The sequence below is a fragment of the Bradyrhizobium sp. SZCCHNS3016 genome (assembly GCF_032484535.1).
GTDB lineage: Bacteria > Pseudomonadota > Alphaproteobacteria > Rhizobiales > Xanthobacteraceae > Bradyrhizobium.
In genome coordinates this window covers 627,968-735,209 of the sequence record NZ_JAUETE010000001.1, presented here as the reverse complement: position 1 = coordinate 735,209, position 107,242 = coordinate 627,968, and the positions used below count along the sequence as shown (strand labels likewise).

The window sequence follows — 107,242 nt, the reverse complement described above, 5'->3', positions numbered from 1 at the left end:
CGAGCGCAAGGTTCACGGCAACGGCGCCGACATAGCCGACGGCCGCCGAGCTCGGATCGAGATAGCCCACCATGCCCTTGTAGTCGGGCTTGAGCAGATCCTTCCAGCAGGCCGGAACGGGCTTGCCGCCGAGCGCGTCCTTGTTCACGAACAGGCCGAGCGTGCCGGAGTGGATCGTGGTCCAGTAGCCATCCGCATCCTTCAAGCCGGCGGGGACCTGATCCCAATTCGCGGGCTTGTAAGCCTCCAGCGCGTCCTGCGCTTTCGCCTTCATGCCGAAGGTGACGCCGAAATAGCCGATGTCGCCGACGGGGTTGCTCTTCTCGGCGAGGATCTGCGCCAGCGCCTGGCCGGAGTTCTTGTTGTCGTGTGGAATGTCGTAGCCGAGATCGGTCTTGATCGCCTTGAGCATCGAGGCCCAGTCGGCCCATTCCGGCGGGCAGTTGTAGCAGATGACGTCCGCGGCCTTGGCCGGCTGCCACGACGCGGCAACACACAGCGCGAGAAGAGCGAGAACGAGGCGGGTGACCTTCATGAAGACAGACTCCGTATTCCTGGCACGGCGGCCAGTTCCGGAGCTTCCCCTAACGGCGGCACATGAAGGATTTGCGACAGAAAGTGCAGCGCACACAGCCGAAGCCGCACCTTGATCGTTCGTCAACGAACGATCGCAACCTTCAGATGCCGCGCCGTTCAAGCGACGGCGCGGCGACCGATGATCGCAAAGCGCAGCTTGCCCGAGATCCAGTCGATCGCGGCCACCGCCACGAGGATCATCAGGATCAGGAACGACACCTTCTGCCATTCCAGCACGCGGATCTGCTCGGCCAGTTGTAGCCCGATGCCGCCCGCGCCGACGATGCCGATGATCGTCGCCGAGCGCGTGTTGGATTCGATGAAGTAGAGCACCTGGCCGGCAATCACCGGAAGAACCTGCGGCAGCAGGCCGAAGCGGATCTCGTGCAACGCGCTGCCGCCGGCCGCACGCACGCCCTCGACCTGCTTCCGGTCGGCGCTCTCCATCGCCTCCGAGAACAGCTTGCCGAGCGCACCGAAATCCGAAACCGCAATCGCCAGCACGCCGGCGAAGGGCCCGAGGCCGACGACGTTGATCCAGACCAGCGCCCAGATCAGCGTGTCGACGCCGCGAATGGTGTCGAACAGGCGACGCACCGGAAAGCGGAAGACGGCCGACGGGACGATATTCCTGGCCGCAAGCAGGCTGACCGGAAGCGCGAAGACGGCCGCCACGGTGGTGCCGAGCACCGCGATCGAGAGCGTCTCGCCGAGCGCCTTGAGATAGATCGGAAGCGACGACCCAGGATCTGGCGGCAGCATCATTCGCGCGATCCAGCCGAGCTGGCCGAGGCCGGACAGCATCCGCGACGGCGAGAAGTCGAGATCGACGAGACCAAAGACGAAGATGGCCAGAGCCAGCAGCAGCACGACCGGCGTTGCGAAGCGTGCGGACAGGGACCGATTGAAAATATGCGGGTAGCGCTCGGCAAGCTGCTTCGCGTCCGGCGAGCCGGAGATGCTCATGTGCGGGCCTCCGAGCCGAACAGGCGGCCGCGTAGCCAGCCGGTGCCGATGTCGATCAGGAACACCGTGACCACGATCATGACGAGAATGGCGCTGACGTCGGAATAGTAGAACTTGCGGATCGCGACCACGAGCTCCTGGCCGATGCCGCCGGCGCCGACGAAGCCCATCACGGAAGCCTCGCGCACGTTGATCTCGAAGCGCAGCAAGGTGTAGCTGGAGAAACCCGCAATAACCTGAGGCAGCACGGCAAATCGCATGCAGGACAGCCAGCTCGCGCCGGTGGCGCGCACGCCCTCGACCGGCTTCATGTCGGCATTCTCAACGACCTCCGAGAACAGCTTACCGAGCGCACCGCTCGAATGAAGGGCGATGGCGAGCACGCCCGGGATCGGCCCAAGCCCGAAAGCAATGACGAAGATCAGGGCGAACACGACGCTCGGAACGGTGCGGGCGAATTCCAGGAGCCGGCGCACCGTGAAGCGGATCCACGGCGCGGGCGAGGTGTTCTCGGCGGCGAGGAAGTTGAGACCGAATGCGACGAGCATTCCGGCCATCGTGCCGACGTAGCTGATCAGCAGCGTCTCTGCCAGCAGCTTGATCCACTTCTTGAAGCCCCAGAACCATTCGGGCAGATTGGTCCAGACCCGTTGCCCGTCGTCGAGCGTCAAGATGCGATCGAAGTAGCTGATGAAGTTGCCGAAGTAGGTATAGAACGTCCGCAGATTGACCTCGGCACCGATGGCCGCGGCGAAGAGCACTGCCAGGAGTACCATGGCGGACAGGGCAAGACGCAATCGACGGCGCGAAACGGCCCGCCGATAGGTCTCGTTCAGAGCCGCAAGCTGCTGGCTCGGAAGGATCGAAACGGCAACAGCCATCGGCTTCGTGCTGCTCTTGGTTCGGACGTGTGAGAGATTCTTCAACGGACGAGCCGGGCCCCACGGGACCCGGCTCACCATCGATGGATCGTCGATCAGGACGCCTTCTTGCGCAGGCTGTCGACGAATTTGATCAGGTCGATCGTGCCATCCCAGTCCTTCGTCGTGGCAGGGTGGAAGCCCTTCTTCTGGCCGTCGGAGAGACGGTCGAAGGCGGCCTTGTCCTTGATCGGCGCATCGAAGAAGGCCTTGGCGATCGCCGATTTCAAATCGTCCGGCAGGTCCGTGTTGTAGGCGTAGGGGCCGTTGATGATCGGCGCTGACTTGTGAATGATGCGGAAGTCGTCCTTCTTCATCGGCGAACCGTCAGCGTTCTTCAGCATGCCCTTGGTCAGCATCTGGGCCAACGTCGAATCGTTGTCGCTCGTCCATTGGTTGGCCGCGATGTCGACAGTCCCCTGGGACAGGGCCAGCACCGCGTTCTCGTGGCTGCCGGTGAAGACAACCTTGCCAAAATACGTCTCGGCGTCGGTCACGCCCATCTTGTTGAGCTCGAAGCGGGGTACGTTGTTGCCCGACGTGGAGTTCGGATCGACGAGGCCGAGATTCTTGCCCTTGAGGTCTTCGACCTTCCGGTACGGGCTGCTCGCCTTGACGAAGAACACCGAGTAATAGCCGGTGCTGCCGTCGGAGTTGATGTCGTTGGCGAAGGCATCGGTCTTGACGCCGGTGAGCCGGGCGCGGGCAAACGACGCCGAGCCATAGCTCGCGATGTGGATGTTGCCGGCGCGCTGGCCTTCGATCACGGCCGCGTAATCGTTGGCGATACGCAGCGTCACCTTCACGCCCAGCTCTTTCGAGAGATAGTTCACGAAAGGCGTCCAGCGCTCAGTGACACCCGAGGCGTTCTCTGCCGGGACCACGGCGAAGGTCAGCTCAGGATACTTCGCCTTCCAGTCCTCGGCTGACGCCGAGGCCGTGAAAGCCAGCGCAGCGACGCCCGCCAGAACGATGCGACGATTGATCATAACATGCCCTCTTGTTGCAGTAAGTAACAGGTCTCGCCCCCGCGCCATGCGGAAGCTCGAGCTTGCAGAAATCCGCGTCTCAGGCCACGGCCGCTTCGCCGAGTGCCGGCACCGTTGCCGCCGGTGCCGGATGGATCGAACCCATCACCTCGTCCGCCTCGAGATCGTAGAGCTCACGTGCGATCTGCGCCGTCAGCGCCGACGGCACGTCGTCGAACACGATCCGTCCGGTCGCCATGCCGATCAGGCGATCGCAATAGCTGCGCGCCAGATCGAGCGAATGCAGGTTGCAGACGACGGTGATGCCGAAATGCTTGTTGATGCGCAGCAGCGCGTCCATCACGATCTTGGTGTTGCGGGGATCGAGCGAGGCGATCGGCTCGTCTGCGAGAATGATCTCGGGGTTCTGCACCATCGCGCGCGCGATCGCGACGCGCTGCTGCTGCCCGCCCGAGAGCTGATCGGCGCGCTGCGCTGCGAGGGAGGCCATGTCGAACTGCTCGAGCGCGGACAGCGCCATGGCGACATCCTCCGCTGGCCAGAGCTGCGCCAGCGAGCGCCACGACGGGACTTCGGCGAGTCGCCCCATCAGCACGTTCGTCAGCACGTCCAATCGGCCGACCAGATTGAACTGCTGGAAGATCATCGCCGAGCGCGCACGCCACTGCCGCAGATCGCGGCCCCGCAGCGCCGTCACGTCGAGATCCTTGAAGAGGATGCGGCCGCCGCTCACCGGGCTCAGACGATTGATGGACCGCAGCAAGGTCGACTTGCCGGCGCCGGAACGCCCGATCACGCCGACGAAGCTGCCGGGTGCAACTGAGAAGGATGCATTGTCGACTGCGGCTTTCATGCCAAAACGGCACGTCAGGCCATCCACCACCAGCATTGAATTCTCCAGACGCCTCGCTTTGGCCTATCGCTAGCGTCTGGATTCTACAGTTATGTGACAGCGACACTGCAGCGCCGCACTCGTCCACACGCCGGTCGCAGTCATGCAGATGTCACGCGCCTGTCATAGGGGAGATCCGACACCTTCACAGGCGCAGAGACAGGACGTGAGATGGCCGGCAAGTCGCTTTCGATTGAACCAACCGTTGACCCCTCGGCCAAGCTCCAGGACGTGACGCTTGGCGCCTATTGTGAGGTCGGCGCCCGCACCATCCTGCAGGAGGTGACGATGGGCGACTACTCCTATGTGGTCAACGATTCCCAGATCACCTACACGACGATCGGGAAGTTCTGTTCGATCGCGGCGATGACCCGGATCAATCCGGGCAACCACCCGATGCCGCGGGCGACGCAGGCCCATTTCACCTATCGCGCCAGCGCCTATTTTCCAGGAGAGCCGGACGATGCGGAGTTCTTCGCCTGGCGGAGACAACATCATGTCGAGATCGGACACGACGTCTGGATCGGCCATGGCGCGATCGTGCTGCCGGGCCGCAACATCGGCACCGGCGCGGTCGTGGCGGCTGGCGCCATCGTTACCAAGGACGTTCCGGCCTATACCGTCGTCGCCGGCAATCCGGCGCGCCCGATCAAGCGCCGGTTTCCGCGCAAGGTCGAGCAGCGGCTCCGCGATCTGGCGTGGTGGGATTGGAATCACCAGGCGCTGCGCGCGGCGCTTCCCGATTTCCGCAAGCTCGAGATCACCGACTTCCTGGACAAATACGAGGCTGCCCTCGACGCGCGCGTCCCGGTGCGGCAGAGTGCCGCCCCATGACCGATATCTCCATCTCGCGGGGCCGCTGCCTCGTCGATACCGACCTCGTAGACACGTCCTTGATCATATCCGGCGGCGTGATCGCCGGCATCGGGACACCAGGACACCGGTCGGGTCTCGAACTCGATGCGGAGGGGCTCACCGTGCTCCCCGGCATCGTCGACATCCACGGCGATGCGTTCGAGCGCCAGATGATGCCGCGCGCCGGGGTCGATTTCCCGACAGACGTCGCGCTGATCGACAGCGACCGCCAGGCCATCAGCAATGGCATCACCACGGTCTTTCACGCGACGACCTGGTCATGGGAGCCGGGCCTGCGCAGCGCCGACAATGCGCGGCGCCTGCTCGAATCGATCGAAGCGCTGCGCCCGCGGCTCGCAGCCGACACGCGCTTCCATCTGCGCCACGAGACCTTCAATCTCGACGACGAGGAGGAGATCGGGCGGTGGCTCGCCGACCGGCGCGTCGACCTGTTCGCCTTCAACGACCACATGGATTCGACGGTGGCGAGTCTGGACAAGCCGCACAAGCGCCAGCGCATGGTCGACCGCACCGGCCTGCCCGACGCGGAGTTCGACCGGTTGGTTGCGCGCATCGCCTCTCGCGCCGATACCGTTCCGGCTTCGATCGCGCGGCTGGCCGACATCGCACGCAAGGCTGGTGTCCGCATGCTGTCGCATGACGACGACAGCCCGGCCATGCGCAAGGCGTTTCGCAGCCAGGGGGTGACCATCGCAGAGTTTCCGGTCAACGAGGAGACCGCGCGCGAGGCCGCTCAAGGGGGTGACGCGATCGTATTCGGCGCGCCCAACGTCGTCCGTGGCGGCAGCCATACCGGGTGGACGAAGGCCAGCGACATGATCGCCAAGGGCCTCTGCTCGGTGCTGGCCTCCGACTACTACTATCCCGCGCCGCTGCTGGCAGCGTACCGGCTTGCGGCCGACGGCGTTCTTCCGCTGGCGCGCGCCTGGGATCTGATCTCGGGCGGCCCTGCACGCGCAGCTGGGCTGGCGGACCGCGGCATGCTCGCCGAGGGCCGCCGCGCCGATATCATTCTGGTCGACGACCGCGTACCGCTGCGCCCCCGCGTCGTCGCTGTGATCGCGTCCGGCCGGCTGGTCTATCTCACCGAGACGGACCGGCTGAACGCCCGGCCGGCACGTGCCATGGCGGCGGAGTAGCGAACCATGGCCAAATTTCCGCGCTATGCGATCTACTATGCTCCACCAGCAACAGCCGACCTGGCGGAATTCGGCGCGCGCCTGCTCGGTTACGACGCGTGGAGCGGCGATGACCGCAGCTTTCCGAGCGAGATCGTCCGCGCGGTTCCAGACTGGGCTGAGCTGACCGCAGACCCGCGCAAATACGGCTTTCACGCGACCTTGAAGGCTCCGTTCGAGCTGGCGGGTGCGGAGAGCGAAGCCGCGCTCTGCGCCGCTTGCGCTGAGTTGGCGGCCACGCCGCGAGCCGTCCCGGCCATCCGTCCGATCGTGGACGCGATCAGCGGATTCATCGCGATGATCCCTGGCGAGCCGTCTCCCATCCTGCAGCAGTTCGCGGCCGATTGTGTCCAGGCCTTCGAGCCGTTTCGCGCACCGATGACCGCCGACGACCGTGCTCGGCGCAAGCCGGATCTGCTGACACCACGGCAGCGCGATCATCTCGATCGTTGGGGTTATCCCTATGTCATGGAGGATTTCCGCTTCCACATGACGCTGACCTGCCGGCTGTCCGACGAGCGGCGCCGGCCGATCCTGACGATGCTGCAGGAGAGATTCGCGGCACTGTCACTGACAGAGCTCCGGATCGACAGGATTGTGTTGTTCCGCCAGCCCAATGCCCACCAGCGTTTCCACATCATCGGAGACTGGCCGTTCACGGCCGTCCAAGGCAGCTAGCGGCGTCAGTTCGGCATGGCTGCATGGTGCGACGGCGCCTCGCGGCCGAACACCGAGAGCGGCGGGGAGATGTCGGCGCGCTCGCGTGGCAAGGCTTCGCGCATCTCCCGCTGCAGGAACGCAATCAGCTTCTCGCGCACCTCGCAGCGCAGATCCCAGGCCTGCGGCGCATCCAGGCCGTTCTCCTTGAAGATGCCGGCGTGCATGCCGACGTAGAGATTGATGTAGCCGAGATTGTGCACGGCCTCGCTGAAGCGGACCGTCTTCAGTCCTACCGACGTCGCGCTCGTGGTTCCGAGCAGCGAAGGCGCTCCCCATCCTGCCGCGAGCGCGGCTGAGGTCGCGAGAAATCATTGTCGATCGATCGACAGGCTCGCGCTTGAATTTGATGCCGAGACAGTTTCGCTCACGGTGATGAAAATCTGCGAGGAGACTATGGTCAGATCATCGCGCAGCAAGGCGAAATAGCAGACGCGATCTGCTGAAAAGCTGACAACACTGTGCGCTGTGCAACACCTTGCGCCGCGCCGCGCCATGATCTGCCGACGGCTTGTCGCCTTGCTGCCGCTTCAGGAGTCGCCGTGGTCAAACGTGCATCGCTACAAAGGCGATAATGTCAATTTTGCCACTTCGGCCGCACAAAGAAATTGCACGTCGGCCGCCGTCGAGACCGCCAACACGAGGTCGCATGGCACTCCGACCCAGCGGGACATCAACCTCCTTTTGCCGTGGCGACGCCGCGCGCGCTCCGGCTGTCGTCGCTCGATGTCCGATCGCAATGTCACGAAGCCGACGCTCTAAGCCAGCTCCATCCACAAGCTCCCCATCGCCACGACCTCGCACTTGCAGCATGTTGCCGCCAAGTGTCGGGTTTTCGACAATCCACTGCTACTAAAAACGAATGGCATATCGCTTGCAATGCACAATGAGCCTCGCTATTGCAGCGCGATAATTTTCTTGGAGTGCCCCAATGCTCGGAATCGGAAGCAAGCTGCCATCGTTTGAAATCGTCGGCGTGAAACCCGGCTTTCATCTTCAGGAAGAGAAGGGCGAGAGCGCCTTCGAGACCCTGACCGAGACCAGCTTCCCCGGAAAATGGAAGATCATCTTCTTCTATCCGAAGGACTTCACCTTCGTCTGCCCGACCGAGATCGCCGAGTTCGCGCGCCTTGCGAAGGATTTCGCGGATCGTGACGCCGTCGTGCTCGGCGGCTCGACCGACAACGAGTTCTGCAAGCTGGCTTGGCGGCGCGACCACAAGGATCTGCATAAGCTGCCGATCTGGCAATTCGCCGACACCAAGGGCGCATTGGTCGACGGCCTCGGCGTCCGCTCGCCCGACGGCGTCGCCTACCGCTACACCTTCATCGTCGATCCCGACAACACGATCCAGCACGTCTATGCGACCAACCTGAATGTCGGCCGCGCTCCGAAGGACACGCTGCGCGTGCTCGACGCGCTGCAGACCGACGAGCTCTGCCCGTGCAACCGCGAAGTCGGCGGCGAGACCCTGAAGGTCGCCTGATCATGTCGATCGAGCAACTGAAGGACCAGATCCCGGACTTCGCCAAGGACATCAGGCTCAACCTGTCGTCCATGGCCTCCGACGAGACGCTGTCGCCGCAGGCCAAATATGGCCTGTTCGTCGCGTGCGCGATTGCGACTCGCAATCCGAGCGTCGTGGCGGCGTTGGAATCGGTTGCGGCCGCGCAGCTGTCGCCCGCCGCTTTGGCGGCGGCGAAATCGGCCGCCGCGATCATGGCCATGAACAACGTCTACTACCGCTTCGTTCACCTTGCCTCGAACAAGGAGTACGCGACGATGCCGGCCCGGCTGCGGATGAACGTCATCGCCAACCCCGGCATCGACAAGGCCGATTTCGAGCTGTGGTCGCTCGCGGTGTCCGCCATCAACGGCTGCGCCACCTGCATCGATTCGCACGAGAAGGTCCTGCAGGACGCGGGCGTGCCCGCGGCCACGATCCAGACCGCCGTACGCTTTGCCGCCGTCATCCAGTCGGTTGCCGTTGCGATCGAAGCCGCTTGTGTGTCCGTCGCGTTGGCGGCGGAATAAAAATCGATCAGATATGTGAATGCGGCCGGCATCGTCCGGCCGCATTTGTTTTTCGCCATTTCTCGCCTGAGTTGCAGAGTTTCGCGGCGCGCCTGCAACTCCTCGGTCCGCTAAGCCCCTGACCTCGCGGCAAAGTCGAGATGACTGCGGCATCCTGATACTCCAGCCGATCTTTCCGCAAAGCGCAGAACTCGGCCTCGGTCTCGCGCATCGCGAGCAATCATCGATGCGGCGCGCCGGGAAATTTCCATCAAATAGCCTTACCTACTCACCCTTCCCGACAAGAACATTGATCAGCTTAGGGACCAAGCAACATCGATTGTGACCAGGGCGCGCGAAAACGATGGCGTGCATGTCGGAAGGAAACCGGACCTGTCGGTCTCGACGGAAGCGTTGATGCAATGTCCCCGATGTCGCATCATGCGCGCTTCGGTTGGACCGCGCGCGCCCGACGTCCTGAAGCTATCTCCCACGACACGTTCGTCGGAGACAGGAGGCTAGTGATGAGTGCTCCAGATCAGAACGATCCGGCGAAACCAGCGCCGCCCTGGGCGAACGAAGAGCTCCGCAGATATGCACCGCGCCGCCGCCAGACGGAGGCCGGCCCGACGGCATTCGATCCGCCCGCCGATGGCGTGCCCCTGCCGCATCATCTGGTGTCCCGGCCAAGCTCCCTGCCGGCGCAGCCAGCGGCCGTCGACCTCGACGATGAGGAGATACGTCGCGTTTGGAGCGCGAAGCTCGATCCCGTGGTGATGCCGCTGCCGCCTGAGGATCCGGACAAATCGTTGCGGCTGGGCAGCATCATCAAGATCGGCGCCGCCGTCGGCATCGCGGCCTCCATCGCCATGATGGTGGTCAACATGGTCTCCTTCGAGAACGGCGGGCCGACGCCGGGTGGCAAGAGCCCGATCATGCCGACCGCCGTGCTGGAAAGCCTGGCCCAGATCGATCCCGCGGAAGCCAAGGTCGCCCAGGAAGACCCGCCGCAGACGGTCGCCGCGCTCGCGGCTCCCAGCAGTACAGAACTGGCGATGCGGCCATGGCCCTCGGCGCCCACGTCGCCTGCGCCGGCCGCGGCAGCACCGGCGGTCTCGCCCCCCTCAGCTGCGCTCCCGATGGCCTCGCCTCGCCCGACCGTTCCGTTGCCGCGAGACGAGGTCGATGCGCTGATGAAGCGCGGACGCGACCTGCTCGCCGCGGGCGACGTCGCCAGCGCGCGCCTGATCCTGACGCGGCTTTCCGACGCCGGGATTGCGGACGCCTCCCTCCTGCTCGCACGCACCTATGACCCGGCCGAACTAACGAAATCGCGGTTGCTCGGTGCCGTTCCCGACGCAGCCAAGGCGCGCGCCTGGTATCTCAGGGCTGCGGAGCAAGGATCGCCGGAAGCCAGCCGACGCATCTCGGCTGCGCGCTAACGCATAAATCTCGGAGCGCTCGAGACGCGACCCGGACCGCTCCCTGCGAGACGGTCGGCCGCGATCTGCTGCGCCCGAGAACCAAATATCGATGGGAGGACTGATGATGCACGGCATCCATGCTGCAGTTCGCGCCTGCTTGGCCGCCAGATGGAGCCGACGTCGCAAACCACGGGATGCAAAGAACAGCCCCCCTCGAGCAGCCGCATGCCTCGCGCTGGCTCTGTCCGCTCCGCTGGCGCTGACCGGACATCAAGCGGTCGCCGCGGACAACGAGATCCGCATCGGCAACACCATGCCCTACAGCGGCCCGGCTCTCGCCTATGGCGTCATCGGCAAGACGATCGCGGCCTACTTCAACAAGATCAATGCCGAAGGCGGCATCAACGGCCGGCGCGTCAACTTCATTTCCTACGACGACGGCTATGCGCCGCAGAAGACGGTCGAGATGACCCGCAAGCTCGTCGAGGAGGACAATGTCCTCCTGATGTTCGCCAGCCTGGGCACGGCTCCCAACCTGGCGGTCCGCCCTTATCTCAACGCCAACAAAGTCCCACAATTGTTCGTGGCATCAGGCTCCTCGCAATGGGACCAGTCCCACGACTTTCCGTGGACCATGGGCTTTCAGCCGAGCTACCAGGCCGAGGCGCACGTCTATGCCCAGTACCTGCTGGAGACCCACAGCCGCGGCAAGATCGCGCTTCTCTATCAGGACGATGATTTCGGCAAGGATTACGTCAAGGGATTGAAGGACGGCCTGGGTGGCAAGCTTCCGATCGTCGCGGAAGCCACCTACAAGGTGACGGACGCCAACGTCAATCAGCAGATCGCCACGTTGAAGGCATCCGGCGCCGACATCTTCTTCGACGTGACCACGCCCAAGTTCGCCGTGATGGCGATCCGCCGCGCGGCCGAGCTCGGCTGGCGTCCGGACCACATCATCTCGACGGTCTCGGAATCGGTCTCCGCCGTGATGCAGCCGGCCGGCCTGCAGAATGCCGAAGGCATCTTGTCCGCGGGCTATTACTACGAAGGCGAGGAGGCCGCGGCTGCAGGCGATCCATCCTACCGCGAATGGTCCACCTTCATGGACCGCTATTTGCCCGACGTACCGAGAAGCAATGGTCTTGCGACCTTCGGCTACCTCGCGGCAAACGCGATGGTCGCAGTGCTGCGGAGTTGCGGCGACGACCTGTCGCGCGACAACATCATGAAGCAGGCGGCATCCCTGAAGAGCCTCAAATTGCCGATGCTGACGCCCGGCATCACCGTCAACACCAGCACCCATGATCACGCGCCGCTGGAGCAGATGCAGATGATGCAGTTTACCGGCGGCAAGTGGCAGCGCTTCGGTCCGGTCCGGAGCGGTATCGATCCCGGCAGCGTCAGCGATTCCTTCAAGACCATCTTCCGTTACGGCACGGCGAAGCGCGATCTGGCCAACCAGCTGAATGCCAATACCGTCACGCTGATGACCGGCTCGTTCGGCAGCACCTACGCCAACATGGGCGCGGACCTCGCATCCGCGCTCGACAAGGGGACGGAGCTGCGCATCCTTCCCGTGATCGGCCGCGGCTCGGTGCAATCGGTCGCCGACATCCTACTGCTGCGCGGCGTCGACGCCGGCATCATCCGCAAGGACACCCTGGCCTTTCTCGAGCGCAAGGACTTCGCCAACAACATCCGCGAACAACTGGTCTATGTCACCAAGCTGTTCAACGAGGAGATGCACGTGCTGGCGCCGAGATCGATCACCAGCCTGAACGAGCTCGACGGCAAGACCATCGCCGTCGACCTGCCCGACGGCGGCACCTTCGTCACCTCGATCAACGTGTTCGAGCGCCTCGGGATCAGGCCGCATCTGCTCTATATCGAGCCGCGGCTGGCGCTGGACATGCTGCGCAAGGGCGACATCGACGCGATCATCACGGTCGAGGGCAGGCCGGTGCAATGGCTGAGCCAGGTCAGCGATCCCAATCTGCATCTCGTGCCCGTCGACTACGACAAGGCTCTGCACGACGACTATCTGCCGGCGCAATTGTCCGCCGAGGACTATCCGAACCTCGTCGGCGCCTCGGCGCCGGTGAACACGATCGCGGCCGAGGCCGTACTGGCGTCGTTCAACTGGCCGGCAGGCAGCGACCGTCACCGCCGGCTGTCTCTGCTCGTCGAGGCCTTCTTCAGCAATATGCAGGCGCTGCAACGGCCGCCATATCACCCGAAATGGCAGGAGGTGGCGCCGCTGGCGCCGATCGCGGGCTGGACAAGATTCAAGACGGCACAGGACTGGCTCGATCGCAATACACCGCCCGCCCAGATGCTGGGGGCGAATGCACAGGCCAACGATCTGCAGGCGAGCGGCGTTTCAGCCGATCCCCGGCTGTTCCGTGAATTCATGGAATGGCGAGCCAACCGCCAGAAGCGCGCCGCTCCGCGGCACCCACAGTAGCCGGGTCGCGCGGTCAAGCCGTGGCCGAGGCAGGGCTGATCCGCACCTGCACGTCGCAGGGACGCGCGAGGTAGGGCGCCGAGGTGACCAGCACGTCTGCCCCCGCCGCAGCATAGGCAGCGGCGTTCTGCGCATTCACGCCACCCGCGGCCGCAATGATCGGCCGCCGCGGCAGCGCCGCGCTGATGGCGATACGCTCCGTCAGCGCAGCGATGTCGGCAGGCGAAAATTTCTCGGCCTGGATGACGTCGAAGCCGGCCACGGCGGCGGCGACGGCCTGCTCGACCGTGGTGATCTCGATCACGAGCCGCTTCTCCGGCGCGTTCCGCCGCAACCGCTCGGCGATATCGGCAAGCGGCGCATCGCCGAGAAACGCCCGGTGTTCCGGAAACACCAGCACCGTCTCCGACAGGCCGAGCCGATGCATCACCGCGCCACCCGCCTTCACCGCGGCAACGGCGAACGGCTTGGTTCCGGGGACGCTCTTGCGCGTACAGGCGACCGCAATACCAGGCTTGATCGCGCGCGACGCGCCGACGATCGCAGCCGCCCCGGTGGCGACGCCGGACCAGATCTCGATGAGCGTCTGCGCCACCTTCCAGCTCCGCAACAGGCCTGCCGCCGCGCCCTCTGCACGGAGGATCGGGGTCCCCTCCTCCAGCACCGTTCCGCTGCCGGCAAACAGTTCGACATGACAGCCCGTGAGCTCGATCAAGGCCGCCGCGTCCTCGGCCAGGGCCAATACCATGCGGTCCCGCGCGGCGAAGTGCATCAGGCCCGGCTCGGCGCCGATCCCGAGCGTCTCCGTCGTCAGGTCGCCATAGGGGACATCGTCGCGGAGCAGCGCTTCCAGATCATGGTGCGTAGCGGTGGTCGGCGCGCGCGACATCTGCTCTTTCTCCACAGGCTGCATCCTCTATATAACCCCTGGTCGCCGCCCGCCCCCGATCGCTAGGCCCCGTATGATCCCGCACGATCTTCCTGCTTCCGCTGAGCCCAATCAGCCCCGTCTCGCCGCCATTCTCTACGGACCGGGCGACGATGCCGATGCCTTGCTGGACGCCTTTGCCCAGGAGCTGCTGCAACAGGGCGTCCGCGTCGGCGGCATCGTTCAGCGCAATACGAGAGACGAAGTCGGCAAGAAAAGCGGAATGGACGTGATCGATCTCGCCAATGGCGACACGATCTCGATCTGTCAGGACCTCGGCACCGGATCGACCGCCTGCAAGCTCGACACTGCGGGCCTTGCCGAAGCCGGCATGGCCGTTCACCGCGCCATCGCGGCCCACGCCGACCTCATCGTGATCAACAAGTTCTCCAAGCAGGAGGCCTCGGGAAGCGGGTTGCGTGGCGAGCTGGCCGACGCAATCACGTCGGGGATTCCGGTGCTGACGGCCGTGCCGCAGAAATGCATCGACGACTGGCGGACCTTTGCGGGCGACTTCGGCACGCTGCTGCAGCCGTCACGTTCCGCGATGGAAACCTGGTGGCTCGACCTGCGCGCGCGCCACGCGTCCACCGGCTGATCGGCGCAGCGATTCGGCACCACGTTCCTATTTTCCGATCATTACATCCGACGACTTGATAACGGCGGAGACGCTGTCGCCGACGGCAAGCGCGAGCTCCTCCACCGCCTCGTTGGTGATCGCCGAGAAGACCGTGAGTCCAGGGGCGAGCTCCACTTTGACGTGGGCCGTGGTCGCGCCCTTCTCAACAGAGATGATTTTTCCCGGCAAGACGTTTCGTGCACTCAGCTTCACGTGCTGTTCCTCATCCATTGCAGCGTCGTTGCTGCAACGAGATGTAAACATAAAGCTCGACCGAACTCAATGACCTATATCATTCACGATATAGCATTGACGACCGGCGGCACGTTTGTCGCATTTGCGACAGCACGCCGCCCGGGGGGCGATCTCAGGCGGCCGGACATCAGCCGAACTTGAACAGCACCCCGTAGCCACCGCGCGGATAGCTCCACTCGATATCGCCGCTGGCCTCGCCGATGACCCGGCAGGTGCCGCATTCGATGCAGCCGTCCACCGTGATCTCGACCTGGCCCTTGTCGTTGAGCTCGTAGCAACGTGCCGGGCAGGCCTTGAGAAGCGCCTTTAACTGCGGCGTCGGCGTGGTATGCGGACGGACCTTGATATGGGCCCGGCCGGGATCGACCTGATAGCGATTGTAGAACAGCTTGTCTTCGACCCTGACTGCGACGTCCGTGCTCATGTCTGATCTCCCTCGCCTAAGCTGTTTCGTTCATTCACCAATCATCGCCACGCCCGAGCAAACCTGAAGGCGTCGCCGAACAGGCCGGTCCATGACCTTGCATTCACGAAGGAGCGCACGGTGCTGCTCTCCTTCTCCTTCTTCGGTGTCCCGTCGACGCGCACGAAGTTCTGCATCGCCTTGGAGACGAGCTGCGGATAGGTCAGGAAGAAGTTCTGCGACTGGTTGTGCAGCAGCGCCGGCATGTCCTTGTATTTCTTCAGATCCTTGATGACGAAGGAGTCCTCCAGCATCTTCTTGTAAAGTGAGAGGTTCTCCTTGGTCATCGGATCACGGCGCGACTTGACCTGGAAGATCGCCTCAGCGGCGATGCGTCCGGAAGTCATCGCGAGATTGGAGCCCTCGCGGTGAACAGCATTGTTGAGCTGGGCGGCATCGCCGACCACGACCCAGCCATCGCCGCAGAGCTGCGGGATCGCATTGTAGCCGCCCTCGGGAATGAGGTGGGCCGAGTACTCCTTGACCTCAGACCCCTCGATCAGCGGCGCCACCGACGGATGCTGCTTGAACCGCTCGAGCAGGCCATATGGCGTCTCGCCGGTCTTCTGGAAGTCGGAGACGAGGCAGCCGATGCCGAGCGAAATGCACTCCTTGTTGGAATAGATGAAGCCCATGCCGGTCATGCCACGGGAAATCGTGCCGACGGCCTCGATGACGGCACCTTCGTCGCCCTTCAGGTTGAAGCGCGCCTCGATCGTCTCGCGCGGCAGGAAGTGCATCTCCTTCACAGCCAGCGCGACGTTCTCCGGCTTCGGCCGCTCACGCAAGCCGGCGCGAGTCCCGAGCAGGCCGTTGACGCCTTCCGCGAGCACGACCACGTCGGCATGGATCTCGCCATCGCGCCGGTCGGTCTTGACGCCGATCACCTTGCCATAGGCATCCTGCGCCAGCTCGGTCACGGTCGTCTCGCACAGCACGGTGGCGCCGGCTTCCTTGACCTTGGACGAGAACCATTTGTCGAACTGGGCACGGATGATCGTGTAACGGTTCGGCTTCTCCTCATTGAAGTCGTCCGACTTGTAGTGCAGGCCGACATGCGACTTGTCGTCGAGCATCCAGAAGCGCTGCTCGACCAGATGCCGCTCCAGCGGTGCTTCCTCGCGGAAGTCCGGAATCAGCTTCTCCAGCATGTCGGCGTAGAGGATCGCGCCCTGCACGTTCTTCGAGCCGGAATACTCGCCGCGCTCGAGTTGCAGCACCTTCATGCCGCGCTTGGCCATGGTCAGCGCAGCAGCATTGCCGGCCATGCCGGCCCCCACGACGATCGCGTCGAACCGTTCCTCGATCATTGCCCTGCTCCCTCTCTGGTGCCTAGCTCGCGATGCGGTCGCGCGAATGCGGCGACAGACGTGCGCGGAATGCCTCGGTGAGCGCCGGCAGCAGCCGGATCGCATCGGTGACGATGCCGACATGCGCGAAGTCGAAGATCGGCGCGTTCTTGTCGGTGTTGATGGCAACGATCAGGTCGGCGCCCTCGACACCGACCCGATGCTGGATCGCGCCGGAGATGCCTGCGGCGATGTAGAGCTTGGGCCGGATCGTCTTGCCGGTCTGGCCGATCTGCCGATCGGAGGTCACCCAACCCTTCTGCACCAGCGGCCGCGAGCAGCCGAATTCAGCGCCGAGCACCGAAGCGAGCCCCTTGACGAGCTGGAAGTTCTCCGGCGAGCCAAGCCCGAGCCCGCCGGCCACGACGATGTCGGCATAGGCGAGATTGGACTTGGCGGAATCGCGATCCGGAATGAAGGACAGCACCTTGGTGACGATGTCCTCTTCCACGAGACCGAGCTTGTGCTCGATGATGCGGCTCGCAGGCTTCTCGACGCGGTCCGGCATCGGCATCACGCGCGGGCGGACGGTCGCCATCTGTGGCCGATAGTTCAGCGTGTAGATCGTGCAGAGCAGCGAGCCGCCGAAGGTCGGCCGCGTCGCGGCCAGGGAGCCGTCGGCATCGACGTCGAGCTCGGTGCAGTCGGCGGTCAGACCGGTGAGCAGCGTCGTCGCGACGGAGCCCGCGAGGTCGCGGCCGAGCGTGGTGGCGCCGAGCAGCAGGATCTCCGGCTTGAAGGTGTTGACGACGTCGGTCAGCGCCTTGGTGTAGGCTTCGTTGCGATAGTCGGTGAGAACGCTGTCCGCGACGATGTAGGCGAGATCGGCGCCATAGCAGAACGACTCCGCGGCAGCGTGCTGCACGGCTTCTCCGGGAGGCCCGATCACGACGGCCGCGAGATCGACCTTCAGCTTGTCGGCAAGCTTGCGTCCGGCGCCCATCAGTTCCCAGGATACCGGGTGAACCTGGCCGCGCTCCTGCTCGATGAACACCCAGACGTGCTTGTAGGCCTTGAAATGCTCCGGCAGCTCCTTCTTGGTCGCGGCGCGACCGGCTGCAGCGGGCGGTGCTTTGGTGGGTTCGCTCATGATCGTCGTCCCTTGGTCCGTCAAAAGCCGTATGGATCAGAAGCCGTGCGCTGACGTCGTCAGTTCGGCTTCGAGCTTCGGCTGCCGCTTGAACAATTCCTCGATCAGGGCGTCGGCCGGCGCGCGACTCGAGAAGTCGACCATGGTTGCCTTCTCCGCCCGGGCCGACGGTGCGAAGACCCGCTTCACGATGGTCGGCGAGCCCTTCAGGCCGCACTTCGAGATGTCCTCGACGCCGGCGTCCTTGGCGCTCCAGGTGACGATCTGCGCGCGCGCTGCACGGAGCGCATCGGCCATGGCGCCGCGGCGGATCTCGTTGGTTGCCTCCAGCATCGTCACCAGGCACGGCAGCTTGGTCTTCAGCACCTGAACACCCCCCTCGGAGCGACGCTCGGCTTCGATCGTGCGCGCCACCGGATCGACCTCGCTGATCTTCGCCACATAGGTGAGTTGCAGCAGGCCCAGCCGCTTGGCGATGCCCGGGCCGACCTGCGCGGTGTCGCCGTCGATCGTCTGCTTGCCGGTGAACACGATGTCGGGCGCGCCAAAGGTCTCGCTGACCTTGCGAATGGCTGTCGCCAGCGCATAGGTGGTCGCCAGCGTATCGGCGCCGGCGAAGAAGCGATCGGTCAGCAGCACGGCGCGGTCGGCCCCGTAGGTCAGCGCTCTGCGCAGCGAGTCCTCGGCGGACGGCGGTCCCATGGTCAGCACGGTCACTTCACCGCCGAACTTGTCGCGCAGCTGCAGCGCGGCCTCGAGCGCGAACAGATCGTAGGGGTTGATGATGGTCGGCACACCCTGGCGCATGATGGTGTTGGTCACCGGATGAACGCGGATCTGCGCGGAGTCCGGAACCTGCTTGATGCAGACGACGATATGCATGCGATCACTCCGGTGTGTAGGTCTGCGATCAGGACAGCAATTGTCGTACCAGTTTCGGCCGCAATGATTTTCGGCACGGATTCAACACCTTGGCGCATGAACCTGATCTCTGTTGCTGAGAACTCGTCGCCAAGGCCCGACACGTCGCAAGCAACACGCGTCGGGAATGCGACAGGAGCTTGAAAGCGCACGGCTCGCCTGAAAGCGGAAACGCCGCCAGTCGTGCTGGCGGCGCTCGTGGGAGTGATCCTCAGTTCGTCCGTTACTTGAGCGTCGTCAGTGACACGAACGGCTTTGGAGCCGGTTTCGGCGGCGCCACCGCCTCCTTGAGCACCTTGAACACCCGCTGATCGAGCGGCGTGGAGACGAGGAAGTCCTGATAGGCCTGCTCCAGGAACGACTTGCAGCGAGCTGCGACATCCTCGTTGGAAACGTCGGAGAAGTCCTCGCTGACGAGATACTGCCCCATTCGCCGGAGGATATGCAGCCGGCAGACGTTGAGCACCTTGGGATCGTAGTCGACACCGAGCAGCTTGAAGAACTCCTCGGCGGCAGAGGTCTTCTTCAGCTCGTCCAGAACGTTCGGCGATGCCGCAGTCATTGCTTTGCTCCTTGGCTCAAAATCGGATCAACCTCGCAGAAAGAGGTCGGCGCCGGAGGCGGCGGTCCCTGGCGCATCTTTTGCCTGATGTGAGCGAGCTGCGCTTCGAGGAATTCGATCCGGTCCAGCATCACGGAAAGTGCCTCACCGACCGGATCAGGCATCAAATGATGATCCAGGTCGATGCGTCCGACGGTTCGACGATGGGTGAACTCCGGCCGCACCACCTTGGCGGGGATGCCGACCACGGTGACATCGGGCGGCGTGCTCTGAATGACGACGGAGTTGGCACCGACGCGGGTGCGCGGTCCGATCGTGATCGGTCCGAGGATCTTGGCGCCGGCGCCGACGACGACGCCGCTTTCCAGCGTCGGATGCCGCTTGCCCGGCGACCACGACGTGCCGCCCAGGGTGACGCCGTGATAGAGCGTGACATCGTCGCCGATTTCGGCAGTCTCACCGATCACGACGCAGGCACCATGGTCGATGAAGAAGCGGCGACCGATCTCGGCTCCCGGATGAATGTCGACATTCGACAGGAAACGTCCGAGCCACGACAACAAGCGTGCCGGAAAACGCCAGCCGCGAATCCACAGCCGATGCGCCAAGCGGTGCCAGATCAGCGCGTGAATGCCGGGATAGGTCAGCAGCGTCTCGATTTCGCTGCGCGCCGCCGGATCGCGCGAGCGGACACACGCAATGTCCTCGCGGATCAAGCGGAGCAGCGAGGGCCGGCTCGCCTCGGCGACGATCGGCTTTGCAATGGGTGTGTCGACGATGTCGCTCATGATCAGGCAAAGCTCGCCAGCGGGTGATCGCAGACTTCGCGCCAGATGGCCGCAACGGCCTCTTTCGGCACCGGCCCCTTGTGAGTGACGGCATGCCTGCGCACGCGCGCCAGGATGCGCTGGGCCTGGTCGACGCTCGCCGGCAGGCGTAGATCCGACAGCAGCGAGGTGATCGCCGACAGCCCGGAATGCTTCCCGATCACGATCCGGTTGGAGCGGCCGAACAGTACCGGATCGAGCGCCTGATAGGTGCGCTGATCCTTCAGCAGCCCGTCGACGTGAATGCCGGATTCATGGGTAAAGACGTGCTCGCCGACAATGGCCTTGTTGAGTGGAATGGCGCGCGCCGCGGCGGCTGCCACGACATTGGCGACGTGATCGAGCTCGGCCAGCACGATGCCGGTCTCGCGCCGGTGGAGCTGCCGCAGCGCGACCGCGACCTCCTCCAGCGGAGCATTTCCGGCGCGCTCGCCGAGGCCGATCACGGTGACCGATGCATGGGTCGCGCCCGCCTTGACCGCCGCCAGCGTGTTGGCGGTGGCAAGACCGAGATCATCATGGCCGTGAAACTCGATCTCCAGGTCCGTGGTCGCTCGCAAGGCGCCGACCAGCGCTGACGTCGCGTCGGGATCGAGCACGCTCAGGGTATCGGCGACGCGGAAGCGCCGGGCGCCGAGCGACTTCGCGGTCGCGATCACCTCGGCGAGAAAGCCGACATCGGCGCGCGACGAATCCTCACCGCCGACGGCAACGGCCAGTCCGCGGCTCCGCGCATGGCCGACCACGCGCTTGAGCAGCTCCAACGCGGCGCTGCGGCTGCCACCGAGCTTGGCGGCGATCTGCACATCGGATGTCGGGATGGAGACATTCACCATCGAGACGCCCGCCGCGATCGCCGCATCGACATCCGCCTCGCGCATCCGGCACCAGCCGATGATGGTCGCCGGCAGACCGGCCTCGACGATCGCCCTGATCGCAGCGATCTCGTCGGCCCCCATCGCCGGGGTGCCGGCCTCGATCTCGGGAACGCCGGCACGGGCAAGCGCACGGGCGATCGCGACCTTCTCTCCGAGGGCGAAGGCGACGCCCGGCGCCTGCTCGCCGTCGCGGAGCGTGGTATCGTTCAGGATGACCCGGGGCATCGGGCTCCCCGAGACCGTGCCCCCGTGGGCAGAGCCGGCCTCTCGGGCATTCCTGGGCCCGCGCTGTCCGGAGACGTCTGGCATTCACTCGCTCCGTCGCAACCTGTGTGAGGCCGCCAGAAGCACGACGCTCCATCACGGCCAGCAATTCACTCAGCAACGGCCATGCCACCGCCGGACCAGATGCCAATCAATTGAATTTACTATGCTTTTTCACTAACACGGATTGTCGGATTCGTAACAGGGTCGGGAATCAGACGTCGAGGTGAAGTGACTCGGTCGCCCAGCGCCAAGCCGCGGCGACCTGCGCTGCCGTCAGGCGTGGCGTCTGCGGCGCAGATGGATGACGATGTCAATCCGCTCCATGCGATAGCCCGGCAGCGGCTCCGGCAGCTGCTCGAACGCGACATGCTCGGGCACATCGACGAGCTCGCCTTCGTCCTCATAGAAGAAGTGCGGATGCACGGTCGTATTGGTGTCGAAGAACGATTTCGAGCCGTCCACGCCGATCTGCCGCAGTAGCCCGAGCTCCACGAACTGATTGAGCGTGTTGTAGATGGTGGCCTGCGAGATCTTCATGCCGGTGGCGACGGCGGCGCCATAGAGCGCATCGGCGGTGATGTGGCGGTCACCGCTGCCGAACAGAATCCGGCTCAGTTGCTGACGCTGCTGGGTGGGACGCAACCCGGCCCGACGCAGCGCGTCCTCGCATCGACGCATCAGGATCTCGCCAGCTTCGCAGGTCTCTGCCTGGGGACAAGGTCCGCCGTCGGAGTTGCACGGGGATCGAAGCTGGCTGTCCATCAACATCGTCACGGTCCTCGAACTCACATCGCGGCGCCCGCCGCCTCCTGCAGCGCCACATCGCGTCGCCGCTCGGCCATCCGGCTCTCGCCGCTCTCCTCGCCGAAACAGAGCGCGAAATCGTTGCACTGGGTGCAGACCGGCGTCGTGCACATCACGAAGCCATCGTCCTCGCACAGCATGCGGTAGAAGAAGCGCTTCCAGCGCATGTTCCTGGTGTTGCGGCTTGCGAGCGGCGCGAAATGGCGCGTCAGGAGCCGCGACAGCTCGGAGCGCTCGCGCAGGCCCAGGTCTTCCCAGAGATGGTTGGGCTCCATCGCGCGACGTGCCACCATGGCTGCGAGCCAACGGCCGACCTCGCCGTCCGTGGAGCGCTGCGCGGCGAGCAGATCGCGCACCATCCCGATCTCGTCGTCGTCCGGCGCGGCCACGGCCCCGGTGATCGGCAGCCATGAGGAGTCGATCGAGGCTGCAGGAAACAGCTGCGCCAGCAGTGCGATCAGCTCGACGGTCGAAAGCCCGGCTCGCTCCGCCAGCGCGCCGTGCTCCATCGCTGAAACGGCGAGGATCGATGCGATGACGTGACGGTCGAAACCGATGTCGCTGTCGATCAGCGCATCGTCGGGATCGACGCCGGTCAGCAGCCGGTAGATCTCGCGGCCGTGGTGCCGCCTGTCCTCTTCGAAGGAGCCGTTGCGCGGCGACGGTTGCAGGCCAGCGGCAACGGACTCCGAGACGCCCACGATTGCGATGGTCATAGCGTGATCCCCTGCCGCCTGCCGGCGGGACATGCGATGAGGTACCGGCCTTCCGACGGGAGGAAGGCCGGTACCAAGACTGCTTAAGCCGTTGCGGCGAGATCGGCGGCAGTCTTTCCGATTTGGCTCTCGTCGACGGCCTTCATGATGCCGTGCTCCATCAGCATGTCTTCGAGCTCGTCCATCGTGATCGGGGTCGGGATGATGCCCTTGCCGGCGTTGACGTGGATCTTCTGGGCCAGCGAGCGGTAGTGGCCGGCCTGGACCGAGTCGGGCGCATATTCCAGCACGGTCATGCGGCGCAGCTCGGCGTGCTGCACGATGTTGTCGCGCGGCACGAAGTAGATCAGCTGGGTGCCGAGCTTCTTCGCAAGAGCCTCGGCCAGCTCCAGCTCCTTGTCGGTCTGGCGCTCGTTGCAGACCAGGCCGCCCAGGCGCACGCCGCCGGAGTTGGCGTATTTCAGAATGCCCTTGGAGATGTTGTTGGCGGCATACATCGCCATCATCTCGCCGGACATCACGATGTAGATTTCCTGCGCCTTGTTCTCGCGGATCGGCATCGCGAAGCCGCCGCAGACCACGTCGCCGAGCACGTCGTAGGACACGTAATCGATGTCCTCATAGGCGCCGTTCTCTTCCAGGAAATTGATCGAGGTGATGACGCCGCGGCCGGCGCAGCCCACGCCCGGCTCCGGACCGCCGGACTCGACGCAACGGATGTCGCGATAGCCGACCTTCATGACCTCTTCGATCTCGAGGTCCTCGACGCTGCCCGCGGCAGCGGCCAGGCTCAAGATGGTGTCCTGCGCCTTGGCGTGCAGGATCAGGCGGGTCGAATCCGCTTTCGGATCGCAGCCGACGATCAGGATCCGGTGACCCATCTCGGCCAGCGCGGCCAGGGTATTTTGCGACGTCGTCGACTTGCCGATGCCGCCTTTGCCGTAGAATGCGATTTGTCGCAGTGATGACATTCTGCTCTCCATCAACCGATTGCCTATGTCGCGCCCGCTTGAAGCAGAGCGTGACCGCGTCCTCTTTGTGTCCGAACCGGCAGACGGGTTGTTGGGAAGGAGAGCATCGCTCGTCCGAAGCGTCGGCGTGCACTCAGCCCTCAACCATTGCCTGAGCGCAGTTTTGCAACCGCTGTGCCAGCACGCGCACAGCGCCAAAACGATCATGTTTCAAAGGAGATGCCGAGCAATCCGGACGCGATTGCGGGTTGTTGCAAACCCGACATCGGAATGCTTCGCAAGATGCGACGACACGCAGCCCTGTCTGAAACGACACAACGGCCGCGCCGTTTCAGCCGCGCAGGACCCGGAACGAGATTTGCTAGATCCCCCTCCGCAGCCCTGCGGCACAGACGCTGACAACGTTGAGGAGGATGCAATGCAGATCGGAGTGGAAACGGCCAAGGCGGTGGACCAGCGGCGCGTGTTCGTGATCGATGACGACGAGATCACGCGCGCGGCCCTGCAGTTCATGTTGCACGATGAAATCGAGACACATGAATTGGCGACGCCAGAGGAGGCGTATGAGAAGGGCGTCGATTGGCTGGCACCGAACGTGGTGCTGCTCGGGGTTTCCTTCTTGAAGCAACGCGGCCCCGAGCTCGTCCGCGAGATCCTGGCGAAGTTCAAAGGCGTGCGGATTCTGATCGTGACCGCCAAGGCCGACGAGGCGATCGCGATCGAAGGTCTCAAGGCCGGCGCGCATGGCGCCGTGGTCAAGCCGCTCACGATCGAGTCGGTGCGCAAGAAGGTCGACACCATTCTCGGCCGCGCCGGCGGCGCGCAGCTGGTCCAGCTCGGCGGCGCCTGACGTGACGACCGTCGTCTTCTATGAGAAGCCGGGCTGCGGCACCAACGCCCGGCAGAAGCTGATGCTGGCGCGCGCCGGCCACGATGTCGTCGCCAGGAATCTCTTGACCGAGCCCTGGACCGGCGAGCGGCTGCGGGCGTATTTCGCCGGGACCCCCGTCTGGAGCTGGTTCAATCCAGCCTCGCCGCGCGTGAAATCGGGAGAGATCGAGCCAGAGACAATCGAAGCCGTCGCAGCGATCGACCTGATGCTCGAGGATCCGCTGCTGATCCGTCGGCCATTGATCGAAGCTGGCGGCCGGTGCTGCGCCGGCTTCGATCGTGAACCCGTGATCTCGCTGCTCCGGCAGGGCGACGATCTGGACGATGTCCAGGGCTGCACGCGTCCGGATGGGTCGACACCTTGTCCGGAGCCGCGTTGAGCGGCTCCGTTCTGCAAGCTCAGCGCTTCAACACCATGACAAGGCGATCGACACGCTTGCCCTGCTTGAAGTGCGATTCGACGATCTCGTCGATATCCTCCGGCTTGGTCGGTCGATACCAGACGCCGTCCGGATAGACCACCATCATCGGTCCGGCGCTGCAGAAGCCGAAGCAGCCGGCGGCGGTGACGCCGATGTCCGTCAGCCGCTGCGCCTCGATGGTCTTGGTCAGCCGGTCCCACAGCGGCTGCACGCCGAGCGCGCCGCAGCTGCCGCGCGGATGCCCGGGCGGGCGCTGCGTCAGGCAGACGAAGGCATGATATTTGTAGAGCTGCGGAATCTCGAATGAATCATCCGCCTCGGCAACATCAGCATCGCTCATGACGCAGGCGCCTTGATACCCTTGTCGGCGAGCAGCGTCGCGAGCTCACCGGCCTGGAACATCTCGCGCACGATGTCGCAGCCGCCGACGAATTCGCCCTTCACATAAAGCTGCGGAATGGTCGGCCAGTTGGAGAACTCCTTGATGCCCTCGCGAATGAAGGGATCGGCGAGCACGTTGACGCTCTCGTAAGCCACGTCCAGCTTGGCCAGGATCTGCGCCACCGCGGCGGAGAAGCCGCATTGCGGCGCGGCCGGCACGCCCTTCATGAACAGCACGACATCATTGCTGTCGATCAGCTTCTGAATGCGTTCGGATGTCGACATAGACTGGATCCTTTCCCTGAATGCGACCGATCAGCCGGATCGCAACGATCACTTCGGCAATGACGTCTCGAGCGCCAGCGCATGCAGCACGCCGCCCATCTGGCCCTTGAGAGCCGAATAGACCATCTGATGCTGTTGCACCCGGCTCTTTCCAACGAAAGCCTGTGAGGTGACGCGCGCCGAATAATGGTCGCCATCGCCTGCCAGATCCTCGATCAGGACGACGGCATCCGGGAACGCCTCCTTGATCAGACGCTCGATATCCGTTGCTGCCATCGCCATCGCTGCCACTCCCGCTGGATTGATGAAGGCCTCATGCAAGCTCCGAACCAGTCATTTGCGGGCGGCAATCGCCGACTCGTCGGCATCTGACGACTTGTCCAGGCCAAACCGCCCGCGTTGCGTCGTCTTTGCTACATCAGCCACGGGGCAGCGAAGAGGCCGCGTTCAAAATCCAACATCGGCCCGTTCTTCCACCCGCCTTGTACCGACTCTGGCGCCGCCGCACCCGCTCGAAAACGGTCCGCGTCTTGCAGTGATTTGATCGAGGTCAATGCAGATGCTCGAACTCGCCAGCGAACCCGACACGATCAACTTCGGCGATCTGCCGCAAGAGATCGATGCGCTGCTGCAACAGGGCGTGGCGGCGTACCGCCGCGACCACGCGCAGGCGGATCGGCTGTTTCGCCAAGCGCTGGCGACCGCTCCGCAGCAGCTGCCGACCTACTTCTGTCTATATAAGATTCACACCTATCAAGGCCATCTCGACGAGGCAGAGGCGGTCGCCGAGCTGGGCCTTGCGGAAGCGGCGCGCCAAGCCGGCTGGCCACGTGATTGGCGGCACTGGACGCCGCATGATCCGCTGCCGGATGGCGCCGGCCGCTTCGCGCTCTACACGCTGAAGGCACTCGCCTTCATTCATCTGCGCAAGACTGATTCCGAGGGTGCAGCCGAAATGCTCGCGGCGCTGCGGCGACTCGATCCGGCCGGCGCCGTCGGATGGCCGGTCGTCGCCGCGCTAGCCGAGGGGCTCGGTTCGGAATGAGGCGACGCCAAGCATGAGCAGAGCGAACATGACACGAATTCCAACGACCATCCCCCGGAGCGAACCAGGATCATGAGAGGAACCAACGCATGATGACGATGCACGCCCCGCCCTCTCCTTCCCCGGCACAGAACGCCGTAGCGAGCGGCTCCCGGAATGCCGCCGAGAGCGTGATTGCCGCGTTGCGGACGGTCTACGACCCGGAAATTCCGGTGAACGTTTACGATCTCGGTCTGGTCTATCGAATCGCGCACGAGGGCGGCGGCGTCGTCGAGATCGACATGACCCTGACGGCGCCTGGGTGCCCGGTCGCAAGCGAGATCGTCCGCATGGTGGAGGACGCCGTACAGGCCGTCGACGGCGTCGCGTCGGTGAAAGTCACGCTCGTGTTCGAGCCGCCATGGGACAAGTCGCGCATGTCCGAAGAGACCGCGCTGGAGCTGGGTTTGTTGTAACGCGCGCGAGCCGCGCCAACAGGAGCAGGAGCATCACATGCCTACGGAGAGCACGATCAAGCTGACCGCCGGCGACGGCCATACCTTCCAGGCGTTTCGTGCCGATCCAGCCGATGCGCCGAAGGGGGCGATCGTCGTCCTGCCGGATGGCACCGGCGCTGCCGGCAAGCTGCGCAAGGTCGCCGATGCCTTTGCGGCCAGCGGATATGTCGTGATTGCGCCGGAGCTGTCGCCTCCTGCGGCGATCGACGCGGCAACGGAGGGCGAGCCGGCCAAGACCGTGCCGGATCCGGCAGCGCCGCTGCTCGCAGAGATCCAGTCAACGGTCGACAGCGTCAAGGAATGCGGCAAGGTGGCGGTGGTCGGCTTCGGCGCCGGGGGCGGTCTCGCCTATGACGCGGCCAACCGCGTCTCCGGTGTGGCCTGCGCGGTGAGTTACTACGCGACAGGTGTCGTCAACGCGGCCGGCGCCAAGCGCAAGATTCCGACGCTGCTCCATTTCGGCGAGGCCGACATCGTCGTGCCGTTCGCGGAGGTGACCATGTTCCGCGCCTATCATCCCGAGGTCAGCGCGTTCTCCTATCCGAATGCCGCGCATGCGTTCGACGGTGACGGCGAGACTTATGATGAATCTGCAGCCACGCTGGCACATGACCGAACCCTGGCGTGGATCTCGCAATATGTCGTTGGGCAGCCGCCGATCACGCTGAAGAACGCCGGCGCCTATGCGCTCGCCAAGACCGACAAGAAAAAGAAGAAGAAAGCCGACGACGACATGGGACCGCCGGCTGATTGACAATCCGATGGAGTGAGAGCGCCGCGATGCTGCCGACCACCATCCTGATCGACGAGCGGCCACGTTGCGTCGTACGCCCCAACGACACCAAGGATCTCAACCGTTTCATCCGCAACGGCAAGCCTTTTCTGCTCGCCGAGGTTCCGGACGGCAGGATCACGCATCGCAATGCCAGCGAGGCCGAGATGATGCAATGGCAGAACGCCCTGGCGCTACACCGCGCCTGGGGTGGCGACGACGAGAACTTCTTCGGCGTGCCATTGTATTAGTTGGGACCCGTAGGGTGGGCAAAGGCGCCACCGACGGCCGTGAGTTTGCGCAGCTCGATGCACGCCGTGCCCACCATTCCAAGATATTTCTAGGTGATAGAGTTACGGTGGGCGCGCTTCGCTTTGCCCACCCTACGCGCCGCACCGCGCTACTCGCTATGCCGTCTCCGTCATTGCGCGCGCAGCGAAGCAATCCAGGACAACACGGGCGACTCTGGATTGCTTCGTCGCCTTCGGCTCCTCGCAATGACGCAGCGGCCGGCTTACGGCCGCGCGGCGCGCGCGTCGTGAGGGTTGCCGGCCTGGTTGCGCATCCAGTCGGCGAGCTTGGTCATGGCGGCATCGACATCCTGCCGGGCGGACGCGTCGCTGACGGTCTCTTCGAGCGCACCGCGCATGCAGAGCAGCCAGGCGTCGCGCTCGGCATTGCCGATGGCAAAGCCCATGTGGCGCTGGCGCAGCCGCGGATGGCCCTTCTCCGGCGAATACAGTTTTGGACCGCCGAGCCATTCCGAGAGGTATCGCTTCAGAATGTGCTTGATCGGCCCAAGATTGCTGGCGTGCATGTCACGAATAGCCTTCGCCTCTGGCAGCGTGTCCATCCGGTGGTAGAACGACTCGACCAGACGATCGACCACGACGGCGCCGCCGATGCGTTCATAGGGCGTGACGACCGGTCCTGCTCCCGACGTTTCGGTCTCTGAAGTCCCAGCATCCGCCATCGACTGTTCCTGTCTCTACTCGTCCACGCTCGGCTGCAGGATGACCTCGGCCGGGGCGCCCGGCCCCTGCTCGTCCACGAGCTCCAGCGCATCGACGCGCGACAATCCGGCGCCGCTGTCCATCAGCACGATAGCGTCCCTCGGCATGCTGGCAAGAGCCTCGATCAGCTTGGCGACGGTCACAGTCCCTCCCTCCTCACGCGGCGTCTTGCGCGGCAACAGGCGCGCCGTTCTCGTCGAATTTGAGCGTCACCGGATCCTCGTCGAGCATCACGATCTCGGCACGGCTCAGCGCCCCATTGGCATGGTAGCTGTAGCGATGCGTGAGCTCGATCTCACCATAGACGATCTTTTCGAATCCGGTCAGCGCACCCGCGGCATCGAAATAGCCGCGGATGAAAGTGTTGCGGTTCGACAGCTGCTCCGGTGCGATCGCCGTCACCAGCCGCAGCGGCAGCTTGACGCCCGTATACGAGACGAAGAACTTGCAATCGTGCTCTGTACCCGTCATCACGCCGCCGCTTCAGCCGAATATCCGCAATGCAGCCGTCACGATACGGCTGCAGTCTTCAGGGCCTCGATCTGGTCGCGCGCCACCTTGAACACGCCGCGGCCGCCGGCGAAGGTCTGATAGGCCTTCATTCCGATCGCATCGCTCAATTTGTCGAACCATTGTTGCGGCGTCAGACCGACCGGCCGCTCGCTGATCTCGGCCACTGTGCCGTCATTGGCAAAGCGGACATGGAGCGTCACATTGTCCATATCATCCTCTCCTTACAGGCCCGAGCCGAAGCCGAGGAGCTCAATCTTGACGTTCTCCGTGCCCAGGATGGTCGCCTGGCACGCGAGCCGTGACTTCGAGCCGACGCCGACGATGGTGTCGAGCTTCTCGTTCTCCAGCTTGGACACCTTCGAGACGCCCTTGCGTCCCTCCTGCAGGAAGATGTGGCAGGAGCCGCACTTTGCCTGGCCCTCGCATTTGTGCTGGATTTCGACCTCGGCGCCAAGCAGCGCCGCGAGAATGGTGGTGCCCTCGCCCACCTCGATCGTCTTGCCTGATGGCATTACCGTCAATGTCGCCACTTGGATTCTCCTCTTCCAGTTTGAGATCAGAACTCGTCAGTAGATCGCCGCGCCCGCCCCGACATTGACCGAGGCATCCTTCATGGTCGCGACGATGAAGGCGATCTGGTCGGTAGTGAGGTGGACGTGGAACGGCAGGGCCACGACGCGATCGGCGACCTTCTCGGTCACGAGATAGTCGCCCCGCCGATAGCCCATGTTGAAATAATGTCGCTGCAGATGCAGCGGATTGGAATAAGCGATCGCCTCGACCTGTTCGACCCTGAGGTCCTCGACGATCGAATCCCGGCTCGATTTCGAGAACCGCGTACCGAGATGGACCTGATACAGGAACCAGTTCACCTCGGTCACATCGGGACCGACATAGGGGTCCTTGATTCCCTCGAACGACTGCACCTCGCTGTAATAGATCTGCTCGATCAGCTTGCGGCGTTCGAGGATCTCGTCGATCCGCTTCAGCTGCGCCAGCCCGAGGGCCGCCGTAACGTCGCTCATGACAGCCTGGTGCGATGCGCTGCTGCTGACCACGACCGATGCACGCTCGTCGAGCCTGTGGGAGCGATGACGGCGTACAGCAACAGCGATGTCGACGTCATCGGTGACGACCATGCCGCCCTCGCCGCAGGTCAACGCGAATGGCTGCGAGAAGTCGAACACCGCGGCGGTACCGAACGTGCCGACCAGCGCGCCTTGATATTTCGAGCCGATGGCCTCGGACGAATCCTCGATCAGCGGCAGGTTATGCGCCTTCGCGATCGCCTGCAGCTCCGACCATTTGGCTGGATGGCCGTTGGTGTTGCTGGCCAGGATCGCCTTGGTCTTGGGCGTGATCCGCGCCTCGACCTTGCTCGGCGCAAGCGTGCCCGAATAATAGTCGATATCGGCAAACACGGGCCTAGCGCCGACGATGCTGATCGCATGCGCGACCTCGCGGAACGAATAGGACGACGCGATCACCTCATCCCCTGGTCCGATTCCCATCGCCTTGAGGATGAGCAGCAGTCCCAGCGTCCCGCTCGGGACGGCGACGGCATATTTCCGCCCGAGATAGGCCGCGAACGCCGCTTCGAATTCCTCGACGAGCGGGCCGCAGGACAGCCGCGGCGAGCGCAATGTCGCTTCGACGGCCGCAATCTCCGCCGTCGTGATATCGGGATCGGACAACGGGATGAAGTCGGACCCGACCGGCGTCAGCTCGGTCTCGTCCTGCTCCTGTCGATCGGCGTCATGCACCAGATAGGGCTTGGTCATGATCAGCTCCGCCTGGCCAGGATCAGGCCGTTGGCCTTCGCGGGATCGTCGGTCACGCCGGCGCAATGCTCGCTGGCATCGAGCAGATGCAGGTCGAACGCCGCGTAGCTGCGGAACGGCTGTTCGGTTACGTCGGAGGCATCGCAACGCGTCAGGACCAGCTTGGGGAAGCGACGGCGCAATTCAACGAACGCCGCGCTGCCGGCATCGGGTCCATTGAGGACCTGCTCGATCTCATTCAGTTCCTGCTCGGCAAGTGCCATGTCACCCGTCCTCTTCGCATTACTGCCAGAATATCCGCTCAGGGTCGGCGTTCAGTTCGTCGACCGCCGCGGTCAACCGCCTGTGCACGCTGTGCAGCTCCCACGTCCCCTGAGCGTGATCCCTCCAGAACAGCTTCCACATCGCATTCGCCGGATCGTGACGCAGCAGCGCGACATCGATCACCCCGCCGTCCTTGTCGATGTTGCGCGAGCAGCACGGACTCTGGACGTGATAGCCGTTGTCAGCCGGCGACACCGTCGGCTCGACGTAGCGGTAGCGCTTGCGCGACTTCAGCGCGCGCTCGATCCGCTTGCGATCCAGCTCATTGGGATGCGCAGGCAGGACGAGGCTTGGCTGGAGCGCGGTTGCGACCATGACTGATCATCACCCCTCAAACCGGGACGATCTCCTCTTCGAGACAGCCCACCACGAGCTGCTCGCCGAACTCGACGAGATAGATTGGCATGTTCGCTTCCGTATGCGTGCCGACCTGAACGATCTCGCCCATGTCGCCGACGCCGACGAGCTTGGCTTCGCTGGGCGCGTTCGGGAACGAGCCGTCATTGACCAGATCGATGAGCGCCTTCACGCGCTGACCCCATTGATATTTCGGCAGACGTGGCTCGATCATGACTTGTAGGCTCCCGGCAGCGGCAGCTCGTCCTCGGCCTCCCCGCGGGGAACGGTCGACTCGAGCTCCTTGCGTTTCATGCCGACGCGGTTTCCGCTTTCGAGAAACTCGACGCCGTAGATGTAGAACTGCTGCAGGAAGGTTCCGATCGAGACGACGTAGCCAATCTCGCCCTTCTTCGCCAAGATCTCGCCGATCTCCTTGCCCGCATAGGTGCCGTCGTTGCGGATCGTGCGCTTCGCCTTCACCTTCTCGCCAAACGTGAAATACGGCGGCGCCGACAACTCCACGACCTCGCTGTCACGAACGATGTTGCTCATGCCGGTTTCTCCATCGCAGCTCCAAAACGGCTCGCGAGCCGGCCGCGCGCCACCTCCTGCACCAGCGGGTCCTCGTCACGCACCAGCTCCGCGAGCTCACTGAGCGCGATCCGGCTCGCAACCTCGTGACGCACCCGCCAGTCGGCGTCCTTGCGCATCGCGGTGAGGAGATCCGGCGCGAGGCGCTCGGCGATCTCGAGCCGCACCCGCGGATCTGGGTCGCTGATCATGCCAAGCAGCCAGTCGCTCGGGATGCGCCGCGCGACGACGCGGCGGACCTCGGCCTCCGGGTCCCCCATCATGCGGCCGAGCACGGACGGTACGATGCGGCGCGCCACGACCAGGCGGACGTAGTAGTCGTCGTCCATCATCATCGGCATCAGGTCTTCCGGATCGAGCACCGTCGCGATCCGGATGCGGACCTCGCGATGCGGATCATGGCGCAGCCGCAGCACCAGCCGCTTCGGCAGCCGCCGCGCGGCATTCCAGCGGACGGTCTCCTCGGGATCATCGAGCAGCGGCGGCAGAAAGAACGGGCTGGCATGCTTCGCCGCGATCGCGCGCACTTCGAAATGTGGATGCTTGACGTAGCCGTTGGCGAGCGCCGGATTCCAGTTGAAGAAGCGGTCGATGCGGCGGGCGTAGCGGTCGTGTACGCAGGCGTGCCGAAGGCGACAGCCGCCGGATGCGTTGAGCTGCGCGTGTTCGCAGTCCGTACAACTGATCTCGTTGCCCTGCCAGTCGATGGCCTCGTCGATGTCGTCATTCATCGTCGAGCTCCACCCGGTCGACCACCTCGAGCAGGACGCGTGCGCCGATCTTGTCGCTCGGATCGAGCTCGAGCAGCTTTTGCACCGCGAGCCGTCCCTCGACGAGATTGCCGAGGCGCATCTGCAAATAGGCGTATCCCTTCAAGGTGAACATGAAGAAACGCGGCAGCATGTTGTCATAGCTGCCGAACTCGGCATGACCGGCGCGAACGTCGCGCCAATGCGGCGGCAAGCGGTTCTCGACGGCCGCCTTGGTGAGGCACCGCTTGGCGATGCGCAACGCGTCAGCGAGCCGTCCCTTGTAGAAATAGAACCGGTAGAAGCCGATCAGGACCGCCGCATGCCCAGGCGCCAGCGCTTCCGCCTTTTTCAGATGCGTCTCCGCGACATCGTCGAGATGATAGCTCTGGCCCGCCTGCCACAGATGATACTCGGCCTCCTCCGGTAAGCCGCCGCCGAGCAGCGCGTCGGCGAGCAGCGCGTCCTCGATGGCGGTCTGAGAGCTGGGCCGGGCGTCCGTGGGCATGGCGAGCTATCCTAGTGCTCCAGCGCCTTCAAGGCATGGGTCGAGCACGAGACCTGCTTCGGATCGTGAAACACGAGGCCGGTCTGCGTCGCGGTATCCGCGAAGTCGATGGTGACGCCGTCGAGCAGCAAACGGCTCTCCGCCGGCAGGAACAGCCTGACGCCATCGCGTTCAACCACCGCATCGCCGGGCTGCGGCGTCGCGAGGACGCTGATGTCTGCGGCAAGTCCCGAGCAACCGCCGGGCGACACAGCGAGACGGAAACCCGAGCCCGCAGTGCCGTCAGCCCGCAACATCATGCGCATGAACTTCTGCGCGGCTGGCGTGAGCGTGAAGTTCATCTCGGTCTCCCTCAAGCCGGCGGCTGGTAGCGCGGGAACGAATTGTCGATCACGCAGGTGTTGTCGACCGGGCAGACCGCCGCGCATTGCGGCTCGTCGAAATGGCCGATGCATTCCGTGCACTTCTTCGGATCGATCACGAAGGTGCCGTTCTTCTCCGAGATCGCCACGTTCGGACATTCGGGTTCGCAGGCCGAGCAGCTCGTGCACTGCGAGGCAATGATCTTCAAGGTCATCAAAGGCTCCTGTCGAAGGGGCCCGGCGACGCGACGGCGCCGCCGGGGTCTGATGTCACGCTGCCGAGATCAGGGCGCCCTGGCGAATTTCGGCGTCACCGCGCACGACGTGCTGGATCTCGCCACTGTTCACCTTGTCGAGGTAGCTCTTGAACCAGGCGATCGCGGACTTCTCGATGAACTCATGGGCGAACTGATCGACCGGCTCGATGCCCGCGGCCTGCAGGTCGCTCTTCGGGCAGCCGCCGATCTTGGCCACGAACACCGCATGGCAGTCGTTGATGGCGCGGATGACGGTCTCCAGGCTGTCCTCGTCGCCATAACCGCCCTGGCAGTACAGGTCGACGCGGCGGTGACCGACGAACTTGGCTCCGGCCGTGGAGAGCTCGTAGACTTGGAACTCCTTGGCGTGTCCGAAATGCTCGTTGATCAGGCCCGAGCCCTTGGTCGCGACCGCGATCAGCAGCTTGATGTCGCTGGACTGGCCGGCGAGCGAGGCGAGCTCCTCCTGCTTCGCCACGACCTTGGCGACGCGCTCCTGCTCGACCGCCTCCTGATAGGCCTTGCGGCTGTCGATGTCGTAGTTCACCTCCATCGCCATGATCTTGTCGGTGGTGAATTCGGCGGAGCGGTCCTCGCCAAGCAGGCCCACGGCGTCGGCGCGGCACTGGCGACAATGCCGCATCATGTTCATCTCGCCTTCGCACTCGTCCTGCAGCGCCTTCAGCTCCTGCGCGGTCGGGCCGCGCTGGCCGGTCAGGCCGAACACGGTGCCGTGCTCCGGCGAGGAGATCAGCGGCATGATGTTGTGCAGGAACGCGCCGCGCGACTTCACCGCCTTGTTGACCTCGACGAGGTGCTTGTCGTTGACGCCGGGGATCATCACCGAGTTGACCTTGCAGAGGATGCCACGCTCCGTCAGCATCTCCAGGCCCTGCAACTGGCGATCGGTCAGCAGTTTGGCAGCCTCGACGCCGGTATAGCGCTTGTGCTTCCAGAACACCCAGGGATAGATCTTGGCGCCGATCTCGGGATCAACCATGTTGATGGTGATCGTGACGTGATCGACGTTGAAGCCGGCGATGGTGTCGACGTGATCGGGCAGCGCGAGGCCGTTGGTCGACAGGCAGAGCTTGATGTCGGGGGCGGTGCGAGCGATCAGCTCGAAGGTCTTGAACGTCTTCTCCGGATTGGCGAGCGGATCGCCCGGACCGGCAATGCCCAGCACGGTCATCTGCGGAATGGTCGAGGCGACAGCGAGCACTTTCTTGGCGGCCTGTTCCGGCGACAGCTTCTCGCTGACCACGCCCGGACGCGACTCGTTGGCGCAGTCATATTTGCGGTTGCAGTAGTTGCACTGGATGTTGCAGGCGGGCGCGACGGCGACGTGCATGCGCGCGTAGTGATGATGCGCCTCCTCGCTGTAGCAGGGATGGTTCTTCACCTTCTCCCAGATCTCCGGCGGCAGGTCGTTCTCGCCGGCGCCCGAGCCGCAGCTCGCCTTGCCGCTGCCGCCCGAGGTGCCGCAGCCCTTGTGTTCCGCGATGGTCTGCATCACCGAGCTCAGCTTGTCGCCGTCCGGTATCGTCGCCTGTTCGTGCTGCACTGACGCGTCCATGTCCGCTCCTTACGTTGCTGGCGAGCCGCAAACCGCCTTGGGCTAGGGTTCAGCAACTCGCGTGCCACGCCGCGGACAAGATCATTTCGTCAGACTATCAACGCCTTAGCCAGATCCTCGCGCCTGTCGCCTTGCCAACATGCGAAAGGCTCTCGTTTCGGGCGTTGTTAGAAACGTTACAGACTCGAATTGGGACACAGGACGAACGGCAAAACAGCGCAGCTTGCGGCCGCGCTGTTCGATTTCCGGTGTCGTGGTTTCGCTCAGCCGCCGATGATGATCTCGGTCGCGCGGGCCAGCGGAATCGCGATCGGCGTCAGCCGCTCGGCGATGAAGAACTTCAACTCGTTCTTCGACAATGAGTCAGGCTCGACCAGGACGTAATGCTCGGCGCCGGAGCGCTTAATCACCTGACGGCCATAGGTGCGCAGCAACTGGTCGTTGAAGCGGCAGCCGATGAACAGGAAGCTTCGGTCGGTGCGCCGGTCCTTGACCGTGTCGGGTATCGGCGTCTGGATGTCGATGTCGGTCAGGACCTCGACATAGTCGGCGTCGGTGATCAGGAAGTTCTTGGCTGGCGTGGTCCCGCCATGCGGCTTGTAGAGCAGCGTGGTCCAGCTTCCGGCCTTGTTACGATCGCTCTCGGCGCCCGCAGCGTCGTAGAAGCGATACCAGCGGTCCTCGCCAATTCCGGCCCGCGTGATGCCCTGCACCTCGCCCCAATCGCCGCGCCCGGCGAGCGCCGTCCGCATCGCGCCGTCATACCAGCTGTCGACGACCATCGGCAGCGGCAGCGACGCCAGATACTGCTGCAGCGGTGTCGGCGCGACGGGCGCGGCAAAGGCTTCAGCCATCAGCGCCGTCACCGTCGAGCGGTGGCGCGTGCTCTCGATGTGCTGCGCGGAAGCCCACGCATTGCCCTTGGCGCGGCGCGGCAGCGCGACCTTGGTGCCGAAGAACGCGGCCAGCGCTTCAGGATTCATCGGCACCGCCGCGCCGGATTGCTCCGAGACGCCGGGACCGAGATACGGAACGACCTTGCCGGCCTTCAGCCGGGCCACGACGTCCTTGAGCAGGGCTTCGGCATCAGCCTGTCTGACGATGTCGATATGAGGAAGCGGCGCATTCATCACTCGTCCCCTTCGCCACCGCGCTTGCGCGCATTGATCGTGATCGGCAGCCGCGTGTCGGCGGCCATCTGCGGCAGTTCGAGCACCCAGCCATTGGCGATGCGAATCCAGCCACCCCACAAGGACTCGTGCTCGGACTCGACGATGGGCTCCTCGAGGTCCTTCTTGGGGACGTAGATCGACAGGCCCGTTTCCGGCGAGCGGCGGATCATGACTTTCATTACGTGAGCTCCGTGGATCGAAGGGGGTCCGCCGATTGTGAAGGATGATGCTGCAGCCAGGCCGGCGAGGTCTCACGCAGCCTGGCGACGATGTCGGGCAGGACCTGCAGCACGCGCGTGATGTCGTCGTCGGTGGTGTCGCGCGATAGCGAGAAGCGGACGGCGCCGCGGAGCAGATCCGACGGCACGTTCATCGCGCGCAGCACATGCGACGGCTCCATCGAGCCCGACGCGCAGGCCGAGCCGAGCGAAGCCGCGATGCCCGCCTGATTCAGGCGCATCACGATCGGCTCACCTTCGAGATGCCGGAAAGCGATGTTCAACGTGTTGGGCAGCCGGTGCTCGATATCGCCCAGCACGGCGCAATGGCCGACGTCCTGGATGATGCCCTGCTCCAGCCGGTCGCGCAGCGCGCGCACCCGGCCCTGCTCGTCGGCGAGATGTTGTCCGGCGAGGTCGGCCGCCTTGCCGAGACCGATGATCGCAGGCACGTTCTCGGTGCCGCCGCGGCGGCGGCGCTCCTGCGGGCCGCCGCGCACCAGCGGCGCGAACGGCGTGCCCTTTCTGACATACAGCGCACCGATACCCTTGGGGCCGTGCAGCTTGTGGCCCGACAACGACAGCATGTCGACGCCGGCAGCTTTCAAATCGATCGCGACCTTGCCGACAGCCTGAACGGCATCGGTATGAAACAGCGCACCGGCGTCATGTGCGAGCTTCGCCAGCTCCGGAATCGGGAACAGCGTGCCGGTCTCGTTGTTGGCCCACATCACCGAGGCGATCGCAGTGCGGGGCCCGAGCGCGCGCTTGTAGGCCTCGAGATCGAGGCAACCGACCGCATCGACGCCGATCAGGTGCACCGTGAGGCCGCGCTTGTCCCTGAGATACTCGACCAGCGACAGGATCGCGGGATGCTCCACCGCCGTCGTGACGATCTCGTCGCGCGCGTCTTGCGTCTCCAGCGCCGACAGGATCGCGCTGTTGTCGGATTCCGTGCCGCCCGACGTGAAGACGAGCTCGTGGTCGAAGGCGGCCCCCAATAGCGCCTGCAGGCTCTTGCGCGCCTGTCTCACGGCGCTGGCCACCTCGCTGCCGAACGCGTGCGAGGACGACGCATTGCCGAACTGCTCCGAGAAGAACGGCAACATCGCGGCGACGACCTCAGGATCCGCACGGGTCGTCGCGTTGTTGTCGAGATAGACCGGACGCAAGACCGCTCCTTAATGCCGCGCCTTGGCTGCGCCGGCCACCGGAACGAGGCGAACGAACTCGCCGAGCTTTTCGATCATGCGCGCCTGGATGCCCTCGAGCGTCGCGCTGGCGAGCTTGCAGAAGATGCAGGCGCCGGCGAGCTTGACCATGATCTTGTTGCCGTCAATCTCGACGAGCTCGCAATCGCCGCCGTCGCGCTTGAGGTTCGGACGGACCTCCTCGATCACGGCTCGGATGATCCGCTCGCGCTCGCTCATCTGCGACGGCGCTTCGACGATGCCCTGGGATTCGACCAGCATGGTTTCACTTCTCGCGTGTTGAATGATCGGGCGAAAGTTCAAGCGAACGACTTGCCGCAGCCGCAGCTTGACTTGGCATTCGGATTCTCGAAGGTGAAGCCGGAGCCTTCCAGCGCGATGACGAAATCTATCGTCGTGCCTTCGAGATATTCGAGGCTCTTGTGATCGACGAGCACGCGCACGCCCTCGCGCTCGATCACGGTGTCCTCCGGCTCGCTGCCGCTGACGAGGCCCATGTTGTATTTAAGCCCGGCGCAGCCACCGGCTTCGACCATGATCCTGAGGCCATCGACCGGCTTGTCGGAGGTTGTGATCGCGTTGCGAACCGCGTTGATGGCGCTGTCGGTCAGGTTGATCATCATCATCTTGCCTTTCCCATTCGGCTGTTGCGAACAGGAATGGCAAGTCTCATGCCATGCAGCAATTAACTGAAACGACACGGCTTTTCGCAAAGTCGCTGTGGCGTTTCCGACGCATGTCGGGTTTCCGACACGGATGATTTACGCCGGCCTCGGACGTGCCGAAAGGATGTCGCGGCGGAAACCCGACAATGCTCTGAGGTCGCGGGCGAAAGACCAAGTAAATCAAGACGCAGCACACACCGGCAGACAATTTGCATTCCAGCCCTTTTCGACCGCGCCGTGCGGCGAGACGGCTCACCAGGACATGCGAGGGGATTGCTGATGACGACATTGGAGAAGACGGTTGCGATCGAGACCACCGCGCTCGCGCAGCTCGACAAGGAAGGACGGCTGCTCAACGCCGTCCTCAAGGCGCCCACCACCAAGCCGGGACGGTTCGGCTTCCGCGGCGACATCGCGCTGAAATTCCAGACCCAGGTCGCCGACGAGAAGCGGCCGCCGGACTTCTCGATCGAGCAGGTGCTGACGATCGTCAACGACGGCGAGGCGACCATTCCGGTGCTGGTCGGCTACATCCACTCGCTGGCCTATCTCGAGACGGCGGTCGAGGTGCTCAAGAACCTGCTGCAGCCGAACGGCAAGTACTTCATGTTCTGCAACAACATCGACCTCCTGGCGAAGTATCGCATCAAGATGGGCGACGTGACGTTCTATGTCCTGCCTTGCGACGAATCCACGGTCTGGAAGGAGATGCTGGAGCTGCTGTCGATCGACAAGAACGACATCAAGAAGCTCGATACCGCCGGCAAGCTCGACTACGTGCTCGATACCGCCAAGGACTTCCGTGAGAATTACGATCTCGTGCCTTACGCGGATGCACTGGCCAGGATGGAGCCGGTCAAGAACCGCAACGAGAACCGGCCGGTCTGACATCGTCCTTTTCTTCATATGCAAGATGAAGTCCCGGCAGTTGCCGTCGGGACTTCGTCGGGATCGCAGCCTCAGCCTTCCTCGCATTGCAGGCCGGTCTCGTCCTCATCCTCTTCATCCTCGACCAAGGTCACGCCGGTCACGCAGATGTCGCCATCGAGGACGCTCAACGCCACCGGCGTCAGGCTCTCGCCCTTGCACGGGCCGTCGACGCAGAGCCCGGTGCCGATCTCGAACAGCGAACCGTGCTTGCCGCACAGGATGCGCAGGCCGTTGCCGTCCAGAAACTGATTTCGCTCCCAGTCGAGATTGACCTTATCGTGCGGGCACATGTTCAGATAGCCGAACACCTGCTTGCCCCAGCGGATCACGAAGATCGGCCACGGACGTTGCGTTCCGTCCTCGGCCACGATCATGAGCTGAAAGCCCATGGCGCGGCGGCTCGGGATGTCGTTGAAGCTGCAGATGGCGTAGGCGACGTCGGTCGTCATGTCGGGCCTCATCGATGTCTGGCGCATCTCCGACACGGCCGCTTCAGCGCAGCGGGAGCGGCGGTCGGCTCGCCTGCGGAACGCGTTGCAAGATTCGCGCAACTCCGCCCGTCCGCCTGGCTTTCTTCGCTGCTGCGAGAGACTGGCACAGAACTTGAAAATTTCTCCTGCAAATCCGGCTTTGTAAGGAGATCGACATGAACGTGGCACTGGAATTCGTCGAGAGCTCGCTCGACGACATCAAGGCGGCATTGGAGGGCGGCACGCTGACGGTCTACTCGGTGGCGCGTCCGATTACCGCGGACAAGCCGGTCGACCGCAGCGGCGTGCTCGCGACCTTCACGTTCGGCTCGCCCGCCTTCGGCCCCGCGGTGGATGGCCTCGAGCAGCCGAACTTCGTCGCGACGTCCGTGCCGGCGGCCACCGTCGGCACGCCCGGCTTTGCGCGCGCCCGCAAGGCGGACGGCACCACCGTCGCCGATTTCTCCGCCGGCCCAGGCGAGCGCGAGATCAAGTTCACCGAAGTGTCGTGCTCGCCCGGCGCGCCGGTTACGGTCGCGACCTTCAAGATCATCGCCGAAGGCGGCTGGCCGGAGCGTCCGGAATACTACGACACGCATCCACGCCCGGGCTATCCGATGCCGAAGACGCTGTGACGGCGGACGCCGTCACGCCTTGGACAAGGTCCCTCCTGTTGGTTTAACGACATCGCGAGCGAATGCATGAGCACAGACTTCTCTGACGCCCTGGTCAGCTCCGAATGGCTGGCGCAACATCTCACCGATCCCGCCACCAAGATCCTCGACTGCACCTGGCATCATCCGAGCACCAATCTCGATGGCCGTACGCAATATCGCGGCCGGCATCTGCCGGGCTCGGTGCATTTCGACATCGACCAAGTCGCCGACAAGTCGAGCCCGCTGCCGCACATGCTGCCGTCAGCGGAGGATTTCGCCCACAAGGTCGGGCTGCTCGGCATCAGCAGTGCCGACCGCGTCATCGTCTATGACCGCCACTATGGCGGCTCCGCCGCGGGCCGCGTGTGGTGGATGTTCCGCGTGTTCGGGCACGACAACGTCGCCCTGCTCGACGGCGGCTTCGGCAAATGGACCAAGGAGAAGCAGCCGGCGGAGATGACGCCGGTGCGCCCGGTGCCGGCGAGCTTCACGGCCAGCTTCCAGCCCGGCCTGGTCGCGACCTCAGCCGATGTGCAGAGTGGCGGCGCGCAGCTGGTCGACGCCCGTGGGCCCGGCAAGTTCGATGGCACGCAGGCCGATGTCTTCACCTTCAAGCGCCAGGGCCACATTCCCGGCGCGATCAATCTGCCCTGGGCCGATCTGGTCGACCCGGACACGGGCGTGCTCATGGCGCCCGACGCGCTCGCAGCCCGATTCGCGAGTGCCGGCATCGATCTGGAGAAGCCGATCGTCACCACCTGCGCCTCGGGCATCACGTCATGCATGCTGGCGCTGGCACTCTATCGGCTGGGACGTCCGGATGTTGCCGTCTACGACGGGTCCTGGGCGGAATGGAGCCAGCTCGACGACACGGCGGTGGCGGCGTGATGTGCACAGACGAATGACGGGAGCACGAGCATGGCAAGAACCCTGGTCAAGACCACGCAGGACGGCCGCAAGGTCGAGGTGATTGGGCTGGCAATCTGTCTCGAAGGCGAGCTCGAGGCGTTCGAGCTGGTCGAAGTCAAGCTGCATCCGAACCGGCGCAAGATCTGGGAGGCCGCGCCCGACGCGACCCACATGGCCGGCCGCATCACTTTGACCAAGGACGAGGCCACAATCGTCGAGAGCGCGTTCGCCGCCGCCCAGGCCGAGATCCTCGCCGACCCCGCCGCGATCAACGAACGCTTCCGCATCGCCGCGATGTGGAAGGCGCGGGAACAGGGGATCGAGTAGGCGCACGATTGGTCGTGTGGGCAAAAGCCAGCGGGCGACGCGAAGCGGCGATCGATGGCGTGCCCACTATTCCCATCCCACACATCGAAAGATGGTGGGCACGACGCGTTAGCTGAATCAGCGTGCAAAGACTGCCCAGGCGCCTTTGCCCACCTACGGATTCATCCCCGTCATCGCGAGCGCAGCAACGCGATCCAGGGCAGCGCGAGGACTCTGGATTGCTTCGTCGCCAGCGGCTCCTCGCAATGACGGCCCTAGCGGCGGATATGACTACTGAAAAACCCGCCAGCGGTAGCGGTAGCTGCCGGCGTCGTCGACATCGAACAGCTCGCCGATATCGGGATGCTTGACCGGCTCACCCGTGACGTCCGCCACCAAGTTCTGCTCCGGCACATAGGCGATGTAGCTGCTGTCGCCACATTCGGCGAGCAGGTAGTAGAACGGCTGTTCCTTGTCGAGCCTGGTGTCCATGGTGATGGCGCGCCAGCCTTCCTCCTCGGAGAATGACAGGTCGACGTCAAACACCACACCGCGCAGATCGTAGACGCGGTGCCGGGTCACCTGGCCGATCGTGAACTTTGCCTCCATCCGCACCATGACAGCACGCTCGATGATCTCACGCCGCCGGCGAATGGGTCTGGCAGTTGGTCGGGCAGACCCGGGCGCAGGCGCCGCAGCCGATGCAGGCGCCGGTGTCGTGCATGACCATGATCTTCTTCTCGACCTCGTCGTCCTCGTCGTCGTCGAGCTCGACGAACTCGCCCTCGTCGTTTATGCCCTTCAAGGTCATGACCTCGCGACCGCAGACCTTGTAGCAGCGGCCGCAGCCGATACACTTGCCGGCGTCGATGGCGACCAGATAGTCCGGCCGCCAGTCGCGGCCGTCGCGGGTTGAATTGGACATGATGACGGGTCCTATGTAAGCCTACGCGGTCTCGAGCTTCTTCAGCTCGGCCCGCTTCTTCTCCAACTCGGCAAAGGCTTCATGCGCCTTCTGCGCCGTCGGCAGGATCTGGTCCCAGTTGATGGGCAGCTCCTCCGACAAGTCGTGCAGGTTCATCTTGGCATCCATGGCACGTGCCGACAGCTTCTTGATCTCGGCCTTCAGGGTATCCAGGTCGCTCATCTCTTCACCTCGCCGTTAGTAATTCGCGACGTCCTTGAACTTCTCGATCATCTCGACGCCGGCGTTGACAAACTTGTCGCCCTCGTCGGCCAGCTTGCCGAGATTGTCGAAGCCGAAGCGGTGCACGTCGCGCAGCTGCTTGTTGACCACGATCAGCCGGCCGCCGATCAGCACCATGCGGCCAAAGCCCTCGTGGCTCATCTTCAGCATCGGCGAGATCATCACGCCGGTGGCCTTCTCGATCGACAGCGCGATCGCGTTGAAGAACAGTTCGAGCCGCCAGATCGTCTCCGGATCGGGATCGCCGATGATCGGCAGCGCTCGCCGCTTCTCCTTGTCCAGGATGTAGGGCTCGAGCAGGTCGATGTCCTTCTTGCCCTCCCAGGCGCCGTGGGTGTCCTGGGCGCGCCAAACCTTGATGAGTTCCTTGACGAAGGGCCGCTGCTCGGCGGGTACCGTTTCGACTGCTACCGCGGTATCGGACATGTTGGTTTCCTCATTCCTCGAAATCGAGAACGCGTTCCTGGCCCTTGGCGAGCGCCTTGCGCAGCCAGGGCGGCGGCGTGCCAGCCAGAACGGCCTGCAGCTTGCCCAGGAGATCGCTGATCTCCTCGGGCTGATTGACCTTCATCGGGTGGATGTTGTTGGCGACGACACGCGCGGCGCCGGAGCCGCCGATCGCGGCGACATAGAGGATCGCGCAATCCTTGATCGCCTCGATCTTCGGCGCCAGCTTGTCCTCGTTGCCGTCCTCCTTGAGATCGCCGTCGAACTCGACGGTCTCGACGAAGCGATGCCCCGCAGTGTCGACATCGTAGATCGCGATGTTCTTGGCCCAGCCGAAATGGGCGTCGACGCGTTTCAGATCCTGGGTAGCGAATGCGACTTTCATGTCGGCGGTCCTTTCTCCTGAAACGTCAATGCAGAGGCGCCACGACGGCGGAGTCGATCGATGCCTGCTGGACGTCCTTCCACGGATCGAGCCAGGTGTCAGGCGTCGGCTGATGGTTGTCCTCGCGATCGGCGATGATGAGATTGGCCAGCGCGAAGACGAGGTCGCGGGTACCGCGATAGCCGACCGTCAAGAGATGCCCTGCCCCGAGTCGGTCGAACATCGGAAAGCCGATCCGGTAGAACGGGATTTTGAGACGCGCCGCAGCCTGGCGGCCATGCGAATGCGTCATCATGAGACCGCAGTCGCGCGCCTTGGCGAGCGTCTCCAGGTCCTCGAGATCGCCGATCAGCACCTCCTCGCACGGCATGCGTTCGAGCACCGGCGACTGGGTCGTGGTGACAGCCACGGCAATTTGCGCACCCATGTCATGCAGCATGCTGGCGACATCGAACAGCAGGTCCGGCTCGGCGCCGATCGCGAGCTTGCGGCCGCCGATGTGGAAATGTGCATCCAGCATGGCATCCGCGAGCTGGCCGCGCTGCCGGCGATATTTTGCCGGCACCGGACGCCCCGAGATATCGCTCAGGAACGTCATGAACTCGTCGTTCGGCAACAGCCCGCAGAGCCGCTCGAACAGCCGGTACGGCACGCCCGTCCTGGCCTGCATCGCATCTGCGGCTCGCTTCATCTGCGCGCCGATCGCGATCGTCCAGGATGCGCTGCCCATGGTCGCGATTTCTTCGAGACCGATGCCGCCGATCGTGGTCGGTGTGAACTCGTCCGGGATGTGGCCGTCGAGCGAGCCGCCGATATCCGGCAGGAACGACGGCTCGAGGCCGAAATCCTCGAAGATCGTCCTGAGCTCCTCGATGTCGCCAGGTGTCAGATGGCAGCCCGGCAGCACATTGACGCGCGCCGGATCACGCCGTGTCGAGGTCGGCTTGTCGACCAGCACCTCGACCATCTTGGCGACTGTCTTGTCCCAGCCATCCTGGAACGCATCCTTGAAATCGGGCGTCGAGACATAGACCAGCGGGTAGGTCGCGAGCTCCGGATGCTTCTCGCGGATCAGCCTGATGTAGCCGTCGACATCGTCGCCCTTGGTCTCGGTCACGCCCGTCGAGCAGATGCCGATGATCTCCGGCTTCTGCCTCTTATGGATGTTGAGGATCGCCTGCTCCACGTTCTCGTAGCCGCCGAGTACGGTGGCGACCTCGCTCATCGCCGTCGTCTGCATCGGCACCGCTTCCTTGAAGTGGCGCACGAACAGCGTCAGCCCGAACGAGGTGCAGCCCTGCGAGCCGTGCAGCAGCGGCATCGCCCCGCGCAGGCCGAGGAAGGCGAACGAGCCGCCGATCGGCTGGCTCATCTTGAGCGGATTGACCGCGCAGGCCTTCTTTCCAATGGTGACCTTGGTCATGAGCGTCGCCTACTCCGCCGCCTGCAGCAGTTCGGCCGGCGCCTTCTGTGCCGCCAGGATGTCCTCGACCCGGCCGGCGCATGCCCCGCAACCGCCGGAGGCGTTGGTGTGAGTGCGGACGCCGGCGACGTCGGTCAGGCAATGCGCTTTGATCGCATCCTCGATGGTGCCGAGATCGACCGACTTGCAGTGGCAGATCTTCTTGGCGCGGCGCGCGGCTTCCGCGGCAACCGGATCGGCGGCGAGCGCCGCTGCTTCCGCATTGGCCTGCGCAATCGCCCTCGCCTGCCAGTTGTTGTTGGCGGTCTCCCACGGCGCGCGCTTCCGCAGCTGCTCCCACATCGGGTTGTAGATCGCCTTGTCGATCTCCGCGACCAGCTTCACCATCCCGATATAGCCCATAAAGGCGTGCGAGCGCTCCTGGTTGATGTCGAGCCAGGGCATCGCGGCCTTGAGTGCCACGAACTGCGACTTGCCGCCCGAGAGCATGATGTCGGCCTTGGCGTCCTTGAGCATCTTGTACATTTCGCGCGGCGCCATATCGTCGATCATGTGGGCGTCCTGGCCCATCAGCTCCTTGATGCGCTCCTTGTCCTCCTTGGTGGACTTCTTCACCGAGGTGCCGACCAGCTCCATGCCGGCCTCCTGCAGCGCTGCCACGACCGACCACGACTTCACGCCGCCGGTGATCAAGAGCACCTTCTTGCCCGTCAGCCGCTGCTTGAACGGCTCGATTGCGGCCCAGGCCTTGGCCTCCTCGCGTGCGATCACCGCCTCGGTGCGGTCGAGCAGATCGGCCGGCGCACCGCGCTCGACCAGCAGCCGCGCGATCTCGCGCAGCGAGTCCGAGGAGTCCTGGATGCCGTAGAACGAGCCCTCGAAGAACGGAATGCCGTAACGCTCCTCCATCTTGCGGGCGACGTTGATCATCGCCTTGGAGCACACCATCATCGCCGCGCGGGCCCGGTGCGACGAGGCGACATCCTTGTAGCGGCCGTCACCGGAGATGCAGGCGGAGATGCGGATGCCGAGCTCGTCGAACAGCGACTTCACCTGCCACAACTCGCCAGAGAGGTTGTATTCGCCGATGATGTTGAGGTCGTAGGGCGTCGTGACCTCCGGCTCGACGGTGCCGATGACGTGGTCGAGCAGCGCCTCGCCGGCGAGCTTGTTGCCGAGATTCTTAGGGCCAACGAAGCCGGGTGAATTCACGGGAATGCAGGGCTTGCCGAACTTGGCGGAGGCCGCCTTGCAGACCGCGTTGATGTCGTCGCCGGTCATGGCGGGCACGCAGGTCTGATAGACGAAGACCGCCGGCGGGTCGTATTTCTCGATGATTTCCTTGATCGCCTTGTACAGCCGCTTCTCGCCGCCGAATACGACATCGGTCTCGTTGATGTCGGTGGTGAAGCCGGTGCGCCAGATCTGGGATCCAGAGGAGGCTGCACCGCGGTTGTCCCAGGAATTGCCTTCGCAGGCGATCGGTCCGTGCACCAGATGCGCGACGTCGGTCAGCGGCTGCAATGCGACCTTGGCGCCGTCGAAGGCGCAGCCACCGGCCGCGCCGCCCGGCTGCAGCTGCTTGGTGCAGCCCTTCTTGCGCTCGGCCTCGGACTTGTTGGCGTTCTTGCCGCAACCCGGCTCGTTGAAGACGTTCTGGATCGTGGCCGAAAGCGAGCTCATTGGCTTCTCCTGTTGACGACCGATTGCGCGTCTTTCGAAAGACAAGGCTCAGGCACGACATGCCTCCCCTTGAGCCCCGCTCCCAACATCGAAACGCGGCGACCCCGAAAGGCCGCCGCGCCGTCACTCAGCGAATGATGTCGAAGCTGTAGTCCGACTTGGCCGGCACGTTGGTGTTGCGGTCGATCTCGTCGAAGATCTTGTCGAGGATCGTGACCAGCACGTTCAGGCCACCCTGATAGCCCCACACCGGATAGCGGTGCTTGTGGTGGCGATCGAAGATCGGGAAGCCGATGCGGATCAGCGGCGTGCCGGTGTCGCGCTCCAGATACTTGCCGTAGGTGTTGCCGATCAGGAAATCGACCGGCTCGGTGAACAGCAGCGAGCGCATGTGCCAGAGATCCTTGCCGGGATACACGTGGCAGTTCTTGCCGAACGGCGACGAGTCGAACACGGCCTGCACCTTCTCGGCCCAGTCCTTGTTGCCGTTGGTGGCGAGCACGTGGGTCGGCTCGGCGCCGAGCTCGAGCAGGAACGCGGCGAGGCCGAGGCAAAGATCCGGATCGCCGTAGATCGCGAACTTCTTGCCATGGATGTGCGCGCTGGAGTCGGCGATCGCGTCGACCAGGCGGCCACGCTCGAGCGCCAGCTGCTCCGGGATCTCCTTGCCGGTGATGCGCGACAGCGCCATCACGAACGCGTCGGTGCCGGTCACGCCGACCGGGTGGTGGAACGAGACCACCTCCTGGCCATGATTGGCGATGAAGGGCAACGTCTTCTCGGTGCAATAATGCTGCATCGAGATGGTCGCCTTGGCGTGGACGGCGTTGGCCGCGTCCTCCAAGGTCGTGCCGCCATCATACATGCGGAACTCGCCGTCGGTCGGGGTGTCGAACACGTTCGAGTTGTCGCCGAGGATCGTGTATTCGATCCCCATTTCCTCGAAGATGTGCTTGACCTCGCGGATGTTGCCGACGGTGTAGCCGTCGAAGCCGCCGATGAAGTTGATCTTCTCGTTCGGAACGCGCTCGAGCTTCGGCGCGGTGCCGGCCTTGCCGTCCCAGAAATGCTCGAGAATGCCCTTCATGGCGTTGTCGTAGCCGGTGACATGGCTGCCGACGAAGGCGGGGGTGTGGGCGAAGGGCACGTCGAACTCGGCCGGAACCGAGCCCTTTTCCTTCGAGGTCTTGATGAAGGCGTTGAGGTCGTCACCGATGACTTCCGCCATGCAGGTGGTGGAGACCGCGATCATCGACGGCTTGTACATGTTGTAGGCGTTGGCGAGGCCGTCGATCATGTTGTTGAGGCCGCCGAACACCGCTGCGTCCTCGGTCATCGACGACGACACGCAGGAGCTTGGCTCCTTGAAGTGGCGCGACAGATGGCTGCGGTAGTAGGCCACGCAACCCTGCGAGCCGTGCACGAACGGCAGCGTCTTCTCGAAGCCGACGGCGACGAACACGGCGCCGAGCGGCTGGCAGGCCTTGGCCGGATTGACCGTCAGCGCCTCACGGGCAAAATTCTTCTCGCGATATTCGGGCGTCTTGGCCCATTCGCGGATGCGCTCGACCTCGGCGGGATCGCGCGGATTCTCGAACATCTTCTTCTTGTTCGCCAGCATCTGCTGGTATTCCGGACCACGGAAAAGCTCGAAGTGATCGAGCACATGTTCGGCACTCTGCGTCATGGGATAACCCTCTCTATTTTCCTGTGTCGATCAGGGAGCGCTGGCTCTCCGCCGAAGGAGAGCCAGGCCGTGGGTGGTGGTACTTACTCGGCCGCCTGGAGCAACGGCTTGGGCACCTGCTTCCAGGGCGCCTTTGCCATCTTCCAGACCGGCGAGTTGATGGCCATGTCCATGTCGCGGGCGAAGATCGCGAACCCGTCGTAGCCATGGTAAGGACCCGAGTAGTCCCAGGAGTGCATCTGGCGGAACGGTACGCCCATCTTCTGGAACACGTACTTTTCCTTGATGCCCGAGCCGACCAGGTCCGGCTGGACCTTCTCGACGAACTTCTCGAACTCGTAGCCGGTCACGTCGTCATAGATCAGCGTGCCGTCCTTGACGTAGTGCTGGGCCGTGCGCTGATAGTCGTCGTTGTGGCCGAACTCGTAGCCGGTGCCGACGACCTCCATGCCGAGATCCTCGTAGGCGCCGATCACGTGGCGCGGACGCAGACCGCCGACGAACAGCATCACGGTCTTGCCTTCGAGTCGCGGCCGATACTTGGCGATGACAGCATCCATCAGGGGCTGGTACTTGGCGATGACGCGCTCGGCACCCTCCTTGATCTTGTCGTCGAAATAGCTGGCGATCTTGCGCAGCGATTCGGCGATCTTGCTCGGTCCGAAGAAGTTGTATTCGCACCACGGAATACCGTACTTCTCTTCCATGTGGCGCGAGATGTAGTTCATCGAGCGGTAGCAGTGCAGCACATTGAGCTTCGCCTTCGGCGTCGCCTCCAGCTCGGCGAGCGAGCCGTCGCCCGACCACTGGGCGATCACGCGCAGGCCCATCTCCTCGAGCAGGATGCGCGACGACCAGGCGTCGCCACCGATGTTGTAGTCGCCGATGATCGCGACGTCATAGTCCGATGGCTCGAAGCGCGGCGCAGCGTCAGCCGGGAGCTTGTCGAACACCCAATCCCGGATCGCGTCGTTGGCGATGTGGTGGCCGAGCGACTGGGAGACGCCGCGGAAGCCTTCGCAGCGGACGGGAACGATGGTCTTGCCGTCATACTCCTTCGACTTGACCTTGGAGACCGCCTCGATGTCGTCGCCGATCAGGCCGATCGGGCATTCCGACTGCACGGTGATGCCGTTGTTCAGCGGGAACAGCTCCTGGATCTCGTCCATGATCTTGGCGAGCTTCTTGTCGCCGCCGAAGACGATGTCCTTCTCCTGGAAGTCGGAGGTGAACTGCATCGTCACAAAGGTGTCGATGCCGGTCGTGCCGATGTAGTAATTGCGGCGCGCCGCCCAGGAGTACTGGCCGCAGCCGACCGGGCCATGGCTGATGTGGATCATGTCCTTGATCGGGCCCCACACCACGCCCTTGGAGCCGGCGTAGGCGCAGCCGCGAATGGTCATGACGCCCGGGATCGACTTGATGTTCGACTTGACGCCGCAGTCGGACTTGCCGTTCTCATGCACGTTGAGGTGCTTGGCGCGACGCTTGGCAGTCTTCTCCGGATAGACCTTCAAGACCTCGGCGATCAGTTCCTTGTTGCGTGCCTTGATCTCGGCCACGCTTTGTTTCTCGATGACGCTCATCTGGCTTTTCCTCGATGATCGGTTGCGGGGGTCATCCGGCCCTTAGAGATCATGGGCCGGATGACCGGTGGCGGTTACGCCGTGGCGGCGAGCTCGGAGGCGGTCTTTCCGATCTGGCTCTCGTCGACGGCCTTCATGATGCCGTGCTCCATCAGCATGTCCTCGAGCTCGTCCATCGTGATCGGCGTCGGGATGATGCCCTTGCCGCCGTTGGCGTGGATCTTCTGCGCCAGCGAGCGGTAGTGGCCGGCCTGGACCGAGTCCGGCGCATATTCCAGCACGGTCATGCGGCGCAGCTCGGCGTGCTGCACGATGTTGTCGCGCGGCACGAAGTAGATCAGCTGGGTGCCGAGCTTCTTCGCAAGAGCCTCGGCCAGCTCCAGCTCCTTGTCGGTCTGGCGCTCGTTGCAGACCAGGCCGCCCAGGCGCACGCCGCCGGAGTTGGCGTATTTCAGAATGCCCTTGGAGATGTTGTTGGCGGCATACATCGCCATCATCTCGCCGGACATCACGATGTAGATTTCCTGCGCCTTGTTCTCGCGGATCGGCATCGCGAAGCCGCCGCAGACCACGTCGCCGAGCACGTCGTAGGACACGTAGTCGATGTCCTCATAGGCGCCGTTCTCTTCCAGGAAGTTGATCGAGGTGATGACGCCGCGGCCGGCGCAGCCGACGCCCGGCTCCGGACCGCCGGACTCGACGCAACGGATGTCGCGATAGCCGACCTTCATGACCTCTTCGATCTCAAGGTCCTCGACGCTGCCGGCGGCAGCGGCCAGGCTCAGGATGGTGTCCTGCGCCTTGGCGTGCAGGATCAGGCGGGTCGAATCCGCCTTCGGATCGCAGCCGACGATCAGGATCCGGTGGCCCATCTCGGCGAGTGCCGCGAGGGTGTTTTGTGACGTCGTCGACTTGCCGATGCCGCCTTTGCCGTAGAATGCGATTTGTCGCAGCGCTGCCATGATGCTCTCCATCAACCGATTGCCAATGTCTCGCATGCACCTTGCATCGCGAGACCGCGTCCTCTCTCCAGAACCGGCAGACGGGTTATTGGGAAGGAGAGCATCGCTCGTCCGAAGCGTCGGCGTGCACTCAGCCCTCAACCTTTGCCTGAGCCCAGTTTTGCAACGGCTGTGCCAGAGCTTTGGAATCGTTAAAAAGGCCATGTTTTGAAAGAGATGCGGCCAAGCTCGGCGCTAGGATGTACTTGTTGCAAATCCGACATCGGGGGTTTTCACCCGACGCTCCCGCGCCGTGCTGTCCGAAACGACACATGCCGCCGCGGCTCCGAGCGGCGCTTCCGTAGAGAACACCGGGGAGCGCTCGCGTGAGGCCGGCCAGGAGCGGCGGTACGGAGTTTGCTTGATGTAGATCAAACCCGCTTTCGAACGGGCCAGCAGGAGTACTATTGATGGCGAGCAAGGCGCGCGTCTTTGTCATTGAAGCCGATCAGGTGATCCGCTCGGCGCTCGGCTACATTCTCAGTGAGCGTCACGAGACCTTCACCTTCGCGGAGACCGCCGACGCATTGACCAAGGCCGCACGGACCACGCCCGACGCCGTCCTCATCGGGATGAGCATCCTGGAGGACGACGGCGCCGAGACGGTCGGCATGCTCGCCAGGACGATGCATCAGGCCGGCATCATCGTGGTCGCAGGATCGACCAAGTCGCCGCTCGCGCTAGCCGGCCTGCGGCAGGGCGCGGAAGCCATCATCGCCAAGCCGATCACCTTCGACGGCGTCACGCTCGCGGTCGACTCCGTGCTGGCGCGGCGCGGTAGCGAGCCGGGCCTGACGGCATAGCTGGCCCTGGTATCCACGGAGATCAGCCGATGACGAGGAGGGGATGATGTTGAAGATGACCCAGACCGCGACGCCGGGGGCACCGGACATCGAGGACATCATCGAGAATTTCGCGCTGCTCGACGACTGGGACGACCGCTACCGCTACGTGATCGAGTTGGGCCGCGGCCTGCCGCCGCTGCCCGATGCCGACCGCAATGATGGCAACAAGGTGCAGGGCTGCACCAGCCAGGTCTGGCTTGCAACCACGGTGCGGCACGACGCCGCAGTGCCGGCGCTCGACTTCATCGGCGACAGCGACGCCCACATCGTCCGCGGACTGGTCGCGATCCTCCTGGCGATGGTCTCGGGCCGCACGGCAAGCGAGATTTTGGCCGCCGATCCGATCGCCCTGTTCGAGAAGCTGGGCTTGCGCGAGCATTTGACTCCGCAGCGCTCCAACGGCTTCCGCTCGATGGTGAGCCGCATCAGAGCCGACGCCCAGGCGGCGCTCGCGGCGGCGGCGTAGGTTTGGTTGTTTGATTGCTGCTTTGATTGATCGCGCGTATCGCGGCGAACTCGGTGCACCCCTCTCCCCTTGTGGGAGAGGGTGGCGGCCGAAGGCCGCCGGGTGAAGGGTCTCTCGGCGCACTCAGAAGGTCATGGCTCGCGGAGACAACCCCTCACCCGAGCGATTCTAGGGCTGGTAGCGGTGCTGCCCTCTCCCACAAGGGGAGAGGGCGCATCAACTAGCAGCGCTTCTTCGCGATCACTGCGTGTAGGAAAAGGCGCCTCTACGAAAAGAAATCCTGCGCCTTCCTCAGCGCCCGCACGAGCACGTCGACCTCCTCCCTCGTATTGTACATCGCGAACGAGGCCCGGCACGTCGCCGTCACGCCGAAGCGCTCCAGCAGCGGCATGGCGCAATGGGTGCCGGCGCGGACCGCGACGCCGGAGCGGTCGATGACGGTGGCGAAGTCGTGGGCGTGGGCGCCCTGCATCTCGAACGAGACGATCGCCCCCTTGTCGGCGGCATTGCCGATGATGCGCAGCGAGTTGATCTCGCGCAACTGCTCGGTCGCATAGGCGACGAGATCATGCTCATGCGCGGCGATGCGCTGCTTGCCGATGGAGGCGACGTAGTCGATCGCAGCCCCCAGCCCGGCGGCTTCGACGATCGGCGGCGTGCCGGCCTCGAAGCGGTGCGGCGGGTCGCCATAGGTGACCCAGTCCCGCGAGACCTCGCGGATCATCTCGCCGCCGCCGTTAAACGGCGGCATCCCCGCCAGGAGCTCGCGCTTGCCGTAGAGCGCGCCGATGCCGGTCGGGCCGTAGATCTTGTGGCCGGTGATGCAATAGAAATCCGCATCGAGATCGCGGACGTCGACCTCCATGTGCACGGCGGCCTGCGAGCCGTCGATCAGCACCGGGATGCCGCGCGCATGCGCGATGCGGATGACCTCCTTGACCGGGACGACCGTGCCGAGCACGTTCGACATCTGCGTCATCGCCACCATCTTGGTGCGCGGCGTCAGCAGCTTTTCGAATTCGTCGAGCAGGAAATTGCCGTCGTCGTCGACAGGAGCCCATCTGAGCACGGCGCCCTGGCGCTCCCGGAGGAAATGCCAGGGGATGATGTTGGCGTGGTGCTCCATGATCGAGAGCACGATCTCATCGCCCGGCCCGATCCGCTCGCGGCCGAAGGTCTGCGCGACCAGGTTCACGGCTTCCGTGGCGCCGCGCGTGAAGATGATCTGCTCAGGGCTTTCGGCATTCAGGAACGACGCCACCTTGGCGCGGGCGCCCTCATAGGCCTCGGTGGCGGCGTTGGCGAGATAATGCAGCCCCCGATGCACGTTGGCGTATTCGGACGTATAGACCCGGTTCATCCGGTCCAGTACGGCCTGCGGCTTCTGCGCCGAGGCGGCGTTGTCGAGATAGACCAGCGGCTTGCCGTGCACCTGCATGCCGAGGATCGGAAAGTCCGCACGGATGCGGCCAACGTCGTAGCCGCTTCCGTTCACCGCTGCATGCATCACCTACTCCCGTTGTCCGAGCCAGCCCAGCATCGCTTCGGTCAACGCCGCCCGCACGCTCTCATCGGCGGCGCCTTCGATGATCTCGCCAACGAAGGCCTGGATCAGCAGCGCCTTGGCTTCCTTGGGCGGAATGCCGCGCGCCATCAGATAGAACAGCAGCTCGTCGTCGATCGCGCCGGTCGTGGTGCCGTGGCCGCACTGCACGTCGTCGGCGAAGATCTCGAGCTCCGGCTTGCTGTCGGCCTCGGCCTCGTCGGACAATAGCAGCGCCCGCGACATCATCTTGGCGTCGGTCTTCTGCGCGCCGGGACTGACCGTGATCTTGCCCTGGAAAACCGCGCGCGCGGTGTCGCCGACGACGGCCTTGAAGGTCTCGCGGCTCTGGCAGTTCTCGGCTGCATGCTCGATCGCCAAGGTCGTGTCGGCATGCTGGGCGCCGGACAGCAGCGATCCGCCGCGGATGTCGGCCACGGTGCCCTCGCCAGCGATGTGCACGAACAGCTGGTTGCGCACCAGGCTGCCGCCAGCGACGAAGCCGAGCTGGTTGAAGGTCGCGCGCGCACCGATATTGGCGAGCAGCGAGGAGATGTGCAGCGCGCTGTTGCCCTCCCGGGTCACCTTGACATGGTCGATCCGCGCCTCGTCGCCGACGACGAGCTGCATCGCGGTGTTGACTTGATATTCGCTGCCGTCGGGCCCCTGATGCGACTCGACGATGGTGGCGTTGGCCCCAGTTCCGATATTGACCAGCGACCGCGTGTACATCGAGGTTGCGACCCAATTGGTCGTGACGAACGCGACGTGGATTGGCCGGCTCAGCGCCGTGCCCGGCGCCACCAGGATCACGACGCCATTGGCAGCCAGCGCGGTGTTGAGCGCCAACGCCGGATCGTCGTCAGGCACGACGGGGCCGAGACGCTGCGACAGCAGCGGCTTGTCGGCGGCGAGCGCGTCGGCCATCGGCTGGATAGTGAGGCCCGGCTCGAGATCAGCGAGGTCGGACAGCTCGGGCACGAAGGCACCGTCAACGATCATCAGCTTGCGGAAGCCAGCGCCCGTGAACAAGTCGCTCGCCTCGCGCGCCTTGGTTTTTGCCGCGTCGTCGGGCAGCGAGGCCAGCCGCTTGGCTTCCTTCATCTGCCCGCGCAGGTCGGTGTAGCGCCAGGCCTCGACGCGCCGGTGCGGCAGGCCGACCGCGTTGAAGCGGTCGAATGCGGCGGCGCGCACCGCGGTGATCTCCTCGCCGCCCGGCAGATAGCGGCGGGCGCCCTGATACAGATCGGCCAGTCCGAGTTCGGCCTTGGTCTTGCGGATCACGACGCCCATGTTCGTCCTCCCCGGCGCCTTACGCCGCTTCGCTCTGGTACTGGGCGTAGCCGGTCGCCTCGAGCTCGCGCGCGAGGTCTTTGCCGCCGGTGCGGACGATGCGGCCCGCCGCGAACACATGGACGATGTCGGGCACGATGTAGTCGAGGAGCCGCTGATAGTGGGTGATCACGATCATGCCTCGCTCGGCGGAGCGCAGCGCGTTGACGCCGTTGGCGACGACCTTCAACGCGTCGATGTCGAGGCCGGAATCGGTCTCGTCGAGGACGCAGAGCGACGGCTGCAGCAGCGCCATCTGCAAGGTCTCGTTGCGCTTCTTCTCGCCGCCGGAGAAGCCGACATTGAGCGGCCGCTTCAGCATGTCGGCGTCGATGTTCAGCGTCTTGGCGATCTCGCGCACCCGCTTGATCAGGTCCGGCGAGGATAGCTCCTCCTCGCCGCGCGCCTTGCGCTGGGCGTTGAAGGCGGCACGCAGGAAGGTCAAGGTCGCGACGCCGGGAATTTCCATCGGATACTGGAACGCGAGGAACACACCCTTTGCGGCGCGCTCGTCGGCCTCCATCGCCAGCAGGTCCTCGCCGTCGAGATAGACTTCGCCGGCGGTGATCTCATAGCCGGGCTTGCCGGCCAGCACGTAGGACAGCGTCGACTTGCCGGCGCCGTTCGGGCCCATGATGGCGTGGATCTCGCCCTTGTTCACGGTCAGGTCCAGGCCCTGGATGATCTTCCGTCCGCCTGCGATCTCGGCATGGAGCCCCTTGATTTCGAGCAAGGCCGTCATCGAACACTCCTTCTGATGCTGTCGCGGCGCGACGCCGTCATCCAACCGATCCTTCGAGGCTGATCGAGATCAGCTTCTGCGCCTCGACCGCGAACTCCATCGGCAATTGCTGCAGCACGTCCTTGACGAAGCCGTTGACGACCAGGCCGACCGCCTCCTCCTGGGAGAGCCCGCGCTGGATGCAGTAAAACAGCACGTCCTCGGAGATCTTGGAGGTCGTGGCCTCGTGCTCGAACACCGCGGAGGAGTTCTTGGCCTCGATGTAGGGCACGGTGTGCGCGCCGCATTTGTCGCCGATCAAGAGCGAGTCGCAGGCGGTGAAGTTGCGCGCGCCGGAGGCCTTGCGATGGGCGCTGACCAGGCCGCGATAGGTGTTCTGCGATTTGCCGGCGGCGATGCCTTTGGAGATGATCCGGCTCGACGTGTTTTTGCCGAGATGGATCATCTTGGTGCCGCTATCGACCTGCTGGAAGCCGTTCGAGATCGCGATCGAATAGAACTCGCCGCTGGAATTGTCGCCGCGCAGGATGCAGCTCGGATATTTCCAGGTGACCGCCGATCCCGTCTCGACCTGGGTCCAGGAGATCTTCGAATTTGTGCCGCGGCAGTCACCACGCTTGGTGACGAAATTATAGATGCCGCCGACGCCTTCGGAATTGCCGGGGTACCAGTTCTGCACCGTCGAATATTTGATCTCGGCATCATCCAGCGCGACCAGCTCGACCACGGCGGCATGCAGCTGGTTCTCGTCGCGCTGCGGGGCCGTGCAGCCTTCGAGATAGGAGACGTAGGCGCCCTGGTCAGCGATGATCAGGGTGCGCTCGAACTGGCCGGTGTTGCGCTCGTTGATGCGGAAGTAGGTCGACAGCTCCATCGGGCAGCGCACGCCCGGCGGGATGTAGACGAACGAGCCGTCGGAAAACACCGCCGAATTCAGCGTCGCGAAATAGTTGTCGGTGGTGGGCACCACCGTGCCGAGATATTTTTGGACGAGGTCGGGATGCTCGCGCAGCGCTTCGGAGATCGGCATGAAGATCACGCCGGCCTTCTTCAGTTCCTCCTTGAACGTCGTCGCCACCGACACCGAGTCGAACACGGCATCGACGGCGATCTTGCTGCGCGGCGCCGCGGCCTCGCCGTCGACATCCGCTTCCGCCGCCGCAGGCCGCTCGACGCCTTCGAGAATCTCGACCTCGCGCAGGGGAATGCCGAGCTTCTCGTAAGTCTTCAGGATCTCCGGATCGATCTCGTCGAGCGAGGCGACCTTCTTCTTCGGCTTCGGCGCCGCGTAGTAATAGAGATCTTGATAGTCGATCTTCGGGTATCCGACGCGCGCCCAGGTCGGCTCGGTCATCGTCAGCCAGCGGCGGTACGCCTCCAGCCGCCACTCCAGCATCCAGGTCGGCTCGCTCTTCTTGGCCGAGATGAAGCGGATCGTGTCTTCCGACAGCCCCTTCGGAGCCTTCTCGGACTCGATGACGGTCTCGAATCCGTAGCGATATTGATCGACGTCGATGCCCTTGACCCGATCAATGGTCTCCTGAACCGCTGCCATCTCTCACTCCGCTTGCAATGTTTCCGTCGTGGCCCGCGTCAGGCGGGCACGCAGGTGTCCGGCACCGGACAGACGGCAGCGCATTGCGGCGCGTCGAAGTGGCCCTCGCACTCCGTGCACTTCTTCGGATCGATGATGTACATGTCGTTCTTCAGCCGGATGGCCGCATTCGGACATTCGAACTCGCAAGCCCCGCAGACCGTGCATTGTGAGGCGATGATCTTGTAGGTCATGTGCAGCTCCCCGCGATCCCTGCGACATCGGACGACGTCATTCACGGGGTATCTTTCAAGCCGCGTGCCAGAGAGCATTTGGTTGATTTCTAAGGAGGATTCTAAAGATCGCCACGCCGGTCAGCTGTCGCTCTCCCGACAGCATGTCGCAAGTGCGACAGGGCGGGAGCAGCGTGTCGTCGGAGGCGAGGTCTCACTGCGCAATTATCCGATGTCGCCTCGCGCGCGAACGCCGGTCGTGGCCCAGGTCTCTCCTCCGTCATTCCGGGGTGTGCGCAACACGAGCCCAGAATCCATCGTGCGGCAGATCGCGCGGCGAAATGGATTCCGGGCTCGTCGCGCTTCGCGCGTCGCCCCGGAATGACGGAGGAGATTGGGGCAGCGCCGGAGCGTCAAAGTCCAAACGAAAAAGAGCGCGCTACTGCGCGCCCTTCGATCCCATCAAGCCGCCGCTGCTCAGAACCGCTTCACCTCGATATTGTGCTTCTTCAGCGCGTAGCCGATCTGACGCGGCGTGAGGCCGAGCAGGCGCGCGGCCTTGGCCTGGACCCAGCCGGACCGCTCCATCGCCTGCACGATGCGGTCGCGCTCCGGCACCGCGCCGCCCTCCATGCTCTCGGAATACTCGCCGTCATCGGCATCGATGGCCGGCAACTCGACGGGAGCCTCGATCGGCGCCGACGTCCGCGGCAGGATCGGCAGCGGCACCATGGGCTGGCCGCGCGGCGGCGGCGGGGTTACCGTGTTACCCTTCCACAGGATCGCCGACATGCACTCGTTGCGGCTGCAGGCGAAGTCGTCCATGCTGATCGCCGAGCCCGTTGCCATGGTCGCGGTCCGTTGCACGCAGTTCTCCAGTTCGCGCACATTGCCGGGGAAGCCGCAATGCATCAGCACCTCGATCGCGCTGACGTCGAACGTCAGGTCGCGCTCGTTCTCGCAATTGAAGCGGCGCAGGAACTCGCGCGCCAGCTGCGGAATGTCGCTGCGACGCTCGCGCAACGGCGGCAATTTGATCGGCACCACGCTGATCCGGTAGTAGAGGTCGGCGCGGAACTCGTTGCGCGACACCGCCTCTTCGAGGTTGCGGTTGGTGGCGGTGACGATGCGGACATCGACCTTGATGGTCTGATTGCCGCCGACGCGCTCGAACTCCTGCTCCTGCAACACGCGCAGGAGCTTGGCCTGGAACGCCGGCGAGATCTCACCGATCTCGTCGAGGAACAAGGTGCCCTTGTCGGCCAGTTCGAAGCGGCCCTTGCGCGCGTTGATCGCGCCGGTGAAGGCGCCCTTCTCATGGCCGAACAGCTCCGACTCGAGCACCGTCTCTGGCAATGCGGCGCAGTTGATCTTGATGAACGGCCGCTTGGCGCGATTGGACAGTTCATGGATCGCCTTCGCCACCAGCTCCTTGCCGGTGCCGGATTCGCCGCGCAGCAGCACCGGCGCATTCGACTTGGCGACGACATTGATCTTCTCCAACAATGCGCGCAGCGCCGGGCTGTCGCCGACGATGCCGTCGACCAGCACCTTCTTGCGATCCTTCGGCGCCGGCTTCAGCTCCGACAGCTCCTTCTGCAGCCGGTGGCTTTCCGCCATCAGCCGCTCGCGGTCACGCGCGACGACCCGATGAAGCTTGATGGTCTGGCCGATCAGGTTGGCGACCATGGTCAGGAAGCGAACGTCGGAATCGAGCCGGAACACGGCGCGGCCGTCCCAGACACGATCGATCGTCAGCGTGCCGACGACGCGCTGGTCGATGCGGATGGGAACGCCAAGGAAGGAGACGCGGGTGTCGGCACCGACGCCGAGCGTGACCGCGTCGGCGGCGCTGAAGGCGGGATGATCGGCGACGTTCTCCGCGATCAGCGGCACGGCGGTGGCGACGATCTGGTCGATCGCCTTCTGCGGCAGACGTTCGCGATAGCGCTGATCGCTGCCTTCGCTCCACCCGGCCCCCACCGCAAGATCGGGAATGCCGTCATCGGCGAGCAGCGACACCACGCCGTGACGCATCTGCATGAAGGACTGCAGCAGGTTGACGACATTGGCGAGGGTGATCTCCAACCGCGTCGGCGCCGCCAGGATCTTCGAGATTTCGAAAATGCCTGTCAGGGCGATCTCGCTGAGCGGGATCGGAGCGGCGTTGGACCTGACGTCCTGAGCTTCGACCTGACGTGTTTCCGTTTGGACCATGGCCGCTTCTCTGATCGTCACGAACGCCTCGGTGAAGCCGCCCGTGATTGTAGGTGTTCTAACATCCTCCCCCAACTGCAGATGATTGTCGTGCCTAACTTTGCTGCATTGCCGCAGAAGTAGTGTGCAACGGACAGAACAGAAAAGCTGCAGGCTTTCATGATGTTAACAAATTAGTTTGCACCCGTCACGATGCGTGCATTGCACGTCCGCGCGGGCGGCAAAAACGGTGCGCCTAACGATTTCGCGTTGTCTTCTCGACACCTAATATCCGTGCATCCGTCGGCCTGTTTGCGACCGGATCGCAACGGACTGCACTGAACACCAACTTTCCACTTTCGGCCCGCCGCTCGTCTCCTTCGGCGGCCAGCCACGGCATGACGCGTTCACATCTGCGTGTCGGCCGCGCGCGGCGGTGATCAACCTAGAGGTGCTGCCCCCCATTGATCTGAATCTCCTCGCCGGTCACGTAGCTCGCCGCATCCGAGCACAGGAAGAACAGCACCTTGGCGACCTCCTCCGGAGCGCCGATCCGGCGCATCGGGATCAGCGGCGAGAACCGCGCCTCGGTCTCCGGGGACACCATCTCGGTCTTGATCTCGCCGGGCGCGATGGCGTTGACGCGGATGCCATGCGGCGCGAAGTCGTGCGCCATCTCGCGGGTCAGGCAGGCGAGCGCCGCCTTCGAGGTCGCATAGGCGGTGCCCGCAAACGGATGGACGCGGGTGCCGACGATCGACGTCACGTTGACGACCGCGCCCTGCCCGCGCTTCAGCTCCTCGAACAGCCCGCGCGCGAGTAAGATCGGTCCGAGAAAGTTGACGTGAAAGACGGTCATCCAGGTCTCGACCGAAGTCGACAGCGAATCCAGCCGGCCGCCGTCGCCGGCCTTCGGAGAGATCGCGGCATTGTTGATCAAGGCATGCAGCGGCGCGCCGTCGAGCCGCTGCTTGATGTCGGCAATCGCGCGCGGGATCGCCTTGCGATCGCTGAGATCGACCTGGACGTGGTTGTCGGGACCGGCGTCCCACGGACAGCGAGCACCGTCGAACGGCTGGCGCGAGCAGGTGATGATGCGCCAGCCGGCGTCGGAGAACAGCTTTGCGGTCGCATGACCGATGCCGCGCGAGCCGCCGGTCAGCACGAGCGTTTTCTGCTCGGTGCGCCCGGGCCGCTCGGCGGCCGCCATGTCTCGATGGAACGGGCACGCCGCGATGGTCTCGGCCGCCGCCATGGCGGGCTCGCGGACGTCCTGGTCGAGATCGAGACTCACCTCATCCGTCCTGATCCTGCGCCGCAACGCCACTAGGACGCCGGCTGCCAAGCTTCGGCTGCTGCCTTTGCCTCAGACGTGGTCTGGGCGCAGGCTCCGCGACGATCGGAAATATCAGCGGTATCGCCATGCGCCGGTTGTGCAGATTCCGGGCCAGCGAAAACGGCGAGCAAAGCAGCCCTTTTCTGTCGGGTTCGCGACAGATTGGCGCGTTCTGGACACATCCAGCGTCGGCTTTGTGCTGCGTCCTTTGCAAGACCTTCAAAGAGCGATCGTTTTCAAAACGATGGCTGATGGTCCAACTCTTGCTCGACGGATTTGATCATTCGAACGGGAAGACGGCTTGCCAGCCGCACGACGACAGCCACGAGACGCCAACGCCGCATGAACCGGGACATGGGGACGAATGCAGTGCGCTTCGCCGTGGTCCTCGGGACCAACGACGTCGCGTCCGCGATCGGCGTGCATCTGCATCGTGCGGGCTTCTGCGTGGTGCTGTCGCATGATCCCAATCCGCCGGTCATGCGCCGCAAGATGGCGTTTCACGACGCCCTGTTCGGCGACACCGTCCGCATCGAGAACGTGACCGGCGAGCGCATCGAGAGCACGATGGAGGTGTTCAAGGCGCTCGGCGATCCCCGGCACGTCCTGGTCACCCCGCTCGGGCTGCTCGATCTCCTGCCGGTCCGTACCATCGACGTCCTGATCGACGCGCGGATGCAGAGGCGCGAGGTGACCCCGAATTTGCGCGGCATGACGCGGCTCTCGATCGGCATCGGTCCGGGCTTCTCGCCATCAGCCAATTGCGATGTCGCGATCGAGACCCGGCCGGACCGGCTCGGCCAGATCGTGCGCGAGGGCTGGACGCTGGCAACCGATGATGTCGGCGCGCTCGTCGGCGTCGAGCGCCTGGTGCGTTCGCCGCATGAGGGCCGATGGCATACCCCGATCGAGATCGGCACGCGCATCTACAAGGGCTTCGTGATCGGCCATCTCTCCGGCGCACCGGTCACGGCCCCTTATGACGGCATCCTGCGCGGCATCGTCCGCGACGGCAGCGACGTGCCGGCCGGCATCGCGCTTGCCGAGATCGATCCACGCGGCCGCCATGCGCAATGGACCGGGATCGATACGCAGGGACAGGCGCTCGCCCAGGCGACGCTGGCCACAATACGCCTGCACGCCGCAAACTGCATCAGGACGAGCGCGAGCGTGCCCGCCGATCAGATCGTTTCGAACGATTCTGATTAGCCCGTATCCGGCGCGCCGACCTTGGCATCCCGGTTGCTTATCGTTTGCAGGAGCGAGCAACAGCCATGATCATCTGTTCCTGCAACGTCATCAGCGACACGGCCATTCGCAACATCGTCACGGCAGCCGACATCACCTTCGGCTCGCCGGCGCAAGTGTATGATTGTCTCGGCTGCACGGTCCAATGCGGCCTCTGCTCACGCTCGGTGAAGCGGATTCTCGACGAGCGGCAGGGTGATAGGGCCGCTGCGGCGGTGTGGCCGGTGCAGGCCGAGCCCGCGCCATGCGCGATGATGTCGGTGGCCTGAGGCGATCACAGCGCACGACATGGCACATCGCGCGCTGTCGGATGTCGGACAAATGCGACAGGCGCGTGCCCCCCAGCGGATCGATCGGATGAGCGGCTTACCGTCGGTCGCCGCGCGTCGCGACCGACGCGCAGCTCGAACATCACATGAGGCCTACAGTGCTCGCAGGCGCAACGTAGCGCGTCTCAATGGGTCTTCGTCTCGGCCCATTTCTCCAGGTCGTTCTCGGAATCGGAGCGCTGCTCCTTCTCAGGGTTTCCGGTCCAGGGCTTGTCCGTCTGCTTGATCGATCCGCCGTCGGTTCGCTGGCGCGGATCGTCCTTCGGTGTTTCCTTGCTCATCAGCTCGTCCTTGCTCTGCTCGCACTCACCCCGGCAGGATTGTCGGCGGCGGCGCCGTCGCCTCGTCGCGGAGCTCGCTCAGCTCGCGGATCTCTCGCTCGGCCTGATACCAGAACTCATCGTCGCGGCCGTCAGGCCGGCCGGCCTGCTCCCAGAGTTCGTGAGCGCGCGTGCGAATCCTCTCCTGAAGTTCAGTGTCGCTGGTCCGATCCATGGTTCTCCCTCGCATGAGGCTGCTCGACGGCGTGAGCTTGCGTGGCAATCATCAGAACGAGACGAAGTTCCAAGGCACGGCCGCGCACAGGCGATCCGCCGCAGCGGCGCGGCGAGAGGAAGCGGCTCACGGCCTCTTCAGCTCAGATTGACCGGCATGAAGCAGCGGATCGAGGTGCCGAGCGATCCCTTGATCGGCCACACCATGGTGCGCCCGGCGCGGTTGGGCTCGGTGATCACGGCATCGTCCGGGATGACGATCCATTCGCCATCGAGCGCTCCGGGCTGCGGCTCACGCGGATCGCAAGTCGCTCGTTGAATGCGGCGTCGGGTGGTTCGTTCCCAGCGGCCGAACTCACGCCGCGTCGGCCGGCACCATGGCCTCGATCGTGACGCCCGTGCCGGTGGAGGCCACCGTCAGCGTGCCGCCGAGCGCCAGCAGCCGCTCGCGCATGCCGGTGAGGCCGAAGCCGAGCTTGTGCTCCGGGCTGAACCCGCGGCCGTCGTCGCGGACGCGCACCCGCGTGTAGCTGCGGCGGTGGCCGGCCATCGTCTGCTGCAGCGGCTCGATGGTGACGTCGACCGCGGTGGCCTCGGCGTGGCGGAACACGTTGGTCAGCGCTTCCTGCACCACCCGGTAGATCGTCAGCTCCGCCGTCTCATTGCTGCGCACGACCATGTCGGTGAACCTGGTCTCGATCACGACCTCCGGCCTTGACTCCTGCCACAGCCGCACCAATGCGCCGAGCGCCTCGCGCAAGCCCAGCTCGGCGAGACCCACGGGCCGCAGCCGCTCGAGGATGCGGCGGTTGAACTGCTGCACGGCGTTGACCTGGTCGAGGATCGCCTGGCCGTGCCGGCGCATCGCCGCGACGTCGAGCGTCGCAGCCTCCGGCAGCCGCATCAGCGCACTGGCATGGGCGCGCAGCGCGAATAGATGCGGCCCGAACTCGTCATGCAGCTCGCGCGCGATCTCCTTGCGCTCGTGGTCCTGCAACGACACCGTGCGCTCGGCCAGACGGCGCTTCTCCTCCACCGCCTCGCCGAGCGCGCCGGCGAGATGGTTGAGCTTGGCGCAGAGTGCCGCGAGCTCGGGCGCGCCGCCCGGCTTGACGCGGGTATCATAGGCGCCGGCCTCGATCCGGCTCATCGCCTCCGATAGATCCGCCAGCGGCGCCAGCGCGCGGCCGACCACGAGCATGGTGATCGCGAACAACGCCAGCCCGACCAGCGAGCTGACGACGAGCTGGGTGACGATGCCGTCCCAGATCTCCGCGATCTCGTCGTCGGGATGCGACGTGATCACCAGCGTGTCGCTCCGGCCGGCGACGATGACCGGCATGCTGACCGAGGTCTTGTCGGGATGCACCAGTGCGATGAACCATGCCGGCGCCGCGCGGCCGACGCCCGGAGAGGGCGGGGTCTGCGCCGGCATGCCCTGCCGTCTCACGCTGACGTGACGAAGCTGTCGGAGATCACCGACGATCCGATCGAGGCGCGCGCTCGGATCCGGCGCGTCGTTGACCTCGTCCATGATGGTCTCGACGAAGGCCCGCGTCAGGCGGATGACGCTCTGGTCCTCGGCCAGCACGCGCGGCGCCGCCTCCAGCACGAGACGGCCGATGTTGATGGCGAGGCCCAGCGTCAGCAGCAGCGCCAGCAGCACGTTGATGCGGGTCCGCAACGACCAATTCTGCCACATTCTCTCCGCCTCAAAGCCACCGGGTTTCACGCGTCCTCACATTGACAGACAAATCCGCCGGCGATCTAATTGCAACATGATGCCAGACCGCGCAGCATGCATCCATGATGCATCGCAACAATGACGCGAGTTGGAAGTCCGGGACCCCAAGGCCATGCGCGTACTGATCGTCGATGACCATCCCATTGTGGCATCAGGCTGCCGGGCCCTGCTCTCGACCGATCCGGACCTCGAGCTGCTCGAGGCCGCCGACGCCGAGAGCGGCGAAGCCAGCTTCATCGCGCGCCGGCCGGACGTCTGCGTCGTCGACATCAACCTGCCGACCGTCTCCGGCTTCGAGCTGGCGCGGCGCATCCTCGCCCACGATGCCAACGCCCGGCTGATCATGTTCAGCATGAACGACGATCCAGTGTTCGCGGCGCGCGCCATCGACATCGGCGCCAAGGGCTACGTCTCCAAGAGCGGCGACCCGAACGATCTCGCCGAGGCGATCCGCGAGGTCGCGCGCGGCGGCAGCTATCTGCCGCCGGCGATCGCCCGCAGCATCGCCTTCGCGGGCGCCGCGGTCGCGCAGAGCCCGCTGGCGAAGCTGACCTCGCGCGAACTCGAGATCCTCCGCCTGCTCAGCGCCGGCAAGAGCCTGTCCGAGATTGCCTGGCTGATCCACTCGTCCTACAAGACCGTCGCCAACACCTCCTCGATCATCCGCCAGAAGCTCGGCGTGCGAACATCCGGCGAGTTGGTGCGTTTGGCGATCGAGAACGGCGTCGCTTGACTCGCCCCGATTGAACGACGCAGCTTGACACGCGTTGGCGGCACGCGCGCCAGCGGCCCGACATCATTGCCGAACAGGTGATCCCATGACCCTCACGACCGTCTCCCAGAACAAATCCCATGGCGGCGTCCAGGGCGTCTATCGCCACGCCAGCCAGGAGACCAAGACCGAGATGACGTTCTCGGTGTTCGTGCCGCCGCATGCCGACGGCGCGAAGCTGCCGGTCGTCTGGTATCTCTCCGGCCTGACCTGCACCCACGCCAACGTCACCGAAAAGGGCGAGTTTCGCGCCGCCTGCGCCGAGCTCGGCCTGATCTTCGTGGCGCCCGACACTTCGCCGCGCGGCGACGGCGTGCCCGGCGATCCCAACAATGCCTATGACTTCGGCCTCGGCGCCGGCTTCTATGTCGACGCGACGCAGGAGCCGTTCGCGAAGAACTACCGCATGTGGAGCTACGTCACCGAGGAGCTGCCGAGCGTGGTCGCGGCGAGCTTCCCGGTCGACCCGCGCCGGCAGTCGGTGATGGGCCACTCGATGGGCGGCCATGGCGCACTCACCGTGGCGCTGCGCAACCCGGACCGCTACCGCGCGGCCAGCGCGTTCTCGCCGATCGTCGCGCCCTCGCAGGTGCCGTGGGGCGAGAAGGCCCTGGGCGGCTATCTCGGCGCCGACAAGGCGGCGTGGCGCAAGCACGATGCGGTGGCGCTGATCGAGGATGGCGCGCGCGTCTCCGACCTGCTGGTCGATGTCGGCACCGCCGATCAGTTCCTGACCCAGCAGCTGCGCCCCGAGCTGCTGAAGGCGGCGTGCGAGAAAGCGAACATCCCGCTCTTGCTGCGCAAGCAGGAAGGCTACGACCACAGCTACTACTTCATCTCGACCTACATGGCCGATCACCTGCGCTGGCACGCCGCGCGGCTCGGCCGCTGACGTCAGCCGCGGCCGATTTGGCCGACGGGCGCGATCATGCCCCCGTCGAGCCGATTTGATCGTCCTCAGCTCCCGGCCTTCCCTGCGCCTCTTGTTTTCCAAGGGGCGACCGGCACGCAAAGCTCGGGCGTCATCCGCCGCGAGAATGCACCGTCATATCTCGTCGGCTACTGCGCCTGCGGCGCACCGTAGTTCGGCGCCAGCAGGCGGTTGCGGACGAGCCAAGCCATGGTGCGCGTCCAGGATTCGTCGGTGTTGCCGCGCATATCCGCAGTCATCGCCGCGACCGGCTTGCCGGTGTGAACGTCGCGCAGATAGATGTTCATATTAAGGATGAGATTGGAGACCTTCTGCACCGTCCCGGTGATGGCGAGATCGGCGCCGATGTCGCCCGCGAGCTTGACGTCGCAGCCGCCGCAAGCCTGAAGATTGCTGTGGTGCGCCGCATCGTTAACAGGAGCGATGTCGAGCACGCGAAAACGTCCGGAGTCCTGCAGCGCCGCGCGCAGTTGCTCGGCCGCATGCGCCAGCCTGTTCTGCTCGTCCTGGCGCGGGCCCTGCACCTCGCCCTGCAGGCTGGTGTCGATCAGCTCGAAGTCGAACACCGCCACCTTGGTCGGCTCGGCATGCACTGATGTCGCAGACATCAGGATCAGGAACGCGGGGAGAACGGCAAGTTTCAAGGTCGTGATCCGAAATGACGCGACAGCGGCCAAAAGTGGGGTTGAAAGCTAGGCCAATTCGTTCATCTTGCAAGACGAAACCTCGCCGGACAAGGACGAGGGAACAATGGGAGGACATGTGGTCCTGGGAGTTCTGGCCCGATCTCTGATGGGCGCGATCGGCCTCATCGCCGCCGCAACTGCCGCCAGCGCGGCGGATCCGGTCGACATCGCGATCGGCTATCTCGGCCGCGCCAGCGTGCCGCAGACCTTGTCGCCGCTCGACCAGCCTGCGGCCGATGATGGCGTGGCCGGCGCGAAGCTCGCGATCGAGGACAACAACACCACCGGCAAGTTCCTCAACCAGCGCTTCACTTTGATCGACCGCCGCGTCAAGGATGACGAGGACGCCGCGCAGGCCGCCAATGAGCTCGCCGGCAAGACGGGATTCGTCCTCGTGGACCTGCCGGCAGATGCGCTGCTGAAGGTCGCAGATGCGTTGCGGGGCCGCGGCGTCACCCTGCTCAATGTCGGCGCCACCGACGACCGCCTGCGTGAGCAGGACTGCCGCGCCAACGTCATCCATGTCGCACCGACGCGCTCGATGCTGGCCGACGGCCTGGCGCAATATCTGGTCTGGAAGCAGTGGAAGCGCTGGCTGCTCGTCACCGGTTCGCACGACAACGACAGACTGTTCGCCGACGCGCTGCGCCGCGCCGCCACCCGCTTCGGCGCCAAGATCGTCGAGGAGCGCACCTTCGCGGACACCGGCGGCGCGCGCCGCACCGACAGCGGTGTGACCTTGATCCAGCGCCAGATGCCGGTGTTCACGCAGAAGGCGCCGGCCTATGACGTGCTGGTCACCGCCGACGAGAGCGAGGTATTCGCCAACTATCTGCCCTACCGCACCTGGGATCCGCGCCCCGTCGCGGGCTCCGCCGGCCTGCGGCCGACCAGCTGGGATCCGGCACAGGACCAGTGGGGGGCGACGCAATTGCAGAACCGCTTCATGAAGCTCGCCTCGCGCCGCATGGACGCCTTGGACATGCAGGCCTGGATGGCCGTGCGCATGGTCGGCGAGGCCGCCTCGCGCACCAACTCCGGCGACGCCAAGACGATGACCGACTACCTCAAGGGCCCGAACTTCACCATCGCCGCCTTCAAGGGCACCCGCCTCTCGCTGCGCGACTGGAACCTGCAATTGCGCCAGCCGATCCTGCTTGCCGACGGCCGCATGATCGTCTCGGTCTCGCCGCAGGAGGGCTTTCTGCACCAGGTCTCCGAACTCGACACGCTCGGCGTCGACCGCCCCGAAACCAAGTGCAAGCTGCAATGATGTCGGATCGAACCATGCTGATGGAAATGCTTAGTCCGACACGTTGGTGCAAATCCTTTGAGGCCGCTGGCCGCTGGCCTCATGGTTCGAGACGCGCCGAAGCCGGCGCTCCTCACCATGAGGGTTTAGCACCGAGGCCGGTGCTAAACATTGACCATGAGGAGCGTCCTTATGGAGAGGGTCTCCACCGTTCTGGTCTCGACGAAGAGAGTCTTGGATCTCACCGCACACACAGCCCTCGTCCTGAGGAGCCCGCCGCAGGCGGGCGTCTCGAAGGACGGCCACGACATCGGATGCACTTCAGCACAGCAGCCTGCCTGCTCACCGCCGCGCTATCACTGGCCCACACAGCCCCCGCCTCCGCCTACGTCGCCTTCGTGTCCAACGAGAAGGGCAACACCGTCTCCGTCATCGACACCGACACCTGGACGGTCACCAAGACCATCAAGGTCGGGCAGCGGCCGCGCGGCATTGCGTTCACCCGCGATGGCAAGTTCGTGATGGTCGCGGTCGGTGACGACGACACCATCCAGGTGATCGATGCCAAGAAGATGGAGGTGGTGGACACCCTGCCCTCCGGTCCCGATCCCGAATTGTTCGCGCAGGACGCCGCCGGCAAGACGCTCTATGTCGCCAACGAGAACGACAACACGGTCACGGTGCTCGACCTCGAGAAGCGCGTCCGCATCGGCGACGTCCAGGTCGGCGTCGAGCCGGAGGGCATGATGCTCAGCCCGGACGGCAAGATCCTGATCTGCACCTCCGAAACCACCAACATGGCGCATTTCATCGACACGGCGACCCGCAAGATCGTCGCCAATGTGCTGGTCGATGCGCGGCCGCGCTTTGCCGAGTTCAAGAGCGACGGCTCGGAGCTGTGGGTCTCGGCCGAGATCGGCGGCACCGTCTCGATCATCGACCCCGCCAAGCGCGAGGTCACCGGCAAGATCAAGTTCGCCGTGCCCGGCCTGCGCAGCGAGGCGATCCAGCCGGTCGGCATCGCCCTGACCAAGGACGGCAAGACCGGCTTCGTTGCGCTCGGCCCGGCCAACCGTGTCGCCGTCGTCGACGGCGCCACCCACGAGGTGAAGAAATATCTCCTGGTCGGCCAGCGCGTCTGGCACATGGAGTTCACGCCGGATGAGAAATATCTTCTGGTCACCAACGGCGTCTCCAACGACGTCTCGGTGATCGACGTCGCCGCGCAGAAGGTGATCAAGACCATCCAGGTCGGCGAGCTGCCCTGGGGCATCACGATTGCACAGCCATGACGACGCAGAACGCACCCGCTCTCGACTCGACAGGCTCTGCATCGCAGACGGCGCCCGAGCAGGTCCCGGCGCTGTCGGTCGCCGGCGTCAGCCATTCCTACGGTGCACGCAAGGCGCTCAACGACGTCAGCTTCGCCGTCCAGCCTGCGAGCTTCACCGCCCTGCTCGGCCTCAACGGCGCCGGCAAGAGCACGCTGTTCTCGCTCATCACGCGGCTGTTCGCGGTGCAGACCGGCCAGATCGGCATTTTCGGCCATGACATCGGCCGGACGCCGGGCGAAGCGCTGCGACTGCTCGGCGTCGTGTTCCAGCCGCGCACGCTCGATCTCGATCTGTCGCTGACCCAGAACCTGCTCTATCACGCCGCGCTGCACGGCATCGCCCGCCGCGAGGCCCGCGCGCGCAGCGAGGAGCTGCTGGCGCGGATCGGCCTCGCCGACCGCGCCGGCAACAAGGTGCGCGACCTCTCCGGCGGCCAGATGCGCCGGCTGGAGATTGCTCGCGCCCTGCTGCACCGGCCGCGCCTCTTGCTGCTCGACGAGGCCACCGTCGGCCTCGACGTCAAGGCGCGCGCCGACATCGTCGGTCACGTCCGTCAGCTCGTCGCCGAGCAGGGCATCGGCGTGCTCTGGGCGACGCATCTGTTCGATGAGATCGCCGCGACCGACGATCTCGTGGTGCTGCATCAAGGCCGCGTGCTGGCGCGCGGGCCCGTCCCGCAGGTCATTGCCGAGGCCGGTGCGACCGACGTCAACGCGGCGTTCGCGCGGCTGACGACCCAGGCCAGTCCGGCGCGGAGCTCCGAGCCATGACCGTCACCACCGTGCACGCCCCCCCACCCACACGCAGCGGCTTCTCGGCCGGCGAATACATCACCTGCCTCACCGGCATCGTCTGGCGCGAGGGCCTGCGCTTCCTGCATCAGCGCGAGCGCTTCGTCTCGGCGCTGGTGCGGCCGCTGGTCTGGCTGTTCATCTTCGCCGCCGGCTTCCGCCAGGTGCTGGGCATCTCGATCATTCCGCCGTACGAGACCTACATCCTTTATGAGGTCTATATCGCACCCGGCCTGATGGCGATGATCCAGTTGTTCAACGGCATGCAGTCGTCGCTGTCGATGGTCTATGACCGCGAGATGGGCAACATGCGCACCTTGCTGGTGAGCCCGCTGCCGCGCGGCTATCTCCTGTTCTGCAAGCTGCTCGCCGGCACCGCCGTCTCGGTGCTGCAGGTCTATGCGTTTCTCGCCATCGCCTGGTTCTGGGACATCACCCCGCCGCCGATGGGCTATCTGACGGTGCTGCCGGCGCTGATCCTGTCCGGCCTGATGCTCGGCGCGCTGGGCATGCTGATTTCCTCCGGCATCAAGCAGCTCGAGAATTTCGCCGGCGTCATGAACTTCGTGATCTTCCCGATGTTCTTCGCCTCATCGGCGCTCTACCCGCTCTGGCGGGTCGAGGAAGGCAGTCCCTGGCTGGCTTATCTCTGCGAAGCCAACCCCTTCACCCACGCGGTCGAGCTCATCCGCTTTGCGCTGTACGGCAAGCTGAACTGGGTTTCGCTCGCGGTGGTCGGCGGCTGCACCGCCGTATTCATGATCGGCGCGATCCTGGCCTATGATCCGTCGCGGGGTTTTGTCAGGCGTGGTCCCGGAGGCGAGGCATGAGGTTGAGAACGATACTGGCGGCCGTCGCCATCGCTGTGTCAGCCAGTGCTGCGCAAGCCGCCGATCCGCGCTATCAGGATTGGCCCTGCCCGCAGGCCAAGGTGCCGGAAATCTCCATCGCGGCGGTGTGGTCCGGCCCGCCGATCGACGATGTCGGCGCGAGCTGGAAGAACGATGTGAAGGTGGCCGAGCTCGTCGCCAAGCTTGCCGCGCGCCGTATCCCGCTGGAGCAGGCCCAGAAGGACGTGGCCGATTTCCTGACCGGAACGTCCGAGGAGAAGACACGCAAGGGCAAGCTGCTGTTCGTCGGGCTGTTCGACACGCTGAACGCGCAGCGGACATCGGTCATGAACGGCCTCGAGCGCGTCATGCGCAAGCAGCGCGAGGCCGTCGACAAAGTGCGCGGCGACACGATCAAGCTGCAGGAGATGCAGAGCAGCGCCGTGCCGGATCAGGCCAAGGTCGAGGAAATGACCAACCAGTTGAACTGGGAGACGCGCATCTTCGAGGATCGGCGTCGCGTGATGAAGTTCGTCTGCGAGGTGCCGACCGCAATCGACCAGCGCCTGTTCGCGCTGGCCCGGGAGATCCAGCAGGAGATGGAGTAGCTGTTTTGATGCGCTCCCGCCGCCCTCCCCGCTCACTCCTCAGGCCGCGGCTCAGGCTGCGTCTGCTGCAGCGGCAGGTCGGCGCGGCTCCAGCCGTCGGTCCCGTCCGGATACCACGCGACATTGCGATAGCCGTAGGTCAGCGCGCGCTTGGCGGCATTCCACGACATCCAGCAATCCTCGAGGCAGTAGAACACGAGCAGACGACCGAGGTCGCCGCCCGATGCGTGCGCCAGCCCGCGCTTCAGATAGTCCTCAGTCTGGGGCGCCAGCACACCATAGCCGGTGTCGGGCAGCCACATGCTGCCGGGAATGTCCAGGCGCGGCTGCTCGCGCCACACCGTCCCGGCCGGCAGGTTCTTCGGCTTGGGCGGCCGCGGCAACACATCGACGAAGACGGCGGACTTCGCGCGCCAGATCGCCTCGGTCTCCCGCGTCGACAGCACGCGCGCTCCGCTCAGGGTCGTCGGCACCGGCGCGCGATAGTTCTCGGTGCGATAGCTGTCCGGCTCCGGCACGAGATCATCGGCCCGCACCGCCACGGCAATCAGCAGCACACCTGCCAATGCCGCAGCGCTGAGCCGACCGATCATGGCTTCGCCGCAGCCTCGGCGGTGATCAGATGATTGCTCTCGTCCAGCAGCGGCACCCCGAAGTCCAGCAGGATCTTGTTGATCTCCCCCTGGTTCTCCTGGATCAGCTTGTTGAGCTGACGGCGCCAGTTCTGGTCCGCGCCACGGACACCCATGGCGATGCGATAGATCAGCTTCGGCCCGCTGGTCTCTTTCACCAGCGGCGTCACGTGCAGCCGCGGGCTCGCCTGCTTGGCGTAGTACCCTGCCATCGGGCCCCACAGCACGCCGGCATCGATATCGCCGGACTTCAGATCGTTGATCATCGCCTCCGCCGACGAATCGACGCGGGTGTCGATCATCAGCGGGTAGGGCTTTGCGGTCGGCATCAGCCCGGCCAGCGCCATGTTGGTCGCCGGCGGCGTGCCCGCCACGATGCCGATGTGCTTGCCCTTGAGCTTGGCATCCTCCAGCGTCGTCACATCGGCGAGATCGGAGCCCGGCTTGGTCACGATCGCGTAGGCCGTGCGGTAATAGGGGCTGGTGCTCTGCACCAGGTCATCCCCTTGGGGAAAGCCCATGATCACGTCGCAACGGTGCGAGCCGAGCGTCATGCGCACGAATCCGGTGGCCTGCGGGAAGAACGTGTAGTCCACCTTCTTCTGCAGCTTGGCGGCAAAGAGCTCGGCCAGCTTGTTCTCGAAGCCGTCGCCCTTCTCGTTCGAGAACGGCAGATTGCGCGGATCGGCGCAGACCCTGAGCACCTTGGCATCGACCAGCTCGATCGACAGGTCCAGGCCATCATTGCTCTGCGCGAAAGCGGCGGCCGGTCCGAGCAGAGTGAGCCCCGCGGCAACGGCCAGCGAGCAGGCAAGTTTGTGACGCTTCGTCATCCGTATTTCCATCCCTATCGAACGCATCGCGGTATTTTTGAAAATGCTAGGCCGCCGGCCGCTCCGGTGCAACAGCCGCCGTCATCGCGAAGAGTTGACCCATTGCTGCACCGCAACGTCCATCGCCTGACGCACACCTCTCACGCGAGCAAGGCAAGCCGATGGTGAGACAACTGATCATCGCGATCACCGCCTGGGGGGCGCTGGCGCTCGGCAGCGCCGCTCTTGCCATGCCGCCGGAACTCGAGGTCAGCGAGATCGCGCCCGGCGTGTTCGTTCACATCGGCCAGACCGCGCTGATGAACGCGGCGAACGAGGGCGCCATCGCCAATGTCGGTTTCATCGTCGGCAACGACGCGGTCGCCGTGATCGACACCGGCGGCAGCGTCCGCGAAGGCCGCGCGCTGCTGGCAGCGATCCGCGCCCGTACCGCCAAGCCCGTGCGCTACGTCATCAACACCCACGCCCATCCGGATCACGCATTCGGCAACGCGGCATTCGAGGGCGACGGCACGCGCTTCGTCGGCGCCAAGAACCTGCCGCGCGCGCTTGCATTGCGCGGACCGCACTACATCGAGGCGTTCCGGCGCCTGATGGGCGCCGCGCTGATCGACGAGGTCCGTCTCGTCCCCCCGTCGATCCTCGTGGACGACGAGATGATGCTCGACCTCGGCGGCCGTACCCTCACGCTCAAGGCCTGGAGCACCGCGCATAGCGACTGCGACCTGTCCGTCTATGATGACCAGAGCCGGATCTTGTTCGCCGGCGATCTCGTATTCCTGCGTCACATCCCGGTGATGGATGGCAGCCTGCGTGGCTGGATTTCCGACATGGCCGCGCTCGCGACCATCCCGGCCGAGCGCGTCGTCCCGGGCCACGGCCCTGTCAGCCCGTGGCCACTGGCGCTCAGCGACGAGCGTCGCTACCTCGACATATTGGCCCACGACGTTCGCGGGCTGATCAAGGCGGGCAAGCCGATCGCGGACGCCGCTGGGGCCGCCGGATCGGAGCGTGGCAAATGGGAGCTGTTCGACGACTACAATGCCCGCAACGCGACTGCGGCATTCTCGGAAATGGAATGGGAATGAGGGCGGCGACGCGCTATGATAGTTAATTCACCCGACTGCCCGAGGAGGATTGCGCCATGATCCGGCTCCACCTGCCGTCCACCCTGCTTCTCGGGGCATGCCTCGCGTTTGCCTTCGCACCTGCGAAGGCCGCTGATGGTTACGATCCCTGGCCGGGACTAGTCCAGGACATCTTCAACAACAAGGCGATGCAGGACGGCAGCAATGTGCTGTCGATCGAGATGCCGACGCGCGCCGAGGATGCCTCGGTGGTTCCCGTCACCCTGCGCAGCAAACTGTCGCCCGCCGACGAGCGCCGCATCAAGACCATCACGCTGGTGATCGACCAGAATCCCGCGCCCATGGCGGCCAAGTTCACGCTCGGCGCGGACGCCAACGTGACCGCGATCTCGACGCGGGTCCGCGTCAACAACTACACGGATGTGCATGCGGTGGCCGAGTTGACGGATGGTCAGCTCTATGTGGTCAAGACCTTCGTCAAGGCTTCCGGAGGCTGCTCGGCCCCGGCGGCGAAGAATCCGGACGAGGCCAAGGCGCGCATCGGCCAGATGCGCTACCGACAGTTCACGCAAAGCAGCGACGGCGCCACGAGCGGCATCCGCGAAGCGCAGGTCATGGTCGGGCATCCCAACAATTCCGGGCTCCAGATGGACCAGGTGACGCAGCTCTACATTCCGGCCTTCTTCATCGACCGGCTGACGCTGTCGCAGGACGGCAGCCTGGTGCTGTCAGTCGAAGGCGGCATCTCGATCTCGGAGGATCCCAATATCCGCTTCACCTACGTGTCGAACGGCGCCAAGCAATTCCGTGCGGAAGCGAAGGATACGCAGGGCCACGTGTTCGAGCACGACTGGCCGGCCGACGGCTCAGGAACTTGATGCGGCAGAGCGGCAGCGCTTCAGAAGCATCTCACTTCGGCTTCGGCCTGCGCCCGACGGAGATCGTTCAGCGCGGTGGCGGCCTGCTCGGACGTGCGGAACTGGGTGCCGAGAGTGCTGTGCACCTGGGACATGCTGAGGACGGTCTCGGCCGTGACGTAGCGCTCATAGGGAAGGATCGAGGCGATCACGTCGATCGAGCAGGAGCACTGCGCGATCGCCTCCCGGGTCTCGCCATTGGCCTTCATGCAGCCGAACACATATTCGGCCCGCGCGGAGGTCGGATAGTCGTTGAGATCCTCGGCGTGAGCCGACCCGCGCAGCACGATCATGGCAATGAGGGTGGCGACAATCGGTCCTACCGGAACAGCACTACGCATCACAGTCCTCCACGGCATCGCAGCCGAAGCTATGCTAAGAGAATGAGGCTGAAAAGAACACATCTCAAGGAAACGCAGACAGGCTCATGACGCAGATCGGTCGTTTGTTGATGGCGATTATCGCCTGCGCCCTGCTGCCGGTCACGGCATGCTGCGCCGCGGAGACCGTCAAGGTTGCAGTGCAGAAGACCGGCACCTTCGCCTGGGAGCTGGCCGTGATCCGCGCCCGCCAGCTGGACAAGCAGGCGGATATCGCGATCGATGCGGTCGAGCTTGCGAGCCCGGAGGCCGGCAAGATCGCGCTGCGTGCCGGCAATGCCGACATCATGGTATCGGACTGGCTGTGGGTGTCGCGCGAGCGTGCGCTCGGCGCCAAGCTGACCTTCTATCCCTATTCGAGCGCGCTCGGCGCCGTGATGGTGCCGGCGACCTCACCGATCAAGACGCTTGCCGATCTGAAGGGACGCAAGCTCGCGGTGGCCGGCGGACCGCTCGACAAGAGCTGGCTGCTGCTGCAGGCCACGCTCAAGCGCGACGGCGTCGATCTGAAATCGCAGGCGACCATCACCTACGGCGCGCCGCCGCTGCTGGCCGCCAAACTGGCCGACGGCGAGATGGATGCGGGCTTGAACTACTGGAATTTCTGCGCGGCGCTGGAGGCCAAGGGCTTCCGCCGGCTCGCCGGCGTCGAGGACCTGCTGCCGCCATTCGGCGCCAAGGGCCGCACCGCGATGATCGGCTATGTCTTCGACGAGGACTGGGCCGCCAAGCATCGCGATCTCGTCGCACGCTTCCTAACCGTCACGGCCAAGGCCAAGGAGATCCTGGCGACTTCCGACGCCGACTGGCAAACGATCGCCCCGCTGACCGGCGCACAGGACGACGCCACCTTGCGCGTCTATCGCGACCGCTATCGCGAAGGTATTCCGCGCCGGCCGGTGGCCGAGGAAGAGGCCGACGCCCGCGTTCTCTACGGCGTGCTCGCCTCGATCGGCGGCCGCGATCTGGTCGGCCCCGCGGCTGAGCTCAGTCCCGGCACCTACTACAGGGCGGATGCGAGGGATTAGTGCTGCGGCTGTTGTCCTTTGCGCTTCTGCTTGCCACCTGGTGGATTGCCGCGGCTGTCGCCGGCAGCGCCAAGCTGCCATTGCCATCAGCCGTGCTTGCGGTTGCGGTGGCGGAGGCGCGGTCCGGCGCGCTATTTCTGCATCTCGGCGCAACGCTCGCCCGCGTCGCCCTCGCCTTCACTCTGTCGATGACACTCGGCTCGGCAATCGGCTTTTTGATGGGGCGCAGCCAGCTCGCCAACCGCCTCGGCGATCCCTGGCTGATCCTGCTGCTCAATCTGCCGGCGCTGGTGGTGATCGTGCTCGCCTATATCTGGGCCGGTCTCACTGAGGTCGCTGCGATCGCAGCAATCGCGATCAACAAGCTGCCGACGGCCGTCGTCACCTTGCGCGAAGGCGTCCGCGCGCTCGATCCATCGCTCGACGAGATGGCCAAGGTGTTTGCCTTTTCGCGCGGACGCATCCTCCGCCACGTCCTGCTGCCGCAGCTCGCACCTTATATTGCGGCTGCCGCGCGCTCCGGCCTTTCATTGGTCTGGAAGATCGTGCTGGTGGCCGAACTGCTCGGACGGCCCAACGGCATCGGCTTCGAGATCGGCGTCGCCTTCCAGCTGTTCGACATTCCGCTGCTGCTCGCCTACTCGCTCAGCTTTGCTGCCGTGGTGCTGGTGATCGAGGCCGTCATCGTCCAGCCGTTCGAGCAGCGCGCATCGAGGTGGCGGCTCCGTGCGGCTTGAGGTCGATATCAGGTCCAAGAGCTACACCAGCGCCAATGGCAAGCGCCAGGAGGTGATTGCGGGCATTGCTTTTGCGCTGCAGCGGGGCGAGGTCGGCGTCGTCGTCGGCCCCTCCGGCTGCGGCAAGAGCACGATGCTGCGGATTCTCGCCGGTCTGGACAACGACTATCAGGGCCAGGTATCGCGGCCTGAGGGAGCCCGGCTGGCGATGGTTTTCCAGGAGCCGCGGCTGCTGCCGTGGCGATCGGTGGAGGACAACGTCCGGCTGGCAGCGCCCGGTGTCGCCGAGGACAGGCTGGCCGCGATCTTCGGCGTGCTCGAGCTCGAGGGACATCGCAGCCATTTTCCAGGCGAGTTGTCGCTCGGCCTCGCCCGCCGCGTCGCGCTGGCGCGCGCCTTTGCGGTCGAGCCGGATTTCCTCATCCTGGATGAGCCGCTGGCTTCGCTCGACGACGCGCTCGCCGCGCGGCTGCGCGAGGAGATTGCGACGCTGGTGGCCAACAGGCCGATGATCACGCTCCTGGTCACGCACAGCATGGACGACGCGGCGCGACTCGGCGACCGGATCTTCCTGCTATCCTCGCGCCCCGCCCGTCTGCTGCATGCCGTCCCGATTGACCTGCCGCGCGCGCAGCGCAACAACGACACTGTTGCGGCGACCAAAGCCGATCTGGCGCGACTGGATTTTTCCGTGTCATAGTCATGGCAATCAAAGGACATTGGAAACCCAGGGAAATGCCATGAAACGCGGACTCGCCGTGACGGCAACCATTCTGTTCGCCATGCCGCTCGCAGCCGTCGCACAAAGCAAGGGCATCCGGCTTTGGAATCTGACCACCGCAACGATGACCGGCTTTCAGCTCTCTCCGGCCGGCCAGAACAACTGGGGTCCGAACCAGACGCTGAGCGACAAGGACAAGGAGCTCGATCACGACGAACGGCTGAAGCTCACCGGCATCGAGCCTGGGCGCTACGACGCCAAGGTGAGCTATGCCGGCGAGCGGCAGTGCGTCGTACGCGGCCTCGACATCAAGGCCGACGCCGTGATCTCGGTCGCGGACAAGGACCTCAAGGAGTGCACGAAGTAGGCAGCCAGCGTGCCGACGGCCAAGCCGGCCTCAGGCCTTGTCGTTAGTGTGCGGATATTCGCAGCGCCACCGCACTGCCGTCCATTTCGGGTGCTCGCCGATCCACTGGGCGATGTAGGGCGGCGCCTTCATCGCGCATTGCTGCAGGGAGGCGCCGCCATCCGCGAAAACGAGATGCTGCTCCTCGCAGGTGGCCGGAGACAGGACTGCGCAGACGGTGATGACGAGATCGATGGGGCTCATGGCTCGTTGTCCTTCGATAAGCCTGAAGCAACGTACCTGAAACTACGACATCCGGCTGCATCAGTTTCTCTTTGCGCAACAAATTATCCAGCGGAACCAAGGCTGGAACGACCATCCCCGGGCCAAGCCGGCCCTGACGCTTGATCCGAACCGGCAGATCGGCTGCAATGGACTCGGTCGATCGACCTCAAAAAGAGCGAAGGCGGAGGAAGCAGATGCCCAAGGTTCTCGTACTCTACAAGACCCCCAAGAGCGCCGAGGCGTTCGACAAACACTACATGAACGTCCACGTGCCGCTGGCGAAGAAGATTCCCGGCCTGAAGAGCTACGATATCAGCCGCGGCCCCGTGAATGGGCCGACGGGCGCCACCAACATCCACCTCGTTGCCACCCTGGTATTCGATTCGATGCAGGCGCTGCAGGCGGGAATGGGCTCTGCCGAAGGCAAGGCGGCGGCGGGCGATCTGCCCAACTTCGCCGATGGCGGCGTCGATCTGTATATCTTCGACACGCAGGACGTTTGATCCTTGGACGGTCCTCAGGCCGTCACCAACGTTCGGCGGTGTGCCCGTCATACCCGATCGGCCGAGAGGCCGGTCGCCGGGACGATCTCGCGGGTCGTCTGCAGAATGGATCCGCCAAGCCAGTCCGAAGCAAATTTTGCTCTTCGTGGCTTGGCAGACCGCTACGCGCTACTTGCGCGCCGCACAGGCGTACATGTTGATTTCCATGCCAACCGGCACTTCGACGATCTTCGGTGTCTTCCAGGCCATTTCAAGCTCCCAAGTTCGACTATCATTGACTGACGCATTGCTCGCGCCGACGTCGAAGCTAGGACCGCATCAGGGGGAACGCAAGGCTCCGCAACCGTGGAGCATTTCCCAGCGGTTGTCGATCGATTGAACGAAACAAAAATCCAGCCGCCTGGCTGGACGCCGTTCCGCCTCAATCCTCGTAGGACGCGCCCCCTGATCGGGACGGCAGCTTCGCTCACGCACCGCCCGGCTGCACATAGCAGAACACGTATCGATTGCGGCTCAGGAAGATGATGCCGTGCCCCGTCGGATTTCCCTTGTCCCACTTCAGCTTGTGATCGGGGACCTCGATTTCGGTACCGACATCGATGTGCGGACGGCCACGCGGCTCATCGGGACGGTCATCGGTGATGATGACATAGGTCTTGCCGTCGCGGACATGGATAGCATCGGCAAAGTAGGCGTCAGCCTCACCGCAGCATGATGCCGTCGGGACGTCGGGCTGCATCAACGCCTCGTACCAATGGCGCAACGCAGGATCGACCGCTCCCCACTGACCGAGATCACGCGCACTCGCACTCACCCAAAGGCAACAAAGCATGCCGAGCCAAAGGATGGTTCGTCTCATCCGCCTACTCCTCTGTTGTCCCGGCATGATGCAGTGAAGCAATCTTCATGCCGCAACGCAGCATCGGAGCGGTGCCATCATGCCGAACTCGATCAGCGAGCAGCGACAACGACTTGGCTGCTCCGTCCGAATCGAACGAGGAAGGCTTCCCGATGAGACGAGGGTCGTTGCCACCTTTTCGTATTGACGGTTCCTGATTTCGAGGGGAGTGTTGTTCCCGCAGCGTCAGGATAGGCGCGCATAAAAATCTTGGAGGAAATGAATGAAGCGGATCGCGCTGGCCGCAGGCCTCGCCATTTTTGCATCACATGGTGCAAGCGCGCAGAGCGCCAATCAGTTGGTCAAGGGTGCAACTGATACGGCAAACGTCCTCAACTACGGCATGGGCTACAATCTGCAGCGGTTCAGCCCGCTCACCCAGATCAACAAGGACAACGCCAAGAACCTGGTCCCGGTCTGGAACTACAGTTTCGCCGATGATCGCAGTGAAGAATCGCAGCCGCTGGTCTATCAGGGCGTGCTCTACGTCACGACCCACAATGCGACGATGGCCGTCGACGCCAAGACCGGCAAGCAGATCTGGAAGAGCAAGATCGACTATCCCGCCGAGACGCCGCGCGTGGTCTGCTGCGGCATCATCAATCGCGGCGCCGCACTGTACGACGGCAAGGTGTTCCGGACGACGCTCGATGCCAACGTGATTGCGCTCGATGCCAAGACCGGCAAGGAGCTGTGGCGGCAGAAGGCCGCCGATATCAAGGAAGGCTACTCGATGACCGTCGCGCCGCTGGTGGCCGACGGCGTCGTTTTGACCGGCATCTCCGGCGCCGAGTTCGGCACCCGCGGCTTCATCGATGGTTGGGATCCCGCTACGGGCAAGCATTTGTGGCGCACACACACGGTCCCAAGCCCGGATGAACCCGGCGGCGACACCTGGAAGGGCGACACCTGGAAGCTGGGCGGCGGCTCGACCTGGATCACCGGCTCCTACGATCCCGAGCAGAACACCGTGTTCTGGGGCGTCGGCAATCCCGGACCGTTCAATGCGGCCGTGCGCCCGGGCGACAACCTCTACACCTGCTCGGTGCTCGCGCTTGATCCAAAGACCGGCAAGATGAAGTGGCACTTCCAGTTCTCGCCGAACAATCCGTTCGACTACGATGCGGTCGCGGAGATGGTGCTCGCCGATATGAATGTCGAGGGCAAGCCGACCAAGGTGCTGATGAACGCCAACCGCAATGGCTTCTTCTACGTACTCGATCGCACCAACGGGAAGTTGCTCGCGGCCAACCCCTATGTGAAGGTGAACTGGGCCTCCAGCATCGACCTGAAGACCGGGAAGCCGGTCGAGACCGACGTGACGCGTGATGCGCGCGAGGGCAAGAAGGTCACGGTCTATCCGTCGATTCTCGGCGGCAAGAACTGGGAACCGATGTCGTTCAATCCGCAAACGGGATTGGCCTATGCCAATACGCTCGTGTTCGGCGGTCACTACAAGACCGAGCCTGCGACCTACAAGGCCGGCGAGTGGTACCTCGGCATGGACCTGACGGATCTGTGGGATTGGCCGGAAGGGCCGCGCGGTCAGCTCAAGGCCATCGATCCGATGACCGGCAAGACCAAGTGGGAGCAGCCGAGCGACATCCCGCGCTTCTCCGGCGTGCTGTCCACGGCAGGCGGCGTGGTGTTCTCGGGCAAGCTGACCGGCGAGTTCGAGGCTTTCGACGCCGACAGCGGCAAGAAGCTGTGGCAGTTCCAGACCGGCTCCGGTATCGAGGGCCAGCCCGTCACCTGGCAGCAGGACGGCGTGCAGTATGTCGCTGTCACCTCCGGCTACGGCGGCGTCTACTCGCTGTTCTCCGGTGACGAGCGCCTCGCCAACGTTCCGGCAGGCGGCTCGTTGTGGGTCTTCGCGGTCAAGAATTGAGCGCGGATCGCCCGTGAGACAGACCATGTTCATGAGAACGGCGGCGGCCTTCGCCGCCGTCATGGCGACTTTGGCCGTGCCATCGACGACCGCCCTCGCCCAACAACAAGATGGCAGCGCTGTACACAGCCCGGTCGACCTCGGCAAGACGACGTTCGCTCAGAAGTGCTCGCACTGCCACGGGCCCAACATGGTGAACTCCGGCACTGTGACGCCCGACCTGCGCCGGTTTCCCGATGACCAGCCTCGTTTCGTCACCACGGTGAAGCAGGGCAAGAACGGCCGCATGCCGCCCTGGGGCGACATTCTCAGCGATGACGAGATCACCGCGCTGTGGGCCTACGTTTCGAGCCGGAGAGCGCAGTGATGCGCCATCTCTGCTGTTGGTTGGCCGCCTTGATGATTTCGACGGTGTCGTCAGCGGCTTCAGCCGCTGACGACGTGCTGCGCATCTGCCTCGACGAAAATCTTCCGCCGCTCTCGGTCCATCATCGTGGCAAGCCCGGCGGCGGCTTCGATGTCCTGCTCGGTCAGGCGATCGCCGACCGCCTCGGCAGGAAGCTCGAGATCCAGTGGTACGAGAGCAAATTGGACGAAGATTCCAGTCCAGCGCTGGAGGCGAATGCACTGCTATCGGACGGACGCTGTTCGTTGCTCGGCAGCTATGCGTTCACGCAGGACGGTTTGGTCGCGCCGGGCGTCAAGACGGCCAAGCTGCCGGACTTCGATGGCGCCACGCGCGACGACCGCCGTCGCCGTGTTCCGCTCGGCACGCTGATGCCGAGCAAGCCGTACATGTTCTCAACACTGACCGTCGTTCTCGGACCTTCCGCGAAACAGCGTCCGATTACCGACATCGGCGATCTGGCCGGGCTGCGGCTGGCAATCGAGAGCGGCACGTTGGCGGATGCCATCCTCATGACGTTCGACAAGGGACGGCTGATCGACGACATCACTCATTTGATTCCGGCGCGGGACGATCTGCTCGGCGCGCTCGAGCAGGGTAAGTTCGACGCGACCCTGCTCGATAGCAGACGTTTCGATGCGTATCGGGCGGCTCATCCCGACACCAAGCTCGGCGGGTCGGGCTACAGCTATCCGATCGGCGTGAACCGAGGTTATGTCGGGCTGGCCAGTTCGGCCGAGCTCATCACATCGGTCGACAAGGCATTGACGGAGCTCGACGGCTCCGGGGCCCTGGCGAATCTCGGTCAGTCCGCCGGACTGACCTATCTTCCACCGCGCGAGCCGGTGATTCTCGGCGATGCATTCCAGAGGATCATCCGGAGCGGCGCACACTAGCGCGGTCGCTCCACGACCACTCAGCGCGCCGCAGTCTTGTGAACCGACGATGGCACGACGCCGAAATATTTGCGGAAGACGCGACTGAAGTGCGACGAGCTCGAAAAGCCCCATGAGAACGCGACATCGGTGATGGTCTTGCCGCTCTGCGTCTCCAGCTCCTGCCGGCAATGCTGAAGCCGGGCCCGCCAGATGTAGTCGCTGACCGTCATCCCACGATCGCTGAAGACCATGTGAAGGTAGCGCTTGGTGCAACCAAGGGCCGCCGAAATCTGATCGATGCACAGATCGGGATCGCGCAGATGCTCGCGGATGAAGGCTTGAGCGCGGATATAGACCGCCTCGGGTCCCGCACGGTCCAGCATTCGATCGGCTTCGCGCAGCGGCAGCAGCAGCAGATCGATCAGCGACTCGGCGACGCTGGCTGCCGAGTTGGGCGACAGCCGGGTCGCCTCGTCGAACGCGGCATGGGTGACGTCATGCGCAATCCGACCGGTCCCGCTCCGCGCCGACAGCTTGTATGCCGGCATCTTCTCCGACCGGAAGCCGCGCTCCTGCAACAGCTCCTTGGGCACGATGACGACGTCATGGCGCGTCAAGGCGGGGCTGATGATCGTGTGCGGCGACGACACATCGTAGGCGAGGCAATCGCCGGGGCCGATCTCGATCTGGCGGCCATCCTGCTCGAAATAGGACGTTCCATAGGTCTGGAACAAGATCTTGATGTAGGGATGTGCCGCCTTTTGCGCACGCGCATAGGAATGCGCAATGCGGTGCTGGCTGGCCTCGATCTGGCAGAGCTTCAGGCGCGACACCGTCGTGAAATTGATGCGCCCCTCGAATGAGGCCCCCTCCAGCGGATCGACATCGAAACGTCCGCACAGGTCGGTCAGTGCATCTGACCAACGCTGGATCTGGCTCTTCGGCGAGAAGCCCGAAGTATTAAGCGAGCGGATCGTATCGGACATGTTTCATCCACCGATTCATGATCGAAACGCAACGGGTCCGCCGCAGGACGGCGAACGAGACTGCAGCAAGATTGCTCCCATTTTAAGGCTGCGGCTCTTTCGCGGCGCACTCGTTCCATAACGCGCCCTGTCTGATCCTCCGCCTTCATCTCTGTAAGGTCAAGGGAAACGTCAACCCTCGGTGGAACCGCGATGCTGCAAATTGATGCTGCGCAACAAGAGTGGCCCTCATGTTGCGGACCAGCAAAGCAAAATCTCCTTCAAAAACTTCTATTCGCTTCACTCTTGAGCAAGCTCTTTTCTCTTTTGGGCAAGTTTCCCGGTTGGGAAGTGGATAATCAATGATGCCGAAAACGAATACTGGGCCGCGTGATGCGGAACCTCAGTTGAACCCGGGAGGAAAGACGATGCGAAGAGTGCTACTCGCAACATGTCTGACGTCAGTCGCGGCGCTCGCCGCGGGTGGCGCGTGGGCCAGTGAAGAGCTGGTCAAGATGTCGGCCAACCCGAAGGACTGGGTGATGCCGGCGGGAGACTACGCCAATACGCGTTACTCCAAGCTCAACCAGATCACCGCCCAGAACGTCGGCAAGCTGCAGGTCGCGTGGACCTTCTCCACCGGCGTGCTGCGCGGCCATGAAGGCGGACCGCTCATCATCGGCAACATGATGTATGTGCATACGCCGTTCCCGAACAAGGTGTATGCGCTCGATCTCGCGCAGGACAACAAGATCGTCTGGAAGTACGAGCCCAAGCAGGACCCGAACGTCATTCCGGTGATGTGCTGCGACACGGTCAACCGCGGCGTCGCCTATGGTGACGGCAAGATCTTCCTGCATCAGGCCGACGACAAGCTGGTGGCGATCGACGCCAAGACCGGCCAGCATGTCTGGACCGCCGTCAACGGCGATCCGACCAAGGGCCAGACCGGCACCTCGGCGCCGCTGGTGGTGAAGGACAAGGTCCTGGTCGGCACGTCCGGCGGCGAGTTCGGCGTCCAGTGCAGCATGACCGCTTACGACATCAAGAGCGGCAAGCAGGTCTGGAAGGCCTACTCCGAAGGTCCGGATGACCAGATCCTGTTCGATGCCAACACCACCGCACTCGGCAAGCCGGTCGGCAAGGACTCGAGCTTGAAGACCTGGCAAGGCGATCAGTGGAAGACCGGCGGCGGCTGCACCTGGGGCTGGATCTCCTACGATCCGCAGCTCGACATGGTCTATTACGGGTCGGGCAATCCCTCGACCTGGAACCCGAAGCAGCGTCCCGGCGACAACAAGTGGTCGATGACGATCTTCGCCCGCCACGCCGACACCGGCGTCGCGAAATGGGTCTATCAGATGACGCCCCACGACGAGTGGGACTATGACGGCGTCAACGAGATGATCCTGTCCGACCAGTCGATCAACGGTCAGCCGCGCAAGCTGCTCACGCACTTCGACCGTAACGGACTCGGCTATACGCTCGACCGTGCCAGCGGCGAGCTCCTCGTCGCCGAAAAGTTCGACCCGAAGGTAAACTGGACCACCGGCGTCGACATGGACAAGAACTCGCCGACCTACGGCCGCCCGAAGGTCGTCGATCAATACTCGACCGACAAGCAGGGTGAAGATGTCAACACCAAGGGCATCTGCCCGGCGGCGCTCGGCACCAAGGACGAACAGCCGGCCGCCTACTCGCCGGACACGCAGCTGTTCTACGTTCCGACCAACCATGTCTGCATGGACTACGAGCCCTTCAAGGTGAGCTACACCGCAGGTCAGCCCTATGTCGGCGCGACGCTGTCGATGTATCCGCCGGCGGGTGAGACCCATATGGGCAACTTCATCGCCTGGGACGGCAAGACCGGCAAGATCGCCTGGTCGAACAAGGAGCCGTTCTCGGTGTGGTCGGGTGCGCTCGCAACGGCCGGCGGCGTGGTGTTCTACGGAACGCTCGAAGGCTACCTCAAGGCGGTCGATGCCAAGACGGGCAAGGAGCTCTATAAGTTCAAGACTCCGTCCGGCATCATCGGCAACGTCACGACCTACGAGGCAGGCGGCAAGCAGTATGTCGCCGTGCTCTCGGGTGTCGGTGGCTGGGCCGGCATCGGTCTCGCGGCGGGCCTGACGGATCCGACCGCCGGTCTCGGTGCGGTCGGCGGCTACGCAGCGCTGAGCAACTACACCGCCCTGGGCGGCGCGCTCACCGTGTTCTCGCTCCCGCAGCAGTGAGCTAGGCACCTGCTTCCGGCGCATGGATCTCGTCCATGCGCCGGTTCGCCTGCCCCAGAAAATTAAGGGAAGACGCCCTTGCGTAGAATCTGTTTTGCGGTCGCCACGGCTCTGATCCTGGCAACCGGCGGGATGAATGTCGCCGAAAATGCCTGGGCGGAAAGTCCGGGAGATCCTGCGGCCGTCAAGTCCGAGGACGGGAAGTACTTCGATAAGGATGGCAATCCGACCTACAAGGTGGGCGCCGACGGATCGGTCGACTGGTACACCTACTCCGGATACCGCCGCTATCATTCCGAATGCCACGTCTGCCACGGGCCCGACGGCATGGGATCGACTTATGCGCCTGCGCTGAAGGACTCGGTCAAGACCATGAGCTACGGCGATTTCATCGGTGTCATCGCCAGCGGCCGCAAGAATGTCAGCACGTCCCAGGAGAACGTCATGCCGGCTTTCGGCGACAATCCGAACGTGGCCTGCTACATGGACGACCTCTACATCTACCTGCGCGCCCGCGGCAATGACGCGGTGGGACGCGTTCGCCCGGCCAAGCACGAGGACAAACCGCCAGCCTATACGGAAGCGGAGAACTCCTGCATGGGCAAGAAATGACTTACGACGGGGACCGCGCCTGAACAGTTTCCCTGGGCAGCGTCGCGGGCTCAAGAGAATGAAAGAGGAGTTTGAGACATGAAGACGCGCGCCGCGGTCGCTTTCGAAGCCAAGAAGCCGCTGGAGATCGTCGAGGTCGACCTCGAAGGGCCGAAGGCCGGCGAGGTACTGGTCGAGATCAAGGCCACCGGCATCTGCCACACCGATGCCTACACGCTCGACGGTTTCGACAGCGAGGGCATCTTCCCCTCGATCCTCGGCCATGAGGGCGCCGGCATCGTGCGCGAGGTGGGTCCTGGCGTAACCTCGGTCAAGCCCGGCGACCACGTCATTCCGCTCTACACACCGGAATGCCGCCAGTGCAAGAGCTGCCTCAGCCGCAAGACCAATCTCTGCACCGCGATCCGCGCCACGCAGGGCAAGGGCCTGATGCCCGACGGCACGTCGCGCTTCAGCTACAAGGGCCAGGCCATCTACCACTACATGGGCTGCTCGACCTTCTCCAACTTCACCGTGCTGCCGGAGATCGCGGTCGCGAAGATTCGCGAGGACGCGCCCTTCGACAAGAGCTGCTATATCGGCTGCGGCGTCACCACCGGCGTCGGCGCAGTCGTCAATACGGCCAAGGTCACGCCCGGCTCGAACGTCATCGTCTTCGGCCTCGGCGGCATCGGCCTCAACGTGCTCCAGGGCGCGCGGATGGCGGGCGCCGACAAGATCGTCGGCGTCGACGTCAATGACAGCAAGGAAGAATGGGGGCGCCGCTTCGGCATGACCCACTTCGTCAACCCGAAGAAGGTGACCGGCGACATCGTCCAGCATCTGGTTGCGCTGACGGATGGCGGTGCCGACTACACCTTCGACTGCACCGGCAATACCACGGTGATGCGCCAGGCGCTGGAAGCCTGCCATCGCGGCTGGGGCGAATCGATCATCATCGGTGTCGCCGAGGCCGGCAAGGAGATCGCGACCCGCCCGTTCCAGCTTGTCACCGGACGCGTCTGGAAGGGCACGGCGTTCGGCGGCGCGCGCGGGCGCACCGACGTTCCCAAGATCGTCGACTGGTACATGAACGGGAAGATCGAAATCGACCCGATGATCACCCACACGCTCAAGCTCGAAGACATCAACAAGGGCTTCGACCTGATGCATGAGGGCAAATCGATCCGTTCCGTCGTCGTGTTCTGACCCCAAGCACGCAAAACTGAGGAGGATTGCGCCATGACTGTCCACATCCATCCGTCCGTCGATAACGGCGTCAAACAAGGAAGCGGCCATTTCGCCGGCGGCACGCTGGTCTGCAAATGCCACGACCGGCCGGTCAAGGTCGGCATCAAGGGCGATGTCGCGCATAACCACGCGTGCGGCTGCACCAAATGCTGGAAGCCCTCCGGCGCGACCTTCTCGGTCGTTGCAGTGGTGCCGCGGCAGAACGTCACGGTGCTGGAGAACGGCGACAAGCTCAAGATCGTCGATCCCTCCGCCGTCATCCAGCGCTACGCCTGCACCGGCTGCGGCACGCATATGTATGGCCGCATCGAGAACACGGGCCACCCGTTCTACGGCCTCGACTTCATTCACCCCGAGCTGTTCCAGGAGCAGGGTTCGGCCGCGCCGGGCTTTGCGGCCTTCGTCTCCTCGGTGATCGAGTCGGGCGTGAAGCCGGAACAGATGGGCGAGATTCGGGCGCGATTGAAGGAGCTGGGGCTCGAGCCCTATGACTGCCTGTCGCCGGCCCTGATGGATGCGATTGCCACCCACGTGGCGAAAGCAAAGGCGGCCTGACGGCCGCCACGTACCAAGCGTACCAACTGAAGCGTTCCTTCCTGAAGACTTGGTGCCTCGCCTGCCCCACGCTGGCGAGGCATTCTTTTTTTGTCGTCGTTTTGGTCTGGCGGCCGCCGTTGTTGTCGGCGCACGCCCATTGTTCCGCATTTGCATTGCAGCGGGCTGCACGCGCAGCGCTCGTCTGCTCTGACAACACACGCGCCTGTGTAGACCGATGCCTGTCCCGGTCTGCTATCATCAATCGTTTTCCGACAACTCTCGATTGATCCGGCGCGTGCACGTAAGGACATGTGGTCCCGCGCGCGTCCACCAACGATCAGAACCAGCGACCATTGGTCCGACAGAGCGAGGGCGAACATGATCAAGGTGAAAATCAACGGACAGGAGCAGAGCTGGGATGGCGATCCGAGCCTGCCGCTGCTGTGGTATCTGCGCGACGAGTTGGGTTTGACCGGAACGAAATATGGGTGCGGCGCGGCGCTGTGCGGCGCCTGCACCGTGATAGTCGACAAGGAAGCGGCGCGCGCCTGCATCACCGCCGTGTCGGATGTCGCGGGACGGGAGGTCACCACCATCGAAGGTCTGCATCCGACCGGAGATCATCCCGTGCAGAAGGCGTGGCGGCAGGTCAACGTGCCGCAATGCGGCTTCTGCCAGGCCGGGCAGATCATGCAGGCGGCCGCACTCTTGAACGAGAATCCCAAGCCGTCGCATGACCAGATCAGGGATGCGATGGCCGGCAACATCTGCCGCTGCGGCTGCTATCAGCGCATCGAGAATGCGGTCCATCTGGCCTCGACGGGGGTGTGATCATGAACATCATCGCAAATCCCGACATCGCAAAGTCTGCGTCTCGCCGCGGCTTCGAGCGGCATCTCAAGGTCGAGAACGTCTCGCGCCGTACCATCCTGCAGACGCTGGGCCTCGCCGGCGGGTTCGTGCTCGCGGCTCCCTTGCTGTCGCGCCCGGCGTTTGCCGCCTATGAAACCGGCGCCGGCAAGATGCCGCACGGCACCGTGGTCGATCCCAAGGTTTTCGTTTCGATCGCCCCCGACGGCATCGTGTCGATCCTCGCCCACCGCTCCGAGATGGGCACGGGCGTGCGTACCAGCCTGCCACTGATCGTGGCGGAGGAAATGGAAGCCGACTGGTCGCGCGTGCGCGTCGTGCAGGCTCCCGGCGACGAGGTGAAGTTCGGCAACCAGGATACCGACGGTTCGCGCAGCACGCGGCACTATCTGCTGCCGATGCGACAGATCGGCGCCATGGCGCGGGCGATGCTCGAAGCCGCGGCGGCCAAGCGCCTCGGCGTGCCGCCGAGCGAAGTGAAAGCCGTCAATCATGAGGTCGTGCACAGCGCCAGCGGCCGCCGCCTCGGCTTCGGCGAGCTCGCGGCCGATGCAGCCAATCTGCCGGTCCCTGCGGTCGACACCGTGCAGCTGAAGTCGCCGAAGGACTTCCGCTATCTCGGCAAGGGCCAGGTCAGCATCGTCGATCTGCGCGACATCACCGTCGGCAAGGCGCGCTATGGCGCCGACGTCCGCCTGCCCGGCATGAAATACGCGGTCATCGCCCGGCCGCCGGTCACCGGCGGGAAGGTCAAGTCGTTCGATCCGGCCGAGGCGCTGAAGGTGCCCGGCGTCGAGCAGGTGATCGAGGTCAAGGGCTGGCCCTGGCCGTCGAAATTCCAGCCGCTCGGCGGCGTCGCCGTGATCGCGCGCAACACCGGCGCTGCGATCAAGGGTCGCGACGTGCTCAAGGTCGAGTGGGACGACGGCGCCAATGCTGCTTACGACTCCGTCGCCTATCGCGCCGAGCTCGAAGCCGCCGCGCGCCAGCCGGGCCTCGTCGTACGCCAGGAAGGCGACGTCGAGGCCGCGCTGAAGTCGGCCGACAAGGTGATCACCGGCGAGTACTACCTGCCGCATTTCGCCCATGCCAGCATGGAGCCGCCGGTCGCGGTCGCCGACGTCAAGGGCGACAAGGCCGAAATCTGGGCGCCTGTGCAGAGCCCCGGCGGCACGCACGAGGATGTCGCCAAGACGCTGCAGATCCCGCCGGAGAACGTGACCGTCAACGTCACCCTGCTCGGCGGCGGGTTCGGGCGTAAGTCCAAATGCGACTTCGCGCTCGAGGCTGCCCTGCTGTCGAAGACGCTGGGTGCGCCGGTCAAGGTGCAGTGGACGCGTGATGACGACCTCCATCACGATTTCCTGCACACGGTGTCGGTGGAGCGCATCGAGGCTGGGCTCGACAAGAGCGGCAAGGTGGTGGCCTGGCGCCACCGCAGCGTCGCGCCGACCATTCTGTCGACCTTCGCGGCGGGCGCCGATCATGCCGCGCCGTTCGAGCTCGGCATGGGCCTCGTCGACATGCCGTTCGAGATCGCCAACATCCAATGTGAGAATCCCGCCGCCAAGGCGATGACCCGCATCGGCTGGTTCCGCTCGGTCTCCAACATCCCGCGCGCCTTCGCCGTGCAATCGATGGTCGGCGAGATCGCGCATGCCACCGGACGCGACCAGAAGGACACGCTGCTCGAGCTGATCGGCAGCCCGCGCGTGCTCAAGCTCGCCTCGGTGAAGGATCTCTGGAACTACGGCGAGCCCTACGAGAGCTACCCGATCGACACCGGCCGGCTGCGCCGCGTCGTCGAGTTCGTGGCCGAGAAGGGCAATTGGGGCCGCTCGGTGCCCAAGGGCCACGGTCTCGGCATCGCCGCGCATCGCAGCTTCGTCAGCTACATCGCCACCATCGTGGAGGTGTCGGTCGACGACAAGGGCAAGCTCGTGGTGCATCAGGTCGACACCGCGATCGACTGCGGCACCTTCGTCAACCCCGAGCGCATCGCCTCGCAGCTCGAAGGCGCCGCGATCATGGGGCTGAGCCTCGCCAAATATGGCGAGATCAGCTTCAAGAACGGCCGGGTGCAGCAGCGCAACTTCGACGACCATCCGGTGGTCCGAATCGACGAGGCACCGCTGGTCACCAACGTGCACATCGTGCCCGTTGATGCCGACACGCCGCCGAGCGGCGTCGGCGAGCCGGGCGTGCCGCCATTCGCGCCGGCGCTCGCCAACGCGATCTTTGCCGCCACCGGCAAGCGCCTGCGGGCGCTGCCGATCGGCAATCAGCTCGCGACCTGAGCTTGCAGCAATCAGCAGATCATCGGCCGGAGCGATCCGGCCGGTGATCCCAGCGGAAGAAGCAGGATCAGTCAGCGCCCGTAGCGCACCGAGGCATAGCGGCCGATGACGGCGGACGGCGAGGTCTGCATCACCGCGCTGGAGACCGGCGTCACCGGCACCTTCCGCCTCACCGTGCGCAAGGACATGGACATCACCTGGCCGTTCGCCGAGAACGCCACCCACCTGATGTCGATCGGCCTCGACGAGGATCTCGATGACGCCGCCAAGCAGGCGGTGCGCGAGATGGTCAAGCACGTCTGCGCCCGCACCAACCTGTCGCGCAACCAGGCCTACATGCTGTGCTCGCTTGCCGGCAATCTGCGCGTCACCCAGCTGGTCGACGGCAACAAGGGCATCCACATGCTGCTGCCGAAGGCGTATCTCTGAGCCCTCCTCTACCGGTTGACGAAGCGGTCATGCGCGGTCAGCACGACCTGCCCGCTCGCATCGACCGCCTGGAAGGTCACATCGGCATCCACAGACTCGGGCATGGTCAGCGTCACCCGCAGCGCCTCTGAGCCGTCCGGCTCGACCTCGATCGCATCCGCCGCCGCATGACCGACGATGGCGAGCGCCGCATCGATGCCGCTGATGCCGAGCGTGAAGCTCTGCACGGCGGACGACTTGTTGAGCAGCTTCACCGTGTAGCCGTTGCGCACCGAGCCATCCGACAGCCGCACCGACATCGGATCGCGATCGTGCTGCACCGACAGCACGGCGGTGGTCTTCGTGACGAACGAAACAGCGATCACGCCGGCGACAGCGACGCAGGCCAGCGCAAGCCCGATCGTCTTCGGCCGCACCAGCCGTGAGACACGCGGCTCGCCGACACGGCCACGCTCGATGTTGCGCCAGCTCTCGTAGTCGATCAGGCCGCGCGGACGGTCGAGCTTGGCCATCACGCCGTCGCAGGCATCGACGCAGAGGCCGCAATTGATGCAGGCGAAGCTCGGCCCCTGGCGGATGTCGATGCCGATCGGGCAGACCGCGACGCAGGCGCCACAATCGACGCAATCGCCGGCCGGCAACCCCTGCGATCGCGCCTCGGCGGCCTTTTTCGCCGACATCCGGGTCTCGCCGCGATAATCGCGATAGTTCACCGTGAAGGCTTCCGTATCCCAGATCGCGCCCTGCAAACGCGGCCACGGGCACATGAAGGTGCAGACCTGCTCGCGCGCGAAACCGGCGAGGCCATAGGTCGTGCCGGCGAACACCAAGGTCCAGGTCAGCGCGGTCGCCGACATCTCGCCGTGGACGAGATCGCGCAGCAACTCCGGCGCGTCGGTGAAGTAGAAGATCAGGGTGCCGCCGGTGCCGAGCGCGATCGCCATCCACAACGCGTGCTTGGTGGCGATCTGTGCGATGCGCCGCGCCGTCAGCGTCGCGCCGATGTTCTTCAGCCGCTGCCGGCGGTCGCCCTCGACCAGGCGCTCGACCAGCAGGAACAGGTCGGTCCACACCGTCTGCGGACAGGCGAAGCCGCACCACAGGCGGCCGGCCAGCGCGTTGACCAGGACGAGGATGAACGTCGCCAGCAGCATCGCCGCGGTGATGAGATAGAGATCCTGCGGCCAGATCTCGGCGGGGCCAAGGTAGAGCTTTCCGTGGGCGAAATCGAGCAGCACGGCTTGGCCCGGCGCATTCGGCCCGCGGTTCCAGCGCACGAACGGCGTGATGTAGTAGACGGCGAGCGTCAGAACGAGAATCAGCCATTTCAGCCGCCGGATTGGCCCCTTGACGCCCTGCGGAACCACCGGGCCGCCAGCGCTGCGCAACGACCGTGCCGGGCCGCGGGCCTGACCCTGGCCCTGGCTTTGGCCTTGGCCCTGCGCCATGCGCCGCGTCCTGGCGTGATCGATCTCGATGGTGATGGCCACGGCTGCCCTCGTTCGCTCGGCTGATGCAGGGCAACGATAGGCGGCGGTGCCGGACGGCTCTTTGTCGGGCCACAAACTTGCGAACGGCTGGCAGCGCCTGTTTGCGCGGGAACAACGATAGTTCCCGTCCGACAGGCGATGAGAGGCGCGGCGCCGCGAGCGCCACGGCGGCAGTCGCAGCATCCGGAGGGATGGCTGCGGCTGCTGCGCTTGTTGGATAGCGCGCGTAGCGACGCTCGCTGCTCGCCTCTCCCCCGCGTGCGGAGAGAAGGAGCGTACCGGCATTGCGGCGGCGAATTCCGTTCCGATCGGCAGCGTCAACGTGCTGCACACGACGGGTGATCCAGCCCCTTCCTCAAACGATCTTGATCGACATGTCCGGCAGGCCCTCGAGCTTGCACAAGAGCACGTCGCCCTTGACGACCGGGCCGACATTCTCCGGCGTGCCGGAATAGATGATGTCGCCGGCCATCAGCTCGAACGCCTCGGACAGTTTCGCGATCTGCTCGGCGACGTTCCAGATCATCTTGGTCAGGTCGGAGTTCTGCCGGACCGTGCCGTTGACCGCGAGCGAGATCGCGCCCTTGGTGAAGTGGCCGACCTTCGCCACCGGATGGATCGGGCCGAGCACGGCGGCATGATCAAAACTCTTGCCGATCTCCCATGGCTTCTTCTCGGCGGCCATGCCGTTCTGCAAGTCACGGCGGGTCATGTCGAGGCCGAGCGCGTAGCCATAGACATGATCGAGCGCGGACTCGGCGGGAATGTTGGTGCCGCCGGACTTCAGCGCCGCGACCAGTTCGACCTCATGATGATAGTTCTTGGTCAGCGACGGATAAGGATGATCGGCGACCTCGCCGATCGCGACGTTCTGGATCGCGTCGGTCGGCTTCTGGAAGAAGAACGGCGGCTCGCGGTTCGGATCGGAGCCGCGCTCGATCGCATGCGCCGCGTAGTTGCGGCCGATGCAGTAGATGCGGCGGACGGGGAAGACGCCCTGCTCGCCGGCGATCGGAATCGTGGTCGCCGGCACGGCGAAGATCGGCTTCGGCCCGGCCTGTGCCGCGGCAGGGTAGGTGTCCGTGATGATCGCAGCCGCTGCGGCGGCGCTGCCGGCGACGAGAAGATCGCGGCGTGAGGTGTCTGCCATGGGTTTCCTCCTGGGATCAGCCGTTGCGGCCGGCTGATTTGTTGGTGGTGGCGCACCAGCATCGGCGCCCCGCTCAACTGATAAGCATATCCAGTATGCCAGCGCCACCATGCGCGCACGCGCCGTCGCTCTCGCAGCGCAACACGCGCCCGAAGCGATGCTCGAGACCCTCGCCGGAAACGCGAGGGCGCAGGGAAGGCCGGACCTCGACTGAGGCCCGTGGCCCGCCTGCGGAAAAAATGCAGGCGGCAGGAACCACAGGTTCAGCCGGACAGACCCGGCCTTCCCTGCACGATGGGTGAACGTCTGCTCCGAGCTCTCCCCGGGGACCGGCTTGTTTGCCCCCGTCACCTGCGCAACCCGTCAGGTCGGCAACAGGCTTGGCGCCAGCATCGGGGCGCCAGGACCACACGGCTTGAACGTCCGCGAGCTGACAGTCGTCTTGCGCAAAAGCGCCTGACAGACCCGCGGCCACCGCTCCCCGCCTCAACGTATCGTGACGACGCGTACGCCCCTCTGAATGAGGCGGGATAAGCGATATAAGCACATTTTCCGATAAAACGAAAGAGAAATTTCGACTGAGGCTGCCAAGGACTGTCGACCGAAAGTTCCGGTCCTACTTAAGATTTTTTCAACATGCGCCAGGCATACGACATCTAAGCACGGTGCAGCCCACCGGATGCGGAGGGATTCACAATGCAAGGGAGCCTTGACCGGCCACCGGTCGTGATCCATTCATCACGGTCGAAATCCCTGCTCGGGTTACTTGCCTGTATCGCCCTGCTCGCGGCGGCCCTCTTCATGGTCCAAGATCCTGAGGCCAATCACCTCATCGGATACGCCGGAATCGGCTTCTTCAGCCTCGGCATCCCCTTCGTCGGGTGGAGCATCTTTCGTCCGGACAGCTTGGTCCTCACTCCCGATGGCGTCACCCAGCATACGCTGTTCCGAAGCGGCCTCTTGAAATGGAAGGACGTGCACGCCTTTCGTCCGTACTCCCCCACGCCGGGATCGAGAGAACAGCTCATCGGCTACGACGTCGTGGGCAATTCCAACAAGGAAGGGCGGTTCTTTAAAGTCGCCCGATCGCTTGCGGGCGCCGACGGCACGCTTGGCGGCGGATGGGAGATGCAACCTGCAGCTCTCGCGGATCTGCTCAATAGAGCCCGCGCGCATTGGTTGCAGCAGGGCGATTAAGACCTGTTAGCATCGTAGAGGCCGGTCTGCTGATCCGGGGGCGCGTGCGCTTCGTTTCTGTGTTTCCACCACCCAAACGGCAACCGCCATGACCGAGCCGACACCACCCGGGAGACGCCGCATGCTGCTCTGGCTCACCGGCATCGTCGTGCTCGCGCTGGCCGGCGCCGCCATCGCCGCGGGGCCGATCATGAGCCGGGTCGAACAACCCAAATACGACGTCGTCTCGCGCGACGGCGACTTCGAGATCCGCGCCTATGCGCCGATGATCATCGCGCAGGCCGAGGTGCAGGGTGCGCGCAAGCCCGCCATCGAGGAAGGGTTCCGCATTGTCGGGGCCTACATCTTCGGCGCTAACCAGGCGAAGGCGAAGATCGCCATGACCGCGCCGGTGCAGCAGCAGGCCAGCGCCACCATCGCGCCCGCCGATGGCGTCGCCAGCGACCGCTGGAGCATCAGCTTCGTGATGCCCTCGAACTGGTCGCTCGACACTCTGCCGCCGCCGGCCGATGCCCGGATCAAGCTGACGGCCCAGTCTGCGCAGCGCATGGTCGCGATCACCTTTTCGGGCTCCACCTCCGACGGCATCATCGCTGACAAGACTCGCCAACTGCGTGACTACGCGCAGCGCAAGGGGCTGACCGCCACCGGATCGCCGCTGCTCGCGTTCTACAATCCGCCCTGGACCCTGCCGATGCTGCGGCGGAACGAGGTCATGCTGGCGTGTAGTTGCTAAAGCGAGATGAGAGAGAGCGGCCTGATTTTGTAGTCAAGGTCGGCTCGCAACTGTCACCACGACGCGCGACGAGCTCCCTCTCTGGCTTTGCCGAGTCCTCTCCTCGGTCATTCCGGGGCGCGCGCAGCGCGAACCCGGAATCCATCCTTCAGCACGTCGCGCGGCTCGATGGATTCCGGGCTCGTCGCGCTAGCGCGCGCCGCCCTGGAATGACGCGAAGATCAAACGCGCCAGAACCCATGTCGTGACTTCAATCGGAGATTAGGCGCCTCACCCCTCGATGATCGCCACTGCCCGCGTCCATCCGGCCGAGGCGCGCTCGATCTTGACCGGGAAACACGACACCATGAAGCCCGTCGACGGCAGTTGCTCCAGATTGTGCAGCTTCTCCAGATGGCAATAGCCGATGTGGCGGCCGGCCTTGTGGCCTTCCCAGATCAGCGCGGCATCGTGGGTCTCGGCGTATTTCTGCGCGGTGAACACGAACGGCGCGTCCCAGCTCCAGCCGTCGGTGCCGGTCAGGCGCACGCCGCGCTCGAGCAGATACATGGTCGCCTCATAGCCCATGCCGCAACCGGAATTGACGTAGTTGGCCTGGCCGAAGCGCGCGCCGGCCGAGGTATTGACGACGACGATCTCGAGCGGTGACAGCGTGTGGCCGATGCGCTTGAGCTCATCCTCGACATCCCTCGCGGTCACCACGTAGCCGTCCGGGAAACGACGGAAGTCGAGCTTCACGCCCGGCTGCAGACACCACTCCAGCGGCACCTCGTCGATGGTCCAGGCGCGCTCGCCGCGATTCATCGTCGGATGAAAATGCCAGGGCGCATCGAGATGCGTGCCGTTGTGGGTCGAAAGATTCACCTGCTCGACCGCCCAGCCCTGCCCGTCCGGCAGATCCTCGGCTTTCAGCCCGTCGAAGAACTGCAGCATGCGCGGCAGGCCCTGCTGATGGTCGATATAGGTGATGGTCGGATGATTGCCGGGCGGATCGGCGGGCACGTCGTTCTGCAAGGGCACGGAGATGTCGATCAGTCTGCGGGCCATGGGCGGTCCTCTCTCTTTGTCGTTATTGGTTGTTGTCGTCAGCAGCAGGATCAGACGTCCTGCCGCTCGACCTTGTTCTTCAGGATGCCGATCTTCTCGACCTCGAGCTCGATCACGTCGCCATGTTCGAGATACCAGCCGAGTTCGAGACCGCAGCCATTGCCGACCGTGCCCGAGCCGATGAACTCGCCGGGCATCAGGGTCTCGTCCTTGCTGATATAGGCGATCAGCTCCTCGAACGAAAACAGCATGCCCTCGCTGACGCCACGCGAGCGGACCTCGCCGTTGACCCGCGCCTCCATCTTCAGGCGATAGGGATCGCCAATCTCGTCCGGGGTCACGATCCACGGCCCCATCACGTTGCCGCCGTCAAAGCTCTTGCCTTTGGAGGGGCCGAGCCGGCCGTCCATCTCGATGCGCTGCGTGTCGCGCGCGGAGAAATCGTTGAAGATCGTGAAGCCGAAGATGTGATCGCGCGCCTTCGCGGCCGGAATATCCTTGCCCTTGCCCCTGGTGATGATGCCGAACTCCAGCTCATAGTCCATCACCTTGCTGTAGCGCGGCCATTTCACCGTCGTGTTGGGGCCACGCACGCTGAAGCGGTTGGTGATGTAGAAGATCGGGACCTTGCGATAGACCTCGGGCAATTCGCCGAGCGGCTCGGCATCGATGCGCGCGAGCTCCTCCGCGTCGCCGCGCTGCCGCGCCGCGAGCTTTCGCTGGCCGCGCGGCGCCTGCAGGATGTGCAGCGGAAACGACATGCCGTCGCGCATCTGCCGCGGCTCCGGCACCGGGGCCAGCAGTTCGGTGCCGCCGACGTCGCGCGAGAGGCTTTCGTCGCTGCCATGGCGCTCGACCAGCGCGCGTGCTGCGTCGAGCGCGGCTTCGCCGGCATCGATCAACGACAGCATCGAGCCGAACGCCGGATTGCTCTTGCCAGCGCGATCGGCGGCCGCGGTGAGGTCGAAAAGCTTGGAATCGCCGCCATGGACGACGCCGATCCGCTCCCCGCCTTCCGCCCGAAATGTCGCAAGTTTCACGCTGGCCTCCCCTTGTGTTCTGTCTGAAAATATACAAACATAGAAAATATCGATAAACAAGAGGCGTTCGAGAGACGGGCGCCCGGGGGAGGAGTCAAGGATGCGTCATCGGATCATCAGTGCTGCGCTCGGATCGGTGCTGGCCACGCTTGTGCTCACATCTGCGACACGCGCCGAGAAGATCCAGATCGGCTGCACCGCCACCTCGGACTGCGCCTCGGCGATGGTCGCGGTCGATGAGGGTCTCTTCAAGAAGCACGGGCTCGACGTGGAGATGGTGCTGATCGGGATCAACTCGAACATCCCCGCCGCCATCCTCTCCAACTCGATCCAGATCGGCGGGCCGACCTCGACCGTGTTCCTCCAGGCCGCTGACGGTGGGCTCGACCTCGTCGCGATCTCCGGCGCCTCGATCATGAACAAGACCTCGAACGATGCGGTCGCCGCCTTCGTGCGCAACGGCATCACCATCACTGGGCCGCAGGACTTCAAGGGCAAGAAGGTCGGCGCCCCCGGCATCGGCGCCTTCCTTCAGGTGCTGTTCGTGAAATGGCTGGTCGAGAAGGGCGTCGATCCACGAAGCGTCAACTTCGTCGAGGTCACGTTTCCGACCATGGCCGACACCATCAAGTCCGGCGGCGTCGATGCGGTGCTGACGGCCGAGCCGTTCGTGACGCGCATGACCAATGCCAGCCTCGGCACGGTCGGCGCGCGCTACGCCGCCGAACTCGCCCGCACCGAGCCGATCATCTTCTATGCGGCCTCGCGCGAATGGGCCGAGAAGAACCCGGAGACGGTGAAGAAATTCCGCGCCGCCATCGCGGAGGCCGCCCCGATCGTGAACAGTGATCGTGAGAAGGCCTCGGCCGCCATCGCCAAATTCACCAAGCAACCGCTGGAGCTGGTCAAGCTGACGGCGCCGAACTACGCCGAGCCGGTGCTGAAGCCCGAGCAGCTGGCGTGGTGGATCGACGTGATGTCGGCGCAGAAGATGCTGCAGAGCAAGCTCGATCTCAAGAAGTTGATCCTCAACTGATGACGGCAACGAACCCGATCCTGCAGACCGATCCGACGAGCGGCGACACGCTCAGCGAGCGCGCCGCTGCGCTGATCGAGCGCGACATCGTCGCCGGCGTCCTCGCCCCCGGCTCGCGGCTTGGGATCGTCGAGCTTGCCAAGCGCTACGAGATCGGGCCGACGCCGCTGCGCGAGGGGCTGTCGCGGCTGGTATCGCGCGGCCTGATCGTTGGCATCGGCCAGCGCGGTTTTCGCGTCGCCGAGGTCAGCCGCGACGATCTCATTGACATCACGCGCATGCGCACTGTCGTTGAAAAAGAGGCGCTGCGGCTGGCGATGCAGAGCGGCGACGACCAATGGGAGGCCGGCATCATCGCCGCGCTCCATCAGATGCGCCGTTACATCCAGCGCATGCAGAGCGAGTTCCGCGAAGGCGCGCCGGAGTTCGATCGCTTGCACAAGGCGTTTCACACCGCGCTGCTGGGGGCCTGCGGATCACGGCGCCTGCTCGCCGCTCATTCGGATCTCTACGACCAGGCCTATCGCTATCGCCGCGTCATGATGCGCAGCTTCGACGACGGCGGCGGCTTCATCCGGGAGCACGAGGCGCTGGCCGATCTCGTGCTCGCGCGCGATGCCGCCGCGGCGCAAGCGCGGCTTGACGCGCATCTGCGTTCGACGGTCAACATCGTTTATCCCCAATCGAAGGGAGCCTGAGATGGCAGAGCCTGCCCTCGCTTTGGTGCAATCATCTCCCTCGCCTGCGCGCGCGCAAATCGCGTTCGACAATGTCGCGCTGGTGCTCGGCGGCAAGGCGATCATCAATACGATCAGTCTCGGGGTCGCCGCCGGCGAGATCCTTTGCGTGGTCGGCGCCTCCGGCTGCGGCAAGACGACGGCGCTGCGGCTCGCGGCCGGCCTGTATCAGCCGACCGGCGGCAGCGTGCGCTTCGAAGGCGAGGCGATGCGCGCGCCCAGGCGCGAGATCGCGGTCGTGTTCCAGGACTATGGCAAGGCGCTGCTGCCGTGGCGCACCGCCGCCGGCAACATCTCGCTGGCGCTGGAGACGATCGGCATGCCCGCAGCTCAGCGCGAGGCGCGCATCGCCGAGCTGCTGGCCAAGGTCGGGCTCGCCGGCCATGCCGCGAAGTACCCGACGGAGATGTCCGGCGGCATGCAGCAGCGGCTGCAGATCGCGCGCTGCCTCGCGCAGGATCCGAAGGTGCTGCTGATGGATGAGCCGTTCGGCGCGCTGGACGCGATGACGCGACAGGGGCTGCAGGACGAGATGCTGGCGCTGGTGGCGGCGACCGGCGCCACCGTCGTGTTCGTCACGCATGATCTGGAGGAAGCGATCTATCTCGGCGACCGCGTGGTCGGCCTGCTGCCGCATCCCGGCCGCGTCGGCCTCACGATGCAGATCGACCTGCCGCGGCCGCGCGACCAGTTGGCGACGCGCGAGCATCCGGAGTTCCTGCGGCTGCGGCGCGAGCTGTTCGACTTCATCAAGGCGAGCGAATGACGATGCCGGATCGCATCAAGCCCGCCCTGCTGCCGTTCGCGGCGCTGCTCGTGTTCGAGGCCTGGATGCGGCTCGCCGGCGTGCAGAGCGACTCGCTGGCGGCGCCGAGCGCGATCGCGCTCGCCTTGCTGGGCGCGCTGACCGACGGCTCGCTGCTGGCCGCGACGCGCGACACGCTCGCCTCGGTGTTCGCCGGCCTCGCGCTCGGCGGCACCATCGGCCTCGTGCTGGGCATCGCGCTCGGCGTGTCGCCTATCTTCAACCGGCTGATGGAGGTCACGATCGAGGCGATCAGGCCCATTCCTTCAGTGGCGCTGCTGCCGATCGCGCTGATCGCGCTCGGCTTCGGCTATCGCATGGAGATCGCGATCGTCGCCTTTGCCTGCGTCTGGCCGGTGCTGATCGTGACGCGTGCCGCGGTGGGCGGCATCGAGCCGCGGCTGATCGAGGTGGCGCGCGTGCTGCGGCTGACGCAGCGCGATCGCATCAGGAAGATCGTCATCCCCGCCGCCCTGCCCCGCATCTTCCTGGCGTTCCGGCTCGCCGCCGGCATCGCGCTGATCGTCGCCGTCACGGTCGAGATCGCCATCAATCCGCTCGGCCTCGGGGCCGGCATCATGACAGCGCAGCAGGCGCTGCGGCCGGACCTGATGCTCGCCTATCTCGTCTGGATCGGCGTCACGGGTTTTGCTCTCAACACCGTGCTGATGGCTGCACAGCGGAGCTTGTTCGGACGTGCGGCTGCCATGGGAGAGCAGGCATGAAATGGTCTGACATCGCCTGGCGCCTTGGCAGCTTCGCCGTCGCTGCCGGCGTCATCGCGCTGTGGCAGCTCGCCGCCGATCAGCGCCTGATATCGCCGGTGTTTCTTCCCGGCCCCGACCGCGCCTGGGCGGCGCTGCTGCACGGCTTCACCAGCGGCGATCTCCCGACCAAGCTCACGGGCACCCTCACGCATATGGCCTATGGCTGGCTGCTCGCCTCCGCCGCCGGCATCGCGCTCGGCGCCATGATCGGCTCCTCGAAGACGATGCGCATCTACGTCGCGCCGATGCTGGAGTTGCTGCGGCCGCTGCCGGTCTCGGCGATCATTCCCGTCGCCATCGCCTTTCTTGGACTGAGCCAGGGCATGGCGCTGTTCGTGATCGCGTTCGGCTCGCTGTGGCCGCTGCTGCTCGGGACGATCCACGGCTTCGCCGCGGTCGAGCCGCGACTCTATGAAGTCGCGCGGGTGCTGCACATGTCGCGGCTCGCCGTGATCTTCAAGATCGCGCTGCCATCGGCCGCACCCGACATCCTCGCCGGCATGCGGTTGAGCCTCACGGTCGCGCTGATCCTCGCCGTCGTCTGCGAGATGCTCGCCGGTCTCGACGGCCTCGGCCAATGGGTGCTGCTGTCGGCGCGCTCGTTCCGCTCGGCGGATCTGTTTGCCGGCGTGATGCTGCTCGGAATCATCGGCTACATGACCGCGCTCGCGATGGGCGCGGCCGAGAGCCGGCTGCTGCGCTGGCAGCACGCGCGGCGGTGAAGCTCAGGTCGCGCGCGTTCGCGGTGAAATATTGCCGGAGGCCGCTCAAGCCGGCTTCCAGGAGCGCGACTGGACCGACCGCCCATCGCTCCGATTGCGGAGCCAGCATCTGACCCGCCCCTGAAAGAAAGAGGCCGCCGACACACAAGGTGCAGGCGGCCCAAGTCCAGGGAGGAAACGCCCCAAGAAGGGCTAGGTTTTACTTACTAGATCAGGAGAGTCGTGGGTATCCGGATGATACCGGAGGTTGTCATCGCGCTGACGGGTTCCCTATCCCGACCGAGATACCGCCAGGTCACGCCGCCTGACGCTCCTCGTGGCGAACGAATTCCAGCGTGACCTTCTCGACATTGGAGTCGACCTACTCTGCCCTCCGTTCCTCCTCCTGCAGCGACTGTTCGAGCGGCGCGCGGGCGTCCTCGACGCCGGCACGGCACAGCGCGAGCAGCGACGTGTAGGCGGCGATCTCAAAATTTCTCGAATGCGTTGTTGGCGAAGGTGTTCTTCAGGAACTCATCGCCGGACATCGCACGTCCGATGGCCGCCGAGAACGACTCCTTCTCAGCGCCACATGGTCGGTGTGACAAGATGCGCGCCATCGGACCGTTTCCGACCGAGAGCGCCACGGCTTTGTGCAGCCTGATCGACATTGGGCGCGGGATCGATTGCGGGCGCGTGGTCGAGTTGGATCACGGGAACCGCGGCGGAATGTTCCGGAGCGCTGCGCTGATCGCGCGCACAAGGAGAAGCGGAACTTACCGAATCACTCGGCTGGTCAACGGGGTCGTGCATGTGGCAGCTCCGAGCCCTGAAGCGGCGTTTACTAATATCTTCCGAGACTAGGCGATATCAACTGCGTTAATCCATGCGCGATCTCGCCGCGTGCGGCCGATTCGCCCGCAACGCGACGAACCAGCGTGTGCTTGCCATCCGTTCATGGCTGCTCGATGACGCCTCCCGCACTGCACGCGAGATCGTGATGGGCGTTGCACCGGCATCAGCGCTCGCGCGCGCCGACGCGGTCGAGCAGTGCCGCACCGGTGCGAATGCCACTGTAGAAGCAGTCGATCGTCATGTTCTCGTTCGGCGCGTGATTGGCCTCGTCGGCATTCGCATAGGGAACGACGAAGGCCGGGACGCCGAGGATCTTGGTGAAGACGTAGTCCGGCAGACTGCCGCCAGTGCACGGAAATTCAAGGGGCGTGACGCCCTGTGCCAATCGAATCGCGTCGCGGATGATTGCGCCATAGGGCGAATCGAGCGGCACGCGCGAGGGCAGCATGCCGCCGCGGGGGATGAACTCGACCTCGGGCGCGTGCTTCCTGACATGGGCCTCGACCTTGGTCAGCACGTCGCCCGGCGTCATCGCTTCGACCAGGCGGATGTCGCATTTCACGACCGCCTCGCACGGCAGGACGGTCTTGCTGCCGAGGCCGCCATAGCCGCCGTGAAAGCCATTGATGGTGAGCGTCGGGTGGAACATCAGCCGCTCGTAGTAGCCGCGTTCTGCCGGCGCATCGAGACGGCTGAGACCGAGGCTTGCCTTGGCGGCATCGAGATCGAGCGGCAAACGCTTCACCGCAGCGACGTCAAGCGCGCTCGGCGGCACGATCGCGTCGTGGAGACCGTCGATGGTGATCTCGCCGGCGGCATTCTTCATCGTTGCAAGCAGATGCACCAGGGTCCAGATCGGATTCGGCACGATGCCGCCGAGATTGCCGGAATGAACGTCGCGGATGGCGTGCTTGGCGCGTAGCTCGAACGAGCACATGCCGCGGACGCCATAGGTCATGGTCGGCCGTCCCGACGCATGCATCGGGCCGTCGGCGGTGACCACGAAATCGGCCTTCAACTTCTCGCGATGCGTGGCGACAAACTCGGCAATGCGTGGGCTGCCGATTTCCTCCTCGCCTTCGAGCAGGAAGATGACGTTGCACGGCAGCTCGCCGTGAACCTTGAGATGCGATTCGATCGCCATGAGCTGCGCGAAATGCTGCCCTTTGTTGTCGCCGATGCCGCGGGCATAGATGCGGCCGTCGCGGATGGTCGGCTCGAACGGCGGGCTCAGCCACAGCTCCAGCGGATCCGGCGGCTGCACGTCGTAGTGCCCGTAGAGGAGCACAGTCGGCGCGCCCGGCTTGTTGTGCCAGCGTCCCAGCACCATCGGATGACCCGCGGTCGGCACCGCCTCGGCCTCGAGGCCGATCTCCCGCAGCATCCTCACCAGCAGCGCAGCCACCTCGGCAATGCCGACATTGTGCGCGCTGATCGAGGGATGGCGCACATAGTCCATCACGCGGGTGAGAAAATGCTCCCTCTCGGCGTCGATGTGCCGGAACACGGCAGCGAGACCGGCGGAAGGAGATGGAACGGTGCGGGCATCGCTCATGAGGTCGTCTTTCGTCGCGTGACGTTGCAGTCACACCATGTTCGATCGAAATCCCCTCAAAAGCAAATGACGCGCGGAGCGAGTCCGCGCGTCACCCTCGATCACATTGTCCGAGCCGAGGCGCTGTGCTCAGCCCTTCAAGGCGGTGATGACGATCTCGATCAACGCGCCGCCGCCGAGATCGGAGACGCCGACCGTGGCGCGAACCGGCAGATCGTCGCCGAAGAACTCGGTCC

Annotated in this window: 129 protein-coding genes and 2 pseudogenes (2 of these 131 cut by a window edge); 53 read left to right on the top strand and 78 right to left on the bottom strand. The window is 64.6% G+C overall.

Annotated features, from left to right (window positions below):
* The 5 genes from QW881_RS03535 to phnC all read right to left on the bottom strand — a co-directional run.
* Positions 1 to 535, bottom strand: partial view of an ABC transporter substrate-binding protein gene (locus QW881_RS03535; RefSeq protein WP_315756189.1) — the 5' portion only. Its footprint begins 473 nt before the window's first position; the window shows 535 of its 1,008 coding nt (coding positions 1–535); its start codon is at positions 533 to 535; its stop codon lies off the left edge, out of view.
* 158 nt (positions 536 to 693) lie between these two features.
* The gene (gene phnE / locus QW881_RS03530; protein ID WP_316158025.1) at positions 694 to 1,542 is read right to left on the bottom strand and encodes a phosphonate ABC transporter, permease protein PhnE; all 849 of its coding nucleotides are present in this window, start codon (positions 1,540 to 1,542) and stop codon (positions 694 to 696) included.
* A complete protein-coding gene (gene phnE / locus QW881_RS03525) occupies positions 1,539 to 2,423 on the bottom strand; it encodes a phosphonate ABC transporter, permease protein PhnE (RefSeq protein ID WP_315756191.1) in 885 nt (294 codons plus the stop codon). Before phnE (QW881_RS03525) ends, phnE (QW881_RS03530) begins: the two co-directional genes overlap by 4 nt.
* A 95-nt stretch (positions 2,424 to 2,518) precedes the next feature.
* Entirely contained in the window at positions 2,519 to 3,451 is a 933-nt protein-coding gene (gene phnD / locus QW881_RS03520) for a phosphonate ABC transporter substrate-binding protein (protein ID WP_315741002.1), read from the bottom strand.
* Between the two features lie 79 nt (positions 3,452 to 3,530).
* Complete coding sequence (gene phnC, locus QW881_RS03515) at positions 3,531 to 4,340, bottom strand: phosphonate ABC transporter ATP-binding protein (protein WP_316158026.1); 810 nt, start codon at positions 4,338 to 4,340, stop codon at positions 3,531 to 3,533.
* A 174-nt stretch (positions 4,341 to 4,514) separates the two neighbouring features.
* Between phnC and QW881_RS03510 the strand changes: the two genes are divergently transcribed.
* The 3 genes from QW881_RS03510 to QW881_RS03500 are packed head-to-tail and all read left to right on the top strand — an operon-like array spanning position 4,515 to position 7,075.
* Positions 4,515 to 5,177, top strand: a complete 663-nt coding sequence (locus tag QW881_RS03510; RefSeq protein WP_316158027.1) for a chloramphenicol acetyltransferase — start codon at positions 4,515 to 4,517, stop codon at positions 5,175 to 5,177.
* Positions 5,174 to 6,358, top strand: a complete 1,185-nt coding sequence (locus QW881_RS03505; protein ID WP_316158028.1) for an alpha-D-ribose 1-methylphosphonate 5-triphosphate diphosphatase — start codon at positions 5,174 to 5,176, stop codon at positions 6,356 to 6,358. Before QW881_RS03510 ends, QW881_RS03505 begins: the two co-directional genes overlap by 4 nt.
* Before the next feature lie 6 nt (positions 6,359 to 6,364).
* Positions 6,365 to 7,075, top strand: a complete 711-nt coding sequence (locus QW881_RS03500; protein ID WP_316158029.1) for a DUF1045 domain-containing protein — start codon at positions 6,365 to 6,367, stop codon at positions 7,073 to 7,075.
* A 5-nt stretch (positions 7,076 to 7,080) separates the two neighbouring features.
* On the opposite strand, the pseudogene QW881_RS03495 reads toward QW881_RS03500, so the two are convergent.
* A pseudogene (locus tag QW881_RS03495) lies at positions 7,081 to 7,248 on the bottom strand (mechanosensitive ion channel family protein); the annotation flags it as partial.
* A 797-nt stretch (positions 7,249 to 8,045) separates the two neighbouring features.
* Here QW881_RS03495 and QW881_RS03490 point away from each other — a divergent pair.
* The 4 genes from QW881_RS03490 to QW881_RS03475 all read left to right on the top strand — a co-directional run bounded on the left by QW881_RS03490 (position 8,046) and on the right by QW881_RS03475 (position 13,018).
* Positions 8,046 to 8,600 carry a peroxiredoxin gene (locus tag QW881_RS03490; RefSeq protein WP_315713058.1) on the top strand — a complete coding sequence of 185 codons (555 nt, stop codon included), beginning with the start codon at positions 8,046 to 8,048 and terminating at the stop codon, positions 8,598 to 8,600.
* A gap of 2 nt (positions 8,601 to 8,602) precedes the next feature.
* Positions 8,603 to 9,148 carry a carboxymuconolactone decarboxylase family protein gene (locus QW881_RS03485; protein ID WP_316158030.1) on the top strand — a complete coding sequence of 182 codons (546 nt, stop codon included), beginning with the start codon at positions 8,603 to 8,605 and terminating at the stop codon, positions 9,146 to 9,148.
* A gap of 503 nt (positions 9,149 to 9,651) precedes the next feature.
* The gene (locus tag QW881_RS03480) at positions 9,652 to 10,569 is read left to right on the top strand and encodes a sel1 repeat family protein (protein WP_316158031.1); all 918 of its coding nucleotides are present in this window, start codon (positions 9,652 to 9,654) and stop codon (positions 10,567 to 10,569) included.
* Positions 10,570 to 10,672: 103 nt separating this feature from the next.
* The gene (locus QW881_RS03475) at positions 10,673 to 13,018 is read left to right on the top strand and encodes an ABC transporter substrate-binding protein (protein ID WP_316158032.1); all 2,346 of its coding nucleotides are present in this window, start codon (positions 10,673 to 10,675) and stop codon (positions 13,016 to 13,018) included.
* 13 nt (positions 13,019 to 13,031) lie between these two features.
* Here QW881_RS03475 and modD read toward each other — a convergent pair whose 3' ends face one another.
* Complete coding sequence (gene modD, locus QW881_RS03470; protein ID WP_316158033.1) at positions 13,032 to 13,907, bottom strand: ModD protein; 876 nt, start codon at positions 13,905 to 13,907, stop codon at positions 13,032 to 13,034.
* A 73-nt stretch (positions 13,908 to 13,980) separates the two neighbouring features.
* Between modD and QW881_RS03465 the strand changes: the two genes are divergently transcribed.
* Complete coding sequence (locus tag QW881_RS03465) at positions 13,981 to 14,544, top strand: DUF2478 domain-containing protein (protein WP_316158122.1); 564 nt, start codon at positions 13,981 to 13,983, stop codon at positions 14,542 to 14,544.
* 27 nt (positions 14,545 to 14,571) lie between these two features.
* Here the strand turns inward: QW881_RS03465 and QW881_RS03460 are convergent, their stop codons facing one another.
* From QW881_RS03460 to nifH (QW881_RS03410), 11 genes are all read right to left on the bottom strand, one after another.
* The gene (locus tag QW881_RS03460; RefSeq protein WP_315741026.1) at positions 14,572 to 14,778 is read right to left on the bottom strand and encodes a molybdopterin-binding protein; all 207 of its coding nucleotides are present in this window, start codon (positions 14,776 to 14,778) and stop codon (positions 14,572 to 14,574) included.
* Between the two features lie 169 nt (positions 14,779 to 14,947).
* Entirely contained in the window at positions 14,948 to 15,244 is a 297-nt protein-coding gene (locus QW881_RS03455) for a ferredoxin family protein (protein WP_172112536.1), read from the bottom strand.
* Between the two features lie 41 nt (positions 15,245 to 15,285).
* Complete coding sequence (locus QW881_RS03450) at positions 15,286 to 16,593, bottom strand: FAD-dependent monooxygenase (RefSeq protein ID WP_315740993.1); 1,308 nt, start codon at positions 16,591 to 16,593, stop codon at positions 15,286 to 15,288.
* A 22-nt stretch (positions 16,594 to 16,615) separates the two neighbouring features.
* Complete coding sequence (locus QW881_RS03445) at positions 16,616 to 17,722, bottom strand: electron transfer flavoprotein subunit alpha/FixB family protein (RefSeq protein ID WP_315756198.1); 1,107 nt, start codon at positions 17,720 to 17,722, stop codon at positions 16,616 to 16,618.
* 36 nt (positions 17,723 to 17,758) lie between these two features.
* Positions 17,759 to 18,604, bottom strand: a complete 846-nt coding sequence (locus QW881_RS03440; protein ID WP_315740991.1) for an electron transfer flavoprotein subunit beta/FixA family protein — start codon at positions 18,602 to 18,604, stop codon at positions 17,759 to 17,761.
* Between the two features lie 262 nt (positions 18,605 to 18,866).
* Entirely contained in the window at positions 18,867 to 19,205 is a 339-nt protein-coding gene (gene nifW, locus QW881_RS03435) for a nitrogenase stabilizing/protective protein NifW (protein ID WP_315740990.1), read from the bottom strand.
* A complete protein-coding gene (gene cysE / locus QW881_RS03430) occupies positions 19,202 to 19,993 on the bottom strand; it encodes a serine O-acetyltransferase (RefSeq protein ID WP_315756199.1) in 792 nt (263 codons plus the stop codon). The genes nifW and cysE overlap by 4 nt, the downstream gene beginning before the upstream one ends.
* 2 nt (positions 19,994 to 19,995) lie before the next feature.
* Positions 19,996 to 21,135 carry a homocitrate synthase gene (gene nifV / locus QW881_RS03425; RefSeq protein WP_315756200.1) on the bottom strand — a complete coding sequence of 380 codons (1,140 nt, stop codon included), beginning with the start codon at positions 21,133 to 21,135 and terminating at the stop codon, positions 19,996 to 19,998.
* Positions 21,136 to 21,450: 315 nt separating this feature from the next.
* Positions 21,451 to 21,945, bottom strand: a complete 495-nt coding sequence (irr, locus tag QW881_RS03420) for a Fur family transcriptional regulator Irr (RefSeq protein WP_315756201.1) — start codon at positions 21,943 to 21,945, stop codon at positions 21,451 to 21,453.
* Between the two features lie 17 nt (positions 21,946 to 21,962).
* Positions 21,963 to 22,697, bottom strand: coding sequence for a nitrogen fixation protein NifQ (locus QW881_RS03415; protein ID WP_315756202.1), 735 nt, complete (start codon positions 22,695 to 22,697; stop codon positions 21,963 to 21,965).
* An 83-nt stretch (positions 22,698 to 22,780) separates the two neighbouring features.
* On the bottom strand, positions 22,781 to 23,668 hold the full coding sequence (gene nifH, locus QW881_RS03410) for a nitrogenase iron protein (protein ID WP_315756203.1): 888 nt from the start codon (positions 23,666 to 23,668) through the stop codon (positions 22,781 to 22,783).
* Between the two features lie 418 nt (positions 23,669 to 24,086).
* Here nifH (QW881_RS03410) and QW881_RS03405 point away from each other — a divergent pair, with 418 nt between their 5' ends.
* On the top strand, positions 24,087 to 24,518 hold the full coding sequence (locus QW881_RS03405) for a response regulator transcription factor (protein WP_315741025.1): 432 nt from the start codon (positions 24,087 to 24,089) through the stop codon (positions 24,516 to 24,518).
* A complete protein-coding gene (locus tag QW881_RS03400; protein WP_409998981.1) occupies positions 24,412 to 24,939 on the top strand; it encodes an ArsC/Spx/MgsR family protein in 528 nt (175 codons plus the stop codon). The genes QW881_RS03405 and QW881_RS03400 overlap by 107 nt, the downstream gene beginning before the upstream one ends.
* 19 nt (positions 24,940 to 24,958) lie before the next feature.
* Here the strand turns inward: QW881_RS03400 and QW881_RS03395 are convergent, their stop codons facing one another.
* From QW881_RS03395 to QW881_RS03385, 3 genes are read right to left on the bottom strand one after another with little or no spacing between them, the layout of a single operon-like run.
* Positions 24,959 to 25,321 carry a (2Fe-2S) ferredoxin domain-containing protein gene (locus tag QW881_RS03395; RefSeq protein WP_315756205.1) on the bottom strand — a complete coding sequence of 121 codons (363 nt, stop codon included), beginning with the start codon at positions 25,319 to 25,321 and terminating at the stop codon, positions 24,959 to 24,961.
* Positions 25,318 to 25,647: a Grx4 family monothiol glutaredoxin gene (grxD, locus tag QW881_RS03390; protein WP_315756206.1), complete on the bottom strand. Its 330-nt coding sequence runs from the start codon at positions 25,645 to 25,647 to the stop codon at positions 25,318 to 25,320. Before grxD ends, QW881_RS03395 begins: the two co-directional genes overlap by 4 nt.
* A gap of 48 nt (positions 25,648 to 25,695) precedes the next feature.
* Positions 25,696 to 25,929 (bottom strand): BolA family transcriptional regulator, encoded by a 234-nt coding sequence (locus QW881_RS03385; protein WP_315740981.1) that lies wholly within the window; start codon positions 25,927 to 25,929, stop codon positions 25,696 to 25,698.
* A gap of 271 nt (positions 25,930 to 26,200) precedes the next feature.
* Between QW881_RS03385 and QW881_RS03380 the strand changes: the two genes are divergently transcribed.
* The 4 genes from QW881_RS03380 (at position 26,201) to QW881_RS03365 (ending at position 28,212) form a co-directional block, all read left to right on the top strand.
* Positions 26,201 to 26,692 carry a hypothetical protein gene (locus tag QW881_RS03380; RefSeq protein ID WP_315756207.1) on the top strand — a complete coding sequence of 164 codons (492 nt, stop codon included), beginning with the start codon at positions 26,201 to 26,203 and terminating at the stop codon, positions 26,690 to 26,692.
* Between the two features lie 92 nt (positions 26,693 to 26,784).
* Complete coding sequence (locus QW881_RS03375; RefSeq protein WP_315741024.1) at positions 26,785 to 27,147, top strand: iron-sulfur cluster assembly protein; 363 nt, start codon at positions 26,785 to 26,787, stop codon at positions 27,145 to 27,147.
* Between the two features lie 37 nt (positions 27,148 to 27,184).
* Positions 27,185 to 27,943: a dienelactone hydrolase family protein gene (locus tag QW881_RS03370; RefSeq protein WP_315756208.1), complete on the top strand. Its 759-nt coding sequence runs from the start codon at positions 27,185 to 27,187 to the stop codon at positions 27,941 to 27,943.
* A gap of 26 nt (positions 27,944 to 27,969) precedes the next feature.
* Positions 27,970 to 28,212 carry a hypothetical protein gene (locus QW881_RS03365; protein WP_315740978.1) on the top strand — a complete coding sequence of 81 codons (243 nt, stop codon included), beginning with the start codon at positions 27,970 to 27,972 and terminating at the stop codon, positions 28,210 to 28,212.
* A 263-nt stretch (positions 28,213 to 28,475) separates the two neighbouring features.
* Here the strand turns inward: QW881_RS03365 and QW881_RS03360 are convergent, their stop codons facing one another.
* From QW881_RS03360 to QW881_RS03265, 20 genes are all read right to left on the bottom strand, one after another.
* Positions 28,476 to 28,934 (bottom strand): group II truncated hemoglobin, encoded by a 459-nt coding sequence (locus QW881_RS03360; RefSeq protein WP_315756209.1) that lies wholly within the window; start codon positions 28,932 to 28,934, stop codon positions 28,476 to 28,478.
* 15 nt (positions 28,935 to 28,949) lie between these two features.
* Positions 28,950 to 29,117: a hypothetical protein gene (locus tag QW881_RS03355; RefSeq protein WP_315756210.1), complete on the bottom strand. Its 168-nt coding sequence runs from the start codon at positions 29,115 to 29,117 to the stop codon at positions 28,950 to 28,952.
* Positions 29,118 to 29,130: 13 nt separating this feature from the next.
* Positions 29,131 to 29,445: a DUF6156 family protein gene (locus QW881_RS03350; protein ID WP_315756378.1), complete on the bottom strand. Its 315-nt coding sequence runs from the start codon at positions 29,443 to 29,445 to the stop codon at positions 29,131 to 29,133.
* Between the two features lie 38 nt (positions 29,446 to 29,483).
* On the bottom strand, positions 29,484 to 29,696 hold the full coding sequence (locus QW881_RS03345) for a hypothetical protein (RefSeq protein WP_315756211.1): 213 nt from the start codon (positions 29,694 to 29,696) through the stop codon (positions 29,484 to 29,486).
* Positions 29,697 to 29,708: 12 nt separating this feature from the next.
* Positions 29,709 to 30,017 (bottom strand): 2Fe-2S iron-sulfur cluster-binding protein, encoded by a 309-nt coding sequence (locus tag QW881_RS03340; RefSeq protein WP_315756212.1) that lies wholly within the window; start codon positions 30,015 to 30,017, stop codon positions 29,709 to 29,711.
* 36 nt (positions 30,018 to 30,053) lie between these two features.
* Positions 30,054 to 31,268 (bottom strand): DegT/DnrJ/EryC1/StrS family aminotransferase, encoded by a 1,215-nt coding sequence (locus QW881_RS03335; RefSeq protein WP_315756213.1) that lies wholly within the window; start codon positions 31,266 to 31,268, stop codon positions 30,054 to 30,056.
* Between the two features lie 2 nt (positions 31,269 to 31,270).
* A complete protein-coding gene (locus tag QW881_RS03330) occupies positions 31,271 to 31,531 on the bottom strand; it encodes a hypothetical protein (protein WP_315756214.1) in 261 nt (86 codons plus the stop codon).
* A gap of 19 nt (positions 31,532 to 31,550) precedes the next feature.
* Positions 31,551 to 31,907, bottom strand: coding sequence for a DUF3024 domain-containing protein (locus tag QW881_RS03325; RefSeq protein WP_315756215.1), 357 nt, complete (start codon positions 31,905 to 31,907; stop codon positions 31,551 to 31,553).
* A 16-nt stretch (positions 31,908 to 31,923) separates the two neighbouring features.
* Positions 31,924 to 32,163: a nitrogen fixation protein NifZ gene (locus tag QW881_RS03320; RefSeq protein ID WP_315756216.1), complete on the bottom strand. Its 240-nt coding sequence runs from the start codon at positions 32,161 to 32,163 to the stop codon at positions 31,924 to 31,926.
* Positions 32,160 to 32,483, bottom strand: a complete 324-nt coding sequence (locus tag QW881_RS03315) for a nitrogen fixation protein NifZ (protein ID WP_315756217.1) — start codon at positions 32,481 to 32,483, stop codon at positions 32,160 to 32,162. The genes QW881_RS03320 and QW881_RS03315 overlap by 4 nt, the downstream gene beginning before the upstream one ends.
* On the bottom strand, positions 32,480 to 33,253 hold the full coding sequence (locus QW881_RS03310; protein ID WP_316158034.1) for a 4Fe4S-binding leucine-rich repeat protein: 774 nt from the start codon (positions 33,251 to 33,253) through the stop codon (positions 32,480 to 32,482). The genes QW881_RS03315 and QW881_RS03310 overlap by 4 nt, the downstream gene beginning before the upstream one ends.
* Positions 33,246 to 33,779, bottom strand: coding sequence for a hypothetical protein (locus tag QW881_RS03305; RefSeq protein ID WP_315756219.1), 534 nt, complete (start codon positions 33,777 to 33,779; stop codon positions 33,246 to 33,248). The genes QW881_RS03310 and QW881_RS03305 overlap by 8 nt, the downstream gene beginning before the upstream one ends.
* An 11-nt stretch (positions 33,780 to 33,790) precedes the next feature.
* Positions 33,791 to 34,120 (bottom strand): iron-sulfur cluster assembly accessory protein, encoded by a 330-nt coding sequence (locus QW881_RS03300; RefSeq protein ID WP_315756220.1) that lies wholly within the window; start codon positions 34,118 to 34,120, stop codon positions 33,791 to 33,793.
* Between the two features lie 11 nt (positions 34,121 to 34,131).
* Positions 34,132 to 34,356: a YfhL family 4Fe-4S dicluster ferredoxin gene (locus tag QW881_RS03295; protein WP_006609676.1), complete on the bottom strand. Its 225-nt coding sequence runs from the start codon at positions 34,354 to 34,356 to the stop codon at positions 34,132 to 34,134.
* Positions 34,357 to 34,411: 55 nt separating this feature from the next.
* Positions 34,412 to 35,974, bottom strand: a complete 1,563-nt coding sequence (gene nifB / locus QW881_RS03290) for a nitrogenase cofactor biosynthesis protein NifB (RefSeq protein WP_315756221.1) — start codon at positions 35,972 to 35,974, stop codon at positions 34,412 to 34,414.
* Between the two features lie 263 nt (positions 35,975 to 36,237).
* The gene (locus QW881_RS03285; RefSeq protein WP_315756222.1) at positions 36,238 to 37,104 is read right to left on the bottom strand and encodes an SIR2 family protein; all 867 of its coding nucleotides are present in this window, start codon (positions 37,102 to 37,104) and stop codon (positions 36,238 to 36,240) included.
* Positions 37,104 to 37,325 (bottom strand): putative nitrogen fixation protein NifT, encoded by a 222-nt coding sequence (gene nifT, locus QW881_RS03280; protein ID WP_315713133.1) that lies wholly within the window; start codon positions 37,323 to 37,325, stop codon positions 37,104 to 37,106. The genes QW881_RS03285 and nifT overlap by 1 nt, the downstream gene beginning before the upstream one ends.
* On the bottom strand, positions 37,325 to 38,536 hold the full coding sequence (gene nifS / locus QW881_RS03275) for a cysteine desulfurase NifS (RefSeq protein WP_315756223.1): 1,212 nt from the start codon (positions 38,534 to 38,536) through the stop codon (positions 37,325 to 37,327). Before nifS ends, nifT begins: the two co-directional genes overlap by 1 nt.
* Before the next feature lie 9 nt (positions 38,537 to 38,545).
* Positions 38,546 to 38,836 (bottom strand): NifU family protein, encoded by a 291-nt coding sequence (locus QW881_RS03270; protein WP_315713137.1) that lies wholly within the window; start codon positions 38,834 to 38,836, stop codon positions 38,546 to 38,548.
* Positions 38,837 to 38,874: 38 nt separating this feature from the next.
* Positions 38,875 to 39,195 carry a HesB/IscA family protein gene (locus QW881_RS03265; RefSeq protein ID WP_257170758.1) on the bottom strand — a complete coding sequence of 107 codons (321 nt, stop codon included), beginning with the start codon at positions 39,193 to 39,195 and terminating at the stop codon, positions 38,875 to 38,877.
* 324 nt (positions 39,196 to 39,519) lie between these two features.
* On the opposite strand from QW881_RS03265, the gene QW881_RS03260 reads away from it, so the two are divergent.
* A complete protein-coding gene (locus tag QW881_RS03260) occupies positions 39,520 to 40,128 on the top strand; it encodes a hypothetical protein (RefSeq protein ID WP_315756224.1) in 609 nt (202 codons plus the stop codon).
* A gap of 71 nt (positions 40,129 to 40,199) precedes the next feature.
* Here the strand turns inward: QW881_RS03260 and QW881_RS03255 are convergent, their stop codons facing one another.
* Entirely contained in the window at positions 40,200 to 40,619 is a 420-nt protein-coding gene (locus tag QW881_RS03255) for a Rieske (2Fe-2S) protein (RefSeq protein WP_315756225.1), read from the bottom strand.
* A gap of 197 nt (positions 40,620 to 40,816) precedes the next feature.
* On the opposite strand from QW881_RS03255, the gene QW881_RS03250 reads away from it, so the two are divergent.
* The 3 genes from QW881_RS03250 to QW881_RS03240 all read left to right on the top strand — a co-directional run bounded on the left by QW881_RS03250 (position 40,817) and on the right by QW881_RS03240 (position 42,532).
* Positions 40,817 to 41,275, top strand: coding sequence for a hypothetical protein (locus QW881_RS03250; protein ID WP_315740959.1), 459 nt, complete (start codon positions 40,817 to 40,819; stop codon positions 41,273 to 41,275).
* A gap of 66 nt (positions 41,276 to 41,341) precedes the next feature.
* Positions 41,342 to 42,184, top strand: a complete 843-nt coding sequence (locus QW881_RS03245; protein WP_315756226.1) for a sulfurtransferase — start codon at positions 41,342 to 41,344, stop codon at positions 42,182 to 42,184.
* A gap of 30 nt (positions 42,185 to 42,214) precedes the next feature.
* On the top strand, positions 42,215 to 42,532 hold the full coding sequence (locus QW881_RS03240) for a hypothetical protein (RefSeq protein WP_315756227.1): 318 nt from the start codon (positions 42,215 to 42,217) through the stop codon (positions 42,530 to 42,532).
* Between the two features lie 270 nt (positions 42,533 to 42,802).
* On the opposite strand, the gene hspQ is transcribed toward QW881_RS03240, so the two are convergent.
* From hspQ to nifH (QW881_RS03190), 10 genes are all read right to left on the bottom strand, one after another.
* Entirely contained in the window at positions 42,803 to 43,129 is a 327-nt protein-coding gene (gene hspQ, locus QW881_RS03235) for a heat shock protein HspQ (protein ID WP_315756228.1), read from the bottom strand.
* Between the two features lie 19 nt (positions 43,130 to 43,148).
* A complete protein-coding gene (gene fdxB / locus QW881_RS03230) occupies positions 43,149 to 43,436 on the bottom strand; it encodes a ferredoxin III, nif-specific (protein ID WP_015665404.1) in 288 nt (95 codons plus the stop codon).
* A 21-nt stretch (positions 43,437 to 43,457) separates the two neighbouring features.
* Positions 43,458 to 43,658, bottom strand: coding sequence for a CCE_0567 family metalloprotein (locus QW881_RS03225; RefSeq protein ID WP_012045814.1), 201 nt, complete (start codon positions 43,656 to 43,658; stop codon positions 43,458 to 43,460).
* 15 nt (positions 43,659 to 43,673) lie between these two features.
* Positions 43,674 to 44,144 (bottom strand): NifX-associated nitrogen fixation protein, encoded by a 471-nt coding sequence (locus tag QW881_RS03220; RefSeq protein WP_315756229.1) that lies wholly within the window; start codon positions 44,142 to 44,144, stop codon positions 43,674 to 43,676.
* Positions 44,145 to 44,154: 10 nt separating this feature from the next.
* Positions 44,155 to 44,550 (bottom strand): nitrogen fixation protein NifX, encoded by a 396-nt coding sequence (gene nifX / locus QW881_RS03215; protein ID WP_315756230.1) that lies wholly within the window; start codon positions 44,548 to 44,550, stop codon positions 44,155 to 44,157.
* A 25-nt stretch (positions 44,551 to 44,575) separates the two neighbouring features.
* Positions 44,576 to 45,973, bottom strand: coding sequence for a nitrogenase iron-molybdenum cofactor biosynthesis protein NifN (nifN, locus tag QW881_RS03210; protein WP_315756232.1), 1,398 nt, complete (start codon positions 45,971 to 45,973; stop codon positions 44,576 to 44,578).
* A 9-nt stretch (positions 45,974 to 45,982) separates the two neighbouring features.
* Positions 45,983 to 47,656 (bottom strand): nitrogenase iron-molybdenum cofactor biosynthesis protein NifE, encoded by a 1,674-nt coding sequence (gene nifE, locus QW881_RS03205; RefSeq protein WP_316158036.1) that lies wholly within the window; start codon positions 47,654 to 47,656, stop codon positions 45,983 to 45,985.
* Positions 47,657 to 47,783: 127 nt separating this feature from the next.
* Positions 47,784 to 49,343: a nitrogenase molybdenum-iron protein subunit beta gene (gene nifK / locus QW881_RS03200; RefSeq protein ID WP_315756234.1), complete on the bottom strand. Its 1,560-nt coding sequence runs from the start codon at positions 49,341 to 49,343 to the stop codon at positions 47,784 to 47,786.
* 83 nt (positions 49,344 to 49,426) lie between these two features.
* The gene (nifD, locus tag QW881_RS03195) at positions 49,427 to 50,929 is read right to left on the bottom strand and encodes a nitrogenase molybdenum-iron protein alpha chain (RefSeq protein ID WP_315756235.1); all 1,503 of its coding nucleotides are present in this window, start codon (positions 50,927 to 50,929) and stop codon (positions 49,427 to 49,429) included.
* Positions 50,930 to 51,003: 74 nt separating this feature from the next.
* Positions 51,004 to 51,891, bottom strand: a complete 888-nt coding sequence (gene nifH, locus QW881_RS03190) for a nitrogenase iron protein (RefSeq protein ID WP_315740949.1) — start codon at positions 51,889 to 51,891, stop codon at positions 51,004 to 51,006.
* Between the two features lie 449 nt (positions 51,892 to 52,340).
* Between nifH (QW881_RS03190) and QW881_RS03185 the strand changes: the two genes are divergently transcribed.
* Both QW881_RS03185 and QW881_RS03180 read left to right on the top strand, forming a co-directional pair.
* On the top strand, positions 52,341 to 52,733 hold the full coding sequence (locus tag QW881_RS03185) for a response regulator (RefSeq protein WP_315756236.1): 393 nt from the start codon (positions 52,341 to 52,343) through the stop codon (positions 52,731 to 52,733).
* 46 nt (positions 52,734 to 52,779) lie between these two features.
* A complete protein-coding gene (locus tag QW881_RS03180) occupies positions 52,780 to 53,241 on the top strand; it encodes a SufE family protein (protein WP_315756237.1) in 462 nt (153 codons plus the stop codon).
* A 265-nt stretch (positions 53,242 to 53,506) separates the two neighbouring features.
* Here the strand turns inward: QW881_RS03180 and QW881_RS03175 are convergent, their stop codons facing one another.
* The 7 genes from QW881_RS03175 to QW881_RS03145 all read right to left on the bottom strand — a co-directional run bounded on the left by QW881_RS03175 (position 53,507) and on the right by QW881_RS03145 (position 62,115).
* Entirely contained in the window at positions 53,507 to 54,748 is a 1,242-nt protein-coding gene (locus QW881_RS03175) for a cysteine desulfurase (protein WP_315756238.1), read from the bottom strand.
* Positions 54,749 to 54,751: 3 nt separating this feature from the next.
* Complete coding sequence (gene sufD / locus QW881_RS03170) at positions 54,752 to 56,077, bottom strand: Fe-S cluster assembly protein SufD (RefSeq protein ID WP_315756239.1); 1,326 nt, start codon at positions 56,075 to 56,077, stop codon at positions 54,752 to 54,754.
* A gap of 19 nt (positions 56,078 to 56,096) precedes the next feature.
* Complete coding sequence (gene sufC, locus QW881_RS03165) at positions 56,097 to 56,858, bottom strand: Fe-S cluster assembly ATPase SufC (RefSeq protein ID WP_315756240.1); 762 nt, start codon at positions 56,856 to 56,858, stop codon at positions 56,097 to 56,099.
* Between the two features lie 37 nt (positions 56,859 to 56,895).
* Positions 56,896 to 58,413, bottom strand: coding sequence for a Fe-S cluster assembly protein SufB (gene sufB, locus QW881_RS03160; RefSeq protein ID WP_315756241.1), 1,518 nt, complete (start codon positions 58,411 to 58,413; stop codon positions 56,896 to 56,898).
* Positions 58,414 to 58,451: 38 nt separating this feature from the next.
* Positions 58,452 to 58,646 carry a 4Fe-4S dicluster domain-containing protein gene (locus QW881_RS03155; protein WP_006609648.1) on the bottom strand — a complete coding sequence of 65 codons (195 nt, stop codon included), beginning with the start codon at positions 58,644 to 58,646 and terminating at the stop codon, positions 58,452 to 58,454.
* 456 nt (positions 58,647 to 59,102) lie between these two features.
* On the bottom strand, positions 59,103 to 60,842 hold the full coding sequence (gene nifA / locus QW881_RS03150) for a nif-specific transcriptional activator NifA (RefSeq protein ID WP_315756242.1): 1,740 nt from the start codon (positions 60,840 to 60,842) through the stop codon (positions 59,103 to 59,105).
* Between the two features lie 424 nt (positions 60,843 to 61,266).
* Positions 61,267 to 62,115 (bottom strand): SDR family oxidoreductase, encoded by an 849-nt coding sequence (locus tag QW881_RS03145; RefSeq protein ID WP_315756243.1) that lies wholly within the window; start codon positions 62,113 to 62,115, stop codon positions 61,267 to 61,269.
* Positions 62,116 to 62,511: 396 nt separating this feature from the next.
* Here QW881_RS03145 and QW881_RS03140 point away from each other — a divergent pair, with 396 nt between their 5' ends.
* Together QW881_RS03140 and QW881_RS03135 are read left to right on the top strand one after the other, a co-directional pair.
* The gene (locus QW881_RS03140) at positions 62,512 to 63,366 is read left to right on the top strand and encodes a xanthine dehydrogenase (protein WP_316158037.1); all 855 of its coding nucleotides are present in this window, start codon (positions 62,512 to 62,514) and stop codon (positions 63,364 to 63,366) included.
* 65 nt (positions 63,367 to 63,431) lie between these two features.
* A complete protein-coding gene (locus QW881_RS03135; RefSeq protein ID WP_315756245.1) occupies positions 63,432 to 63,674 on the top strand; it encodes a bacterioferritin-associated ferredoxin in 243 nt (80 codons plus the stop codon).
* A gap of 185 nt (positions 63,675 to 63,859) precedes the next feature.
* Here the strand turns inward: QW881_RS03135 and QW881_RS03130 are convergent, their stop codons facing one another.
* From QW881_RS03130 to QW881_RS03120, 3 genes are all read right to left on the bottom strand, one after another.
* Positions 63,860 to 64,015, bottom strand: a complete 156-nt coding sequence (locus tag QW881_RS03130; protein ID WP_315756246.1) for a hypothetical protein — start codon at positions 64,013 to 64,015, stop codon at positions 63,860 to 63,862.
* A 25-nt stretch (positions 64,016 to 64,040) separates the two neighbouring features.
* The gene (locus QW881_RS03125; RefSeq protein ID WP_315756247.1) at positions 64,041 to 64,229 is read right to left on the bottom strand and encodes a DUF2934 domain-containing protein; all 189 of its coding nucleotides are present in this window, start codon (positions 64,227 to 64,229) and stop codon (positions 64,041 to 64,043) included.
* 354 nt (positions 64,230 to 64,583) lie between these two features.
* On the bottom strand, positions 64,584 to 65,930 hold the full coding sequence (locus QW881_RS03120; RefSeq protein WP_315756248.1) for an ATP-binding protein: 1,347 nt from the start codon (positions 65,928 to 65,930) through the stop codon (positions 64,584 to 64,586).
* A gap of 154 nt (positions 65,931 to 66,084) precedes the next feature.
* Between QW881_RS03120 and QW881_RS03115 the strand changes: the two genes are divergently transcribed.
* A complete protein-coding gene (locus QW881_RS03115) occupies positions 66,085 to 66,705 on the top strand; it encodes a response regulator transcription factor (protein ID WP_315713180.1) in 621 nt (206 codons plus the stop codon).
* An 85-nt stretch (positions 66,706 to 66,790) separates the two neighbouring features.
* On the top strand, positions 66,791 to 67,636 hold the full coding sequence (gene fghA, locus QW881_RS03110) for an S-formylglutathione hydrolase (protein WP_315756249.1): 846 nt from the start codon (positions 66,791 to 66,793) through the stop codon (positions 67,634 to 67,636).
* Between the two features lie 167 nt (positions 67,637 to 67,803).
* Here the strand turns inward: fghA and QW881_RS03105 are convergent, their stop codons facing one another.
* The gene (locus QW881_RS03105; protein WP_315752900.1) at positions 67,804 to 68,283 is read right to left on the bottom strand and encodes a DUF3280 domain-containing protein; all 480 of its coding nucleotides are present in this window, start codon (positions 68,281 to 68,283) and stop codon (positions 67,804 to 67,806) included.
* A gap of 142 nt (positions 68,284 to 68,425) precedes the next feature.
* Here QW881_RS03105 and QW881_RS03100 point away from each other — a divergent pair, with 142 nt between their 5' ends.
* The 5 genes from QW881_RS03100 to QW881_RS03080 all read left to right on the top strand — a co-directional run bounded on the left by QW881_RS03100 (position 68,426) and on the right by QW881_RS03080 (position 73,176).
* The gene (locus QW881_RS03100; protein ID WP_315756250.1) at positions 68,426 to 69,634 is read left to right on the top strand and encodes an ABC transporter substrate-binding protein; all 1,209 of its coding nucleotides are present in this window, start codon (positions 68,426 to 68,428) and stop codon (positions 69,632 to 69,634) included.
* A gap of 293 nt (positions 69,635 to 69,927) precedes the next feature.
* Complete coding sequence (locus QW881_RS03095; RefSeq protein ID WP_315756251.1) at positions 69,928 to 70,905, top strand: YVTN family beta-propeller repeat protein; 978 nt, start codon at positions 69,928 to 69,930, stop codon at positions 70,903 to 70,905.
* The gene (locus QW881_RS03090; protein ID WP_315756252.1) at positions 70,902 to 71,717 is read left to right on the top strand and encodes an ABC transporter ATP-binding protein; all 816 of its coding nucleotides are present in this window, start codon (positions 70,902 to 70,904) and stop codon (positions 71,715 to 71,717) included. Before QW881_RS03095 ends, QW881_RS03090 begins: the two co-directional genes overlap by 4 nt.
* A complete protein-coding gene (locus tag QW881_RS03085; RefSeq protein ID WP_315741281.1) occupies positions 71,714 to 72,568 on the top strand; it encodes an ABC transporter permease in 855 nt (284 codons plus the stop codon). Before QW881_RS03090 ends, QW881_RS03085 begins: the two co-directional genes overlap by 4 nt.
* The gene (locus QW881_RS03080; RefSeq protein ID WP_315756253.1) at positions 72,565 to 73,176 is read left to right on the top strand and encodes a hypothetical protein; all 612 of its coding nucleotides are present in this window, start codon (positions 72,565 to 72,567) and stop codon (positions 73,174 to 73,176) included. Before QW881_RS03085 ends, QW881_RS03080 begins: the two co-directional genes overlap by 4 nt.
* Before the next feature lie 32 nt (positions 73,177 to 73,208).
* Here QW881_RS03080 and QW881_RS03075 read toward each other — a convergent pair whose 3' ends face one another.
* Both QW881_RS03075 and QW881_RS03070 read right to left on the bottom strand, forming a co-directional pair.
* A complete protein-coding gene (locus tag QW881_RS03075) occupies positions 73,209 to 73,769 on the bottom strand; it encodes a PQQ-dependent catabolism-associated CXXCW motif protein (protein ID WP_315756254.1) in 561 nt (186 codons plus the stop codon).
* Positions 73,766 to 74,641 (bottom strand): substrate-binding domain-containing protein, encoded by an 876-nt coding sequence (locus tag QW881_RS03070; RefSeq protein ID WP_315756255.1) that lies wholly within the window; start codon positions 74,639 to 74,641, stop codon positions 73,766 to 73,768. Before QW881_RS03070 ends, QW881_RS03075 begins: the two co-directional genes overlap by 4 nt.
* A gap of 161 nt (positions 74,642 to 74,802) precedes the next feature.
* Between QW881_RS03070 and QW881_RS03065 the strand changes: the two genes are divergently transcribed.
* Positions 74,803 to 75,729: a quinoprotein relay system zinc metallohydrolase 2 gene (locus QW881_RS03065; protein WP_315756256.1), complete on the top strand. Its 927-nt coding sequence runs from the start codon at positions 74,803 to 74,805 to the stop codon at positions 75,727 to 75,729.
* Positions 75,730 to 75,785: 56 nt separating this feature from the next.
* Positions 75,786 to 76,607 carry a quinoprotein dehydrogenase-associated SoxYZ-like carrier gene (locus tag QW881_RS03060; RefSeq protein ID WP_315741276.1) on the top strand — a complete coding sequence of 274 codons (822 nt, stop codon included), beginning with the start codon at positions 75,786 to 75,788 and terminating at the stop codon, positions 76,605 to 76,607.
* 20 nt (positions 76,608 to 76,627) lie between these two features.
* Here the strand turns inward: QW881_RS03060 and QW881_RS03055 are convergent, their stop codons facing one another.
* Positions 76,628 to 76,987: a hypothetical protein gene (locus QW881_RS03055; RefSeq protein ID WP_315756257.1), complete on the bottom strand. Its 360-nt coding sequence runs from the start codon at positions 76,985 to 76,987 to the stop codon at positions 76,628 to 76,630.
* Positions 76,988 to 77,073: 86 nt separating this feature from the next.
* Between QW881_RS03055 and QW881_RS03050 the strand changes: the two genes are divergently transcribed.
* The 4 genes from QW881_RS03050 to QW881_RS03035 are packed head-to-tail and all read left to right on the top strand — an operon-like array spanning position 77,074 to position 79,879.
* Positions 77,074 to 78,054 carry an ABC transporter substrate-binding protein gene (locus QW881_RS03050; protein ID WP_315756258.1) on the top strand — a complete coding sequence of 327 codons (981 nt, stop codon included), beginning with the start codon at positions 77,074 to 77,076 and terminating at the stop codon, positions 78,052 to 78,054.
* Entirely contained in the window at positions 78,054 to 78,791 is a 738-nt protein-coding gene (locus QW881_RS03045; RefSeq protein ID WP_315756259.1) for an ABC transporter permease, read from the top strand. The genes QW881_RS03050 and QW881_RS03045 overlap by 1 nt, the downstream gene beginning before the upstream one ends.
* Positions 78,781 to 79,491: an ABC transporter ATP-binding protein gene (locus QW881_RS03040; RefSeq protein ID WP_315756260.1), complete on the top strand. Its 711-nt coding sequence runs from the start codon at positions 78,781 to 78,783 to the stop codon at positions 79,489 to 79,491. Before QW881_RS03045 ends, QW881_RS03040 begins: the two co-directional genes overlap by 11 nt.
* 40 nt (positions 79,492 to 79,531) lie before the next feature.
* Positions 79,532 to 79,879: a hypothetical protein gene (locus tag QW881_RS03035; protein ID WP_315756261.1), complete on the top strand. Its 348-nt coding sequence runs from the start codon at positions 79,532 to 79,534 to the stop codon at positions 79,877 to 79,879.
* Between the two features lie 30 nt (positions 79,880 to 79,909).
* Here QW881_RS03035 and QW881_RS03030 read toward each other — a convergent pair whose 3' ends face one another.
* Positions 79,910 to 80,122: a hypothetical protein gene (locus tag QW881_RS03030; protein ID WP_315741270.1), complete on the bottom strand. Its 213-nt coding sequence runs from the start codon at positions 80,120 to 80,122 to the stop codon at positions 79,910 to 79,912.
* A 215-nt stretch (positions 80,123 to 80,337) separates the two neighbouring features.
* On the opposite strand from QW881_RS03030, the gene QW881_RS03025 reads away from it, so the two are divergent.
* Positions 80,338 to 80,646, top strand: coding sequence for an EthD family reductase (locus QW881_RS03025; RefSeq protein WP_315741269.1), 309 nt, complete (start codon positions 80,338 to 80,340; stop codon positions 80,644 to 80,646).
* 168 nt (positions 80,647 to 80,814) lie between these two features.
* On the opposite strand, the gene pqqA is transcribed toward QW881_RS03025, so the two are convergent.
* Entirely contained in the window at positions 80,815 to 80,895 is an 81-nt protein-coding gene (pqqA, locus tag QW881_RS03020; protein ID WP_009031067.1) for a pyrroloquinoline quinone precursor peptide PqqA, read from the bottom strand.
* Between the two features lie 217 nt (positions 80,896 to 81,112).
* Entirely contained in the window at positions 81,113 to 81,385 is a 273-nt protein-coding gene (locus QW881_RS03015) for a hypothetical protein (protein WP_315756262.1), read from the bottom strand.
* 382 nt (positions 81,386 to 81,767) lie between these two features.
* Between QW881_RS03015 and QW881_RS03010 the strand changes: the two genes are divergently transcribed.
* Genes QW881_RS03010 through QW881_RS03000 form a run of 3 tightly spaced genes read left to right on the top strand, consistent with a single transcriptional unit; the run spans position 81,768 to position 84,734 of the window.
* Complete coding sequence (locus QW881_RS03010) at positions 81,768 to 83,432, top strand: methanol/ethanol family PQQ-dependent dehydrogenase (protein ID WP_315756263.1); 1,665 nt, start codon at positions 81,768 to 81,770, stop codon at positions 83,430 to 83,432.
* A 25-nt stretch (positions 83,433 to 83,457) separates the two neighbouring features.
* Complete coding sequence (locus QW881_RS03005; RefSeq protein ID WP_315756264.1) at positions 83,458 to 83,799, top strand: cytochrome c; 342 nt, start codon at positions 83,458 to 83,460, stop codon at positions 83,797 to 83,799.
* Positions 83,799 to 84,734, top strand: a complete 936-nt coding sequence (locus tag QW881_RS03000) for a transporter substrate-binding domain-containing protein (RefSeq protein WP_315756265.1) — start codon at positions 83,799 to 83,801, stop codon at positions 84,732 to 84,734. The genes QW881_RS03005 and QW881_RS03000 overlap by 1 nt, the downstream gene beginning before the upstream one ends.
* A gap of 20 nt (positions 84,735 to 84,754) precedes the next feature.
* Here QW881_RS03000 and QW881_RS02995 read toward each other — a convergent pair whose 3' ends face one another.
* On the bottom strand, positions 84,755 to 85,702 hold the full coding sequence (locus QW881_RS02995) for a helix-turn-helix domain-containing protein (RefSeq protein ID WP_315741265.1): 948 nt from the start codon (positions 85,700 to 85,702) through the stop codon (positions 84,755 to 84,757).
* Positions 85,703 to 86,109: 407 nt separating this feature from the next.
* On the opposite strand from QW881_RS02995, the gene xoxF5 reads away from it, so the two are divergent.
* The 7 genes and pseudogenes from xoxF5 to QW881_RS02960 form a co-directional block, all read left to right on the top strand.
* On the top strand, positions 86,110 to 87,915 hold the full coding sequence (gene xoxF5 / locus QW881_RS02990) for a lanthanide-dependent methanol dehydrogenase XoxF5 (RefSeq protein WP_315756266.1): 1,806 nt from the start codon (positions 86,110 to 86,112) through the stop codon (positions 87,913 to 87,915).
* A 132-nt stretch (positions 87,916 to 88,047) separates the two neighbouring features.
* On the top strand, positions 88,048 to 88,527 hold the full coding sequence (locus QW881_RS02985) for a c-type cytochrome, methanol metabolism-related (protein ID WP_315741285.1): 480 nt from the start codon (positions 88,048 to 88,050) through the stop codon (positions 88,525 to 88,527).
* Between the two features lie 78 nt (positions 88,528 to 88,605).
* The gene (locus QW881_RS02980) at positions 88,606 to 89,715 is read left to right on the top strand and encodes an S-(hydroxymethyl)glutathione dehydrogenase/class III alcohol dehydrogenase (RefSeq protein WP_315756267.1); all 1,110 of its coding nucleotides are present in this window, start codon (positions 88,606 to 88,608) and stop codon (positions 89,713 to 89,715) included.
* Between the two features lie 33 nt (positions 89,716 to 89,748).
* Entirely contained in the window at positions 89,749 to 90,312 is a 564-nt protein-coding gene (gfa, locus tag QW881_RS02975; RefSeq protein ID WP_315713222.1) for an S-(hydroxymethyl)glutathione synthase, read from the top strand.
* A gap of 360 nt (positions 90,313 to 90,672) precedes the next feature.
* Entirely contained in the window at positions 90,673 to 91,125 is a 453-nt protein-coding gene (locus tag QW881_RS02970) for a (2Fe-2S)-binding protein (protein ID WP_315741262.1), read from the top strand.
* 2 nt (positions 91,126 to 91,127) lie between these two features.
* Positions 91,128 to 93,461: a xanthine dehydrogenase family protein molybdopterin-binding subunit gene (locus QW881_RS02965; protein WP_315756268.1), complete on the top strand. Its 2,334-nt coding sequence runs from the start codon at positions 91,128 to 91,130 to the stop codon at positions 93,459 to 93,461.
* 114 nt (positions 93,462 to 93,575) lie between these two features.
* Positions 93,576 to 93,890: pseudogene (locus QW881_RS02960) on the top strand (amidase); the annotation flags it as partial.
* Positions 93,891 to 93,898: 8 nt separating this feature from the next.
* Here the strand turns inward: QW881_RS02960 and ccoG are convergent.
* Both ccoG and QW881_RS02950 read right to left on the bottom strand, forming a co-directional pair.
* On the bottom strand, positions 93,899 to 95,380 hold the full coding sequence (gene ccoG, locus QW881_RS02955) for a cytochrome c oxidase accessory protein CcoG (RefSeq protein ID WP_315756269.1): 1,482 nt from the start codon (positions 95,378 to 95,380) through the stop codon (positions 93,899 to 93,901).
* A gap of 355 nt (positions 95,381 to 95,735) precedes the next feature.
* Positions 95,736 to 96,530 carry a fumarylacetoacetate hydrolase family protein gene (locus tag QW881_RS02950; RefSeq protein ID WP_315756270.1) on the bottom strand — a complete coding sequence of 265 codons (795 nt, stop codon included), beginning with the start codon at positions 96,528 to 96,530 and terminating at the stop codon, positions 95,736 to 95,738.
* Between the two features lie 696 nt (positions 96,531 to 97,226).
* On the opposite strand from QW881_RS02950, the gene QW881_RS02945 reads away from it, so the two are divergent.
* On the top strand, positions 97,227 to 97,727 hold the full coding sequence (locus QW881_RS02945) for an STM3941 family protein (RefSeq protein ID WP_315756271.1): 501 nt from the start codon (positions 97,227 to 97,229) through the stop codon (positions 97,725 to 97,727).
* 121 nt (positions 97,728 to 97,848) lie between these two features.
* Entirely contained in the window at positions 97,849 to 98,463 is a 615-nt protein-coding gene (locus QW881_RS02940; RefSeq protein WP_315756272.1) for a heme-binding protein, read from the top strand.
* A 270-nt stretch (positions 98,464 to 98,733) separates the two neighbouring features.
* On the opposite strand, the gene QW881_RS02935 is transcribed toward QW881_RS02940, so the two are convergent.
* Together QW881_RS02935 and QW881_RS02930 are read right to left on the bottom strand one after the other, a co-directional pair.
* Complete coding sequence (locus QW881_RS02935) at positions 98,734 to 99,510, bottom strand: cyclase family protein (protein WP_315756273.1); 777 nt, start codon at positions 99,508 to 99,510, stop codon at positions 98,734 to 98,736.
* Between the two features lie 50 nt (positions 99,511 to 99,560).
* A complete protein-coding gene (locus QW881_RS02930; RefSeq protein ID WP_315756274.1) occupies positions 99,561 to 100,550 on the bottom strand; it encodes a fumarylacetoacetate hydrolase family protein in 990 nt (329 codons plus the stop codon).
* Between the two features lie 100 nt (positions 100,551 to 100,650).
* On the opposite strand from QW881_RS02930, the gene QW881_RS02925 reads away from it, so the two are divergent.
* Genes QW881_RS02925 through QW881_RS02905 form a run of 5 tightly spaced genes read left to right on the top strand, consistent with a single transcriptional unit; the run spans position 100,651 to position 104,617 of the window.
* The gene (locus QW881_RS02925) at positions 100,651 to 101,586 is read left to right on the top strand and encodes an ABC transporter substrate-binding protein (protein WP_315756275.1); all 936 of its coding nucleotides are present in this window, start codon (positions 100,651 to 100,653) and stop codon (positions 101,584 to 101,586) included.
* Positions 101,586 to 102,284 carry a GntR family transcriptional regulator gene (locus tag QW881_RS02920; RefSeq protein ID WP_316158039.1) on the top strand — a complete coding sequence of 233 codons (699 nt, stop codon included), beginning with the start codon at positions 101,586 to 101,588 and terminating at the stop codon, positions 102,282 to 102,284. The genes QW881_RS02925 and QW881_RS02920 overlap by 1 nt, the downstream gene beginning before the upstream one ends.
* A gap of 1 nt (position 102,285) precedes the next feature.
* On the top strand, positions 102,286 to 103,089 hold the full coding sequence (locus QW881_RS02915) for an ABC transporter ATP-binding protein (protein ID WP_316158040.1): 804 nt from the start codon (positions 102,286 to 102,288) through the stop codon (positions 103,087 to 103,089).
* Positions 103,086 to 103,853: an ABC transporter permease gene (locus QW881_RS02910; RefSeq protein ID WP_315756278.1), complete on the top strand. Its 768-nt coding sequence runs from the start codon at positions 103,086 to 103,088 to the stop codon at positions 103,851 to 103,853. The genes QW881_RS02915 and QW881_RS02910 overlap by 4 nt, the downstream gene beginning before the upstream one ends.
* Positions 103,850 to 104,617 (top strand): ABC transporter permease, encoded by a 768-nt coding sequence (locus tag QW881_RS02905; protein WP_316158041.1) that lies wholly within the window; start codon positions 103,850 to 103,852, stop codon positions 104,615 to 104,617. The genes QW881_RS02910 and QW881_RS02905 overlap by 4 nt, the downstream gene beginning before the upstream one ends.
* 361 nt (positions 104,618 to 104,978) lie before the next feature.
* Here the strand turns inward: QW881_RS02905 and QW881_RS02900 are convergent, their stop codons facing one another.
* The 4 genes from QW881_RS02900 to QW881_RS02885 form a co-directional block, all read right to left on the bottom strand.
* Positions 104,979 to 105,056: a hypothetical protein gene (locus tag QW881_RS02900; protein WP_316172325.1), complete on the bottom strand. Its 78-nt coding sequence runs from the start codon at positions 105,054 to 105,056 to the stop codon at positions 104,979 to 104,981.
* 28 nt (positions 105,057 to 105,084) lie between these two features.
* Positions 105,085 to 105,267, bottom strand: a complete 183-nt coding sequence (locus QW881_RS02895; RefSeq protein WP_315756280.1) for a hypothetical protein — start codon at positions 105,265 to 105,267, stop codon at positions 105,085 to 105,087.
* Between the two features lie 347 nt (positions 105,268 to 105,614).
* On the bottom strand, positions 105,615 to 107,006 hold the full coding sequence (locus QW881_RS02890) for a M20/M25/M40 family metallo-hydrolase (protein WP_316158042.1): 1,392 nt from the start codon (positions 107,004 to 107,006) through the stop codon (positions 105,615 to 105,617).
* 129 nt (positions 107,007 to 107,135) lie between these two features.
* Positions 107,136 to 107,242: the final stretch of a RidA family protein gene (locus QW881_RS02885; RefSeq protein WP_315737085.1), read on the bottom strand. It continues 241 nt past the right edge of the window; 107 of the gene's 348 nt are visible here — the last part of the coding sequence; its start codon lies off the right edge, out of view; it ends in the stop codon at positions 107,136 to 107,138.

Bases quoted from the DNA above. Each gene is read 5' to 3' on its own strand.
- phnE (WP_316158025.1), bottom strand. From the start codon at position 1,542: ATGAGCATCTCCGGCTCGCCGGACGCGAAGCAGCTTGCCGAGCGCTAC.
- phnE (WP_315756191.1), bottom strand. From the start codon at position 2,423: ATGGCTGTTGCCGTTTCGATCCTTCCGAGCCAGCAGCTTGCGGCTCTG.
- phnD (WP_315741002.1), bottom strand. From the start codon at position 3,451: ATGATCAATCGTCGCATCGTTCTGGCGGGCGTCGCTGCGCTGGCTTTC.
- phnC (WP_316158026.1), bottom strand. From the start codon at position 4,340: ATGCTGGTGGTGGATGGCCTGACGTGCCGTTTTGGCATGAAAGCCGCA.
- QW881_RS03510 (WP_316158027.1), top strand. From the start codon at position 4,515: ATGGCCGGCAAGTCGCTTTCGATTGAACCAACCGTTGACCCCTCGGCC.
- QW881_RS03505 (WP_316158028.1), top strand. From the start codon at position 5,174: ATGACCGATATCTCCATCTCGCGGGGCCGCTGCCTCGTCGATACCGAC.
- QW881_RS03500 (WP_316158029.1), top strand. From the start codon at position 6,365: ATGGCCAAATTTCCGCGCTATGCGATCTACTATGCTCCACCAGCAACA.
- QW881_RS03490 (WP_315713058.1), top strand. From the start codon at position 8,046: ATGCTCGGAATCGGAAGCAAGCTGCCATCGTTTGAAATCGTCGGCGTG.
- QW881_RS03485 (WP_316158030.1), top strand. From the start codon at position 8,603: ATGTCGATCGAGCAACTGAAGGACCAGATCCCGGACTTCGCCAAGGAC.
- QW881_RS03480 (WP_316158031.1), top strand. From the start codon at position 9,652: ATGAGTGCTCCAGATCAGAACGATCCGGCGAAACCAGCGCCGCCCTGG.
- QW881_RS03475 (WP_316158032.1), top strand. From the start codon at position 10,673: ATGATGCACGGCATCCATGCTGCAGTTCGCGCCTGCTTGGCCGCCAGA.
- modD (WP_316158033.1), bottom strand. From the start codon at position 13,907: ATGTCGCGCGCGCCGACCACCGCTACGCACCATGATCTGGAAGCGCTG.
- QW881_RS03465 (WP_316158122.1), top strand. From the start codon at position 13,981: ATGATCCCGCACGATCTTCCTGCTTCCGCTGAGCCCAATCAGCCCCGT.
- QW881_RS03455 (WP_172112536.1), bottom strand. From the start codon at position 15,244: ATGAGCACGGACGTCGCAGTCAGGGTCGAAGACAAGCTGTTCTACAAT.
- QW881_RS03450 (WP_315740993.1), bottom strand. From the start codon at position 16,593: ATGATCGAGGAACGGTTCGACGCGATCGTCGTGGGGGCCGGCATGGCC.
- QW881_RS03445 (WP_315756198.1), bottom strand. From the start codon at position 17,722: ATGAGCGAACCCACCAAAGCACCGCCCGCTGCAGCCGGTCGCGCCGCG.
- QW881_RS03440 (WP_315740991.1), bottom strand. From the start codon at position 18,604: ATGCATATCGTCGTCTGCATCAAGCAGGTTCCGGACTCCGCGCAGATC.
- nifW (WP_315740990.1), bottom strand. From the start codon at position 19,205: ATGACTGCGGCATCGCCGAACGTTCTGGACGAGCTGAAGAAGACCTCT.
- cysE (WP_315756199.1), bottom strand. From the start codon at position 19,993: ATGAGCGACATCGTCGACACACCCATTGCAAAGCCGATCGTCGCCGAG.
- nifV (WP_315756200.1), bottom strand. From the start codon at position 21,135: ATGCCCCGGGTCATCCTGAACGATACCACGCTCCGCGACGGCGAGCAG.
- irr (WP_315756201.1), bottom strand. From the start codon at position 21,945: ATGTTGATGGACAGCCAGCTTCGATCCCCGTGCAACTCCGACGGCGGA.
- QW881_RS03415 (WP_315756202.1), bottom strand. From the start codon at position 22,697: ATGACCATCGCAATCGTGGGCGTCTCGGAGTCCGTTGCCGCTGGCCTG.
- nifH (WP_315756203.1), bottom strand. From the start codon at position 23,668: ATGTCATCACTGCGACAAATCGCATTCTACGGCAAAGGCGGCATCGGC.
- QW881_RS03405 (WP_315741025.1), top strand. From the start codon at position 24,087: ATGCAGATCGGAGTGGAAACGGCCAAGGCGGTGGACCAGCGGCGCGTG.
- QW881_RS03400 (WP_409998981.1), top strand. From the start codon at position 24,412: ATGGCGCCGTGGTCAAGCCGCTCACGATCGAGTCGGTGCGCAAGAAGG.
- QW881_RS03395 (WP_315756205.1), bottom strand. From the start codon at position 25,321: ATGAGCGATGCTGATGTTGCCGAGGCGGATGATTCATTCGAGATTCCG.
- grxD (WP_315756206.1), bottom strand. From the start codon at position 25,647: ATGTCGACATCCGAACGCATTCAGAAGCTGATCGACAGCAATGATGTC.
- QW881_RS03385 (WP_315740981.1), bottom strand. From the start codon at position 25,929: ATGGCGATGGCAGCAACGGATATCGAGCGTCTGATCAAGGAGGCGTTC.
- QW881_RS03380 (WP_315756207.1), top strand. From the start codon at position 26,201: ATGCAGATGCTCGAACTCGCCAGCGAACCCGACACGATCAACTTCGGC.
- QW881_RS03375 (WP_315741024.1), top strand. From the start codon at position 26,785: ATGACGATGCACGCCCCGCCCTCTCCTTCCCCGGCACAGAACGCCGTA.
- QW881_RS03370 (WP_315756208.1), top strand. From the start codon at position 27,185: ATGCCTACGGAGAGCACGATCAAGCTGACCGCCGGCGACGGCCATACC.
- QW881_RS03365 (WP_315740978.1), top strand. From the start codon at position 27,970: ATGCTGCCGACCACCATCCTGATCGACGAGCGGCCACGTTGCGTCGTA.
- QW881_RS03360 (WP_315756209.1), bottom strand. From the start codon at position 28,934: ATGGCGGATGCTGGGACTTCAGAGACCGAAACGTCGGGAGCAGGACCG.
- QW881_RS03350 (WP_315756378.1), bottom strand. From the start codon at position 29,445: ATGACGGGTACAGAGCACGATTGCAAGTTCTTCGTCTCGTATACGGGC.
- QW881_RS03345 (WP_315756211.1), bottom strand. From the start codon at position 29,696: ATGGACAATGTGACGCTCCATGTCCGCTTTGCCAATGACGGCACAGTG.
- QW881_RS03335 (WP_315756213.1), bottom strand. From the start codon at position 31,268: ATGACCAAGCCCTATCTGGTGCATGACGCCGATCGACAGGAGCAGGAC.
- QW881_RS03330 (WP_315756214.1), bottom strand. From the start codon at position 31,531: ATGGCACTTGCCGAGCAGGAACTGAATGAGATCGAGCAGGTCCTCAAT.
- QW881_RS03325 (WP_315756215.1), bottom strand. From the start codon at position 31,907: ATGGTCGCAACCGCGCTCCAGCCAAGCCTCGTCCTGCCTGCGCATCCC.
- QW881_RS03320 (WP_315756216.1), bottom strand. From the start codon at position 32,163: ATGATCGAGCCACGTCTGCCGAAATATCAATGGGGTCAGCGCGTGAAG.
- QW881_RS03315 (WP_315756217.1), bottom strand. From the start codon at position 32,483: ATGAGCAACATCGTTCGTGACAGCGAGGTCGTGGAGTTGTCGGCGCCG.
- QW881_RS03310 (WP_316158034.1), bottom strand. From the start codon at position 33,253: ATGAATGACGACATCGACGAGGCCATCGACTGGCAGGGCAACGAGATC.
- QW881_RS03305 (WP_315756219.1), bottom strand. From the start codon at position 33,779: ATGCCCACGGACGCCCGGCCCAGCTCTCAGACCGCCATCGAGGACGCG.
- QW881_RS03300 (WP_315756220.1), bottom strand. From the start codon at position 34,120: ATGAACTTCACGCTCACGCCAGCCGCGCAGAAGTTCATGCGCATGATG.
- QW881_RS03295 (WP_006609676.1), bottom strand. From the start codon at position 34,356: ATGACCTTGAAGATCATTGCCTCGCAGTGCACGAGCTGCTCGGCCTGC.
- nifB (WP_315756221.1), bottom strand. From the start codon at position 35,974: ATGGACGCGTCAGTGCAGCACGAACAGGCGACGATACCGGACGGCGAC.
- QW881_RS03285 (WP_315756222.1), bottom strand. From the start codon at position 37,104: ATGAATGCGCCGCTTCCTCATATCGACATCGTCAGACAGGCTGATGCC.
- nifT (WP_315713133.1), bottom strand. From the start codon at position 37,325: ATGAAAGTCATGATCCGCCGCTCGCCGGAAACGGGCCTGTCGATCTAC.
- QW881_RS03270 (WP_315713137.1), bottom strand. From the start codon at position 38,836: ATGCTGGTCGAATCCCAGGGCATCGTCGAAGCGCCGTCGCAGATGAGC.
- QW881_RS03265 (WP_257170758.1), bottom strand. From the start codon at position 39,195: ATGATCAACCTGACCGACAGCGCCATCAACGCGGTTCGCAACGCGATC.
- QW881_RS03260 (WP_315756224.1), top strand. From the start codon at position 39,520: ATGACGACATTGGAGAAGACGGTTGCGATCGAGACCACCGCGCTCGCG.
- QW881_RS03255 (WP_315756225.1), bottom strand. From the start codon at position 40,619: ATGACGACCGACGTCGCCTACGCCATCTGCAGCTTCAACGACATCCCG.
- QW881_RS03250 (WP_315740959.1), top strand. From the start codon at position 40,817: ATGAACGTGGCACTGGAATTCGTCGAGAGCTCGCTCGACGACATCAAG.
- QW881_RS03245 (WP_315756226.1), top strand. From the start codon at position 41,342: ATGAGCACAGACTTCTCTGACGCCCTGGTCAGCTCCGAATGGCTGGCG.
- QW881_RS03240 (WP_315756227.1), top strand. From the start codon at position 42,215: ATGGCAAGAACCCTGGTCAAGACCACGCAGGACGGCCGCAAGGTCGAG.
- hspQ (WP_315756228.1), bottom strand. From the start codon at position 43,129: ATGGTGCGGATGGAGGCAAAGTTCACGATCGGCCAGGTGACCCGGCAC.
- fdxB (WP_015665404.1), bottom strand. From the start codon at position 43,436: ATGTCCAATTCAACCCGCGACGGCCGCGACTGGCGGCCGGACTATCTG.
- QW881_RS03225 (WP_012045814.1), bottom strand. From the start codon at position 43,658: ATGAGCGACCTGGATACCCTGAAGGCCGAGATCAAGAAGCTGTCGGCA.
- QW881_RS03220 (WP_315756229.1), bottom strand. From the start codon at position 44,144: ATGTCCGATACCGCGGTAGCAGTCGAAACGGTACCCGCCGAGCAGCGG.
- nifX (WP_315756230.1), bottom strand. From the start codon at position 44,550: ATGAAAGTCGCATTCGCTACCCAGGATCTGAAACGCGTCGACGCCCAT.
- nifN (WP_315756232.1), bottom strand. From the start codon at position 45,973: ATGACCAAGGTCACCATTGGAAAGAAGGCCTGCGCGGTCAATCCGCTC.
- nifE (WP_316158036.1), bottom strand. From the start codon at position 47,656: ATGAGCTCGCTTTCGGCCACGATCCAGAACGTCTTCAACGAGCCGGGT.
- nifK (WP_315756234.1), bottom strand. From the start codon at position 49,343: ATGACGCAGAGTGCCGAACATGTGCTCGATCACTTCGAGCTTTTCCGT.
- nifD (WP_315756235.1), bottom strand. From the start codon at position 50,929: ATGAGCGTCATCGAGAAACAAAGCGTGGCCGAGATCAAGGCACGCAAC.
- nifH (WP_315740949.1), bottom strand. From the start codon at position 51,891: ATGGCAGCGCTGCGACAAATCGCATTCTACGGCAAAGGCGGCATCGGC.
- QW881_RS03185 (WP_315756236.1), top strand. From the start codon at position 52,341: ATGGCGAGCAAGGCGCGCGTCTTTGTCATTGAAGCCGATCAGGTGATC.
- QW881_RS03180 (WP_315756237.1), top strand. From the start codon at position 52,780: ATGTTGAAGATGACCCAGACCGCGACGCCGGGGGCACCGGACATCGAG.
- QW881_RS03175 (WP_315756238.1), bottom strand. From the start codon at position 54,748: ATGCATGCAGCGGTGAACGGAAGCGGCTACGACGTTGGCCGCATCCGT.
- sufD (WP_315756239.1), bottom strand. From the start codon at position 56,077: ATGGGCGTCGTGATCCGCAAGACCAAGGCCGAACTCGGACTGGCCGAT.
- sufC (WP_315756240.1), bottom strand. From the start codon at position 56,858: ATGACGGCCTTGCTCGAAATCAAGGGGCTCCATGCCGAGATCGCAGGC.
- sufB (WP_315756241.1), bottom strand. From the start codon at position 58,413: ATGGCAGCGGTTCAGGAGACCATTGATCGGGTCAAGGGCATCGACGTC.
- QW881_RS03155 (WP_006609648.1), bottom strand. From the start codon at position 58,646: ATGACCTACAAGATCATCGCCTCACAATGCACGGTCTGCGGGGCTTGC.
- nifA (WP_315756242.1), bottom strand. From the start codon at position 60,842: ATGGTCCAAACGGAAACACGTCAGGTCGAAGCTCAGGACGTCAGGTCC.
- QW881_RS03140 (WP_316158037.1), top strand. From the start codon at position 62,512: ATGGGGACGAATGCAGTGCGCTTCGCCGTGGTCCTCGGGACCAACGAC.
- QW881_RS03135 (WP_315756245.1), top strand. From the start codon at position 63,432: ATGATCATCTGTTCCTGCAACGTCATCAGCGACACGGCCATTCGCAAC.
- QW881_RS03130 (WP_315756246.1), bottom strand. From the start codon at position 64,015: ATGAGCAAGGAAACACCGAAGGACGATCCGCGCCAGCGAACCGACGGC.
- QW881_RS03125 (WP_315756247.1), bottom strand. From the start codon at position 64,229: ATGGATCGGACCAGCGACACTGAACTTCAGGAGAGGATTCGCACGCGC.
- QW881_RS03120 (WP_315756248.1), bottom strand. From the start codon at position 65,930: ATGTGGCAGAATTGGTCGTTGCGGACCCGCATCAACGTGCTGCTGGCG.
- QW881_RS03115 (WP_315713180.1), top strand. From the start codon at position 66,085: ATGCGCGTACTGATCGTCGATGACCATCCCATTGTGGCATCAGGCTGC.
- fghA (WP_315756249.1), top strand. From the start codon at position 66,791: ATGACCCTCACGACCGTCTCCCAGAACAAATCCCATGGCGGCGTCCAG.
- QW881_RS03105 (WP_315752900.1), bottom strand. From the start codon at position 68,283: ATGTCTGCGACATCAGTGCATGCCGAGCCGACCAAGGTGGCGGTGTTC.
- QW881_RS03100 (WP_315756250.1), top strand. From the start codon at position 68,426: ATGGGAGGACATGTGGTCCTGGGAGTTCTGGCCCGATCTCTGATGGGC.
- QW881_RS03095 (WP_315756251.1), top strand. From the start codon at position 69,928: ATGCACTTCAGCACAGCAGCCTGCCTGCTCACCGCCGCGCTATCACTG.
- QW881_RS03090 (WP_315756252.1), top strand. From the start codon at position 70,902: ATGACGACGCAGAACGCACCCGCTCTCGACTCGACAGGCTCTGCATCG.
- QW881_RS03085 (WP_315741281.1), top strand. From the start codon at position 71,714: ATGACCGTCACCACCGTGCACGCCCCCCCACCCACACGCAGCGGCTTC.
- QW881_RS03080 (WP_315756253.1), top strand. From the start codon at position 72,565: ATGAGGTTGAGAACGATACTGGCGGCCGTCGCCATCGCTGTGTCAGCC.
- QW881_RS03075 (WP_315756254.1), bottom strand. From the start codon at position 73,769: ATGATCGGTCGGCTCAGCGCTGCGGCATTGGCAGGTGTGCTGCTGATT.
- QW881_RS03070 (WP_315756255.1), bottom strand. From the start codon at position 74,641: ATGACGAAGCGTCACAAACTTGCCTGCTCGCTGGCCGTTGCCGCGGGG.
- QW881_RS03065 (WP_315756256.1), top strand. From the start codon at position 74,803: ATGGTGAGACAACTGATCATCGCGATCACCGCCTGGGGGGCGCTGGCG.
- QW881_RS03060 (WP_315741276.1), top strand. From the start codon at position 75,786: ATGATCCGGCTCCACCTGCCGTCCACCCTGCTTCTCGGGGCATGCCTC.
- QW881_RS03055 (WP_315756257.1), bottom strand. From the start codon at position 76,987: ATGCGTAGTGCTGTTCCGGTAGGACCGATTGTCGCCACCCTCATTGCC.
- QW881_RS03050 (WP_315756258.1), top strand. From the start codon at position 77,074: ATGACGCAGATCGGTCGTTTGTTGATGGCGATTATCGCCTGCGCCCTG.
- QW881_RS03035 (WP_315756261.1), top strand. From the start codon at position 79,532: ATGAAACGCGGACTCGCCGTGACGGCAACCATTCTGTTCGCCATGCCG.
- QW881_RS03030 (WP_315741270.1), bottom strand. From the start codon at position 80,122: ATGAGCCCCATCGATCTCGTCATCACCGTCTGCGCAGTCCTGTCTCCG.
- QW881_RS03025 (WP_315741269.1), top strand. From the start codon at position 80,338: ATGCCCAAGGTTCTCGTACTCTACAAGACCCCCAAGAGCGCCGAGGCG.
- pqqA (WP_009031067.1), bottom strand. From the start codon at position 80,895: ATGGCCTGGAAGACACCGAAGATCGTCGAAGTGCCGGTTGGCATGGAA.
- QW881_RS03015 (WP_315756262.1), bottom strand. From the start codon at position 81,385: ATGCAGCCCGACGTCCCGACGGCATCATGCTGCGGTGAGGCTGACGCC.
- QW881_RS03010 (WP_315756263.1), top strand. From the start codon at position 81,768: ATGAAGCGGATCGCGCTGGCCGCAGGCCTCGCCATTTTTGCATCACAT.
- QW881_RS03005 (WP_315756264.1), top strand. From the start codon at position 83,458: ATGTTCATGAGAACGGCGGCGGCCTTCGCCGCCGTCATGGCGACTTTG.
- QW881_RS03000 (WP_315756265.1), top strand. From the start codon at position 83,799: ATGCGCCATCTCTGCTGTTGGTTGGCCGCCTTGATGATTTCGACGGTG.
- QW881_RS02995 (WP_315741265.1), bottom strand. From the start codon at position 85,702: ATGTCCGATACGATCCGCTCGCTTAATACTTCGGGCTTCTCGCCGAAG.
- xoxF5 (WP_315756266.1), top strand. From the start codon at position 86,110: ATGCGAAGAGTGCTACTCGCAACATGTCTGACGTCAGTCGCGGCGCTC.
- QW881_RS02985 (WP_315741285.1), top strand. From the start codon at position 88,048: ATGAATGTCGCCGAAAATGCCTGGGCGGAAAGTCCGGGAGATCCTGCG.
- QW881_RS02980 (WP_315756267.1), top strand. From the start codon at position 88,606: ATGAAGACGCGCGCCGCGGTCGCTTTCGAAGCCAAGAAGCCGCTGGAG.
- gfa (WP_315713222.1), top strand. From the start codon at position 89,749: ATGACTGTCCACATCCATCCGTCCGTCGATAACGGCGTCAAACAAGGA.
- QW881_RS02970 (WP_315741262.1), top strand. From the start codon at position 90,673: ATGATCAAGGTGAAAATCAACGGACAGGAGCAGAGCTGGGATGGCGAT.
- QW881_RS02965 (WP_315756268.1), top strand. From the start codon at position 91,128: ATGAACATCATCGCAAATCCCGACATCGCAAAGTCTGCGTCTCGCCGC.
- QW881_RS02950 (WP_315756270.1), bottom strand. From the start codon at position 96,530: ATGGCAGACACCTCACGCCGCGATCTTCTCGTCGCCGGCAGCGCCGCC.
- QW881_RS02945 (WP_315756271.1), top strand. From the start codon at position 97,227: ATGCAAGGGAGCCTTGACCGGCCACCGGTCGTGATCCATTCATCACGG.
- QW881_RS02940 (WP_315756272.1), top strand. From the start codon at position 97,849: ATGCTGCTCTGGCTCACCGGCATCGTCGTGCTCGCGCTGGCCGGCGCC.
- QW881_RS02935 (WP_315756273.1), bottom strand. From the start codon at position 99,510: ATGGCCCGCAGACTGATCGACATCTCCGTGCCCTTGCAGAACGACGTG.
- QW881_RS02925 (WP_315756275.1), top strand. From the start codon at position 100,651: ATGCGTCATCGGATCATCAGTGCTGCGCTCGGATCGGTGCTGGCCACG.
- QW881_RS02920 (WP_316158039.1), top strand. From the start codon at position 101,586: ATGACGGCAACGAACCCGATCCTGCAGACCGATCCGACGAGCGGCGAC.
- QW881_RS02915 (WP_316158040.1), top strand. From the start codon at position 102,286: ATGGCAGAGCCTGCCCTCGCTTTGGTGCAATCATCTCCCTCGCCTGCG.
- QW881_RS02910 (WP_315756278.1), top strand. From the start codon at position 103,086: ATGACGATGCCGGATCGCATCAAGCCCGCCCTGCTGCCGTTCGCGGCG.
- QW881_RS02905 (WP_316158041.1), top strand. From the start codon at position 103,850: ATGAAATGGTCTGACATCGCCTGGCGCCTTGGCAGCTTCGCCGTCGCT.
- QW881_RS02895 (WP_315756280.1), bottom strand. From the start codon at position 105,267: ATGTCGATCAGGCTGCACAAAGCCGTGGCGCTCTCGGTCGGAAACGGT.
- QW881_RS02890 (WP_316158042.1), bottom strand. From the start codon at position 107,006: ATGAGCGATGCCCGCACCGTTCCATCTCCTTCCGCCGGTCTCGCTGCC.